This window comes from Oryzifoliimicrobium ureilyticum, assembly GCF_037199735.1.
Taxonomy (GTDB): Bacteria; Pseudomonadota; Alphaproteobacteria; order Rhizobiales; family Rhizobiaceae; genus Rhizobium; species Rhizobium ureilyticus.
Window position 1 is genome coordinate 452569 of the sequence record NZ_JBBBVQ010000001.1, and the last position, 115343, is coordinate 567911.

The 115343-nt window shown below is 55.0% G+C and carries 107 protein-coding genes and 1 tRNA gene (2 of these 108 only partly in view); 38 read left to right on the forward strand and 70 right to left on the reverse strand.

The window, feature by feature from the left end:
* From VQ830_RS02185 to VQ830_RS02200, 4 genes are all read left to right on the forward strand, one after another.
* On the forward strand, positions 1–500 hold the 3' portion of the coding sequence (locus tag VQ830_RS02185) for a Do family serine endopeptidase (RefSeq protein WP_337266409.1). It extends 1069 nt beyond the left edge of the window; the window shows 500 of its 1569 coding nt (coding positions 1070–1569); its start codon lies beyond the left edge, outside the window; its stop codon occupies positions 498–500.
* A gap of 140 nt (positions 501–640) precedes the next feature.
* Positions 641–1318, forward strand: a complete 678-nt coding sequence (locus VQ830_RS02190; RefSeq protein ID WP_438617150.1) for a response regulator transcription factor — start codon at positions 641–643, stop codon at positions 1316–1318.
* Positions 1315–2718, forward strand: coding sequence for a sensor histidine kinase (locus VQ830_RS02195; RefSeq protein ID WP_337266411.1), 1404 nt, complete (start codon positions 1315–1317; stop codon positions 2716–2718). The genes VQ830_RS02190 and VQ830_RS02195 overlap by 4 nt, the downstream gene beginning before the upstream one ends.
* Positions 2719–2864: 146 nt before the next feature.
* Positions 2865–5813 carry a bifunctional [glutamine synthetase] adenylyltransferase/[glutamine synthetase]-adenylyl-L-tyrosine phosphorylase gene (locus VQ830_RS02200; protein ID WP_337266412.1) on the forward strand — a complete coding sequence of 983 codons (2949 nt, stop codon included), beginning with the start codon at positions 2865–2867 and terminating at the stop codon, positions 5811–5813.
* Between the two features lie 29 nt (positions 5814–5842).
* Here VQ830_RS02200 and VQ830_RS02205 read toward each other — a convergent pair whose 3' ends face one another.
* Together VQ830_RS02205 and pepN are read right to left on the reverse strand one after the other, a co-directional pair.
* Positions 5843–8137 carry a PAS domain-containing sensor histidine kinase gene (locus VQ830_RS02205; protein ID WP_337266413.1) on the reverse strand — a complete coding sequence of 765 codons (2295 nt, stop codon included), beginning with the start codon at positions 8135–8137 and terminating at the stop codon, positions 5843–5845.
* A gap of 434 nt (positions 8138–8571) precedes the next feature.
* A complete protein-coding gene (gene pepN, locus VQ830_RS02210) occupies positions 8572–11220 on the reverse strand; it encodes an aminopeptidase N (protein ID WP_337266414.1) in 2649 nt (882 codons plus the stop codon).
* A gap of 282 nt (positions 11221–11502) precedes the next feature.
* Here pepN and VQ830_RS02215 point away from each other — a divergent pair, with 282 nt between their 5' ends.
* Positions 11503–12429, forward strand: a complete 927-nt coding sequence (locus VQ830_RS02215; RefSeq protein WP_337266415.1) for a DMT family transporter — start codon at positions 11503–11505, stop codon at positions 12427–12429.
* Between the two features lie 49 nt (positions 12430–12478).
* Here the strand turns inward: VQ830_RS02215 and VQ830_RS02220 are convergent, their stop codons facing one another.
* From VQ830_RS02220 to VQ830_RS02250, 7 genes are all read right to left on the reverse strand, one after another.
* Complete coding sequence (locus tag VQ830_RS02220; RefSeq protein WP_337266416.1) at positions 12479–12613, reverse strand: hypothetical protein; 135 nt, start codon at positions 12611–12613, stop codon at positions 12479–12481.
* Positions 12614–12629: 16 nt separating this feature from the next.
* Positions 12630–12980, reverse strand: a complete 351-nt coding sequence (locus tag VQ830_RS28775) for a hypothetical protein (protein ID WP_438617140.1) — start codon at positions 12978–12980, stop codon at positions 12630–12632.
* On the reverse strand, positions 12955–13839 hold the full coding sequence (locus VQ830_RS02230) for a uracil-DNA glycosylase (protein WP_337266417.1): 885 nt from the start codon (positions 13837–13839) through the stop codon (positions 12955–12957). Before VQ830_RS02230 ends, VQ830_RS28775 begins: the two co-directional genes overlap by 26 nt.
* Before the next feature lie 114 nt (positions 13840–13953).
* A complete protein-coding gene (locus tag VQ830_RS02235; protein ID WP_337266418.1) occupies positions 13954–15255 on the reverse strand; it encodes an Hsp70 family protein in 1302 nt (433 codons plus the stop codon).
* Between the two features lie 372 nt (positions 15256–15627).
* Positions 15628–18744 carry an efflux RND transporter permease subunit gene (locus VQ830_RS02240; RefSeq protein WP_337266419.1) on the reverse strand — a complete coding sequence of 1039 codons (3117 nt, stop codon included), beginning with the start codon at positions 18742–18744 and terminating at the stop codon, positions 15628–15630.
* On the reverse strand, positions 18741–19997 hold the full coding sequence (locus VQ830_RS02245) for an efflux RND transporter periplasmic adaptor subunit (protein ID WP_337266420.1): 1257 nt from the start codon (positions 19995–19997) through the stop codon (positions 18741–18743). Before VQ830_RS02245 ends, VQ830_RS02240 begins: the two co-directional genes overlap by 4 nt.
* A 255-nt stretch (positions 19998–20252) precedes the next feature.
* The gene (locus tag VQ830_RS02250; RefSeq protein ID WP_337266421.1) at positions 20253–21041 is read right to left on the reverse strand and encodes an SDR family oxidoreductase; all 789 of its coding nucleotides are present in this window, start codon (positions 21039–21041) and stop codon (positions 20253–20255) included.
* A gap of 357 nt (positions 21042–21398) precedes the next feature.
* On the opposite strand from VQ830_RS02250, the gene VQ830_RS02255 reads away from it, so the two are divergent.
* The 3 genes from VQ830_RS02255 to VQ830_RS02265 all read left to right on the forward strand — a co-directional run bounded on the left by VQ830_RS02255 (position 21399) and on the right by VQ830_RS02265 (position 23654).
* Positions 21399–23063 (forward strand): electron transfer flavoprotein-ubiquinone oxidoreductase, encoded by a 1665-nt coding sequence (locus VQ830_RS02255; protein WP_337266422.1) that lies wholly within the window; start codon positions 21399–21401, stop codon positions 23061–23063.
* Between the two features lie 76 nt (positions 23064–23139).
* Positions 23140–23427: a GNAT family N-acetyltransferase gene (locus VQ830_RS02260; RefSeq protein ID WP_337266423.1), complete on the forward strand. Its 288-nt coding sequence runs from the start codon at positions 23140–23142 to the stop codon at positions 23425–23427.
* The gene (locus VQ830_RS02265) at positions 23427–23654 is read left to right on the forward strand and encodes a GNAT family N-acetyltransferase (protein ID WP_337266424.1); all 228 of its coding nucleotides are present in this window, start codon (positions 23427–23429) and stop codon (positions 23652–23654) included. The genes VQ830_RS02260 and VQ830_RS02265 overlap by 1 nt, the downstream gene beginning before the upstream one ends.
* Positions 23655–23693: 39 nt before the next feature.
* Here the strand turns inward: VQ830_RS02265 and mgtE are convergent, their stop codons facing one another.
* A complete protein-coding gene (mgtE, locus tag VQ830_RS02270; RefSeq protein ID WP_337266425.1) occupies positions 23694–25067 on the reverse strand; it encodes a magnesium transporter in 1374 nt (457 codons plus the stop codon).
* 503 nt (positions 25068–25570) lie between these two features.
* Here mgtE and VQ830_RS02275 point away from each other — a divergent pair.
* Entirely contained in the window at positions 25571–26515 is a 945-nt protein-coding gene (locus VQ830_RS02275) for a diacylglycerol/lipid kinase family protein (protein ID WP_337266426.1), read from the forward strand.
* A 12-nt stretch (positions 26516–26527) separates the two neighbouring features.
* Here the strand turns inward: VQ830_RS02275 and VQ830_RS02280 are convergent, their stop codons facing one another.
* The 3 genes from VQ830_RS02280 to VQ830_RS02290 are packed head-to-tail and all read right to left on the reverse strand — an operon-like array spanning position 26528 to position 30538.
* Positions 26528–28042, reverse strand: a complete 1515-nt coding sequence (locus tag VQ830_RS02280; RefSeq protein WP_337266427.1) for a glycosyltransferase family 39 protein — start codon at positions 28040–28042, stop codon at positions 26528–26530.
* Positions 28039–29529 (reverse strand): glycosyltransferase family 39 protein, encoded by a 1491-nt coding sequence (locus tag VQ830_RS02285; protein WP_337266428.1) that lies wholly within the window; start codon positions 29527–29529, stop codon positions 28039–28041. Before VQ830_RS02285 ends, VQ830_RS02280 begins: the two co-directional genes overlap by 4 nt.
* Positions 29522–30538, reverse strand: coding sequence for a glycosyltransferase family 2 protein (locus VQ830_RS02290; RefSeq protein WP_337266429.1), 1017 nt, complete (start codon positions 30536–30538; stop codon positions 29522–29524). Before VQ830_RS02290 ends, VQ830_RS02285 begins: the two co-directional genes overlap by 8 nt.
* Before the next feature lie 65 nt (positions 30539–30603).
* On the opposite strand from VQ830_RS02290, the gene VQ830_RS02295 reads away from it, so the two are divergent.
* Complete coding sequence (locus VQ830_RS02295; RefSeq protein ID WP_337266430.1) at positions 30604–31569, forward strand: lysylphosphatidylglycerol synthase domain-containing protein; 966 nt, start codon at positions 30604–30606, stop codon at positions 31567–31569.
* Between the two features lie 49 nt (positions 31570–31618).
* Here the strand turns inward: VQ830_RS02295 and VQ830_RS02300 are convergent, their stop codons facing one another.
* The 3 genes from VQ830_RS02300 to VQ830_RS02310 all read right to left on the reverse strand — a co-directional run bounded on the left by VQ830_RS02300 (position 31619) and on the right by VQ830_RS02310 (position 34110).
* On the reverse strand, positions 31619–33121 hold the full coding sequence (locus VQ830_RS02300; RefSeq protein WP_337266431.1) for an AMP nucleosidase: 1503 nt from the start codon (positions 33119–33121) through the stop codon (positions 31619–31621).
* Between the two features lie 74 nt (positions 33122–33195).
* Positions 33196–33450, reverse strand: a complete 255-nt coding sequence (locus VQ830_RS02305) for a hypothetical protein (protein ID WP_337266638.1) — start codon at positions 33448–33450, stop codon at positions 33196–33198.
* 324 nt (positions 33451–33774) lie between these two features.
* Complete coding sequence (locus tag VQ830_RS02310) at positions 33775–34110, reverse strand: DUF2147 domain-containing protein (protein ID WP_337266432.1); 336 nt, start codon at positions 34108–34110, stop codon at positions 33775–33777.
* A 418-nt stretch (positions 34111–34528) separates the two neighbouring features.
* Between VQ830_RS02310 and VQ830_RS02315 the strand changes: the two genes are divergently transcribed.
* Positions 34529–34795 carry an SEL1-like repeat protein gene (locus tag VQ830_RS02315; protein WP_337266433.1) on the forward strand — a complete coding sequence of 89 codons (267 nt, stop codon included), beginning with the start codon at positions 34529–34531 and terminating at the stop codon, positions 34793–34795.
* Positions 34796–34861: 66 nt separating this feature from the next.
* Here VQ830_RS02315 and VQ830_RS02320 read toward each other — a convergent pair whose 3' ends face one another.
* The 8 genes from VQ830_RS02320 to VQ830_RS02355 all read right to left on the reverse strand — a co-directional run bounded on the left by VQ830_RS02320 (position 34862) and on the right by VQ830_RS02355 (position 43976).
* Positions 34862–35974, reverse strand: coding sequence for a pyridoxal phosphate-dependent aminotransferase (locus VQ830_RS02320; RefSeq protein ID WP_337266434.1), 1113 nt, complete (start codon positions 35972–35974; stop codon positions 34862–34864).
* A 148-nt stretch (positions 35975–36122) separates the two neighbouring features.
* Positions 36123–36527: a DUF2177 family protein gene (locus tag VQ830_RS02325; RefSeq protein WP_337266435.1), complete on the reverse strand. Its 405-nt coding sequence runs from the start codon at positions 36525–36527 to the stop codon at positions 36123–36125.
* 104 nt (positions 36528–36631) lie between these two features.
* The gene (locus tag VQ830_RS02330) at positions 36632–36970 is read right to left on the reverse strand and encodes a hypothetical protein (RefSeq protein ID WP_438617141.1); all 339 of its coding nucleotides are present in this window, start codon (positions 36968–36970) and stop codon (positions 36632–36634) included.
* A 229-nt stretch (positions 36971–37199) separates the two neighbouring features.
* The gene (gene iolB, locus VQ830_RS02335) at positions 37200–37997 is read right to left on the reverse strand and encodes a 5-deoxy-glucuronate isomerase (protein WP_337266436.1); all 798 of its coding nucleotides are present in this window, start codon (positions 37995–37997) and stop codon (positions 37200–37202) included.
* A gap of 137 nt (positions 37998–38134) precedes the next feature.
* A complete protein-coding gene (gene iolE / locus VQ830_RS02340; RefSeq protein WP_337266437.1) occupies positions 38135–39034 on the reverse strand; it encodes a myo-inosose-2 dehydratase in 900 nt (299 codons plus the stop codon).
* Between the two features lie 17 nt (positions 39035–39051).
* A complete protein-coding gene (iolD, locus tag VQ830_RS02345) occupies positions 39052–40911 on the reverse strand; it encodes a 3D-(3,5/4)-trihydroxycyclohexane-1,2-dione acylhydrolase (decyclizing) (RefSeq protein ID WP_337266438.1) in 1860 nt (619 codons plus the stop codon).
* Between the two features lie 170 nt (positions 40912–41081).
* Positions 41082–43016: a bifunctional 5-dehydro-2-deoxygluconokinase/5-dehydro-2-deoxyphosphogluconate aldolase gene (locus tag VQ830_RS02350; protein ID WP_337266439.1), complete on the reverse strand. Its 1935-nt coding sequence runs from the start codon at positions 43014–43016 to the stop codon at positions 41082–41084.
* Positions 43017–43100: 84 nt separating this feature from the next.
* On the reverse strand, positions 43101–43976 hold the full coding sequence (locus VQ830_RS02355; protein WP_337266440.1) for a MurR/RpiR family transcriptional regulator: 876 nt from the start codon (positions 43974–43976) through the stop codon (positions 43101–43103).
* Positions 43977–44374: 398 nt separating this feature from the next.
* On the opposite strand from VQ830_RS02355, the gene VQ830_RS02360 reads away from it, so the two are divergent.
* Entirely contained in the window at positions 44375–45592 is a 1218-nt protein-coding gene (locus tag VQ830_RS02360) for an NAD(P)/FAD-dependent oxidoreductase (RefSeq protein ID WP_337266441.1), read from the forward strand.
* Positions 45593–45679: 87 nt separating this feature from the next.
* Positions 45680–45769, forward strand: a tRNA-Ser gene (locus VQ830_RS02365).
* 751 nt (positions 45770–46520) lie between these two features.
* On the opposite strand, the gene VQ830_RS02370 is transcribed toward VQ830_RS02365, so the two are convergent.
* Positions 46521–46814, reverse strand: a complete 294-nt coding sequence (locus VQ830_RS02370; RefSeq protein WP_337266442.1) for a hypothetical protein — start codon at positions 46812–46814, stop codon at positions 46521–46523.
* Between the two features lie 148 nt (positions 46815–46962).
* Between VQ830_RS02370 and VQ830_RS02375 the strand changes: the two genes are divergently transcribed.
* The gene (locus tag VQ830_RS02375) at positions 46963–48033 is read left to right on the forward strand and encodes a porin (protein WP_337266443.1); all 1071 of its coding nucleotides are present in this window, start codon (positions 46963–46965) and stop codon (positions 48031–48033) included.
* A gap of 647 nt (positions 48034–48680) precedes the next feature.
* On the opposite strand, the gene VQ830_RS02380 is transcribed toward VQ830_RS02375, so the two are convergent.
* Positions 48681–50747 (reverse strand): lytic transglycosylase domain-containing protein, encoded by a 2067-nt coding sequence (locus VQ830_RS02380; protein ID WP_337266444.1) that lies wholly within the window; start codon positions 50745–50747, stop codon positions 48681–48683.
* 212 nt (positions 50748–50959) lie between these two features.
* Between VQ830_RS02380 and dapA the strand changes: the two genes are divergently transcribed.
* Positions 50960–51844 carry a 4-hydroxy-tetrahydrodipicolinate synthase gene (gene dapA / locus VQ830_RS02385; protein WP_337266445.1) on the forward strand — a complete coding sequence of 295 codons (885 nt, stop codon included), beginning with the start codon at positions 50960–50962 and terminating at the stop codon, positions 51842–51844.
* Between the two features lie 209 nt (positions 51845–52053).
* On the forward strand, positions 52054–52533 hold the full coding sequence (smpB, locus tag VQ830_RS02390; protein WP_337266446.1) for an SsrA-binding protein SmpB: 480 nt from the start codon (positions 52054–52056) through the stop codon (positions 52531–52533).
* Between the two features lie 153 nt (positions 52534–52686).
* Here smpB and VQ830_RS02395 read toward each other — a convergent pair whose 3' ends face one another.
* Positions 52687–53268 carry a LabA-like NYN domain-containing protein gene (locus VQ830_RS02395; RefSeq protein ID WP_337266622.1) on the reverse strand — a complete coding sequence of 194 codons (582 nt, stop codon included), beginning with the start codon at positions 53266–53268 and terminating at the stop codon, positions 52687–52689.
* A 282-nt stretch (positions 53269–53550) separates the two neighbouring features.
* Between VQ830_RS02395 and rpoZ the strand changes: the two genes are divergently transcribed.
* The 11 genes from rpoZ (at position 53551) to recO (ending at position 62893) form a co-directional block, all read left to right on the forward strand.
* On the forward strand, positions 53551–53955 hold the full coding sequence (gene rpoZ / locus VQ830_RS02400) for a DNA-directed RNA polymerase subunit omega (protein WP_337266447.1): 405 nt from the start codon (positions 53551–53553) through the stop codon (positions 53953–53955).
* Between the two features lie 121 nt (positions 53956–54076).
* Positions 54077–56296 carry a RelA/SpoT family protein gene (locus VQ830_RS02405; RefSeq protein ID WP_337266448.1) on the forward strand — a complete coding sequence of 740 codons (2220 nt, stop codon included), beginning with the start codon at positions 54077–54079 and terminating at the stop codon, positions 56294–56296.
* A 159-nt stretch (positions 56297–56455) separates the two neighbouring features.
* Entirely contained in the window at positions 56456–56605 is a 150-nt protein-coding gene (locus tag VQ830_RS02410; protein ID WP_337266449.1) for a DUF3563 domain-containing protein, read from the forward strand.
* A 122-nt stretch (positions 56606–56727) separates the two neighbouring features.
* Entirely contained in the window at positions 56728–57312 is a 585-nt protein-coding gene (locus tag VQ830_RS02415; protein ID WP_337266450.1) for a DUF2062 domain-containing protein, read from the forward strand.
* Positions 57309–57713, forward strand: coding sequence for a holo-ACP synthase (gene acpS, locus VQ830_RS02420; protein WP_337266451.1), 405 nt, complete (start codon positions 57309–57311; stop codon positions 57711–57713). The genes VQ830_RS02415 and acpS overlap by 4 nt, the downstream gene beginning before the upstream one ends.
* Positions 57714–57811: 98 nt before the next feature.
* Entirely contained in the window at positions 57812–58555 is a 744-nt protein-coding gene (lepB, locus tag VQ830_RS02425) for a signal peptidase I (protein ID WP_337266452.1), read from the forward strand.
* On the forward strand, positions 58552–59268 hold the full coding sequence (gene rnc / locus VQ830_RS02430) for a ribonuclease III (RefSeq protein ID WP_337266453.1): 717 nt from the start codon (positions 58552–58554) through the stop codon (positions 59266–59268). The genes lepB and rnc overlap by 4 nt, the downstream gene beginning before the upstream one ends.
* 1 nt (position 59269) lies before the next feature.
* Positions 59270–60208, forward strand: a complete 939-nt coding sequence (era, locus tag VQ830_RS02435; RefSeq protein ID WP_337266454.1) for a GTPase Era — start codon at positions 59270–59272, stop codon at positions 60206–60208.
* 296 nt (positions 60209–60504) lie between these two features.
* Positions 60505–61257, forward strand: coding sequence for a Crp/Fnr family transcriptional regulator (locus VQ830_RS02440; protein WP_337266455.1), 753 nt, complete (start codon positions 60505–60507; stop codon positions 61255–61257).
* A 327-nt stretch (positions 61258–61584) separates the two neighbouring features.
* On the forward strand, positions 61585–61947 hold the full coding sequence (locus VQ830_RS02445) for a response regulator (RefSeq protein WP_337266456.1): 363 nt from the start codon (positions 61585–61587) through the stop codon (positions 61945–61947).
* Between the two features lie 196 nt (positions 61948–62143).
* Positions 62144–62893: a DNA repair protein RecO gene (gene recO, locus VQ830_RS02450; protein ID WP_337266457.1), complete on the forward strand. Its 750-nt coding sequence runs from the start codon at positions 62144–62146 to the stop codon at positions 62891–62893.
* A 117-nt stretch (positions 62894–63010) separates the two neighbouring features.
* Here recO and VQ830_RS02455 read toward each other — a convergent pair whose 3' ends face one another.
* Entirely contained in the window at positions 63011–63862 is an 852-nt protein-coding gene (locus VQ830_RS02455; protein WP_337266458.1) for an MOSC domain-containing protein, read from the reverse strand.
* A gap of 10 nt (positions 63863–63872) precedes the next feature.
* Positions 63873–64559: an HD domain-containing protein gene (locus VQ830_RS02460; RefSeq protein ID WP_438617142.1), complete on the reverse strand. Its 687-nt coding sequence runs from the start codon at positions 64557–64559 to the stop codon at positions 63873–63875.
* A gap of 195 nt (positions 64560–64754) precedes the next feature.
* Between VQ830_RS02460 and VQ830_RS02465 the strand changes: the two genes are divergently transcribed.
* Positions 64755–65054, forward strand: coding sequence for a hypothetical protein (locus VQ830_RS02465; protein WP_337266459.1), 300 nt, complete (start codon positions 64755–64757; stop codon positions 65052–65054).
* Positions 65055–65180: 126 nt separating this feature from the next.
* On the opposite strand, the gene VQ830_RS02470 is transcribed toward VQ830_RS02465, so the two are convergent.
* The 9 genes from VQ830_RS02470 to VQ830_RS02510 all read right to left on the reverse strand — a co-directional run bounded on the left by VQ830_RS02470 (position 65181) and on the right by VQ830_RS02510 (position 70777).
* A complete protein-coding gene (locus VQ830_RS02470) occupies positions 65181–65756 on the reverse strand; it encodes a hypothetical protein (RefSeq protein ID WP_337266460.1) in 576 nt (191 codons plus the stop codon).
* A gap of 120 nt (positions 65757–65876) precedes the next feature.
* Positions 65877–66683, reverse strand: coding sequence for a mechanosensitive ion channel family protein (locus tag VQ830_RS02475; protein ID WP_337266461.1), 807 nt, complete (start codon positions 66681–66683; stop codon positions 65877–65879).
* A gap of 28 nt (positions 66684–66711) precedes the next feature.
* Positions 66712–67281 carry a tyrosine phosphatase family protein gene (locus VQ830_RS02480; RefSeq protein WP_337266462.1) on the reverse strand — a complete coding sequence of 190 codons (570 nt, stop codon included), beginning with the start codon at positions 67279–67281 and terminating at the stop codon, positions 66712–66714.
* A complete protein-coding gene (locus tag VQ830_RS02485; RefSeq protein ID WP_337266624.1) occupies positions 67278–67853 on the reverse strand; it encodes an HD domain-containing protein in 576 nt (191 codons plus the stop codon). Before VQ830_RS02485 ends, VQ830_RS02480 begins: the two co-directional genes overlap by 4 nt.
* Positions 67854–67882: 29 nt before the next feature.
* The gene (ygfZ, locus tag VQ830_RS02490) at positions 67883–68725 is read right to left on the reverse strand and encodes a CAF17-like 4Fe-4S cluster assembly/insertion protein YgfZ (protein WP_337266463.1); all 843 of its coding nucleotides are present in this window, start codon (positions 68723–68725) and stop codon (positions 67883–67885) included.
* 64 nt (positions 68726–68789) lie between these two features.
* Complete coding sequence (locus VQ830_RS02495) at positions 68790–69491, reverse strand: hypothetical protein (protein WP_337266464.1); 702 nt, start codon at positions 69489–69491, stop codon at positions 68790–68792.
* Positions 69492–69502: 11 nt separating this feature from the next.
* Complete coding sequence (locus VQ830_RS02500; RefSeq protein WP_337266465.1) at positions 69503–69760, reverse strand: hypothetical protein; 258 nt, start codon at positions 69758–69760, stop codon at positions 69503–69505.
* A 99-nt stretch (positions 69761–69859) separates the two neighbouring features.
* Positions 69860–70282 (reverse strand): TIGR02301 family protein, encoded by a 423-nt coding sequence (locus VQ830_RS02505; RefSeq protein ID WP_337266466.1) that lies wholly within the window; start codon positions 70280–70282, stop codon positions 69860–69862.
* Between the two features lie 78 nt (positions 70283–70360).
* Positions 70361–70777, reverse strand: a complete 417-nt coding sequence (locus VQ830_RS02510; protein ID WP_337266467.1) for an NUDIX hydrolase — start codon at positions 70775–70777, stop codon at positions 70361–70363.
* Between the two features lie 214 nt (positions 70778–70991).
* On the opposite strand from VQ830_RS02510, the gene VQ830_RS02515 reads away from it, so the two are divergent.
* A complete protein-coding gene (locus VQ830_RS02515) occupies positions 70992–71756 on the forward strand; it encodes an SOS response-associated peptidase (protein WP_337266468.1) in 765 nt (254 codons plus the stop codon).
* A 112-nt stretch (positions 71757–71868) separates the two neighbouring features.
* Here VQ830_RS02515 and VQ830_RS02520 read toward each other — a convergent pair whose 3' ends face one another.
* From VQ830_RS02520 to VQ830_RS02540, 5 genes are all read right to left on the reverse strand, one after another.
* Complete coding sequence (locus VQ830_RS02520; protein WP_337266469.1) at positions 71869–72003, reverse strand: hypothetical protein; 135 nt, start codon at positions 72001–72003, stop codon at positions 71869–71871.
* A gap of 191 nt (positions 72004–72194) precedes the next feature.
* On the reverse strand, positions 72195–73040 hold the full coding sequence (pssA, locus tag VQ830_RS02525; RefSeq protein ID WP_337266470.1) for a CDP-diacylglycerol--serine O-phosphatidyltransferase: 846 nt from the start codon (positions 73038–73040) through the stop codon (positions 72195–72197).
* A gap of 3 nt (positions 73041–73043) precedes the next feature.
* Positions 73044–73742 (reverse strand): phosphatidylserine decarboxylase, encoded by a 699-nt coding sequence (locus tag VQ830_RS02530; protein WP_337266471.1) that lies wholly within the window; start codon positions 73740–73742, stop codon positions 73044–73046.
* A gap of 164 nt (positions 73743–73906) precedes the next feature.
* Entirely contained in the window at positions 73907–75784 is a 1878-nt protein-coding gene (locus VQ830_RS02535) for an ABCB family ABC transporter ATP-binding protein/permease (protein WP_337266472.1), read from the reverse strand.
* Between the two features lie 212 nt (positions 75785–75996).
* Positions 75997–78057 (reverse strand): LysM peptidoglycan-binding domain-containing protein, encoded by a 2061-nt coding sequence (locus tag VQ830_RS02540; RefSeq protein ID WP_337266625.1) that lies wholly within the window; start codon positions 78055–78057, stop codon positions 75997–75999.
* A 155-nt stretch (positions 78058–78212) separates the two neighbouring features.
* Between VQ830_RS02540 and VQ830_RS02545 the strand changes: the two genes are divergently transcribed.
* Positions 78213–78836 carry an LOG family protein gene (locus VQ830_RS02545; protein ID WP_337266473.1) on the forward strand — a complete coding sequence of 208 codons (624 nt, stop codon included), beginning with the start codon at positions 78213–78215 and terminating at the stop codon, positions 78834–78836.
* A gap of 99 nt (positions 78837–78935) precedes the next feature.
* On the opposite strand, the gene rarD is transcribed toward VQ830_RS02545, so the two are convergent.
* From rarD to VQ830_RS02620, 15 genes are all read right to left on the reverse strand, one after another.
* A complete protein-coding gene (gene rarD, locus VQ830_RS02550) occupies positions 78936–79886 on the reverse strand; it encodes an EamA family transporter RarD (protein ID WP_337266474.1) in 951 nt (316 codons plus the stop codon).
* A 206-nt stretch (positions 79887–80092) separates the two neighbouring features.
* Positions 80093–81709 (reverse strand): citramalate synthase, encoded by a 1617-nt coding sequence (gene cimA / locus VQ830_RS02555; protein WP_337266475.1) that lies wholly within the window; start codon positions 81707–81709, stop codon positions 80093–80095.
* Between the two features lie 32 nt (positions 81710–81741).
* Positions 81742–82713 (reverse strand): prolyl aminopeptidase, encoded by a 972-nt coding sequence (pip, locus tag VQ830_RS02560; RefSeq protein WP_337266476.1) that lies wholly within the window; start codon positions 82711–82713, stop codon positions 81742–81744.
* Positions 82710–83186, reverse strand: a complete 477-nt coding sequence (locus VQ830_RS02565; RefSeq protein WP_337266477.1) for a GFA family protein — start codon at positions 83184–83186, stop codon at positions 82710–82712. Before VQ830_RS02565 ends, pip begins: the two co-directional genes overlap by 4 nt.
* Complete coding sequence (locus VQ830_RS02570; protein WP_337266478.1) at positions 83183–83662, reverse strand: GFA family protein; 480 nt, start codon at positions 83660–83662, stop codon at positions 83183–83185. The genes VQ830_RS02565 and VQ830_RS02570 overlap by 4 nt, the downstream gene beginning before the upstream one ends.
* Positions 83659–84135, reverse strand: coding sequence for a GFA family protein (locus VQ830_RS02575; protein ID WP_337266479.1), 477 nt, complete (start codon positions 84133–84135; stop codon positions 83659–83661). The genes VQ830_RS02570 and VQ830_RS02575 overlap by 4 nt, the downstream gene beginning before the upstream one ends.
* A gap of 2 nt (positions 84136–84137) precedes the next feature.
* On the reverse strand, positions 84138–84533 hold the full coding sequence (locus VQ830_RS02580; protein WP_337266480.1) for a VOC family protein: 396 nt from the start codon (positions 84531–84533) through the stop codon (positions 84138–84140).
* A gap of 91 nt (positions 84534–84624) precedes the next feature.
* Positions 84625–85995, reverse strand: a complete 1371-nt coding sequence (cysS, locus tag VQ830_RS02585) for a cysteine--tRNA ligase (RefSeq protein ID WP_337266481.1) — start codon at positions 85993–85995, stop codon at positions 84625–84627.
* 203 nt (positions 85996–86198) lie between these two features.
* Complete coding sequence (locus VQ830_RS02590; RefSeq protein ID WP_337266482.1) at positions 86199–86939, reverse strand: SDR family NAD(P)-dependent oxidoreductase; 741 nt, start codon at positions 86937–86939, stop codon at positions 86199–86201.
* A gap of 38 nt (positions 86940–86977) precedes the next feature.
* On the reverse strand, positions 86978–88468 hold the full coding sequence (gene purF / locus VQ830_RS02595) for an amidophosphoribosyltransferase (protein ID WP_337266483.1): 1491 nt from the start codon (positions 88466–88468) through the stop codon (positions 86978–86980).
* Positions 88469–88691: 223 nt separating this feature from the next.
* Positions 88692–89312 carry a CvpA family protein gene (locus tag VQ830_RS02600; protein WP_337266484.1) on the reverse strand — a complete coding sequence of 207 codons (621 nt, stop codon included), beginning with the start codon at positions 89310–89312 and terminating at the stop codon, positions 88692–88694.
* 204 nt (positions 89313–89516) lie between these two features.
* Complete coding sequence (gene radA, locus VQ830_RS02605) at positions 89517–90920, reverse strand: DNA repair protein RadA (protein ID WP_337266485.1); 1404 nt, start codon at positions 90918–90920, stop codon at positions 89517–89519.
* A 155-nt stretch (positions 90921–91075) separates the two neighbouring features.
* Complete coding sequence (alr, locus tag VQ830_RS02610; protein WP_337266486.1) at positions 91076–92245, reverse strand: alanine racemase; 1170 nt, start codon at positions 92243–92245, stop codon at positions 91076–91078.
* A gap of 192 nt (positions 92246–92437) precedes the next feature.
* Complete coding sequence (locus VQ830_RS02615; protein WP_337266487.1) at positions 92438–94351, reverse strand: HAMP domain-containing methyl-accepting chemotaxis protein; 1914 nt, start codon at positions 94349–94351, stop codon at positions 92438–92440.
* 322 nt (positions 94352–94673) lie between these two features.
* On the reverse strand, positions 94674–96170 hold the full coding sequence (locus VQ830_RS02620; protein ID WP_337266626.1) for a replicative DNA helicase: 1497 nt from the start codon (positions 96168–96170) through the stop codon (positions 94674–94676).
* A 310-nt stretch (positions 96171–96480) separates the two neighbouring features.
* Between VQ830_RS02620 and VQ830_RS02625 the strand changes: the two genes are divergently transcribed.
* The gene (locus VQ830_RS02625) at positions 96481–96954 is read left to right on the forward strand and encodes a MarR family winged helix-turn-helix transcriptional regulator (RefSeq protein ID WP_337266488.1); all 474 of its coding nucleotides are present in this window, start codon (positions 96481–96483) and stop codon (positions 96952–96954) included.
* 244 nt (positions 96955–97198) lie between these two features.
* Here the strand turns inward: VQ830_RS02625 and rplI are convergent, their stop codons facing one another.
* The 5 genes from rplI to VQ830_RS02650 form a co-directional block, all read right to left on the reverse strand.
* Entirely contained in the window at positions 97199–97777 is a 579-nt protein-coding gene (gene rplI, locus VQ830_RS02630) for a 50S ribosomal protein L9 (protein WP_337266489.1), read from the reverse strand.
* A 22-nt stretch (positions 97778–97799) separates the two neighbouring features.
* A complete protein-coding gene (locus VQ830_RS02635) occupies positions 97800–98786 on the reverse strand; it encodes a DUF2232 domain-containing protein (RefSeq protein WP_337266490.1) in 987 nt (328 codons plus the stop codon).
* 150 nt (positions 98787–98936) lie between these two features.
* A complete protein-coding gene (gene rpsR / locus VQ830_RS02640; RefSeq protein WP_337266491.1) occupies positions 98937–99182 on the reverse strand; it encodes a 30S ribosomal protein S18 in 246 nt (81 codons plus the stop codon).
* A 12-nt stretch (positions 99183–99194) separates the two neighbouring features.
* Entirely contained in the window at positions 99195–99623 is a 429-nt protein-coding gene (gene rpsF / locus VQ830_RS02645; RefSeq protein WP_337266627.1) for a 30S ribosomal protein S6, read from the reverse strand.
* Between the two features lie 300 nt (positions 99624–99923).
* Positions 99924–100967: an aldo/keto reductase gene (locus VQ830_RS02650; RefSeq protein ID WP_337266492.1), complete on the reverse strand. Its 1044-nt coding sequence runs from the start codon at positions 100965–100967 to the stop codon at positions 99924–99926.
* A gap of 214 nt (positions 100968–101181) precedes the next feature.
* Here VQ830_RS02650 and fabD point away from each other — a divergent pair, with 214 nt between their 5' ends.
* From fabD to gmk, 7 genes are all read left to right on the forward strand, one after another.
* Positions 101182–102126: an ACP S-malonyltransferase gene (gene fabD / locus VQ830_RS02655; protein ID WP_337266493.1), complete on the forward strand. Its 945-nt coding sequence runs from the start codon at positions 101182–101184 to the stop codon at positions 102124–102126.
* 103 nt (positions 102127–102229) lie between these two features.
* Positions 102230–102967, forward strand: coding sequence for a 3-oxoacyl-[acyl-carrier-protein] reductase (gene fabG / locus VQ830_RS02660; RefSeq protein ID WP_337266494.1), 738 nt, complete (start codon positions 102230–102232; stop codon positions 102965–102967).
* 279 nt (positions 102968–103246) lie between these two features.
* Complete coding sequence (locus VQ830_RS02665; protein ID WP_004122114.1) at positions 103247–103483, forward strand: acyl carrier protein; 237 nt, start codon at positions 103247–103249, stop codon at positions 103481–103483.
* Between the two features lie 73 nt (positions 103484–103556).
* Positions 103557–104819: a beta-ketoacyl-ACP synthase II gene (gene fabF / locus VQ830_RS02670; RefSeq protein ID WP_337266495.1), complete on the forward strand. Its 1263-nt coding sequence runs from the start codon at positions 103557–103559 to the stop codon at positions 104817–104819.
* A 298-nt stretch (positions 104820–105117) separates the two neighbouring features.
* Positions 105118–106341 carry an endolytic transglycosylase MltG gene (mltG, locus tag VQ830_RS02675; protein ID WP_337266496.1) on the forward strand — a complete coding sequence of 408 codons (1224 nt, stop codon included), beginning with the start codon at positions 105118–105120 and terminating at the stop codon, positions 106339–106341.
* 12 nt (positions 106342–106353) lie between these two features.
* Positions 106354–107241: a YicC/YloC family endoribonuclease gene (locus tag VQ830_RS02680; RefSeq protein WP_337266497.1), complete on the forward strand. Its 888-nt coding sequence runs from the start codon at positions 106354–106356 to the stop codon at positions 107239–107241.
* Positions 107242–107248: 7 nt separating this feature from the next.
* The gene (gene gmk, locus VQ830_RS02685) at positions 107249–107920 is read left to right on the forward strand and encodes a guanylate kinase (RefSeq protein WP_337266498.1); all 672 of its coding nucleotides are present in this window, start codon (positions 107249–107251) and stop codon (positions 107918–107920) included.
* An 86-nt stretch (positions 107921–108006) separates the two neighbouring features.
* Here the strand turns inward: gmk and VQ830_RS02690 are convergent, their stop codons facing one another.
* The 7 genes from VQ830_RS02690 to VQ830_RS02720 form a co-directional block, all read right to left on the reverse strand.
* Positions 108007–108624 carry a methyltransferase family protein gene (locus VQ830_RS02690; protein ID WP_337266499.1) on the reverse strand — a complete coding sequence of 206 codons (618 nt, stop codon included), beginning with the start codon at positions 108622–108624 and terminating at the stop codon, positions 108007–108009.
* Positions 108621–109532, reverse strand: a complete 912-nt coding sequence (gene rsmA / locus VQ830_RS02695) for a 16S rRNA (adenine(1518)-N(6)/adenine(1519)-N(6))-dimethyltransferase RsmA (RefSeq protein ID WP_337266500.1) — start codon at positions 109530–109532, stop codon at positions 108621–108623. Before rsmA ends, VQ830_RS02690 begins: the two co-directional genes overlap by 4 nt.
* Complete coding sequence (gene pdxA / locus VQ830_RS02700; protein ID WP_337266501.1) at positions 109532–110563, reverse strand: 4-hydroxythreonine-4-phosphate dehydrogenase PdxA; 1032 nt, start codon at positions 110561–110563, stop codon at positions 109532–109534. The genes rsmA and pdxA overlap by 1 nt, the downstream gene beginning before the upstream one ends.
* The gene (locus VQ830_RS02705) at positions 110563–111456 is read right to left on the reverse strand and encodes a SurA N-terminal domain-containing protein (RefSeq protein WP_438617151.1); all 894 of its coding nucleotides are present in this window, start codon (positions 111454–111456) and stop codon (positions 110563–110565) included. The genes pdxA and VQ830_RS02705 overlap by 1 nt, the downstream gene beginning before the upstream one ends.
* A 259-nt stretch (positions 111457–111715) precedes the next feature.
* Positions 111716–114058, reverse strand: coding sequence for an LPS-assembly protein LptD (locus tag VQ830_RS02710; RefSeq protein WP_337266503.1), 2343 nt, complete (start codon positions 114056–114058; stop codon positions 111716–111718).
* Positions 114059–115144, reverse strand: a complete 1086-nt coding sequence (gene lptG, locus VQ830_RS02715; protein ID WP_337266504.1) for an LPS export ABC transporter permease LptG — start codon at positions 115142–115144, stop codon at positions 114059–114061.
* Positions 115141–115343, reverse strand: partial view of an LptF/LptG family permease gene (locus tag VQ830_RS02720; protein ID WP_337266505.1) — the end only. It continues 976 nt past the right edge of the window; 203 of the gene's 1179 nt are visible here — the last part of the coding sequence; the start codon falls outside the window, past its right edge; its stop codon occupies positions 115141–115143. Before VQ830_RS02720 ends, lptG begins: the two co-directional genes overlap by 4 nt.

Here is a 115343-nt window from a genome sequence, read left to right on the forward strand (position 1 = left end):
AGGCGGGCGATGTCGTCACGGCCTTGAACGGCGAGCCTGTCAAGGATGCACGCGAGCTCAGCCGTCGTATCGGCTCGATGCAGCCAGGCAGCAAGGTCGATCTTTCGGTCTGGCGTTCCGGCAAGGCCCAGTCGATTAGCGTTGAACTTGGAACACTTCCGGCAGAGCAGCAGAGCGCAAGCAATGATCAGGGTGATTCCGATCAAGGCCAAGCTCCGGCAACAGACAAGGCTTTGGCTGCCCTTGGCCTTAGTGTAGCGCCGGCTGACGATGGGAAGGGCCTGCAGATCACCGATATCGACCCTAACTCGGATGCCGCTGACAAAGGCATCAAGGCGGGCGAGACGATTACCTCGGTCAACAACCAGGAAGTCAAAAAGCCCGAAGATATCGTGCGACTTGTCAATCAGGCCAAGAAGGACGGTCGAACAAGGGCTCTCTTCCAGATCCAATCGAAGGAAGGCAGCCGTTTTGTAGCGCTTCCTATCGATCAGGGTTGATCGATACACATGAACCGGACCGCGCGGATCGCGCGGTCCATTGATCTTCTGGTTTGATAGAGGGTGTCGCCATGACGTCCGTGCAGCAAGATTTTGGATCGAGCCTTGCCGAAACTCATGTGGTAGGTAATGTCGCTCGCATGAAGATTCTCATTATAGAAGACGATCTCGAGGCTGCGGCTTATCTTTCCAAAGCTTTTCGGGAAGCGGGAATAGTGGCTGATCATGCCGGCGACGGGGAAAGCGGTCTCTTCATGGGCACCGAAAATTCTTACGACGTCATGGTCATTGACCGTATGCTGCCGCGGCGAGACGGCATCTCTGTCATCAGCGAGCTTCGTCGTAAAGGCGTTCATACGCCCGTCCTTATTCTCTCCGCACTTGGCCAGGTCGATGATCGTGTTGCTGGTCTGCGCGCTGGCGGGGACGACTATCTGCCGAAGCCCTACGCTTTCAGTGAGCTTCTTGCCCGTGTAGAAGTGCTGGGTCGACGCAAAGGCACGCCGGATCAGGATGTTGTTTATCGGGTGGGCGATCTCGAGCTTGATCGGCTCTCCCATGAGGTACGGCGCGGCGGAAAGGAAATTCCGCTTCAGCCGCGTGAGTTCCGGCTCTTGGAATATCTCATGAAAAATGCCGGTCAGGTTGTCACGCGGACTATGCTGCTTGAAAACGTCTGGGATTATCACTTCGATCCTCAGACAAACGTCATCGACGTGCATGTTTCGCGCCTTCGCTCCAAGATTGAGAAAGACTTCAATCAGCCTCTTCTGAAGACAATCCGCGGCGCCGGATACATGATCAAGGACGATGGATGAGTCGCTTCTGGCTTCTCTTTAAGTCCACGGCTGTCAGGCTTTCTGCTCTTTACATCATTCTCTTCGCCCTGTGCGCCGCCACGCTTGTGTTCTACGTGACGGCGATGTCGGAAAACCTGCTGACCAGCCAGATTAGAACGGCGGTCCGGCAAGAGGTTGAGCAAGTCCAGCGTGCTTACGATGCCGGCGGCATGAACCTTTTGCTGCGCGTAATGGAGCGGCGAGCGCGCCAGCCGGGCGCCAATCTTTACATCATCGCCGGTCCTTCCGGTGATATTTTGGCCGGCAACGTCGCATCGGTCGAACCCGGCGTTTTCCTGCAGTCGGGCTGGACGGAAACACCGTTCCGCTATCAGCGCTATGCCGAAAATGCCGTTAGCAGAAACCATATGGCGCTGGCAGAGATCTTCATTCTCGATAACGGCATGCGCGTGCTGATTGGCCGCGACCTCGGCGAGCCGGAGGCATTCCGTGTCCTCGTACGGCAGGCTTTGATGATCGCGCTTGCGATCATGGGTCTTGGAGCCATCATTATTTGGTTTGGGATTGGCCGCAATGCTCTGAAGCGCATCGATCGCGTCTCGGCTGCCAGCAAGAAGATCATGGCGGGCGACCTTTCGCAGCGCTTGCCCGTTAGCGGCTCCGGCGACGAATTCGACCGCCTTTCTGTTTCTTTGAATGCGATGCTGGAGCGGATCGAAAAATTGAACGAGGGACTGCGCCAGGTCTCGGATAATATCGCGCATGACCTCAAAACGCCGCTCACGCGTCTTCGGAACAAAGCGGTGGACGCTCTCGATCGCCAGGACGAAGACCTGCGTCATAGCGCACTCGAAGGGATCATTGCCGAGTCCGATCAACTGATCAGAACGTTCAACGCTTTGCTGATGATTTCGCGCGTCGAGGCAGGATCGGTTGCTGCGGAAATGTCGAGCGTGGAGTTATCGTCGATCGTGACCGACAGCGCCGAGCTTTACGAGCCTGTCGCGGAAGAGGCTGGCCTCAGCCTATCGGCGGAAATCGAGCCTGAGATCACAATCGAAGGCAATCGCGAATTGATCGGGCAGGCCATCTTCAATTTAATCGACAACGCGATCAAATACTCCGCCGATCAAGGCGGGGCCATCATTCTTAAGTTGCATCGACGTGACAAACACATTTGTCTTTCTGTCGCTGACCATGGTCCTGGCATTCCGGAAGACAGACGTGCGGATGTGGTAAAGCGGTTCGTTCGTCTAGACGAAAGTCGTTCAAAGCCCGGTACGGGTCTCGGCCTTTCGTTGGTTGAGGCGGTGATGGAACTTCATCATGGAAGTCTGGAGCTATCGGATACAAAACCGGATGCGCAAGATGCGCGCGGCCTGACTGTCACTCTTCTGTTCAACGCTTCCGAGGCTTAAGCGAGCTAGGCTGAACCCTTGAATGTATGCTTCAGAGCAGCCCGAAATCGATTCCGATCGCTGGGCTGATGCTGTACGTTTGCTCCGAGCGCCTTGATGGCCGCGCGAAAACTTCTACAATCGGGCACGATGGGTAGGAAAGTCGGATGCAGGACAAAGCAATATCAAGCCTTAAGGATGTTGATGGACGTGTCCTGAAGCCACTCAATCAAAGCGAGCTGAAGAGCGCGCAAAACGAGTTGCGTGAGCTTTGCGCGGTGCATCCAAACCTGAAAAACGTTCTGGTGGAAGGCGGGCATCTCTGGAATTTCCTGATAGCCGTCTTCAGCCTTTCGCCCTATCTGCGCGATTGCGCCCGCCTTGATCCTGAGGCTTTGGCGGAGATCGTGAACCAACCTGTCAAAGTGGCGGTTAAGGCGCTGATTGATGATGCAAGGGATGCATGGCTTCCTAGAGAGAACGGCGCGGTCACCGAAACGGAGCTGATGGCTAGGCTCCGCGTTTTGAAGCGGCGCGCCGCACTTTTCATCGCTCTGGGCGATCTTTCGAAAATTTTCGACGCCAGATCGACCACAGAACTATTGAGTGAGCTTGCAGAAGCCTGCGTAAGTGCAGCGATCGATCATCTGCTGCTATCAGCCAATGAAACCGGAAAACTAAAACTGCCCGATCCCGGAAATCCTTCGTACGGGTCCGGTCTCATCGTTCTCGGGATGGGAAAGCTCGGCGCTGGCGAGTTGAACTATTCGTCCGACATCGATCTTGTCGTTTTCTTCAATCCGGATGCCGGGATTGTCGCGGCGGGCGAGGAGCCCATCGAAGTCTTTCCGCGGCTCGTGCGCCGTTTGGTGCGTATCCTGCAGGAGCGCACGGGGGATGGCTATGTTTTTCGTTCCGACCTTCGTTTGCGGCCCGACCCTGGCTCAACGCCGTTAGCGCTTTCGGTCGATGCCGCCATGATCTATTACGAGGGTCGGGGACAAAATTGGGAGCGAGCCGCTTTCATCAAGGCAAAGCCGGTGGCCGGAGATCTGATTGCAGGTCAGGAGTTTTTGCGAGGCCTCTTGCCTTTCGTCTTTCGCAAATACCTTGATTATGCGGCCATTGCCGATATCCACTCGATCAAGCGCCAGATTCACGCCCATAAAGGGCACGGTAACATCGCGGTCAAAGGCCACAACGTCAAACTTGGACGCGGCGGTATTCGTGAGATCGAATTCTTCGTCCAGACCCAGCAGCTCATCGCGGGGGGCCGAATGGCGAATTTGCGTGATCGCAGAACGGAAGCCACGCTGGCAACATTGGCGCAATCCGGCTGGATCGATGAGGAAACGCGCCAGGAACTGAAGAATGCTTACTGGTTTCTCAGGGATGTAGAGCATCGTATTCAGATGGTCCATGACGAACAGACGCATCTTCTCCCACAGACGGATGCTGAGTTACGGCGGATCGCCTATCTCATGGGTTTCGAAGACATTGCCTCATTTTCCGCTCGGCTTGTTGATGTCCTGAAGACGGTCGAGCGGCGTTATGCCCGTTTGTTTGAACAGGAGAATCACCTCTCGGGTGCAAGTGGCAACCTCGTCTTTACTGGCCAGAACGATGATCCCGATACGCTTCTTACGCTGCAAAAGTTAGGCTTTGAAAGACCTGCAGATATATCGCGTGTGATCCGGATTTGGCACTATGGCCGCTATCGTGCGACGCAGTCCGTTGAAGCTCGAGAACGATTGACCGAGCTAACACCGGAGCTCTTGCGTGTGTTCGGCGAAAGCCGGAGAGCCGATGAAGCGCTCTTGCGCTTCGACGGCTTTATCTCAGGTTTGCCGGCTGGAATCCAGCTGTTCTCTCTTATGGGCAGCAATCCGCCGCTTCTCTCACTGATCGTGACCATCATGTCGGCAGCGCCGAAACTTGCCGAGGTGATAGCAGCACGTCCCCATGTCTTTGATGGCATGTTGGACCCCGGTCTGATCTCCGAGCTTCCGACGCGGGTCTATCTCGCATCGCGGCTTGAGACATCGCTGTCCCAGTCCCGGCATTACGAGGAGACGCTGGATCGACTGAGAATATTCGCCGCCGAACAGCGCTTTCTTATCGGCATTCGCCTTTTGACAGGGGCCATTGGAGGGGTCGCGGCGGGGAAAGCTTTTACCCACCTTGCCGACCTCGTCATCGAAGCAGCCTTCGTTGCGGTCGCGAATGAAATGCAAGAGACGCATGGCGTCTTGCCGGGTATGCGACTTGCGGTGCTGGGCATGGGCAAGCTGGGCAGCTTCGAGCTGACGGCAGGCTCCGACGTCGATCTGATTCTCCTCTACGACTTCCATGATGCCGCCGAAGAGTCCAATGGTGTCAAACCTCTCGATCCCACGCGTTACTTCACCCGATTGACGCAGCGTCTTATCGCGGCGCTGTCTGCTCCAACGGCTGAGGGTGTCGTCTACGAGGTGGATATGCGCCTTCGCCCCTCCGGCAACAAAGGCCCCGTCGCAACGAGGATGAGGTCTTTCGCCAACTATCAACGCCGGGAAGCCTGGACCTGGGAGCACATGGCGCTGACACGGGCGCGGCTTATCTGCGGCGATCAAAGCTTGATCGATGAAGCTTCGGTCGTCATTGCAGATGTTATCGGTCAGTCGAGGGACCGAACGAAGATTGTCCGTGACGTGCTTGAGATGCGGGAAATGATCGACAAGGAAAAGCCCCCTAAAAGTCTCTGGGACCTGAAACTGATTCCAGGTGGAGTCGTCGATATCGAATTTATTTGCCAGTTCCTATCGCTCATGGCTCCAGCAGCGCGTTGTGAAGATGTGAGCAGCACCAACACTCGTGAAAGGCTGGAAGCACTCGGCCCGCATTTTCTATCCAGCGAGGACCTGGAGCTATGCCTTTCCGCAGACAAACTCTACACTGAACTTTCGCAACTTGTCCGACTTTGCATCGACGGCGTATTCGATCCACGGGAGGCTCCGGCCGGTCTCATCGACTTTGTTTGCCGTGCTGGCGAAACGCCTGACATCAAAAGCTTGGAGGGCGAAATTAAGCATCTCTCTCGGGAGGTCCGTCGTGTTTTCCATACAGTTGTGAGCTGAGCGAGAACTTCGCCACGTCCGTGTCGTCTTCAGTTTGGAACATGAATTGCGATAACGGTTCCATGGTTTTCGCGAGATCGAATTTTCATGCGACCCCCATGCAGCATCGTGAGTGAGCGTGAGATGGCAAGGCCAAGGCCAGAACCGCCTTTGCTTTTCGCATATTGGCTCTGCACTTGCTCAAAGGGTTGGCCGATCTTGCTCAACGCGCTTTTCGGAATTCCAATGCCGGTATCGGCGATCGTGATGGAAATGCCGTTCGTCACGCAATGCGCCCTGACGGCAATCTTGCCGCCGTCATTGGTGAACTTCACAGCGTTCGAAAGCAAGTTAAGGAAAATCTGCTTCATCGCACGGCGATCGGCATTTAAAACGATGTCGCCTTGGAGACGCTGTTCAATAACGATATTCTTTTCGCTTGCAGGAATAGAGGTAAAGCGAAGGCTCTCTTCGATCAGTGGAGCGAGATCAATCTTCTCGCATTGCAGTTTCATATGGCCTGCTTCGATCTTCGACATGTCGAGAATGTCATTGATGACATTCAACAGATGCTTGCCGCTGTGATGAATATCGCGGGCATACTCATCGTATTTTGCAGATCCCAATGGACCAAACATGCCATTTTGCAGGATCTCGGAAAAGCCGAGGATGGCGTTGAGCGGCGTTCGCAGTTCATGCGACATGTTGGCGAGGAACTCAGACTTCGCGCGGTTCGCCGCCTCTGCGCGTTCTTTTTCCGCAAGATAGTTTGTGTTGGCAATGGATAGAGCTGCCTTCTGGCTTTCCAACGTTTTACGCGAAGCCTTCAAGTCGCCGATGGTGGCCATCAGCCGGCGCTCAGATTCGCGAAGGCGCTCCTGATGTCTCTTCAGCAAAGTAATGTCAGTGCCAACCGAGACAAGGCCACCATCGCGTGTCCGGCGCTCGTTGATCTGCAGCCATCGTTCGTCAGCAAGCTGGACTTCGCTGGTGCGCGAATATCCGGACCCGTCGGCGCTTGCGATGCGTCGTTCAATGATTGGGCGCGCAGCAGCCGCGCTGACAAGGGATCGCTCGGTGCCAGGCACGAGGACATTGTCAGGCAGTCCATAGGCTTCCTGGAAGTGCGCATTGCACATTACCAGGCGATCGTTCTTATCCCATAGCACGAAGGCTTCCGAAGTGGATTCGATGGCGTCGGCAAGCCGCTGATCTGCCTCAGCATAGCGCTGCGCCAAGCGATGCTGCTCGGTGACGTCCATGGCGATTCCGATCATGTGCGGACGCCCGGAATTCCCGTGAATGAGTTGGGCGCGAGCCCGCATCCAGACATAATGCCCGGCGGCATGCCGCATGCGAAAGATCTGGTCGATATGCGTTGATCCGCCATTTGCCACTGCCCGGGCGATCTTGTAGATCCCATCGTCCTCAGGATGCATCAGACGTGCCGCATCGCCAAAGCACATGGCCTTTTTGCCTGGTTTCAGGCCGAGCATCTCATACATCGAGCGCGACCAGAAAAATTCCCGGTTCTCGAAATCGAAGTCCCAAAGGCCGCATCGGCCGCGGGACAAGGCCGTCTCGACGCGCAAATTCGATTCAACGAAGATGTCGTCAGCCTCACGCGCCCGTTTTACCTGCATGTAATAGGCGTATAAAATAACCAGCAGGATTGAGGAGATGCCGGCAAAAAGCGTGACATTGAGCGTCAACTCTTCACGCCAGAGGCTGTCGACCATCCTCAGCGGTGTGGCTGCGACAATAAGAGCGCCTTTATCGCCGATCGCTCTGACAGCAAGGTAATGACTGTTGTCACCGATCGCCAACTCACTGATGTCGTTCCTGTCCGCGGACGCTACATCCGGGATAAACTGCGCGAGGTTGGATCCGACATAGGAAAATCCGTTTCCAGAGGCGGCAAACACACGCCCTGTCTGTTGGACCAGCAAGATAAAAGTACCGTCTGCGGAAATACTCTTCGGAAAGAACTTCGCAAGCTGGGTCTCGGCTTCAGCAGCATTTCCCTCATCGAAGATGTCTGGCATTTGGCTGAACAGAGCCACCGCCGTGGCGGCCGATAACATCGTAGAGTGGCGAGCCGCGGTATCGGCGCGTTGATACTCTGCCATCATTCCAAAGAAATGCGATGCCGCAACGACCCCAAGGAAAGCAATGATAAGAATTGGGATAGCACGCTTAAGGACGGCTTCAGCCTGAGGCAGTCTGCGCGCCACGGCTTCGCCGTCCAATCGACGACGGATCTTGCCGCCAAATCGTTCCGCCAACCTTGCCAAATCGAGACGCAAGCGCCCGCTGGCCACGGTTGCCCGTCGCGCGTTCATCATATCCTTAACAATCCCTCGTGTGATCCGCCAAGCCGCCGGGCGAATCTGGCTTAATGAATCATTCGGGATTCAGCTTGTCCAGAGGAAAAGGTAACTAAGGATTAACCAATTCTGAGGGTTGATTTTTAAGAGTTGCCGAAACTGCGGTCGTGACGCCTCGACCATTCATGCCCGGATCATGAAATTTCACATTCAAATTGAAAGATTTAGGCTACGTCTTGCGCTATCCGAATATTAAGCGTGCATCCCTCGAACGCCGCAATGCGATCGCTAAGAAACAGCGCTTTTCTGTTTCCCCGCAACGTCTGCGAACAGCAGGACCGCCATGAGCCCATTGACCATGGCGGCCTTCGTCAAGAAAAACCGCCGAAGTATGAACCTCTGGCGGGCAATCTGCGGACGCGGCGGTGCTGACCGGCGTACCGTGAAAGGCTTCAGGCTTTTAGTGTTCTTTCAACGATGTCTCGAACGTCCGTTGAAAGGGAAGGGGCGGCCTCGACCGTTCGCAAAGCTGCCTCTGCATGTTTGGCTCTGCCGGGTTCAAGCTTTCGCCAAGAACGCATGGACGTCAAAAGTCGCGCTGCGAGTTGCGGGTTGCGTTGATCGATCTCAAGGATCTGCTTTGCAATAAAGCGATATCCTTCGCCGTCCGCCCGGCCAAAGCCCGTAGGATTGGAAAATGCGAAGGCGCCGACCAAAGCCCGAACACGATTTGGATTGCCCGCATTGAAAAGTGGGTTTGCCATCAAGGTCTGGATGCGTTCCAGCGTTCCGGCGCCTGGGATTGTGGCTTGTGCGGAGAACCACTTGTCAATGACGAGCGCATTATCGGCAAACCGGCTTCTGAAATCTTCAAGCGCCTTGTTGGTTTCATCACTCATTGGGAAGCGATGCGCAAGCAAGGTCAAGGCGTGCAGCATCTCGGTCATGTTGTCGGCCTGCCCAAACGCAGCCAAGGCACGATGCGGCGTGGGCTCGGCATAGGAAAGATATGTCAAAGCCGCATTGCGAAGTGCTCGACGTCCGGCACTTTCCGCGGTGGGAGTAAAGGTGCCGTTCGATTTCATCGTATCGTACAGCTGCACGAAGATCGTCGAGCCCGCTTCAGCAATCGCGGTCAGGACCGCCTGGCGACCCAGATGAATGGCTTCAGGATCGTTGTTGCCACCAAATTCGCGGGCAATATCGGACTCGCTGGGTAACGCCAGTGCCTGTGCCCGGAAAGCTGGCTCCAAGCTTTCGTCCTGTGCTGCAGCCAATAGGGCTTCAACGAAAGCTTTGTCGGCTTTCGCAGATTTTCCATCCTTCTGATCGCGTGCAGCCTGGAGCAGGTTCGGCATGGCAAGGTCCATCAGGGCCTGCCAGCGCGAGAAGTGATCAGTTTCGTGTCGCGCGATCAATGCGAGGTCGGACGGGGTTTGATCGAACTGGAGATTAATGGGTGCAGAAAAGCCGCGATTGAGAGATACGACCGGCCGTTCCGCAATGCCGTTGAACAGTATGGTCTGTTGACGCTCTGTGAGATGAAGAACACTACGCTCATACTCCCCGCCTTCGACGGAAGAGGGCGATAAGATCGCGCCGCTCTGCCCAAGAAGGACGAGCCCGAGCGGTATATGCATCGGCGCTTTCTCGGTCTGCCCAGGCGTAGCCGGTACCATCTGCAGCAAGGACAGGGTGAAGGTTTTAGCCACTGGGTCATAGCTGCCGGATGCCGTAACCAGCGGTGTGCCTGCTTGGTGATACCAAAGGGCGAATTGCGAGAAGTCGCGCCCGCTGACATCGGAAAAGCATTGAACGAAATCTTCGATCGTCACCGCTTGACCGTCATGGCGCTCGAAATAGAGATCCATCCCTTTTCGGAAAAGATCGTCACCCAGCAGCGTCGCGATCATCCGCGTCACTTCGCTACCTTTTTCATAGACGGTGGTGGTGTAGAAGTTGTTGATTTCGCGATAGGCGGTGGGCCTTACAGGATGCGCAAGCGGACCGCCATCTTCAGGAAATTGTTCGGATTTTAGGTGCCGGACTTCGGCAATGCGCTTAACAGGCCGAGAGCGTTGATCTGCCGAGAATTCATGATCACGATAAACCGTCAGACCTTCCTTAAGGCAAAGCTGGAACCAGTCGCGGCAAGTGATTCTATTTCCGGTCCAATTGTGAAAATACTCGTGGGCGATGATGGCTTCGATATTGGCGTAGTCGTGGTCGGTTGCCGTCTGCGGGTCTGCCAGCACATACTTGTCGTTGAAGACATTCAAGCCCTTGTTTTCCATCGCGCCCATATTGAAGTCGGATACTGCGACGATCATGAAGATGTCGAGATCGTACTCGCGGCCAAACCTCTCTTCGTCCCATTTCATCGAACGCTTCAGGGCATCCATCGCATAGGAAGCACGCGCTTCCTTGCCGTGCTCGACATAGATCTTGAGCGCAACCTCACGGCCGGACATTGTGGTAAAGCTATCTTCAACGACGCCGAGATCACCGGCGACAAGAGCAAAAAGATAGCTGGGCTTCGGGTGGGGATCGAACCAAGCGGCAAAGTGTCGGCCTTCGTCATAGTTGCCGCCACCGAGGAAGTTTCCGTTCGACAAGAGAAGAGGGGTCGAGGCCTTGTCGGCAATGATCGTGATCGTGTAGGGAGCCAGCACATCCGGACGATCCGGGAAATAGGTGATCCGACGAAAGCCTTCCGCCTCGCATTGCGTGCAGTAAACCCCGTTCGTGCGGTAGAGCCCCATCAACTGGCTATTGGTTTGCGGGTTGATGATTGTCGTGACGGTGATCTCGAAAGGTGCTTCTGCCGGTAGCTCGCGTATCGTCAGTTTATCCGGCGTTACATCGTATCGGGCAGCGTCGAGCTCCTCCTGGTCGAAAAGAAGTGACGTTAACGACAGCTCGTCGCCGTCGAGGATTAGTGGAGCAGTGACATCAACGCCTTCGCGACGATGAAAAATGAGCCGTGATTCGACCTTCGTGGCGGTCGGGTCGAGCTCGAACGTGAGATCGACGCGCTCAAGCACAAAATCGGTGGGGCGGTAATCCGCCAGATGGATAACCTGGCCTATATCGGTGCGCATCACGGTCTCTGAAAGCCTTCCAGGATTGAGCCGACCTGTGCGCAGGCCGACGGAGATAGAACTGGGCCGCATCATTGCAAACAAATCTGAACTAAAGTTAAAGCAAATACTGTCAGAGCGAAACAATATTTCGATCCAACATCTCCATCGTTGGCTATGTCTGTCATCAACCATACGGTGGAACGGATTGGATATTAAGACCGTGCTAACTGTTTGAATTTACTCATCGGGTGGACCCGAAATTCTGGCGGATTTCCGGCCGACGCCGCAGGGGGATGAAGTATGCCGCTTTCTTTGGATGGGCCGATACGCGGCATTCTCCTGAAGATCGGTTCGGTTCTGCTATTTTTGGGAATGCAAACCTTCATAAAGTTGGCGGGCGACGAAATACCAGCGGGACAGGTTACTTTCTTTCGCTCAGCCTTCGCGTTCGTTCCGATCATGCTCTACCTTGCTTTGCGCAGTCAGTTGGTCGAAGCCTGGAAGACTCGTAATCCCTTAGGCCACCTGAAGCGCGGCACGCTCGGATTGATTGCCATGGCGCTCGGCTTTTTTGGGTTGATGATGCTCCCGCTTCCCGAAGCAATCTCTCTTGGCTATGCGACGCCACTGGTCGCGGTCGCCTTTGCAGCCATTTTTCTGAAGGAGACCGTCAGGATCTATCGCTGGTCTGCAGTCGTTGTCGGAATCATCGGCGTGATGATCGTATCATGGCCGCAGCTGACCTTGTTTCGAACGGGAGGGATGCAGTCAGAACAGGCGATCGGAGCCTTGAGCATGCTCATGGCCTCGGTCATTGCCGGCATGGCAATGATTCAGGTTCGCCGTCTTGTCGAGGAAGAAAAGACGACAACGATCGTCCTTTATTTTTCTGTGACGGCATCGATCTTATCGCTTCTGACCCTTCCTTTTGGCTGGATGACACTGGATTGGCAGCAGAAGTTATTGCTTGTGGCGGCGGGTTTCCTCGGTGGAATTGCTCAAATTTTTCTCACTGAGTGTTATCGTCATGCCGACGTTTCGACCGTCGCACCGTTTGAGTATACCTCCATCCTATTCGGGGGAATTGTCGGCTACAGTCTGTTTGGGGAAGTCCCGAGCCTCAACACACTCATCGGTACCGTGATCGTTGCCGGATCCGGGCTCTTCATCATTTATCGAGAGCGCCAACTAGGGCTGGAGCGGGCAAGAGTAAGGCAGGCAGCCTGAGGCTGGAAGAGCTGCCTGCGGTCTTGGAAAGCACTGGGCGTCGATTGGTTTAGAGGGCAACCGTAACGGCGCGTCCGTCCTTGTCAGCCTGCCGGCACTTGAACTCTTTTGCGGCACCCACGGCGGAACGAATGTCTTCGAAGACACGAAGCGAACGAATGATCGGATTGACGGAGATCGACATAAACGGCTCCTTTCACTCAGTAGCGCTGAAATTCTGCAAAAAGATCCAACGGCCGGGAAATTCGGCTGCTTGCGCCCGTGCCGCGAGCAATGATCTGCTCGTTGGTCACAAAATCCGCACGGCGGAAGCTATGTCCGCTGCGCGCCGGTTGGGCGGCCAGCCTAAGGGTTTCAAACCCGCTATGTATAAAACGATGTTCTGCGCTCATGGCCTTGGTTCCTGACAGTTCCTCCCAAGACACCACCATATATTGCGCTGCAGTACTGATTTCACAAGGCGCACGAGCGACTGAACAGGTATGCATCAAAAGCATAGCGCGTTCATAAAATTTCAATAATTGGCTATTTTTGAAGCAAGGCCAGGTCATCAAGACGCAGCTTGAAGTGCTGGAGATCACGCCATACGAGCCGTTTATTCAGCGGCGCAGTGATCAAGTCCTGGGGGTGCATGGTGGCCATGGCGGGAACAGCTTTGTGGTCGGCTGCAATCTCATGCCAGCGACCGCGAAGCCCATGTATAGAATCGCCCTCTCCGAAAAAGAACCGGGCTGCGAAGTTGCCGAGCAGCAGGATCGCTTGCGGCTTTGCCAATGCGATTTGTCTTTCGATAAACGGCTTGCAGATATCGGCCTCTGCCGGCGATGGTGTACGGTTTCCGGGAGGCCGCCATGCAATCGCCTGCGTCAGCAAAATGCTGTCTCGCTGCAGGCCCATCGCTGCCAGCATCTTATCGAGCAGATCACCGCATCGCCCGGCGAAAGGAATACCGTCGCGATCATCATCGGCTGTGGGTGCCGACCCTATCACCATAATACCGCTTTCTGCAGAGCCCGTTGCGAAAACGGTGCTGCGTGCACTTCGCTTCAGGTTGCAGCCTTCGAAATTCTCCAGCGCTGTCCTCAACTCTTCCAGCGTCGTCGCGCTCTCGGCGGCAAATCTGGCCTGTTGTATGGCCTCACCATCAGGGATGACTGTCTCGCGACGCGATGGCGCACGGGCCGCTGGAGATGGAGCAGCATGATTTTGCGCAGCGGCGGCCTTCCCATTTGAAGGCGCGGCGACCTGGGCTGCAGGGGAGGGAGCCGCCTGTCTGGCTTCCCTTGCAGCTTGAAACTCGGCAAAGCGATCGATAGCCTCCTCTTCAACAAGCCATTCCACACCCGCTTCAGCATGAAACGCAAGCAGGGCGGCCAGTTGGGCAGGTGAAAGGTCTTCAGCAGAGATCATGGGCCGATTGTAGTGTCATTCGTGCCAAAGGGGGAAATGCTTTTGACATATCCCCCGTATTCTCTTCGCGTTGAGCCACAAGACGAGGACGTACGTTCAAACCATAGATTTGATTCACATCTGCGCCTTGACGGTCCACTCTTCAATATCGTCTCGTTCTCCAATCATAGCCAAGCCATGTGCAATCGACAGAAGCTCGCCGCCTGTCTCGATACGCTTGTGGCCGAACCTGTCCTCGAATAGCCGCCGCACGGCTGGAACGAATGAGGTCCCACCGGTCAAGAAGACTTTGTCGATTTGCGATGTCGGCGTGTTGGTCGTCACAAGGACGTCGTCCAGCGCAGCTTCGATCCGCGTAAGATCCTCGGCAATCCAGCTTTCAAATTCGGATCGGCGGACGACCCGACGCGCGCCAGCACCCAGCGGTGCAAATTCGAAGAGGGCTTCTTCTGCCGACGATAAGGCCATCTTCGTTCGCGACACGGACTGGTAAAGGGGATAGCCTTCATCATGGTCGACGAGATCGATGAATGTCTCCAGCTTTTCTGGCTCCAAAGCGGTTCTGACGAGCTTCTTCAGATCTTCAAATTCGCGAGACGTCTTGAAGATCGACAAAAGATTCCAGCGACCAAAACTCGAATAGTAGTTGGAGGGAACTTCAAGAACCTTGTCGAAACTCTTGAAATGACTCCCCTTGCCGATGACCGGTGCGACGATATTGTCGATCATGCGGTAATCGAAGTGATCGCCGGCAACGCCGACGCCGGAATATCCGATAGGTGTTGCCTGAAGACGCCCGCCTTTGGTCTCGAAACGGATCAAGGAATAGTCCGTTGTACCACCGCCAAAGTCGGCAACGAGAACCGTCGCGTCTTTCTTCAGGTTCTGTGCAAAGTAGAAAGCGGCGGCAACCGGTTCATAGACGTAGTGGATCTCTGGAAAACCAAAACGGCTCAGGGCTTCGTTGTATCTGCGCATGGCAAGACCGGCATCGGGATTGGCACCGGCAAAGTGGACCGGACGCCCGGCAACGATACGCTTGACGCCCGCATCCCATTCTTCGCCAGCATAATGCTTCAAGCGCGTGAGAAACACTTCCATCAAATCTTCGAATTCGTATCGGCGGGCGAAGACGATGGTCCCCTGGAAGAGGGCACTGGCAGCAAATGTCTTGATCGATTGCAGAAAGCGACAATCTCCGGGATTGTCAATGAACTGTTGGATGGCAGCTTGGCCTGCCTCGACCTTCAAGGCAGCTGCGCCAAGTTGGCGGTCCTTCATGAAGGACAAGGCCGTACGCATGCTATCGCTGGTACCGGTACTGCTGGAAAAATGCATGGATTGCGTGGCATTGCCTGATACTGTCGCCAGAACAGTATTGGTGGTGCCGAAGTCCAAACCCAGGGCCTGCGCCATCGTTCATCTCCTTGTATCTCATGATCCCGCGCGACAGCCGATCGCCCTTGCAGCGCCAACGCGGAGGCTATCGGCACAAGGGCCGCTATGGCTTTTCGGTGATTGACGTCGGGTGAAACTTGGCCAGCCTTAAATACTGACGCCGGCCAAATGCCATGAGCGTGCAGCCGAAGCAAGCGTGTAGAGAAAAAAGCTGATAGAGAAATCGCCCGGCTTTGATGGCTCGGGCGAAAAAGTACTGAAAGCACCGGTTTAAAAATCCCGACGGTTCTATGGGGAGCTTAACAGCGCAACCTAAGGCGCTAGCGCGACGTTTGTGCCACTGTTGAAAGGCGCGGCGCGCTGAGCAATTTTCTTGTTGGCAGTGTATCCTTATTCGGCCGCCATAACCTGTCTCGGTTCTTCCTGCTCTTCGGCATTCTTGCCTTTGCGCAGTCGGTTCAGCCAATTGCCGAAGCGGTCCATTTCCACGAAAATAACCGGCGTGATGAACAGGGTCAAAACCTGTGACACGACGAGACCGCCCACCACCGCAACACCAAGCGGCTGGCGAAGCTCCGAGCTTGCACCGCCGCCGATGGCGATCGGCAGAGCGCCCAAGAGCGCGCAGAAGGTCGTCATCATGATCGGCCGGAACCGGCGAACGCAAGCTTCATGAATTGCTGCACCCGCTTTTTCGCCCGTCGTGCGCATCGTATCGACCGCCACGTCGATCATCATGATCGCGTTCTTTTTGACGATACCGATGAGCATCAAAAGACCGATCAAGGCGATGATCGACAGGTCGAAGCCGAGAACCTCAAGCGCGATCAACGCACCGAATGCTGCTGCCGGCAGACCTGAGAGGATCGTCAGTGGATGGATGTAGCTTTCATAAAGCACGCCGAGGACGACGTAGATCGTCAGAACGGCTGCTAGGATCAGCATGGGCGTGTTGCCCTGCGACTGCTGGAAGATCTGTGCCGTGCCGCCGTAGGACGTAAAGACGTCGGTTGGCATCTGGATATCTGCCTTGATCGCATTGATTGCTTCTGTCGCAGTTCCCAACGCAACGCCTTCCGGCAGATTGAACGAGATGGTCGTGGATACCAGCTGGCCCGTCTGGTTGACGGTCACTGGCGCCACCGTCCGTTCGACATGCGCGAAGCTCGACAACGGCACCATAGCTCCGCTCGCCGATTCGACATCGACATTGTTCAGCATCTGGTCGTTCCAGGGCTGATCCTGGTCGAACTCCATGATGACGTCATAGCTGTTGCCAGTCGACTGGATCTGCGCCGCCGTATAGCCGCCGAATGCCATTTCCAACGTTTGGCGCATCCGGGCTTCTGTGATGCCATAGGCTGCCGCTTTTTGAGCATCGAACACAACATTGGCCTCAATAGCCGAATTCTGTGCATCCGTCGTCACGTCGGTGAAGTGGTCTCTGTCGCCGCGCATGGCGGTCAACAGTTTGCCCGACCAAAGATCGGTTTGCTTCGGATCGATCGCCTGGACAACAAGCTGATACTGGCTGGCGGAACTCCGTCCACCAAAGCGAAGGCTTTGCTGCGGCGTGATATAACTGCGGATGCCAGCGACTTTACCCAAAGAGCGACGAAGCTCACTCAGGGTCGTTTCGAGCGGTTCGCGTGCCTTTTTATCCTTCAGTTCCACGAAGATCGTGCCGTTGTTCAGCGGGTTACGCGTGTTGCCTCCGACGATGGAGGTGACATGCGCGACCGCCGGATTGGCGCGAATGAGAGTGACAACCTGCGCTTGAAGGTCGCGCATTGCGGGGTAGGAGATGTCTTCGCGGGCTTGAGTAGAAACCGTCAAACGTCCGGTGTCTTCCTGAGGGAAGAAGCTCGGGGGGAGCGTCTTGAACAGAATGACGGAGCCTACGACCGAACCGAGGAAGCACAGCAAAACGATACCTCGGTTTCGCAAGCACCATCCAACGCTGCAATCGTAACCACGCAGGGTCCAGTCAAAGCCCTTATCGAACATGCGAACCAGAAAACCTGGCTTATGCTCCTTGTCAGATAGACGCGATGCCAGCATAGGCGTCACGGTCAGAGAAACCGCCGCAGAGGCTATGATCGAGATGGCCACGACCATCCCGAACTCGTTGAAGACACGACCGACGACCCCGCCCATCAACAGAATAGGGATGAACACGGCGATTAGCGAGATCGACATGGATACGATGGTATAGCTTACCTCGGATGCTCCTTTGAGCGCCGCCTGAAGCGGGTGCATTCCCTCTTCAATGTGCCGCATGATATTTTCCAACATCACGATAGCATCATCGACCACGAGACCGACCGAGAGAGTGAGCGCCAGAAGTGAGATGTTGTCGACGCTGTAGCCGAGAAGATACATCACCCCAAAGGTTGTGATCAGCGACAAGGGAACGGCAAGTCCCGGAATGATCGTGGCTGCAAGCCGCCCAGTGAAGAAGTAGATGACCAGGATAACCAATCCAATGGTCAGTGCCAGGGTGAACTGGACGTCATGGATGGCTTCGCGGATCGCTACGGATGAATCGTTCATCACATTGATGCTGACCGAAGGTGGCAATTCGGCCTTCATACCCGGCAGCTTTGCCAGGACGCGGTCGACGACTTCAACGGTGTTCGCATCGGGCTGGCGCTGCACAGCAAGGATGATCGCCTGCTTACCATCGTACCAACTGCCCGAGGTCGTGCTTTCCACGCTGTCCTGAACGTCGGCAATGTCGGAAAGGTGGATTGGTGCTCCATTTGGAGACGACACGACCAGCGAGCGGAATTGTTCGGCGTTGGTACGCTGCGTGTCAGCATTGATCGTCAGCTGCTGCTGGTGGTTCTGCAGCGTTCCGACTGGTGTTTGGTCGTTTGCCGCAGCGATTGCGTTGGAGACGGTCCCAACACTAAGGCTTCGGGCTTTCAATTTTGCGGGGTCCACCTCAACGCGTACAGCATAGGTCTGGGCGCCGTAAACATTCACTTCAGCGACGCCCGACAGTGTCGAGAGCGTTGGAGAAATGATATTTTCAGCAATATCGTCCACCTTGCTGCGCGGCATGGTATCGCTGGCGACCGCCAAAAGAAGAACCGGCGCATCGGCCGGGTTGGTCTTGCGATAGCTTGGCGGCGTGGTCAGATTGTCTGGAAGCTTTCGAGTGGCAGTCGAAATCGCAGCCTGTACGTCTGCCGCGGCCGCATCGATATTCCGGTTCAGATCGAACTGCAGAACGATATTGGTATTGCCGAGCGAGTTACTGGCGCTGATTTCGCTGATCCCGGGGATCGTTTGGAATTGTTTGATGAGCGGCGTGGCAACCGATGTTGCCATGGTCTGCGGCGATGCGCCCGTCAGACTGGCGGACACGTTGATGGTCGGAAAATCGACCTGAGGAAGCGCTGCCACGGGCAGTTGTTTATAGCCGGCAAGGCCTGCCAGGACTGCGCCGATGGCAAGCAGGGTGGTCGCGACCGGACGGCGAATGCAAAATTCTGGGATCATTCGGCGACGGCTCCCGTGGTCATTGACTGATTGTCTGCAACTGGCGTCTGTTTGTTATCGCTGTCGCCTTGATCGGCAACTGTCTGACCGTCAACCAACTGGCTGCGTCCTTCCACGACGACGCGAGCGCCTTCGGACAAGCCTTTGGCAATCGCCGTCATGTCTCCATTCGTGCGAGCAACCGTCACCGGCGTAAGGTGAACCTTCCCATCTTGCACGACATAAACGATAGACCCATTGGCGCCTGGTGTCACGGCCACGGTCGGAACGACGATGTTTTTATCATCCGGGGTGAAGCGAACAATGACATTCACCGATTGCCCCGGCCAGAGTTTGGCGTCGGCGTTATCAAATTCCGCCTTCACCAGAATGGTGCCAGATGCCGTATCGACGGCGTTGTCATAAAAAGTCACCTTGCCGGAGTCTGCGACGCCGCCGGTCGATTCCTTGGCAGCATCAACGACTAAGCCCCCTTGCGAGGCAACTTGCTTCTTCAATTGTTGAAGGTAAGCCTCCGGCAGGCGGAAGCGGACATAAATCGGATCGTATTTCACAAGTGTTGTGAGCGCTGTTCCTGCGCTGACGACATCGCCGACGCTGACGGAGATCGCGCTAAGCCGGCCATCGTAAGGGGCCCGTATTTCCGTGTTTCCAAGCAGAACCATGTCGGCTGAAAGCGCGGCCTTGTCGGCGTCCACGGTTGCGGCAGCCGTATCGCGAGCGGCCTTTGCCTGGTCGAATGACTGCTGGGTGCCTGCCTGGCTGGACAAGAGGTCACCTGCGCGTTTCAATGCTGTCTCGGCTTGGTCGAGCGTCGCCTGGTCGCGGACGATGGCTGCTTTGTCTTTCTCGACAGCAGCCTTGGCGGTGCGATCGTCAAGCTTGATGATAAGATCACCCGCCTTCACGTTCACTCCGTCTTTCACTGCGATCTCGTTGACAATTCCCTGTTGCTGTGCAGCAAGCGTGGTCGTGTCTTCAGCCTCGGCCCAGCCGGTAGCCGGAACGTCCATCGGCAATGTGGCGGTTTTCGCCGCTACCGTCTTTACCGCTGCCGGACCGCCGCCACGCTTCTTGCCGCCCTTTTGCGACCCGTTCTGTTCGCTGCCGGCGTCTGCCTTTACTGTTTCTCCCTTCGTGTCTCCAGCTGCCTTCGGCAGCCAGGCGGACACATAAGGTATGTCTGCTCGATAATACCAAACGCCCGCCGCCGCGGCTGCTATTACGATGAGTAAGACAGGGAGTTTCTTCATGAGTGATCCGAAAAGTCAGCTGGTGAACGGGTAGGCCCAAGTTCTTCAAACCACAGGCATTATCCTCAGCTTCCACGCGAAAAGCTGTGGCGCAACTTAAATTTCGGTAACAAAGCCCAGATGACTGTCTCGTTTCGCGAAAAGTCTCAACTTTACTACCAAGCTTAAGCTTTTATGCCTTGTTCCAAAGGATATAGCGCTAAACGCTAATATTGGATCACACCAGGTGAATATTTCGTGACACCTCGGTCTTTCTTAGACTGATTGGTTTGCGCCACCGTCGCAGCGGATCATCGAACCGGTGATGTAGCTGGCATGCGCGCTGCAGAGGAAAGCGGCTGTAGCCGCAAACTCTGCAACCGTTCCGTAGCGTCCAACGGGAATGCGGCTTTCCTTGTCGCGCCGGATGTCTTCCAGACTTTTACCTGTTCGCTCCGCGGCAGCGCCATCGAGGTCATCAAGGCGCGAGGTCAAAATGCTGCCCGGCAGAAGTAGGTTCGACGTAATGCCGTGAGTACCAACTTCATTGGCCAAGGACTTGCTCCATCCTGCCAGGGCAGGTCGCAGCGTGTTGGAAAGCGCAAGACCGGAAATAGGTTCGATCACGCCCGATGAGGCGACCGTCACTATCCGTCCCCATTTTTGCTGCTTCATCCCGGGCAGAAAATGATTGGTCAGAGTGATCAGTCTCGATACCATGGAAAGGAAATAGGTCTGCAGCTTTTCTGGTGTCATATCTTCCGTGGAGCCGGGAACAGGCCCGCCGCTGTTGTTCACCAGAATATCGAGGCCGCCAAATCGGCTTTCTACCGCCGAGCTCACCGTGGAGACAAACTCTTCATCCGTCAGATCCGCTTCGAGCCAATCGGCCTGCCCGTGGCCGCGTGCGTTGATACCAGCGCAGTTGGTTTTCAAGACGTCGCTGCTGCGGCCACACAAAAGGACATTTGCTCCTTCCGCCGCGAGAGCCTCTGCAATGCCAAGGCCAAGCCCTCGTGAGGAGGCAAGGACCAGCGCCCGCTTTCCTTTAATTCCAAGATCCATGGTCTACTCTCATTTCCCCGATGATCTAACGAGTGTCTGTCGCTTTGCCACTACTACGAAAGATCTATCTTGATCCAATATTTAGTGTGTCACGAAAACCGAGATTGAATGCACCTGTCTTCAGCCTCACTTAATTACAGAGCGGGCTTTGCGGCAGATGTAGCGGCAGAAGGAGAGTTTTGTACCGCTGCAATCACTCATAAAAATTGACGTGAACGTAAAGGTTAGATAATTTTGTCGGTGGTGGCTTGAAGATGGGAAAGCCTGTGTCGCTTCCCGGCTCGACAAAGCTCTGTGCTTTTGAGAAGAAGGCAATGATAAGAGATCGGTGCAGCAAGGCGCTGCGTGGAGAGATGCATGACTGATGCAATGGAACTGCCTGAACGCGAGGCTATGGAATTCGACGTGGTCATCGTCGGGGCAGGTCCCGCCGGATTGGCGGCGGCTATTCGTCTCAAGCAGATCAATCCAGAACTTGCCGTCGTCGTGCTGGAAAAAGGCTCGGAAGTTGGGGCTCACATCTTGTCAGGTGCGGTGGTAGACCCAATTGGCGTTGATCGCCTGCTTCCCGGCTGGCGCGAGGAGGCCGATCATCCTTTCAAGACGAAAGTCACGGACGATCATTTCCTTTTTCTCGGCCCTGCGGGATCGCTGCGCCTTCCCAACATTCTGATGCCGAAGCTGATGAACAATCACGGCAACTACATCGTCTCGCTTGGCAACGTCTGTCGCTGGCTTGCAACGAAGGCTGAAGAACTCGGCGTTGAGATCTATCCGGGTTTTGCTGCGACCGAGGTCCTTTATAATGACGAAGGTGCCGTCATCGGGGTCGCGACTGGCGACATGGGCATTGAGAAGAATGGAGAACCAGGACCCGCTTACACGCGCGGCATGGCCTTGCTCGGAAAATATGTGCTGATCGGGGAGGGGGTTCGGGGTTCGCTCGCCAAGCAACTGATGGCAAAATTCAATCTTTCCGAAGGCCGTGAGCCGCAGAAGTTCGGCATCGGGATGAAGGAACTATGGCAGGTCAAGCCGGAGAAGCATAAGCAAGGCCTCGTACAGCATTCGTTCGGTTGGCCGCTGAACATGTCCACCGGCGGCGGTTCTTTCCTCTATCATTTGGAAGACAACACGGTCGCGGTCGGGTTCGTCGTGCATCTGAACTACAAGAATCCGTATCTTTATCCCTTCGAGGAATTCCAGCGGTTCAAGACTCATCCTGCCATTCGCGATGTCTTTGAGGGTGGAAAGCGCATCTCTTACGGTGCGCGCGCCATTACTGAAGGCGGCTATCAGTCTGTGCCGAAACTCACCTTTCCAGGCGGCGCTCTGATCGGCTGTTCCGCCGGTTTTGTAAACGTGCCACGCATCAAGGGCAGCCACAATGCCGTCCTGTCAGGAATGCTGGCCGCCGAAAAACTCGCAAACGCCATTGCTGCTGGCCGTGCCAATGATGAAGTCGTCGAAATTGAAAACGAGTGGCGATCTGGCGATATCGGCAAAGATTTGAGGCGCGTGCGCAACGTCAAGCCGCTATGGTCCAAGTTTGGAACAGCCGTAGGGGTTGCCTTGGGAGGTCTCGACATGTGGACCAACCAGTTGTTCGGCTTTTCTTTCTTCGGAACGATGAAGCATGGAAAGCCTGATTATGCCTGTCTCGAGCCGGCAGCCAACCACAAGAAGATCGACTATCCGAAGCCCGACGGCGTCTTGACCTTCGACCGGCTTTCTTCCGTTTTCCTCTCCAACACCAATCACGAGGAAGACCAGCCGGTCCATCTTCAGGTCAAGGACATGGAGCTGCAAAAGCGCTCGGAACACGCCATCTTTGCGGGACCGTCGACGCGTTACTGTCCTGCCGGCGTTTACGAGTGGGTCGAAAAAGACGGCCGGGAAACCTATGTGATCAACGGTCAGAATTGCGTGCATTGCAAGACCTGCGACATCAAGGATCCGAACCAGAATATCAACTGGGTTCCTCCGCAGGGTGGGGAAGGGCCCGTCTACCCGAACATGTGATGAGGACAGTAGAACATCTTACGGATGAAGCTGGGCGTGAAAGCTAATGTCCTAACACGACGTGCAAGGAGGTTCAATGAACCTCAACATTCGCCATGCCGAGCGCTCCGATAAAGCTGTGATAGCGGAAATAGAGCTTGAGGCTTTCCCGATCTGGGCTGAGGCTTGCGATTACAAGAGTGCAGGTGTGGCGACTGCTGCCTATCTCGTTGACGCGGCCATCACTGATCGCCTGACCTGGACGGCGGAAGCGGATCGCGTGGTGGTTGGCTTTCTTGCGGCTCGCGAGCAGGACGGCTTTCTTCACGTCAGGGAGATCGATGTCCGTCCTGCAGGCAAAAGAGGGGTGTCGGCCGGCGTTTGATGTCCGTCGCAATCAAAGAGGCGGCGAAGCGCTCGCTTCATGGCATCACCCTGACAACGGATCGTTCTATCCCGTTCAATGCGCCATTTTATTGTAAGCTCGGGTTTCAGGAGATTGCCGAGAGCGATCTCTCACCTTTTCTAGCCTCGATCCTCCAGGCGGATGTTGCTAACGGGCTTTCAGCGGAGCGACGTGTGGCGATGAGATTGCTTCTGTCGCATCAGTGACGATGTGGGACGTGATCGCTGACACGCCCCACATGGCGCCTACAACAAGGTGCCGCTGAGGATCAGCAATGCCACCGAGAAATAGATCACAAGTCCGGTCACATCCACCAAGGTTGCCACAAAAGGCGCAGACGCGCTGGCTGGATCAAGCCCCAACTTTTGGAGCCCGAAAGGCAGCATTGAGCCGGCAAGAGAGCCAAAGGTGACAATCCCCACGAGCGCTGAGAAAACCGTTGCACCAATAAGAACCCAATGCTGGCCATAGTCGTAAAGGCCGATGCTTTGCCAGAGAACGACACGGGCCAAACCGACGGCGCCGAGAATTGCACCGAGCGCAATGCCTGTGGGTAGTTCGCGGATAGCGACGCGCCACCAGTCCGAAAGTTTAAGTTCGCCGATAGCCAAGGCGCGTATGATGAGCGATGTGGCCTGTGACCCCGAATTGCCGCCTGAGCTCATGATCAAAGGAATGAAGAGCGTCAGGACGACGGCCTTTTCGAGTTCACCTTCAAAATGCTGCATAGCACTAGCCGTCAGCATTTCACCGAGGAAGAGAGCGGCGAGCCAACCGGCACGCTTGCGGATCATTCCGGCAAAACCAATCTTCATATAGGGCTTGCCGAGTGCTTCCATCCCGCCGAACTTTTGCGCATCCTCCGTCGTGTCGGCAATCATCGTATCGATGACGTCATCGACAGTGACGATCCCCAGCATATGGCGGCGTTCGTCGATCACGGGCAGAGCAAGGAGGTCGTGGCGACGGATCAGCCGAGCGACATCTTCCTGCTTCATCAACGGGGTTGCCGTCACAGGCTCGCCAACTTGTGCAACGGACAGAATCTCCGCGTCCGGCTGCCCCGTGATCAGACGACGAAGCGTCACGACGCGCAGGAGTTCTTGGGTCTCAGCATCGAGAACGTAAATCGCATAAACAGTCTCGCGGGTCCGTTCGACCTGGCGGATATGTTCGAGGGTTCGCGCGATGGTCCAGGTGTGCGGTACGCTCACGAATTCAGTCGTCATAATGGAGCCCGCAGTGCGCGGCGGATAGCCCATTAGTCCTTTGATTGCGACACGCACATTTTCGTCAAGACGCGCAAACAAGAGTTCCCGCTCATCGGGCTCCATCTCAAGGAAGACGTCGGCAACACGGTCGTTTGCCATCCCGTGGATGAGCCGGGTTGCGTGGCCGATCTCTATGAGTGGAATGATTTGTGCGGCGTGGCGCAATTCTGGTCGATCAAGAATTTTGATCGCCTTTTCAAAAGGCATACGCGAAAGCGTTTCCGCTGCCTTTTCAGCGGGCAGCGCATTGAGAGCTTCTACCCGCTCGGCAATTGTTCCGCCGCGGCTTGGGGTAAGAAGAGCGCGGGCGGCATGGCCTGCCCGAAGAGGTAAGCTGTTCATATTCACGTGCTCGCCTTTCTGTCGATCCGCCGTCGCAGCGGATCGTGGCGAGCCGACAGGAGTCGGTTAGTGCACGAAAGCTGCTGACGGCAAAGGCAATCGACTACTACTGTCGCTAGGCATCGAAAGATGGCTCCGGTTAATCGGTATGAAGACGACAGGCGCCGACTTCACGAGCGATAGGTCGCTCCGAAAAATTCAAAAGTCAAGTCCTATTCCGGGGGTCTATCAACTTTTCCGTCAGCGCCGTACGAACTCGCAAACCATTGTTACAGAAAAGCTTTTCGTAATTGCGAATATCGGCCTCACATTTTTAGGGAATAGCGTTTCAGCGCGTTCATCCCAAGGGCCTGTTTACGGGCCATCGAAAGCTCTGACACGCTTGCAGGATCTCAAAAATGCCATGAGCGAAGCCCGATTCCCGGTCCAGCTTCGCTTGAAATCACGGTTTTTTGAACCATGTGTCTGCTGCGGGCGGGTGTTGGATCTGCCGGGAGGTGTGGCGGTTCATGAAGCTTATTGGATTTTTCAACCAGGATGGCGGAACGTTCAAAACGACCGACATGGCCGCTTATGAAAAGCGTGCCGAGAGCGTTTTCCGAGCTGCCGGCCACGATTTCGAAGCGATTGTTTTTGCCGGAAATGAAATCATTCCCGCCATGGAACGCGCCGCCAAGCACACTGATATCGATGGCATTGTTGCCGGTGGCGGCGATGGGACGATTTCAGCCGCGGCCTCTATTGCCTGGAAAAACGGTCTTGTCCTGGGTGTTGTGCCTGCAGGAACCATGAACCTCTTCGCCCGGTCGTTGAAACTGCCACTCAATATCTGGGATGTGCTCGAGGTATTGGCTTCCGGAGAGGTCGACCATGTCGACATCGCCAGTGCAAACGGCAGGCCGTTCATCCATCAGTTCTCTGCTGGACTTCACGCCCGTATGGTCCGCTACCGCAATTCCTTTACTTATCGCTCGCGCCTGGGAAAAATGCGCGCCAATGTCCGCGCTGCTCTCGGGGTTGTGTTTGATCCGCCCCAGTTCGATGTGGAATTTGAGGCGGCGGGATTGCGTGAAACGCGGCGGGTCTCAGCGATATCCGTCTCAAACAATCCGTTCGGCGAGAATGCTCTGCTTTATGCCGATAATCTGACGAGTGGCGAGCTCGGCTTTTATACGGCGCGACCGCTTAGACCCACAGGTGTGGCGAAGCTCGCCTTTGACCTATTGCGGGGCAAAATCAGAGAAAATGCGGACGTCATGATCCTGCATCCTTCGCAGGTGCGTCTGCATTTTCCGAAGCTTGGTCACAAGGCAAATTGCGTGATGGATGGGGAACTCTTGCCGCTTGAGCGAGACATCGTCCTCAAGCTTCATCCCGGCGAACTGAAGGTTCTCGTGCGCCAAGGCACCGCTGCGGCCGAACACGAGACGGAACGGCGCGAACCAAGCCGTTAGACCAATGACGGATTACTGGTTAGTTACGGCTTCCAGCCAGATATAATGAAAAACATAGGTGTCGTCTGGCCTGCCGTAATTATAGGGCAGCGAGACGTCTTGCGGCGCGTCTGGTCTGTACTGGTCGCGATGCGCATCAAGCCATTCCCGCAAGTTTTCAGGCATCAGCGGAACGCCTTTCCTGCTGTCGTGCCAGACGATTAATGCCGGCGTCGGCAAGGAGGGTGCGGATGGCTTGAGGTCGGGGTAAACATCGGGGGTCATCACTGGCACCTGAGGCAATTGCAGGCGCATATTGCCTGCCAAGGACATATCGCTGACAAGCACGAAGGAAGGCTGCTTTTCTGCTAAAGCGTGACGCGCGAAGGCCTGATAGGGAATGTTGAGCTTCTGATAGCTTCCCGTCCATGGCGCAGCAAAAACTCGGCCACCCAGAATGGTGGGAATGATGACCATCACTGCGATGCAAATTGGCAGGAACCGACGAAACGTGAGGTGATCTGCGGCATTGCTTGCCTTCATTTTGAGGCAAAGATAAGCGGGCAGCACGAGCATGACAGGCGTCAGCCAGCGATCCTTGATGTTAGAGGCCCCGCCAAACACGACGATCATGACGATGAAGAAAGCGAAGAGCAAAAGAAGCCGTTCAATGAAGGCAGTCCAACGATCTTCAGCAGTCAAGGAGTGCAGCAGCCTCTTCCGGAAGGCCGCTAGATAAAGGATGAAGGTAAGTGCGCCGAACCCGCCGATCGCGGCAGTGAATGAGAAGAGGCCCTTTGCGATCTGATAGAGCCGCACGCTAGAATCTCCCGTCGACATTTTATCGACCGTTTCAGCAGTGGCTTGCGCAATGTTTCCCTTAAGCCAGATGAGATGCGGAAAGGCGATGACAACGGCAAATCCCAGCGTGAGCAAAATACGCCAATCCAAGATGCGTTTTCGCATCTGCCCATCAAAGGCGAGCGCGAATAATGCCGCGATCGGCAACATCACGAAGTTATACTTCGATATGAAGCCGATGCCGATGGCTACCCCAGTCAGACTGTAGCCGGCGATACTCGGCTTTTCGATCGTTCGGCACAGAAAAAACAGGAAAAGGCATGCCGAGAAGATCACTGCGACCGTGTGGCTTAGATCGCGCTGCGCTTCAAAGGAAATCTGAGGAATGGTCAAAAGGCCAAGTGTGGCGACGGCGGCAAGATCGGCACGACGCAGCATTGTCTTTGCGGCGCCAAAATAAAGGAGGTACGCCGATAAAAGCAGCGTGTTTTTGAGCAGCGCCAGTGAGAAGACCGAGGAACCGAGGACCTCGATGACGAAATACTGCAGCCAGTTGTAAAAGGGCGGCTGGCTACCATAGCCGAGCGCAATCCACTGGGAAAAGAAGATTTGCTGGCCTTCATCCAGTTCCAGCGTATTCGGCAATAACAAGCGCACGATGAAATTGGCGCAAAAATAGATCACCAAAAGACACAGCAAAATGCGTGAGTAAGGAGTTTTCTCCGGTTCATCGACCATTCGGCTCATCGAGCCGAACCTAAATGCGCATAGGCAAACGAATTGAAATTAGACCTTGTACCTCGGCCTGTCGGGACATCGAATTGCGTCACTTCGGTTAAATTGTCACTGCCCGTAAGTTGTTTCGCAAAATCTTTTACCTCCGATGGAGGCTCTGGAGGTGCGGGGTTATTCCAGAGAAGAAGAACACGCGCCTTCTGTTCGCCGCTGAGTTCAGGAGTTGGAACCGGCATGCCGGGGTACAGAAAAAGCGCCGAAGGCAGCTGCAACTTCATGTTCCCCGCGAGTGTCATCTCGGAAGCAACAAAAAGCGTTGGCAATGGCCCTTCCTGTTTCAGTTTGGTGGCAAGCTTGTCGTAGGGCACCGTATGTCTTGAATCGCGGCCCATAAGGTGTCTTGCGATGACGCCGCCGTGAACGGCGATCAAGGCGCCTATGCAAAGCACTGCCGCCAACGCCGTCATCTCCGCCAGCCTGGATTTCACGTCGATGCCCGCTGCCTGGACCTTCAGCGCAAAATAGATTGGCAGAAGTGCCGTGAAAAAGATCAGCCATTTCTCACGCATATGCGTTGCGCCGGTGCCGATCATGATGACGAGGACAAAAAGAATGCAGATGACAAACATGCGTCCGACCACGGCGGTCCATCGATCTCCGGCCTTGGCAATCGCCATGACATCTTTCCGAAAGATAAGTGCGAAGGCAGCGGCTGGCGGTGCGGAGGCAAAGAGAGTGGCTTGGGCAAGCGACAGCACGCCAAGAATGAACAGCGGCATATGCGCCTTCTCTGCACCTTCTTTCATCTCCGCAAGCGTGCTGCCTGTTACCTGATCATGGTGGGCCAAAAGCCAGTAGCAATGGGGGGCAAGGATGATTGCCGCGACGAGAAATGCGACGAGGACCCGGATATCGAAGAGCCGTCTGCGAAAGGCGGGATCGGGAAGCATCGCAATGAGAGCTGCTGCAGGCACGATCACAAAGTTGTATTTGGAGAGAATGCCCAAACCGATGGCGAGGCCTGCAAGCATATAGCCCGTCAGATCAGGTTCCTTCAGGATCCTGAAGAAAGCAAAAAGCAGCAACGCAACAGCAACCAAGGCCACGACGGTGTGCGAAAGATCGCGCTGCGACAGCAGGAAGACGGCAGGCAATGCCAAGACGCCTACCATCGCGATGTAGGCGAGGTTTTCGTTTCTGATCACGACGCGCGCCGCTATGCCGTACAGGAAACAAAAGGCGCATAGCAGGGCATTTTTGAGGAATGTAATGCTAAACACCGAAAGGCCGATGATCTCGGCGAGACCGTACTGGAGCCAGTTATACAAAGGCGGCTGCTTGCCATATCCCAAAAGCAGGAACTGCGACAGGAAGGCCTGCTCTTCGTCGTCCGCGCTCAGCGCACCAGGCCGTGCAACGCGGATGATGATTGCCAGAATAAAATAGGCCAAGAGAAGCGCGAAGATCGTGTTCGGTCGTCGCGCGAGGAGGTTACGCATCCGTCTCAGCCTCTGAGATCTTGCGTACGATGTAGTTCGGCGAAGCGTCGTCACGGTAATAGAGCCGCGCGATCATTTCCGCCAGAATGCCTGTTGTGATCAGCTGTACCGAGGACAGGAGAAACACGATCCCGACCATCAGCAAAGGGCGGGTTCCGATATCGTTGCCAAGAATGAACTTGTCAAAGAACAGGTAGATAAGCACGAGAACGGAAATAGCACCGAGGCCAAGGCCGAGCGATCCGAAAAAGTGCCCGGGCCGTGCCTTGTAGCGCATGAAAAACATGACAGACAGGAGATCGAGGATCACCCGGAATGTTCGCGAGATGCCGTATTTCGATACGCCATGCTGGCGCGCATGGTGCGTTACGACCATTTCGCCGATCCGCGAGCTCGGGACCACGCCTGCAACCCAGGCAGGAATAAAACGGTGCATCTCGCCCATCAGTTTGACCTGCTTGATGATCGAGGACTGATAGATCTTCAAGCTGCATCCGTAATCGTGCAGTTTCACGCCGGTGATCCGCCCGATGAGGTAGTTGGCGCACCAGGATGGGATTTTGCGCAACAACAGACCGTCCTGGCGGTTCCGCCGCCACCCAACCAGAAGATCGAGCTCCCGGCGTTCAAGTTCCGCAACCATGCCAGGAATGTCTTTCGGATCGTTCTGAAGGTCGCCATCCATCGTCGCGATCAATCGACCGCGAGCCGTATCGATGCCGGCCTGCATTGCCGCCGTCTGGCCGAAATTGCGCTGTAGCTCGACAATGCGAAGCCGAAGCCCTTGATCGGAAATCTTGCTGCGGGCATTGGCAAGCGTGGCGTCGGTGCTGCCGTCGTCAACGAGAATAAGCTCCCAGGATGCGGCGTAGCCGGACATGGCCGCGGCAATTCTATCGATAAGGGGAGTGACGCTTTCTTCTTCGTTAAAGACCGGAACTACGATGGAAAGGTCGATTGGCTGCACGTTCGAAAGGGCTGCTTCGGGTGACTCTTGCGTTGTATGCAATTCGTATTTCTCCTAAAAGCCGCATGTCGGTGTGCCGACGGCCGTCAAGTCAGAAAGCCTACTACATGAAGTCTTACGCTCTTGCCAGCGGACAATCCTGGTTTATGCGCAATCGCATGACGCTGCTGACGGTGGTGATGGTGGCGGGCTATGCCGCCTTTATCGAGTGGCTTTGGGGATGGTCCTCGATCCTCTCTTCATGGAGCGAGATTGGCGTTTTAAGGGTGTTTTTTGCGTTGGCGCTCCTGACGAGCACCTATGTCCTGCGTACCTGGCGCATCCACGACTATTTTCCTGCAGAAACGTCAGGCCGCTTCAGCACGCTGTTTCGTGTGACGCAGATCCATAACCTGCTTAACATCATGCTGCCGTTTCGAAGCGGTGAAACAAGCTTTCCGCTCTTGATGCGAACTGAGTTCGCCATCCCGCTTGCGCGCGGGGCATCTGCGCTGCTTGTGATGCGGCTGCTTGATCTCCATGCCCTGCTGGCTGCGGCGGGTTTAGGTCTTGCACTCTCGGCTGCCGAGCGCGGCGTTGCATTCGTTATCTGGGGCTTTTTCTTGCTCCTCCCGGCCGTTGCGTTTGCTCTACGTTGCCCATTGATGAAGACCTTGCATCGTGTCGCGCCTGCAAAGGCAGAACGTCTTTTGACAGAAATCGAAGAAGGGTTGCCGGCGACCCCCATGAAATTCCTGCGAGCCTGGCTCGTGACCATCGTAAACTGGCTCGTTAAGGTGCTGGTGCTTGCCTGGGCGCTTCGTCTCATGGGCCTTAGTTTATCAGCCGGTTTTGGCGGTGCGCTCGGCGGAGAGCTTTCCTCCGTACTGCCTTTGCACGCGCCGGGTGGCGTCGGAACTTATCCGGCAGGTATCGCTGCCGGCGCAACGGCTTTCGGCACGACAACAGACGCTGAAACTCTTGCAAAAGCCAGCGTCAACGCACACCTTCTGATCATCGTTTCAGCGCTGACCGGCACTGCTATCTCTCTACCGTTCGGACGCAAGCGGCATCCGAAAGAATCGCCGGTATGAGATTGCGGTCGAACGCAGGCTCGAAACGCTCGACCGAACAGCTTGCACTTTATTGAAAGGCTGTTTCAAAGAAGCTGCGCAGCTTACGTGAATGCAGCGTCTCGGGCGGCATTGCTGCCAATTTTTGTACCGCGCGGATACCAATCTGCAGATGCTGGCTGACCTGCGTGCGGTAGAAGGCGGTGGCCATTCCAGGCAACTTCAGTTCGCCATGCAGCGGCTTGTCGGAGACGCAGAGCAAAGTGCCGTAAGGAACGCGGAAACGAAAGCCGTTGGCAGCAATGGTCGCCGATTCCATATCGAGGGCGATGGCGCGTGCCTGTGACAGGCGCTTGACGGGACCTCGTTGGTCGCGCAGCTCCCAATTTCGATTATCAATCGTTGCAACGGTGCCGGTGCGCATGATGCGCTTGAGCTCAAAGCCCTCATAGCCGGTGATCTCTTCGACAGCCTCTTCCAAAGCGACCTGAACTTCAGCAAGCGCGGGGATCGGTACCCACAGCGGCAGATCGTCGTCTAGAACGTGATCCTCGCGCATGTAAGCATGCGCCAAAACGTAGTCACCGAGCCTTTGACTGTTGCGAAGACCGGCGCAGTGCCCAAGCATCAGCCAGGCATGCGGCCTCAGAACGGCGATATGGTCGGTAATCGTCTTGGCGTTGGACGGACCTACGCCAATATTGACCATCGTAATGCCCGCATGCCCCTTCTTCTTGAGGTGATAGGCGGGCATTTGCGGCATCCTGACGGATCCGCCGTTCTGGTCGGGGCTTGAAGACCCGGCTTTGGTTATGATGTTGCCTGGCTCGACAAAGGACGTATAGCCATCGCCGCCATCCGCCATGAGCTTGCGCGCCCAAGCACAGAATTCGTCCATGTAGAATTGATAGTTGGTGAACAGGACGAAGTTCTGGAAGTGTTCGGCGCCGGTCGCCGTGTAATGCGATAGGCGTGCCAGCGAATAGTCGATGCGCTGTGCCGTGAAAGGAGCGAGCGGTGACGGTTCTCCAGGGGGCGGAAGATATTCGCCATTGGCAATTTCGTCATCGGTCGTATTGAGATCAGGCGTGTCGAAAATATCGCGCATCGGAATATCGAAGAACGCCGAGCCCGATGCTTCTACATGAGCGCCTTCGCCGAATGCGAAATGAAGGGGGATGGGCGTGGTCGACTCCGACACCGTTACCGGTACACGGTGGTTGCGCATCAACAGGTCTAGTTGATTCTTCAAGTAATGGCGAAACAGAGTTGGCCGCGTCACCGTGGTGGTGTAGAGGCCTGGCGCAGTGACATGTCCGTAAGAAAGCCTGGAATCTGCCTGGCCATAGCTGCGCGTTTCGATGGAAACCTGCGGATAGAAAGCCCGGTATCGGGCTGTCACAGGTGCACCTTGTGCTAGCTGAGCAAAATGATCGATGAGGAAAGCGGTGTTGCGCTCGTAAAGAGCGGTCAGCGCGTCGACAGCTTGCGAAGCATCATCGAAAGACCGAGGCTCATAGGGCGCTGGCGAAATCGTATCAGTTGTTAAATAAGAAGAGATTCTATTGTTCATGAGGCATTATAATGCGCCTCTTTTTACAAGCAAACGACATCGCAGCTGCGGATCGCTAATTTTCTGACCTGACCTCAAGGGGTCTCGGATTTGCAGTATGAAGAGACATTCACCGCGCAACCGTAGTTAGCGCCAAAGTGCGATTGCGAGCCGCTCGCGCTGTTATGCGAGACAGCAACGGAAAAACCCACAGCAAAGAGCGCCATCGAGATGGTAATGATGGTGAAGCGCCTAGCGAGCGTCAGCATATCGAATTCCTGCTTGACTACCTTAATTCTGGCTCCCTTTTGCCATGTTGCATCTGAATAAGCGCTGAGATGCCGGTTCATGTTACGTTCATATGACGCCTTCGGCTTAGTAGGTCCGGTAAGTCGGCTGCCTCGGCCCCAGACAAAGTCCGCCACCTTCGCAAGCACGCTTCTCAAAAATAGAGTAGGGGATCGATCGCTAAAACAATGGGGTTGATCGCCTCGCGAATAAGGTCTGCATCAACTGCGCATCCCGATGAAAACCAGCGCCGGAATCTCGATGACTTTCCGGATCTGAGGCGCCGGTTTCAAACCGTCATGGCAAGATCCTGTTTGGACATTCCGCTCACTGGTCGGCAAAGGCAGCTTCTCTAGATGGGGCAAAGGCCAGCTTCAAAGCTGGCCCTAAAGGCGCGTCCAGGTCTGCGTTTTGCAGAAGACCTTCAAAACGCAACCCTGCAACTTTAATGAGGCGCCTGAAATCTTTGCCGATCCCTCATATGTCTTGTCGTTTTCAGGATCGGTCACTTGGCCCGTATAGGCATTGCCGGCCCCTGCCAACTTGCCGATCGTCTTTCCGACATACTTGCCGCTTTTCAAAGTGATGCAAAACGATTTGCCGCAGTCGGCGATTGATGCAGTTTCGCCGGACTCAGTTTTCCAATTGCCTTCAATTGGCTCAGCTGCCTGTGTCAGCCCGGCCGATGCAAGCAATATTCCTGCCATGATGAGTGTACGCATTGTCGCTTCCTCCCTGATACCGATCGGGAAAATAACTTACGCTGACGTAAAGGTAAATAGGGCCGCGCTTCATTGAAATCCGGCCCTTGTGGAGATTTGAAAGACAAGAATGTCTTGGAGCTATGGTCAACAAACCGTTGATTTCGAAAGATGAAACTTGAGTTAAAAATTAAAAGAAATCCCTGCAACACAGGCCTGTCGATGTTTAATGAAAAGCCAATTTTACCAAGCGTTTAAATTTTGTTTGTCTCAAATTAATCATGCATTTTAGACGTTTTTTGAAGCGTCTAGCGCATCATGATCCTCATCAAACGAGCGGTAAAAACCGCCAAAAGAGCAAGATGTCGCCAGCAAGACGGCCAGCTCTCAGTGGTAAAACAGGGTCTATAACAAGCAAGACGGAACAGGGATAAAAGTCATGGCACGTTATGAAATGAGCGCATTGGACATTGCTCCATCTGGTGGTGAGAACAGTGCTGAATTGTTCTGCGAGATGGGGCTTATGTATGCAACCGGCCGCGGTTGCCCGGTCGATTTGGTTTCGGCACATAAGTGGCTGAACATTGCGGCAATCAAGGGCTGCGATCGGGCCGCCGAACTGCGGGCAGACGTTGCTGCAACCATGAACAAGATGGAACTCGTGGCTGCACTAAGGGCTGCACGCGAATGGATGACGATCCACTAAGATCGTTATCTGAGGCAGAAGAAATCAGCGTTCACACTGAGGTAGCATGCCATCTGCGTTGAGCTGTCAGGCGAGCGACTTCAGAACTTGGGGAAGGGTTTCTTCTAGAAGTGCCATGTCGCGTTCCGGCCCTGTGCTGATGCGGATGCACCTATTTAGTGGTGCAACGCCAGGCATGCGGATGAAAACCCCGTGCTGCATTAGTCCGTCGACGATCGCGCGCGCATGGATCCCGTCTCGGCCCGCATCGACAGCAACGAAATTGGTCGCCGAGGGCAATGGTTGCAAACCGTTGGCGCGAGCAATCCCGGCAATGCGCTCTCTGGACGCTGCGATATTTGCCACGGCCTCATAGAGATAGGCTTGATCCTTGAGCGCTGCGAGAGCAGCCGCTGTCGCCAGCCTGTTCATGCCAAAATGGTTACGGATCTTATCGAAAGCCTCTGCCGTCCCAGGGGTCGTTATGGCATATCCGACGCGTGCTCCGGCCAAACCATAGGCCTTCGAAAACGTACGTGTTCTTATGATGTTTGGGAGTGAAATGAGCGCGTCAATTGGCGGCAATGCTTCCCGTGGACCTGTCTCGCTATAGGCCTCATCAAGGATAAGAAGCGTCGTTTCGGGCAGGGACTTAGCAAAGTCCACAACTGTCCCGGCGTCCCACCAACTAGCCATTGGATTGTCCGGGTTGGCGAAGTAGACGAGAGGCGCATTTTCCCGGCGAACGGCATCGAGGAGACCCTCGACATTCTCCCTATCGCCGAGGTAGGGGACGGTAACGAACCTGCCGCCAAATCCGCTCACATGAAAGTTAAACGTCGGATATCCGCCGAGCGAAGTCACCACAGGGTTGCCGGGCTCCACAACCATTCGCACAATCTGTCCGAGCAGCTCATCGATACCGCCGCCGATGGCGATATTGCTTGCGCTCACTCCGAGATGACCGGCGATCGCTTGCCGCAGGTCGTGATTTTCCGGGTCGTTGTATTTCCATATATCCGCTGCCGCTTCCTGCATGGCAAGCATCACAGAAGGCGCAGGGCCAAAGCCGCTTTCGTTTGCGCCGATGCGCGCTTTGACGCTCACGCGTTTTTGCCGTTCGATCGCTTCAGGGCCAACAAAGGGCACCGTCGACGGCAGGGAAGCGATAAGCGGCGTGAACCGTGAAAAAGCAGTCATGAAAGAACCCGATCTAGTCTTGCTGCTGCGACAATAGGCTGAGCGTTAACGATGGCAAGGACATAAGCTGCCAAAACCGTCCACCATGCGCCATGCGGTGGAGCCGAGGCACCATCTATGAAAGGAGAGATCGGTCAATAGCCCGTGATCATCCAGCCGCAGCAAGGCTTGCAGCGAAATAGCCGGCATAGCTGGACGCGGCTGTGACGAAGGTACCCCACGCGAGATCGACAATGCTCATCTTTAAAGGCCAGTCCTTTAAAGTGGACAGATTCGTCATGTCGTAGGTCCCGAAAGCCGCAAGACCTAAAACAGCACCGTATGTTAGGGCAATGGCCGGTGAATGGGCTGTCACCGCCGGCATGACGGCAAGGATAACGACGGCAGCAGTGAAAAGCAGATAAAACAAGGCCGCTATGGGAATGCGAGGGGAGGGTAGCATTTTGTCGCCAAGCTGATTCTTGTAGAACTTGCGGGCGACCAAGCCGAGCCAAATGCCGTCAAGCATGAGGAAGCAAAGGAGCGAACCTCCGTAAGCGATCAAAACTGTCATCTACTCCAGCCCGCATTTGCCTTTTGCTACAGTCTACGAACACGACGACGTGCTGGATCTCAATCTTCTCTATGAAGGATCGCTAAGCCTGACAGCAATGCAATTTATTCCATGCTCTCGAAGCTTAGGCGCAGCACGTGATGGAGGAAGTCAGAATTGAGCAGCATGTTGAAGCTGATAACGGTGAACCCGCCTTCACGCTTGACCACCGTCGCCCCGATCTCGTCTCTGATGCCGAAGATCTCCAGAAAGAAATTGTCGGGCAGCTTTACCTCGGGATCAATCTCGAGTGTCGCGCCAGCCAGACTGATGGCGCGTATGATGCAGGTGATTTGTTTGCCGGTGCTCAAGTGATGGCCGACAAAAATTACCTTTCCGGGGCAGCCGAGAGAATGCTCTGGATAAACTGTGTCCGTCTCGATGCGATGTGAAACCATCGTCATGTCAACCTCCTTCGTTAACCGGCTTTCATTTTACGACATAACCGTTTCCGAAGACTGAAGCTGCTCGATAAAATTGCACCGGTGCGACAAGCGGTGTGCCTCTGTTCCCTTGGACGGAAAGTCTGCTTGCACCTTTTTGGCGCGCCACCTCAGACGGCGCACCACCGATTTACTCAAAGTACGAGTGGCCGGATATCGAGTAGGTTTTCGAGTATTGTTGGTAAGGGCCTTAGGCCTTCACCAGCCATTCATGCTCTTTCGCGTTGTGAAATTTCCATACTCGCTGCGGGCCTGCCATGACATTGAGGTAATAGAGATCGTAACCGTGACACGCAGCGCAGGGGTGATAGCCCTTTGGCACCAGAGTGACATCGCCGTCTTCAACCGCCATCGCCTCATCGAGCGATCGATCATCGGTATAAACACGTTGAAACGCAAAGCCCTGTGGCGGGTTCAACCTATGATAATAGGTTTCCTCAAGCATGCTTTCGGCCGGTAGATCGTCCTGATCGTGCTTGTGAGGCGGGTAGGATGAGGTATGGCCACCCGGCGTGATCACCTCAACAACGAGCAGCGAATGTGCAGAGCTATCGTCCTCGGGCATGATGTTGGTGACGTATCGGGTATTCGTGCCCTGGCCACGGGTGATTTGGGGATGAGTGCCGGCTGCGATGACTTTCGCTTCATAGGTGCCACCGCCGGGAGCCGAGCAAACGGCCAGCTCAAGATCCGTCTCCGCAGTGATTGACCATGCCGACTCCATAGGAATGTAAACTGCGTCAGGGGCGCCCTCAAAAGGGCTCATGCGCTTGCCGAGGATACCAAAGTCGCGCCTTCCTGCCATGGCCCTACCTTTGCCGGTGACGAAGACCAGGCAAACTTCGCGTTCGCCGGTTTCGCCCGACACAGTTTCACCCGGCTTCAACCGATGAAGATCAAATCCAACATAGGTCCATCCGGCATTCTCCGGCGTAACATTGATAACCTGACCTTGGGTAGCGCTTGGTTTGATCTTGAGATTGGGCATGACGTCCTCCGCGTTGATGCCCGGATCCTAGTTGGATCCAAGCCTTGTCGAACCAAAGCATGAAATGACTGCAATACGCTTTGATTGGAAATGTAGAGCGCGGCCGGCTGTTTGGCGAACCGCACCATACAGGTCGTTCAGCCTTGGTCGAGACCGGCTTCTTTGGCAAAACCTTTGAGCGCCTTCAGCCCCATCGACTGATATTCGAAGGGATTACGCTTGACGGGATCCTGCTCCGCTTCGATGACCAACCAACCGCTATATCGGTGATCTGCAGCAACCTTCAGCACGGGCAGAAAATCCACGCCGCCTTCCGGATCTCCCGGAACCGTGAAGACACCGCGCCGAACCCCTTCGAGGAAGGAAAGCTTCTCACTCTCCACCTCTTTTCGGATCGCTGGCCGAACATTCTTTGCATGGATATGCCGTACACGATCCATATAGCGGTTGGCGAGGACAACGGGGTCGCTGCCGCCGAACCAGGCATGCCCGGTATCGAGGAGAAGCTTGGTTGCTGGGCCGGTATTCTTCATCAAGAGGTCAATCTCTTCCTCCGTTTGAACAACCGTTCCCATATGGTAATGGTAGACAAGATCGATGCCCTGGTTTGCGCAATATTGAGCAATCGCTTCGACATCGGCGCCGAACTTTGCCCAACGGCCAGCCTCAAGAACTGGCTTGTCAGCCAGAGCTTTTCCGTCGTCGCCATGGATTGCGTTGGACGTTTCGCACACAATACAGACTTTGCAGTCGTTATACTTCAGAAGATCGAGATGCGGCTGGATCGCCTTCTTCTCATCCTCGACGCTATGAGCTAGCAAGTTAAGCGAGTGCCATCCAGAGACGAACACAAGTTTATGGGCGGCCAGAACCTTTTTCAGTTCAGCCGGATCGCTTGGCATCTTGTGACCTTTTTCGATGCCGTCGAAACCGATCTTCTCGCAGTCAGCAAGGCAATCTTCCAGGCTAAGATGTGCGCCGATTGAGCGGTCGTCGTCGTTGCTCCAGGCAATGGGGTTTGTCCCGTAACGGATCATGCTATTCTCCGGATCAATTAATTGTAGCGTTGCAGGCGACGTGCTTCTTCATACTGTGCTCTCGCCTTGCCAACCTCTGCGCGCGGCGAAACTTCGGGCACAGCGACATCCCACCAATGGCCGCCGGCCTCTGTGGTTGCCAAGGGGTCAGTGTCGATGACGATAACCGTTGAGCGATCATTGCCTTCAGCAGCTCTAACCGCAGCTTCAAGCTCACCCAAAGATGAGACCTTGACCGCGATCGCGCCCATGGCTTCGGCATGCTGACGGAAGTCGATTTCGGGCGTAACGATCTGATAGGAGTCCTTCAGTAGATTGTTGAAGTTCGCTCCGCCGGTCGCCATCTGCAGCCGATTGATGCAGCCGTAGCCGCGATTGTCCAAAAGAACGACCGTGATCTTCTTGCCTATCATCACAGAGGTAGCAAGTTCGGAATTCATCATCATGTACGACCCATCGCCAACCATGACGACGACGTTCTTTTCAGGGCTGGCCATCTTGACGCCAATTGCGCCGGCAATCTCATAGCCCATGCATGAAAAGCCATATTCAAGATGGTAGCTGCCCGGAACCGTCGCAGGCCACAGTTTGTGCAACTCGCCTGGAAGACCACCGGCCGCACAGACCACGACAGATTTTTCGAGGTCGATAGAGCGCGTCACGGCACCAATCACCTGAGCATCCGATGGAAGACCGCTTTCGGTGCGATTTTCAGTCGTGAAGGCAGCCCGGACTGCTTCGTTCCAGCAAGCTTTCTCTGAATCAACTGTCTCTTTGATACCCGACGTTTTGAACGCCCCGAGTTTGCCGGACAGTTCTAGGAGACCCTCACGTGCATCACAAACCAAGGCAATCGCATCATGCTTGCCCGCGTCGAAGGGCACAACATTGATCGACAAAAGCTTCGTCTGTTTGTTGCGGAAAAGTGCCCAGGAGCCGGTCGTGAAGTCCTGGAAGCGGGTCCCAATTCCAATGATGAGGTCGGCTTCCACTGCAAGCGCGTTGGCCGCCGATGTCCCTGTGACGCCGATAGAGCCGAGAGCCAGCGGATGACGCTCGTCGATCGCCGACTTCCCAGCTTGGGTCACCGCCACCGGGATATTGTGTTGCTCGGCAAATTTGGCGAGTTCGTCGGTCGCAAGTGAATAGAGGACCCCGCCACCTGCAATGATAAGAGGCTTCTTCGCTTTCTGGATTGCGGCGAGAGCGTGCGCAAGTTCGTTTGTGTCGGGGCGGGCGCGGCGGTTCGTGGTCCAGATCTTCTCTTCGAAAAAGCTTTCTGGATAGTCGAAGGCCTCGGCCTGCACGTCCTGGCAAAGCGATAAGGTTACAGGGCCACAATCCGTTGGATCGGTCAAAACCTGCATGGCGCGCCGCAAAGCGGGCATAATCTGCTCAGGTCGGGTAATGCGGTCAAAATATCGAGAGACCGCTCGGAAGGCATCATTGACCGAGACCGTACCATCGGCAAAATTCTCGATCTGCTGCAGAACGGGGTCCGGCGCGCGATTGGCGAAGACATCACCTGGCAGAAAAAGCACTGGCAAGCGGTTGACGTGAGCAACCCCCGCCGCGGTCACCATATTCAGAGCGCCGGGTCCAATTGAGGTCGTGCACGCCATGAAACGACGGCGAAAACTTGCTTTCGCAAAGGCGACGGCAGCATGCGCCATTCCCTGTTCGTTATGGGCGCGGTACGTGGGCAACTCTTGTCGCACCTGATAGAGCGCTTCGCCCAAGGCTGCGACGTTCCCATGACCAAAGATGCCCCAGACGCCCGCAAAAATTGGCATCTTCTGGCCATCGAGCATCGTCATCTGCGACTTCAAAAAATGAGTGACGGCCTGAGCCATCGTTAAACGGATCGTCTTCTCCACCGGGTCCTCCCGAAAACCACATTCATTTTATTGGCGTTCGCCGTATCTGGCGCTTCGCCTTTCCAGCATGCCGTAAAGAACATACATGCATGTAGAGGATGTTCCTCCGGAAACTTTGCCAATCTCATCTGTCGTCATAGTCAGGTCGATCGGCAATAAGTCGCTTTTGTTTAAAGCAAACCGCGCGTTTTCAACCAGGCTTCAGTCAGATAACGGAAACGGCCAGCCATGTCGGTAATTGCTCCCTCATCATCGATCTGGCCGGAAAGCCAAGCACGCGCAGGTTCTGCGAAAATAGTTCTCCCGACCGCAAAACCTTTGACTGATTTTGCCGCCAACGTCGCTTCAAAGCCACGGATCAATTCCTCCGCCGGAGCTTCCAGACCGAGCAAAACGACGCCGCGGCAGAGCGGATCATTTTTCGCGATCACGGCATCGATGCGCTCCCAGGCGCCTGTCGACGCCTGCGGCTCGAGCTTCCACCAGTCCGGCTTGATACCGAGCCCGTAAAGTTCTTCCATTGCGCGCGAGATGGTATCTTCCTTAAGCTCGCCATTCTTTCCAGCAATGATTTCGACCAGGAGTTCCCGCCCGACCTTGCGCGCTGCCTCAAAAAGGCTTCGCAACTTTTCCTGCTGTTCGAGTTTCAACTCAGCCGGATCGTCTGGATGGTAGAAGCAAAGACATTTTATGCAGTGGGAAAGGGGCCATTCCACGAGCTGCGAGCCGATATCCTGTCCGAATTCGAAACGCAGAGGCCTTGAACCTGGAAGCTCCACGGGTCGCCCGATCCAGCTGAAATTCTTTTGGGCCGCATCGAAGAGAGCATCGCGACCAAATCGCTCATCGATCAGCATCCCATAGCCGCTACGTCCATCAGCGACACGATCCGCTGCGGCAACAGCAAGCCGCTTGAAGGCGCCGATCCTTCGGTGATCAACACCAAGTTCGTCGGCAACGGAAACGAGTTGCGAACGATGATCGATCGCAAGCGCCATCAAAAGAGGGATTTCCGAGTTGCGCGTGGAGGCCCAATGAATGTGGTTGATCGCCTCGTCCTTGCGTAAGGCGCGCTCGTGGCTTCCGTTCTTGAGGAAGAAATCAAGCTCCGCCCAGGTAGGATATTCTGGTGAGCACAGCAGACGCGAAACGGCGAAAGCGCCGCAGGCATTTGCCCAGGTTGCGCATGTTTCAAGCGGCTCGTCGCGTAGCCATCCGCGCAAAAAGCCGGACATGAACGCGTCTCCAGCCCCCAGCACGTTGAACACCTCAATCGGGAAGCCGCGTCCGACAATTCCGGCCTCCAGATCGTCTGCAATAGGTCCATCATAGACAATGCAGCCCTTTGCCCCGCGCTTGAGAACGATGGTCGCCGGCGAAAGCCGTCTGATTTCCTTTAGCGCTGAGAGAACGTCGTCAGCTCCTGAGGCAATCAGGATCTCTTCTTCCGTTCCAATGATCAAGTCGCAATCCGCAAGCGTCTGCTTCATCTTTGTGCTGACGTGATCGGACTTGACGTAGCGTTCGAACCCCTCAGCATGACCGGCGAGGCCCCAGAGGTTCGGACGATAATCGATGTCGAAGATCACTTTGCGTCCATTTGCTTTCGCAAGCTGAATCGCTTTGCGCTGAGCCGCCTCCGTGTTTGGTCGAGAAAAATGTGTTCCTGAGACCAGCACGGCGCGTGAGGAGGCTATAAAGCCCTCATCGATATCTCTTTCATCGAGCGCCATATCGGCGCAGTCGGTTCTGTAGAAGATCATCGGCGAAACGCCTTCGGCTTCGACAGCCAGCAAGACAAGCGCGGTTAATCTCTGCGGATCAGTCACAATCCCGCGGGTCTCGACGCCTTCGCGGGCTGCTTGCTCTCGGATGAAACGACCCATCTGCTCATCGCCGACCCGGGTCACCAACGCGGATTTCAGCCCGAGCCGGGCCGTGCCGATTGCGATATTGGCAGGGCAGCCGCCGACTGATTTTGCAAATGAAGCAATATCTTCGAGGCGCGATCCAATCTGCTGGCCGTAAAGGTCGACGGAAGAACGTCCGATTGTGATAACATCAAGACTGGCTTCTTTTTCCAGGCCGTTATTGCCCATCGCCATGTTTCCTCCCGCTTATATAGATCGGCATGTTGAACCGTTAGAAAGATGAAACATAAGTTCCAGCTTTTTGTCAATTCGGAATATTTATTCCATTTTGCCTTTCTTGGATTTTTGCATCGACCTTTTGCGCCTGCGTTCTGCGATGGCAACCGGCAGGGCCATCATCAACGCCATGGAGGCGGAAAGCGACCGAAATCCCGCAAAGTCAGCTTCCGCTATTTCGAACCAGCATCGCGCATGCGCCGCAAGTGGTGAGAAAGCAGAATCGGTGATTGCCACCAGTGGCACGCCACGCTCGGCAAGCAGAGCAGCTTGCGAAATGCTTTCTGCGGCATAGGGCGAAAAGCTGACCGCCAGGGCAGCATCCCGAGACCCTGCAAATTGAACTATTTCAGGATCAACGCCATTGGGCGAAGCAACGATCTGATGGCGAATTCCGAGTTTTGAGCAGGCGTAGCTCATATGGGCCGTCAAAGGGTAGGCACGGCGCTTGGCAATTAGGTAGATTGTCTCTGCGGGAGCCAAAATATCAAGCGCCTTGACGAAAAGGGATGGATCGATTGTGGCTGCCAATCGGTTCACCGACTGACTTGCGGCGGAGATAAAGCCGGACAGTATGGTCGTATCCTCATCTATCCCTGTCGCCATCTCTAGCCGGGCCAAACGCTCCTCATAGCTCGGTGCACGATCACGCAGTCGCTCGCGGAAGATGCTCTGCAAATCGGAAAAACCCTCATAGCCGAGATGGTGCGCCAGTCTGACAAGCGTCGATGGCTGAACCTCCGCGGCAGATGCAATGCTGGCTGTTGTTCCAAACGCGACCTCATCGGGATTGGCGAGCGCAAATGCTGCAACCTGGGCGAGGCGTTTGGGCATGATGTTTTTTCGTTCAATGATCGTGCTGCGCAAACTTTCGAAGTCCCGCGGGACCGCCGTCGACTCCGTCGTTTGACTGCTCATCATTTCTCTCCAAAATGAAATGTTTATTCCATATGCCGTGACCATAAGGGAAAATCAGAAAGCCATCTAATTGTTTTTCAGACACCTCATGCGATGGCTGATATCTCCGCAGTTCCGACGTGACGAACCACATAAACGCTCCAATATGGCGCTCGTGCCATTTTCGCCGCATGTGTGCGAGAATGGGATGACTGTAAAGAGGCTTGATCTGCCTCTTGCTGCATTCGTCGCCCTTCACCACGGTCCAAGGCGGTCTTGGGATAGAGGAGCGCACCAATGTCATGGCACAGTTACTGACGAGTGGCGGGCAGTTTGTCCCAGCCAATATAAGGTGTAATTGACGAGAAATAGGGCAGGCACTAACTCTGCCCCAAGCGGAAGTGGCTGGAGTGGAAAAGGTGACGGATAGATTGGTCATTATCGGTGCTGGTCAGGCCGGATTTGCGATGGCTGCCAAGCTGCGTGCGTTGAAAGATAACAGGCCGATCACGATCCTCGGGGCCGAAGATGTTCTGCCTTATCAGCGTCCACCTCTCAGCAAGAAATATTTGCTGGGCGAGATGAGCTTCGATCGACTGCTGTTTCGCCCTGAGAACTGGTACGTCGACAATGATATCGACATTCGTTTGTCGACCTGGGTCGAGCAAATCCGCCGTGATTCCAAGCAGGTGATTCTTCAGGATGGGTCAGCTTTAGAATATTCAACACTTGTTCTAACCACAGGCGCAACACCACGGCAGTTGCCTGCCGCGATTGGAGGAGATCTGGAAGGCGTCTATGTCGCGCGCGACAAGCGCGATGCGGATCGTCTTGCAGAAGAGATGCGTCCCGGACGCAGAGTTTTGATCATTGGTGGCGGTTACATTGGGCTTGAGGCCGCGGCCGTCGCACGTCATCTAGGTCTGGAAGTAACCGTCATCGAGATGGCGGATCGCATTCTTCAACGTGTTGCCGCTAAGGAAACTGCCGACATCATCCGTGTCGTGCACCGCAGCCATGATGTCGTGATCCGCGAAAGTACTGGCTTGAGGCATTTGATTGGGAGAGACGGGCGCGTTGTTGGCGCTGAGCTTTCCGATGGTTCTGTTATCGACATCGATCTTGCGATCGTGGGTATTGGCGTCGTTGCCAACGATAGGCTTGCCAAGGAAGCGGGTCTCGACGTTGGAAATGGCATTCTTGTCGATGAATTCGCACGCACCTCCGACCCATCCATCTTTGCTGCCGGGGACTGCACAATGCTCCCATGGGAGGACCGACGTATTCGCCTTGAATCAGTACAGAATGCTGTGGATCAGGCGGAGGCCGCCGCGGTCGTTATAGCCGGTGGCGAGGCGCCTTATCATCCGAAGCCATGGTTCTGGTCGGATCAGTATGACGTCAAGCTGCAAATTGCAGGCTTTAACCTCGGCTACGACGAAACCATCCTGCGTGCCGGTGCACGCGATGGGGCGCATTCCGTATGGTACTTTCGCAAAGGTCGTTTCGTCGCTGTCGATGCGATCAATGATGCCAAAGCCTATGTGACAGGCAAGAAAATGTTGGAATCCGGAATTTCTCCTGATCGTTCGTTGCTTGCCGATCCGACCACGGACCTAAAGCAGCTTCTGAGCTAGGCTTGCTTTCATTGTCATTTTTCCTGTTTGAAAAATGGGAAAAAGCGCTTGCGTCGCCCTTTGAATGTCTCTATCAGGGCTCCCACCGGAGAGGTGGCCGAGTGGTCGAAGGCGCGCCCCTGCTAAGGGCGTATACGGGAGACCGTATCGAGGGTTCGAATCCCTTCCTCTCCGCCATGTCCAGCCCGGATACATAGGTAACAGTTTGTCCCTAAGGCATTGGTGACAATCTCGTGCCGACCGGATTGTCGATGGTTTGCAGCACTGCCTGTTCCAGGTCGATCTATCCTAGATCATAATGCATTAAGATGACGAGCACCGATGCCGCTATCACGGTCATGTTGGTGTGATCGACTAAGCTCATCAAAGGAGAGATCGACGGAAGCGCACCGCGATCGCGTTGACTTGTCTCGCCAGACTCAACTTGAGGGATGAGGCTTGAAGCCAAAAAATAACAGCCTGTAGCAACGACCGGTGAAGAACCCGCTTGTCCAATCGCGCAAATGATCAGAAGCTCTAAGTCACCTTTCGTTGCATAGATAAAACAAAAAAATGACGGGCGTCGTGAAAAGTCTGGGCGAAGTGAGCGCCGGCATCATCTGTTTGCACAAATACAATTTTCACGCAGCCAATATGAAGGCTTGGAAAGAGAACTGCGACGGAAGGCATTTTCCCTTGGACTAAGAAGTGGCATTGACGGTTGAGAGACCGTCGTCCGCTTTTTCAGATCCCCAGGCGGGGCACGGACCGTCGAAAACCTGCGAACACACCGACGATCTTATCATCGATCGCAGCGACGCTCCTTATAGACCCATGCCCTGAATGGGTAACCTGCGTCGCATTCCTCAATACCTTCAACAGGCGATAGCGAGCTCCCTAAGTATTTTATGAGCACGCCAACAGTTTTTGATGAGAATCATCGTAAGAATCATTGAGTGCGACAGAGCCGATTCTCGCGCCAGGGCATAATGAAGTCTCCGCCAGATGGCGCTGATAACGAAGATGCGGCAACGCCGATTGGAATAAAGTCGCCAGGAATCGTCCCAAAATGGGAATTCTTAAGCGGAAAGACGGTTGCCGGAAGGCCCTCGATCACCCGCAAAAACTTGGTTTCCTTAACAAATTCTAAATGAATGGAGGTTGGGGCAGGTGTTTTGTGACCTTTCAGCAACAGCGCTGAGGGAAGGCTGACGCAAACATCATAAACCTTCAAGTTGATCATTGCGTGCACGGCGCGGTCTTGTATTTTCAACTTCGGAAGCGAGGGCGGTTGATCGTCCGACTTCTTCGAAACACGGGACTGGGGCAGGGAACGCCGCTAAAGTGGCGAAAAATCTTGGTCCTGACTGAAACTTGAATTGGAGGTCACTATGAACATCAAGAGCCTTCTGCTCGGCTCCGCGGCTGCCCTCGCAGTCGTATCCGGCGCTCAGGCTGCCGACGCTATCGTCGCTGCTGAGCCGGAAGCGGTAGAATATGTTCGCGTTTGCGACGCATATGGCACCGGCTACTTCTACATCCCAGGCACGGAAACCTGCCTGAAGATCGACGGCTACATCCGTTTCGAAACCGACTTCGGTCGTGGCATCGGCAACGGTTCTGACTATGACGCCTTCACCCGCGCTCAGCTGCAGTTCACTGCAAAGAGCGACACGGAATACGGCGTTCTGACGGGCCTTATCGCTCTGCGTACGAATGCTGACTCTGCATCGAGCTACACGAATGCTGCTGGTGCTTCCCAGGGCGGCCGTAACACGTTCGTTGACGTTGCTTACCTCGACATCGCTGGCTTCCGCGCTGGTTACTTCTACAGCTGGTGGGACGACGATCTGAGCGGCGAGACGGACATTCTGTCTTCGCACTCCACGAACCACAACTCGATCCGTTATCAGTATGAGTCTGGCGACTTCTACGCTGGCGTTTCGGTTGATGAGCTCGAAGGCACGACCTACACGCTCAACGCTCTTGCTGGTAGCCCGACGTTCGGCCCACGCACCAACAACATCGGTATCGCCGGTGCAGTTGGCGGCAAGGCTGGCGCTTTCTCCTACCAGGTCACTGGCGGCTATGACACGGACACCGAAGAAGGCGCCGTTCGCGGTATCGCTTACTTCGACGTTGGTCCTGGCACGATCGGTGTAGCCGGTGCTTGGGCAAGCGGTGCAAACGCTTACGACGACGTGTCTGAGTGGACTGCAGCTGTTGAATACGCTGTGAAGGTTACCGACAAGTGGAAGATCACGCCTGCTGCCCAGTACTTCTGGAACTACGGCTTGGTTTCCAAGGGTAACTTCTCTAACAACGACGCTTGGACCGCTGGTGTAACGGTTGATTACCAGATCGTAGACAACTTCTACGCTAAGGCAACTGCCAACTACTTCAAGGTTGATGGCGGCGACGATCAGTGGACCGGTTACTTCCGTCTGCAGCGCGCATTCTAATCTGAGTTATCTCAGTGGAGGAAAAGCCCGGCAATGCCGGGCTTTTTCTTTTCTATCGATTTTAATTTTACGATTTTTCAGTATTACCACTTCAATTCAAATCGGCTCGCTTTCAGCGAGTCAGACGACAGTCGCAAGAGGCCCCTGCGATCAATTCCGGACCGCATCGATAGCTCTGTACGACATTCCGATAATGATTGTTTCACCGGTTGTGCCCAGGAGAATTCCCCAAGCTGATTGGTTTGAAGTCTCGCTTGACCTTGCATGAGCTGATAAATTTGTTTGTCGAAGCAAATCCGTGAACGAACATCATGAAAAGCTCGATGCGGACAAATCGGTAACACGAAAACCGATTTTCTGAGGGTGGCGCTATACGATAAATTGTTGAATCATTTGGTCCAGCGAGGAAACCGGATGCCCTCAAAAAGGTTGAGGCGTTTTGCGGAGCGGCGACCTGGGGATTTTGTTTTGAATCGCGACCCGTCTGACAGAAGTCTGAGGGGCTGGGCAAGTTTGCGAGCCAAGCACTACTGATTAAGCGCCTCAGTTCCTTGGTCCTTTCAGCGATAACTCGGCATCTTACACGAAACTCTGAAGCCGATGCTCACTCCTGAGGGATTCGGAGGTCCGCATAAGAAAGCCGCAAGTCAGCTACGACCCTGAATAAGATCCCGCTGCAAGTCCGTAGGTTGGCCGAGCCGCGCTTTATAGACTTCGTAGTTTTCCATAACGCGCTGAACGTAATTGCGTGTCTCAGGGAAGGGGATGCGTTCGATCCAGTCTACGACTTCATCAATGGGCTTGCCGCGTGGATCACCATATCGCGCCAGCCATTCCGGCACACGTCGCGGGCCGGCATTATAAGCAATGAAGGTCAGGATATAAGAGCCGCCAAAGGCGTCGATCTGTTCGCCAAGATAATGTGCGCCGAGCGTCGCATTATATCCTGCATCATCAAGCTTGGTTGGCGAAAACGCGATATTGTGGCGCTTGGCAACAAGCTTGGCTGTTCCAGGAAGCAATTGAAGGAGGCCCCGGGCATTGGCCGAAGAAACGGCGACGGGATTGAAGGCGCTCTCTTGGCGCGCGATCGCATAGGCAAGTGCTTTACCTGATCCGGAAATGTTTGCGCTTGCCGGGATGACACCGACCGGGAAAGCCAACGCGGCCACATCGATGCCTCGGCCATAGGCAATCTTCCCAACCTGAAGTGAGATGTGATGGTTGCCTGCACGCTCGGCCTGAGCTGCAAGCATTGCTAGTTCGCCTGGACTGTTAAGCTGTTCTGCAAGTGCCGTGTAAAGGCTTGCTGCGCGCCAACCATGATCGGCCGCTTCAAGACGCGCGATGGCACGCACCGCTTCGCGGGCTTGAAACCGCTGACGATCCTCGGCCGTCGGGGACGGGTAGGTAACATCAAGTGTCTTGCGTCCGAGCTTTTCGGCCGCAAGTTGCCCGTAAAATGTACTCGGAAAGCCGGCAGCTTTTGCGTAAAGTTCAGTTGCCCGACCAGCGCCTCCCGCTTCCGCGGCGCGGGCTTGCCAATACCAAGAACGAGACACCGAGATCGGACCGCTGACGTAATCTAAAATCTTCTTGAAGTGCTTTTGCGCCGTCACCGGGTCTTTTAGGCCACGTAGCGCATACCATCCGGCATGGAACTCTGCTTCTGCGATATCCGCTGGTGTTGTGGCGACATGATTGGCAACAAGGCGGTAGGCGTCTTTGAAATCACCTTGATCGACCAAACCGCGGCTGACAATCCTTTGCTCGTTCCACCATTCGCCCGCATTGACGAGCTCGCTTTTGTCACGGGGTGCCTTTTGCAGAAGCTTTGCCGCATCGTCGTATCGATCTTGCCGACGAAGATATTCGATTCGCGCAAACAGATAACCGGGATCGCCGGCCCACTGCGAATCGACTGCGGCCAGTTGCTTGCCGGCATCAGCCGCTTTGGCATCGACAGCCGCCCAAGCTTTGTACAGAGATTGCGCCCGTCCCAGATCGCCAAAACGCTTCGCTTGGGCGACACGACCGCGATACATCAGATATTCCATGCGCGCCTTATGATCGGCAGCGGTCAACAGCCCCGAAAATTCGGCGAGGATCCTGTCCTCGGTCACTTTATCAAGCACCTGACCACGCCAGACATCCCGGACATAACGCGTTGCCTCAGATGATTTTCCGGTTGCAACAAGTGCGCGCGACAAGATCAGTGCGCCGAACGGCGTCTCTGGAGCAGTGTTTCCAAATGCGGCAAGAACTGCGGAAGGTGCCGGATTTTCATCGTAAAGCGCGCGTTCCGAATAGTTCCGAAGCTTTGAAAGACCAGGCCAGCCTTGCAGCTCCGTCGCCGCTGATGCAATCTCGAACGATGGGACGCCCTTTTGTCCAGAAGTCGCAATTGCCCATGTCAGAATATGACGATCCAGAGAGGCCGGAGGCATTGCATTCCGAAGCGAGATCGCAAGCAATGGGTTGCCCGCGGACAAAGCGTCCAGCCCCGACTTTAAACTCGTGCTCGTCGGCGACAAAGCCGGACCCTTTGGTATAGCGCCAGTCGTCAGTGGCTCTGCAATCGATGTCTGCGGAACAAACCCGATAGGACGTATGTCTGGGACCGGCACGCCGTCGCCAGGCAGTGGGGACGCTGCCGCGGCAAAGACGTAAACCGTTACGCTCAGAGCGGACAAGGCCAACAAAGTTTTGTTCATCAAGGACATCCGGAGAAAAAACGTCCGACTATTTGCCGACAGCCATATTAACGAAAGCTTACCAAAACAGGTAAAGTCTGGTCACATTGCGCGGGTATTTTATTCCGGCGCGCTTCCACTGCGCTTGTCGCCATCGTCTCACCGTTCTAATGTGTACCACTGATATTCATGGAATGCGGCCGAAGCATGAACGGCCGTGAGGAGCTAAAGGCATGTTCAAGGGATCTATTCCCGCTCTCGTCACCCCTTTCACAGACTCGAACCTCGTTGATGAAGCCTCGTTCGCAGCCCATGTGGATTGGCAAATCAAGGAGGGAAGCAACGGTTTAGTGCCGGTGGGTACGACAGGTGAATCCCCGACATTGTCTCATGCCGAGCATAAAAGAGTGGTCGAACTTTGTATTGAAACCGCGGCGAAGCGGGTACCAGTCATGGCTGGAGCAGGTTCGAACAATACGCGCGAGGCAGTAGACCTTGCAAAACATGCCGAGCAGGCAGGGGCTCACGCCATTCTCGTCGTCACTCCATACTACAACAAACCCACGCAGAAGGGCATCTTTGCTCATTTTTCCGCAATTGCGGAAGCTGTTAAGCTGCCAATCTACATCTACAACATTCCCGGTCGATCCGTCATCGACATGTCTCCGGAAACGATGGGTGCGCTTGCCAAGGCCCATGCCAACATCGTCGGCGTGAAAGACGCGACCGGCAAGATAGAGCGTGTGTCGGAACAGCGACTAGCGTGCGGCCCACAGTTTGTGCAGCTATCTGGAGAAGACGCTACGGCCCTTGGCTTCAATGCCCACGGTGGAACGGGCTGCATTTCAGTGACGGCAAATGTCGCGCCTCGGCTCTGTTCTGAATTTCAGGCCGCAATGAGAGATGGCGATTACCGCAAAGCATTGGACTATCAAGATCGTCTTATGCCACTTCACAAAGCGATCTTCATTGAGCCAGGACTTTGTGGTGCGAAATACGCGCTAAGCAAGTTAAGCCGGATGAGCCGTAAGGTACGTTCACCGCTGCTTGACACATTGGAGCCTGCAACGGAAGCGGCCATCGATGCGGCTCTTCGGCATGCCGGTCTGCTTAGCTAGTCACTTCCACTTCACAAACACCGTATCGTACCTAAATATGCAGCGCTGGTATCGTTTGGCTATTACGTCAATCGCGGTTTGGGAAAGTCTTGTCCTGGCTGAAGAGACGACGGAAACGGCGTTGCAATTGACGGAAGCGCGTTCCTAAATTGGGATGTGAGTGTATAGAACGGTGCGCCTTTGGCGCGTCGTGAATAGGAATGATGAAGATGGCCCCGAAGGGTAGCGAGAAAATCGTCAAGAAGATCGTAGCCGAAAACCGCAAGGCGCGGTTTAACTACGAAATTGTCGATAGCTATGAAGCTGGTCTTGTTTTGAAGGGGACCGAAGTTAAGTCGCTGCGTGAGGGCAAGGCCAATATCGCCGAATCTTATGCATCAGACGAAAACGGTGAGATGTGGTTGATCAATTCGTATCTGCCGGAATATCTCCAAGCAAACCGCTTCAACCATGAGCCTCGTCGGCGGCGCAAGCTGCTCTTTTCAAAGCGCGAAATCAACCGCCTAAGAGTGGCGATCAGTCGTGAGGGTATGACGCTTGTCCCGCTGAAGATTTACTTCAACGACAAAGGCCGCGCAAAATTGGAACTCGCGTTGGCACGCGGTAAAAAACTGCACGATAAAAGAGAGACTGAAAAAGAGAGGGATTGGAACCGCCAACGCAGCCGCCTTCTCAAGGAAAACGGTTGAACCTCATGGCCGGTATGATTTCAATCCTGGTCTAGATGACTTTATACCAGCGACGCTAGCCTAGCGAAGCGATGTAGAGGGTGGGTCTGTCGCACGCCGGGTGACGCCCTGATAACAATGCGGGTGTCACCCAACTTTGCCGGATTTGCGCCCTTACGCTTCAAACTCGTCCGATACGACGGGTTCGACAGGTCTGGCAGGGCGTTCTGATGGTTCGCGTCCGATCTCGCTGCGCAAGGATAAAAGATCAATGAAATGATCTGCCTGCCGGCGAAGGTCATCGGCGATCATCGGCGGTTGTGTTGCCATCGTCGAGATGATCGACACTTTACGGCCCTTGCGCTGAAGCGCTTCCACAAGCGTCGTGAAATCTCCATCTCCCGAAAAGATCACGAGGTGGTCGACGGTCTCAGACTGCTCCATGGCATCGATGGCAAGCTCGATATCCATGTTGCCTTTGATCTTTCTGCGTCCCATCGAGTCGGTGAATTCTTTGGCCGGCTTTGTGATAACCTTGTAGCCGTTGTAGTCCAGCCAATCGATGAGAGGCCGGATTGACGAATACTCCTGGTCCTCGATGAGCGCGGTGTAATAATAGGCCCGAAGCAGATAACCGCGCTTCTGAAACGCCTTCAGCAATTTCCTATAATCAATATCGAAGCCTAGGCTCTTTGAGGCCGCGTAAAGATTGGCGCCATCGATAAATAGCGCAATTTTTTCCCGTGGATCAAACATCATAAAAACGTCCGCAAAACCTGAACTATTTTCCTCGCGAGGCGCGTTTTCAGCGCTGCCAGGAGCCCAGAATAATTCTTAAGTTACGAATTATTCATATACCTATTTCGATTTAGTGTAGAACTGTTGGCATGCCAAGTAAGTTTCTACCAAAATATCGTGAGCGCGAAAAAAATCTTGAACGATCGTCCGGTGACATGAATCACGAAAAACTTGAATTGCTCCGCTTTTAATTGTATCGGCGTGCTTAATCCCGAGATCACGACCCGCAAAGGACAGGCAATGGCCCGTGTCACAGTTGAAGATTGCATTGATAAAGTCGAGAACCGATTTGAACTGGTTCTCCTCGCTAGCCATCGTGCGCGCCTGATTTCTCAGGGCGCTTCGATCACGGTTGACCGCGATAACGATAAGAATCCGGTTGTTGCGCTTCGCGAAATTGCCGACGAGACTTTATCGCCGGACGATTTGAAAGAGGATTTGATCCATTCCCTTCAGAAACATGTCGAAGTTGACGAGCCGGAACCTGATCCTGCAACGCTGCTTGCGACGGGAGCGTCTGCTGCAGCCGAAGGCGAAGAACAGGACGATCTTCCGGAAACAGTATCTTTCGATCAAATGTCGGAAGAAGAGCTTCTTGCTGGTATCGAAGGACTTGTTCCTCCGGAAAAAAGCGACGATTACTAATTCTCTGATTTTTCGCAGTCGCATTTGCGCCTCGATTTTTCGAGCATATAATCGCAATATTATGAGATTGTGCGCCAATCACTGATTGGCGCGCTTTTATTTTGATAGGAGCGGCTTTGGAATGATGCGACAGTACGAGCTCGTGGAGCGGGTACAAAGTTACAAGCCCGATGCCAATGAAGCTCTGCTGAACAAAGCCTATGTCTATGCGATGCAGAAGCATGGACAGCAGAAGCGCGCGAGCGGTGATCCCTACATATCGCATCCGCTTGAGGTCGCTGCCATTCTCACGGATATGCATCTCGATGAGTCAACGATCGCAGTAGCGCTGCTGCATGACACGATCGAGGATACGACGGCCACGAGAGCCGAGATCGACGAGCTTTTCGGTGAGGATATTGGGCGGCTTGTGGAGGGCCTGACGAAGATCAAGAAGCTTGATCTCGTGACGAAAAAGGCCAAGCAGGCTGAAAACCTGCGCAAGCTTTTGCTGGCAATTTCTGATGATGTCAGGGTGTTGCTGGTCAAGCTTGCGGACCGCCTGCACAATATGCGTACGCTAGACCATATGCCGCCGGAAAAACGCGCGCGCATTTCAGAAGAAACGATGGATATTTATGCCCCTCTGGCAGGGCGCATGGGTATGCAAGATATGCGCGAGGAGCTTGAAGAGCTTTCCTTTCGCCATATCAATCCGGAAGCTTACGAGACGGTCACCAAGCGTCTCGATGAATTGTCGACGCGCAATGAAGGTCTTGTCAAAAAGATCGAAAACGAGCTACGCGATCTGCTCGTTGCCAATGGTCTCGCGACCGCCTTTGTTAAAGGAAGGCAGAAAAAACCTTACTCTGTTTTCCGCAAGATGCAGTCAAAGTCGCTGTCCTTCGAGCAACTGTCAGACGTCTATGGTTTCCGCATCATTGTTGAAGACATTCCCTCCTGCTATCGCGCATTGGGTATCGTACATACGCGTTGGCGTGTCGTACCCGGCCGGTTCAAAGATTACATCTCCACGCCGAAGCAGAATGACTACCGTTCCTTGCATACGACCATCGTCGGTCCTTCGAGGCAGCGAATCGAACTGCAGATCCGAACGAACCGCATGCATGAGATTGCGGAATTCGGGATTGCTGCCCATACGCTTTATAAGGATGGTGCGGCAAGCGGCGATGAAACGGGAGCAAGGGAATCCAACGCTTATGCGTGGCTGCGTCATACGATCGAAGCACTTGCCGAGGGAGATAGCCCCGAGGAGTTTCTAGAGCACACGAAGCTGGAACTGTTTCAGGATCAAGTCTTCTGCTTTTCACCCAAAGGCAAGCTGATCGCTCTCCCGCGCGGCGCAACACCCATCGATTTTGCCTATGCCGTTCACACGAATATCGGCGATACATGCGTGGGCGCCAAAATCAATGGACGGATCATGCCTCTCGTCACACGCCTTGCAAATGGTGACGAGGTCGAAATCATTCGCTCGGGCGTTCAGGTGCCACCTGCGGCCTGGGAAGAAATCGTTGTGACCGGGAAGGCACGTTCAGCCATTCGCCGTGCAACGCGACTTGCAATTCGAAAACAATATGCTGGGCTCGGTTATCGAATCCTGGAGCGAACCTTTACGCGTTCCGGCAAGACTTTCTCGCGGGACGGAATGAAGCCAATCTTACACAGGCTCGGCCAGAAGGACGTTGAAGATGCGATCGCGGCCGTCGGGCGAGGTGAATTGTCATCGCTTGATGTCTTGCGAGCCGTCTATCCGGATCACCAAGATGAGCGCGTGAGCGTAAAGCCGCCAAGTGGCGACGACGGCTGGTTCAACGTGCCAAGTGCCTCGGGCATGATCTTCAAGATCCCCGGGGCGGCGAAGACGTCGTTGGATGGGGAGGGGGCTGGTGCGCATCTTCCAATCCGCGGGATATCGGGAAACCTTTCGGTGCATTTTTCGCCTACAGGTGCGGTTCCGGGTGACCGCATTGTAGGGATCGTCGAGGAGGGGTCCGGCATCACGATCTATCCGATCCAGTCGCCGGCTCTTCAGCGTTTTGACGAACAGCCGAACCGGTGGATCGATGTTCGCTGGGATCTGGACGAGGCAAACAAGTCCCGTTTCATGTCTCGTATCATGGTGAATACGTTGAACGAACCTGGTTCATTGGCCAAGCTTGCTCAAACCGTTGCAGGACTCGATGTCAATATCCGCTCGCTAAATACCGTACGCGTCGCTGCTGACTTCACGGAGCTGCAGCTCGATGTGGAAGTCTGGGATCTACGTCAGTTGAATCAGCTTCTCCTGCAGCTTTCCGAAATGGAGAGCGTGGCCACCGTTCGGCGACTCTATGAATAAGAGAACTGCCTAAATCATAATCGTTTCTGCCTCACTCTGAGCATTCATTGCCATTGATATGCATTTTGCGCATGGCTGAGCAGGACGAAGAACGTTGGTAAGTGGTCATCTAACTCGCTATCTTCTGTTCATCGAAGTGAAGCAAACGAGGTAGACGAAATGTTTGGACCTATTAAGAAACTGACCCGTGCACTACGCGCTCCTAGCGTTGAAGATCGTGAAATGGCTTATTTGAACAATTCTTACGATCGTATCGATCTGGAATATCGTCAGCGTCAGGTTGATCGCGGCCTTTTCCGCAACCGTTAATGAAGCGTAAATGAAGAATGCGGTGGGCGCATAGCTGGTGCCCATTGAATGATGCTCTCAGTCGCAGGCGATATCGCCGCGCTCTCTTGTCACGGCGCGCCTGCCTGCTGTAGATAGTCAGCATGTTGTTTCGACGTCGCAAGCCGGCTGGCTTCAAGGAAAAGTTACGGGGTGCCATTTGGCCCCGAAAGGGCCTTTCCCGCCCAGTCCGCTACATATTTCTCCGTCTCGCGCGCCTGACCGCGTCCCCACATGCAATTGCCATGGGGTTTGCCGCTGGCGCGTTTGTGTCTTGGACGCCTTTCATTGGCGTCCATTTTGTTATGGCTTTTGCCATAGCCTATCTCTGTTCCGGAAATATGGTCTCGGCCGCTCTTGGATGCGCCACATTCGGCAACCCGTTCACCTACCCTTTCATTTGGGGCGTTACATGGGAAGTCGGCCATCTCATGATGAGTCGAGAGGACAAAATGGCCGGCCAGACGATTGATCTTGCTGCCATGTTTCACCAGATGCATTTCACTGAGCTTTGGCGTCCTGTCATTGAACCTATGTTGATCGGTTCCATCCCGCCTGGACTTGTTACGGCCGTCCTTTTTTACATTATCACATTCTACGCCGTGCGCGGCTTTCAGTCGCGGCGCAAGGCGCGGCTCATGCGGCGTGCCCGTCTGCAGGTCCAACATGCAGGGCCGGAAACCGTATGATCATCGGGATAGGCAGCGATCTCATCGACATCAGAAGAGTTGAAAAATCACTGGATCGTTTTGGCGAACGATTTACGCATCGCTGCTTTACGGATGTAGAGCGCCAGAAATCCGATCGCCGTGCCAATAGAGCGGCTTCTTATGCGAAAAGATTTGCCGCGAAAGAGGCCTGTTCTAAAGCGCTTGGAACGGGAATAGCGCAGGGCGTCTTCTGGAAAGACATGGGTGTCGTCAATCTTCCTTCAGGCAAGCCGACGATGCAGCTAACAGGCGGCGCTGCCGTCATCCTAACTGCTATGGTGCCTGCAGGATTTGAAGCATTCATACATTTGACAATTACCGATGATTATCCGTTGGCTCAGGCCTTTGTTATCATAGAGGCGCTGCCAAAATCTGCATGACGGCGTTTTAATGTAGTCGCCATTGCCCCCGGCAAGCTGAACCGTTAATAGAGAGCCAACGAAAGATTGCGCGTTAGCGCATTGAAGGAACAGACTGCGTGTCCGAGAAAGTCCAGGCAAAGCCAAACGCCCTTTGGGAAAATGTTAAAGTCATCGTTCAGGCGTTGATCCTTGCAATGGTTATCAGAACGGTGCTGTTCCAGCCCTTCACGATTCCATCAGGATCAATGATGCCGACTTTGCTGGTCGGCGACTATATATTCGTGAACAAATTTGCCTACGGTTTTTCAAAGTACTCTTTACCGTTCTCGCCCGATCTCTTCCATGGCCGCATTTTTGCGGGTGCGCCGCAGCGCGGGGATGTCGTCGTATTCAGGTTCCCGCCTAATCCAAGCATCGATTACATCAAGCGCGTAGTCGGTCTGCCCGGCGACCACATTCAGGTCACGGATGGCGTCTTGTATATCAATGGTAAGCCGGTTCCCAAAGTTCCGGACGGCTCATTCACGTCGGATTATGCTCAAGATCCAGGACAGGACGTACCGGTTTTCCGCGAAACGCTCGATGATGGGAAAACCTACGACACGCTCGATCAGTCTCCGAATTCACGCGGCGATAACACTCGGGAGTTCATCGTTCCTGAAGGCCATTATTTCATGATGGGCGATAACAGGGACAATTCTCTGGACAGCCGATTTGACGTTGGCATGGTTCCCGCGGAAAATCTGGTCGGTCGCGCCAGCATTATCTTTTTCTCGCTCGGTAATGACACGTCGTTCAAGGAAATCTGGAAATGGCCCGCGAATATGCGTTGGGACCGTCTTTTCAAGGTTGTTGAATGACGAAACCTCAGACGCTTTCTGCTGAGGAACGTGCAGCGATCGAAGGTCTTATCGACCACCATTTCGAGGATAAGGGACGACTTGATCGTGCCTTGACTCATGCAAGCGCTCGCGCACAAAAAGGCGGCAATTACGAGCGTTTGGAATTCCTTGGTGATCGCGTCCTCGGTCTTTGCATTGCCGAGTTGTTGTTCCGCACGTTCGGCAGTGCCGCGGAGGGCGAACTTTCCGTTCGCTTGAATCAGTTGGTGAGTGCTGAAACTTGTGCTGCAGTGGCTGACGAAATCGGCCTTCATAAGTTCATTCGCACCGGATCCGACGTCAAGAAATTGACCGGAAAGCGGATGATGAACGTTCGCGCCGATGTCGTGGAAAGCCTTATTGCTGCAATCTATCTCGATGGCGGGCTTGAAGTCGCACGGCGCTTTATCCTCAAATACTGGCAGAGCCGCGCGGCGAAAGCGGACGGTGCACGCCGAGACGCGAAAACCGAGCTGCAGGAATGGGCGCATGCCAAGTTCGGCCTGACGCCGACATATCGCGTCGAAGATAGAAGTGGGCCGGATCACGAGCCGCGCTTCACCGTTGTTGTGGAAGTCGATGGCGTTGCGCCTGAAACGGGGGTAGAACGGTCGAAAAGGGCTGCAGAGCAGGTTGCCGCTACCCGAATGCTGGAACGCGAAGGCGTCTGGCCGAAAACCGGAAACGAGTAGAATGAGCGAAGATAACCGCAATCAAGATGCAGTTTCATCCGATGCTGCAGGTACCCGCTCGGGTTTTGTGGCATTGATAGGTCCAACCAATGCCGGCAAATCGACGCTCGTTAACCGGTTTGTAGGCGCCAAGGTCTCCATTGTCAGCCACAAGGTCCAGACAACCCGGGCCGTGATGCGCGGCATTGCGATGCATCAACGCACGCAAATCGTATTCATGGATACGCCCGGCATTTTCAAACCGCGTCGTCGTCTCGACCGCGCAATGGTCACCTCCGCCTGGGGCGGTGCCAAGGACGCGGACCTGATCATGCTGCTCATTGACAGCGAACGCGGTCTAAAAGGTGATGCAGAGGCCATTATCGAAGGATTGAAAGAAGTTCGTCAGCCGAAAATCCTGGTTCTCAACAAGATCGATCGCGTTCGACGCGACGACCTCCTGGCGTTGGCTGCCGCGGCTAATGAGAAAATCATGTTCGAGCGGACGTTCATGATATCGGCCGAGAACGGTTCTGGCTGCGAAGACGTCATGGATTATCTGTCGGAAACCCTTCCGGAAGGTCCCTGGTATTACCCAGAGGATCAGATTTCCGATCTGCCGCTCCGTCAGCTTGCGGCAGAGATTACGCGCGAGAAACTGTTCCTACGTCTCCATCAGGAGCTTCCTTACTCTTCTCACGTGGAAACTGAGAAATGGGAGGAGCGCAAAGACGGTTCGGTACGAATCGAACAGGTCATCTACGTCGAGCGGGACAGCCAAAAGAAGATCGCACTCGGCAAAGGCGGCGAAACGATCAAGGCAATTTCATCTGCCGCGCGTCGTGAAATGTCTGAAATCCTTGAGCAACCTGTGCATCTCTTTCTATTCGTGAAGGTCAGGGAGAATTGGGGAGACGATCCGGAACGCTTCCGCGAGATGGGACTGGATTTTCCGCATTAGAGTTTGACGCGGATTGCGACCGAAAAAAGTGATTTGAGCGATTCGATCTGGCGCTTGATGACGAAAGACTACTAACTTCGGGAAGACCGCATCGAATTCTTCGGAATGCCATTGACGGACGCGTGGTCTGGCGTTCATCTTAAAGATGATTTTGGGCTGTCGGGGGAGTAGCCTAAGTGATCGTTAGGCTCTAACGATATCGTGAATGTTCAACGGCCTAGGCCGGGGCAAATAAGGGCAAGCAGGAATTGGCGCGTCTCCGGACGGCGCCTTTTTCTATATAGGGCAAATGGGGCATGGCACTATCCAGGCAGAATCAATCCTTCCGTATTCCTTGCCAACAATGTCCTCTGAGAGAAATCACTCATCTCCGGGATTTTACCGCAGACGAACTGGAGTTCGTATCGCGTTTCAAGAAGGGCGAACTCGTTGTAGAAGCGGGGTCAACTATTCTTGTCGAGGGTGCGCACAGCGCGCATCTTTTTACGATGCTGTCGGGCTGGGCCTTCCGTTACAAGACGCTTGAAGACGGGCGTCGACAAATCCTCAACTACCTCATGCCTGGTGATCTCGTCGGGCTGCAAGGCTCAATAATGGGCGAGATGCAGCACTCGGTCGAAGCTCTGTCGCCCGTCATATTATGCGTTTTTGAACGCGAGCGTTTGCTGACACTCTATAATCTGCATCCGTCTCTTGCCTTTGACATCACCTGGATTGCTGCCCAGGAAGAGCGGATACTGGACGAGCATCTTTTGAGTATCGGTCGTCGTAACGCACTGGAGCGGGCAGCCTATTTGATCGCATTCATCTTTGAGCGGGGCCGGCGGCTTGAGCTTTTTGATGAGAGGCGATTTATCCCACTGACACAGCAACATATTGCCGACACCCTCGGCTTATCGATCGTGCACACCAATAAGACATTGAAAAAGCTTTCTTCGAAGGGCCTGCTGAGATGGCAGGAGCGTGGATGTGAAATTCTTGACCCTGAGGGCTTGCTCGAGGTCGCGGGGTGGACAGGACTTGGTGAGGGCAAGCGCCCATTCGTTTAGCGCACGAGATCCGCATGGCGCACGAGATGATGCGCTTAATACTCACGGAAGCGCGTTTGACCCTCGAAAAAGAGATTTCCCATCGTTCGGGCGATACGGCTGGTTAATTACCATGTCTTTTTTAAATGCAATCACATCTAAATCCCACTAAGGTCAATTTAATGCCGAAGCGGTGCCCGGGCACAATACGCAGTTGATACTTACGAGGTTTTGACGCGCCAGTGGCCAGATTTCGCCACTTGGCCGTTTTTGGTTTGAAGCAGAGAAGAATATGAACACGACGTGCTATAGTTCCAGGTGGGCCGACGGGCGCAAGGGCGGCGTTTAATGGCTGCAAGTGTTCTTGTTCTAGAAGACAGCCTGATCATTGCTCTAGAGACCGAGGATATTTTGCGGGCGAACGGCGTCGGTTCTATCGACATCGTGAACACGCATGACCAGGCCATGGATGCCATCCGTCAGAAAAAATATGATTTTGCTCTGTTGGACGTCAATCTTGGCGAAGCGATGAGCTTTGATTTCGCACGCCACCTTGCCGAACAGCAGGTACCTTTCGGCTTTGTCAGCGGTTACTCCGATACGCAGGATTTCCCGGAAGATCTTCAAAATGTGCCGCTTCTGGTGAAGCCGTTCGATGAGGATACGATGCAGAGCTTCCTTGCGAAACTCTCGGTAAATCGCGACCTGTGAGGCCTGTCTGCTCATTTTTCGACTTTTTCGACATCTCGCTTTTCGCGCTACGCATCGAAGTATGCGAAGCGCCTGAGGTAGATCTTTGACACTGCGGTAAGCTGGCCCAAAGTTGATTTCGGATGAAGAGCCGATGCTGTATGAAGACGCAAGAAACGCGTAACAGCGTCGCTGCTCTCTTCGTTGGGATTTTTAGATGGAGTGGAAGGACCGAGCCATCATCCTCGGCATACGTCGGCATGGCGAAACAAGTGTCATTGCCGAAGTAATGACGCCCGTACGCGGTCGCCATCTCGGGCTCGTGCGGGGTGGTAGATCGCGGTCGTTGCAGCCTGTTCTACAGCCAGGCAATGTTGTTGAGGCAACCTGGCGTGCCCGCCTCGACGAGCATCTTGGAGAGTTCAAAGTCGAGCCCATTGAATTGCGCGCGGCGGGACTGATGGAAACGCCGACTGCTGTCTATGGCATCCAGGCAATGGCCGCGCTCTTGCGGCTCCTACCTGAGCGGGATCCGCATCCGCATCTTTTCCAAGCGCTGGCAATCATTCTCGACCATCTACACAATCCTTCCGAGGCAGGAGAACTCTTTATCCGCTTCGAACTTGCGGTTCTCAATGATCTCGGTTTTGGTTTGGATCTTACTGAATGCGCAGCGACTGGCCTTAGAACCGACCTTGCCTATGTTTCACCGAAGTCAGGCAGGGCAGTTAACCGTGAAGCTGCCGCGCCCTGGAAGAATCGCATGCTTGTCCTGCCGTCCTTCCTCGGAGAGGGGGCCGCAAGTGCAGCTGATCAAGAGAGCCTGGAAGCGGGTTTCCAACTCACCAGTTTCTTCCTCAATCGCCACGTTTACGAGCCGCGTGGGCTTGCCCCTCCGGCGGAGCGCGAAGGCTTCATACGTTCTGCCTTGAAAGCTTTGAGGGCAGGACCGCAAAGCGCTTTATAGGCGCGCATTCCGCGTCGTCATCAAAAGGAGCGTTTCGGCGGGTTCAGTACCAGGCGTCGCCCAATGCCGCCATGACGAAGGATCATGGTGCGCGATGGACGGGAAATGCGTTGAGGTTCAACGTCGCGCTTTCAAGGGCCAACCGTCTGGCCGCTGTTCTAAAACCTTTACTTCGTCATCGACCCGAAGCGTTCCGACGCCCCGCGGCACAGCGTTCCAACCGAAAAGAGGGCCTGGCACGCGGCGGTCTGCGGACATACGAATTCGCCCCATGGCAGCCATAGGGTCGGGGACGTCGCGTGAGCCGGTCAACTGGTCCTGCGTCGTGATGATGCAGCGTGCACATGGTTTAACGAAGTCAAAACGAATACCGCCCATTTCAACGGCCGCCCAGCGATCTTCCGCCCACGGCGTGTCGCTATCGATCACGATGTTGGGACGAAACCGCGCCATCGGGACTGAGCCAATGCCGAGCTCGGCCAACTCGCGGTTCAACGCATTGAGCGAAGCGGTCGTGGTAACGAGGATCTGGTAGCCGTCAGCGAAAGAAACCGGGGTGCCGTCGCCAGCCCATTCTTGGCTCGCAATCCGTTCGGATCGTTCGTCGAAGACAACGAGCTTAACCGGACGTCCAAGCCAGGACGACAATGCGTCGCAGCTATGGTCATCGCAGAGCGCTGCGTTGACAACCGATCGCCAGATCGCAACATCCATGCGCTGATCATCCGCGCGAGAAGCTGCGCGGACGGAAAAGCCATCTTCGGCCGACAGGTTCAAAACTGCGCCTTCAATATGAACAGCCAATTGGGCAAGTTTCGGTTCTTCGCGCTGCGTGATGAAGTGGCCGCTTTCATCGACCAGCATTGCTCGCCGGTCGCCAGTGAGCCCAAAGACGTCAATGTCTGAATTTCGAAGACCAATCCCTCTCGCGCTTTTGAGAGGATAAATGAAAAGACTGTCGATACGCATGAAGGCGTCCTTATATTTCATCGAGAAACGCGCTAAGGAAATCACGCAGCCGTTTATCGCGTTCTTTTGCCATTCGGCCCCCCGTTTCTGTTTGAAAGCCTTGCGATAGCTTCAGCAGCTTTGTCTCAAAGTGGTCCAGACAATAGCGCTTATCGTCCAGGTCTCTCGCTTTTGCCAATGGATCGAACGGGTCATAGAGCGCTGAATTCATTCTTCCGCCGGTGTAGAAGCAGCGGCTTGCTCCAACGATGCCGATTGAATCCAGCCGATCTGCATCCTGAAGAATTTTTGCCTCGATGGTTTCAGGAGGAATGTTCGCCGAGAAACTGTGCGTGAGGATAGCATGAGCAACGGCCTTGATATCCGGCTCGGTCCAGCCTAGCGAGGCGAGGATAACGGTGGCCTGCTCTGCCGCAAGTGCGGATGCCTTTTCACGCAGAGGCGAGTTCTTTTCCACTGCGACGCAATCATGTAAAAACGTTGCTGCAGACAGGATGCGCCCATCGCCGCCCTCGATGGCATGGATGCGCATGGCATTCCTGAAGACCCTGATGATATGCGACAGATCATGGGCACCGTCGCCGCCGACCTGATTCCCGGGAAGAAGCTGAACGGCCAACTCGCTATAAGGTGAGAAAAAGTCCGGTTTCAATATATCAACTCCCCTCTTTGTCTCTGAAGACCTAATGAAGGGCATGGAGAGTCGCAATTGGAAAAGGCGTTTTTTGCGAAAGGCTCCGTGTGATGACTTTAGCACATTGTCAAGCTTCCTTAACCGACAGTTAACAGCTTATTGACGTATGCGGCAAATCAGTTTACCGACAGATTCGTTGATCTTCCCACGATTCGTATTGCGTACAACCATCACTAATAGCAGTGAACGGAGGTTTGTATGGCACGCGCAGAGCTGGTGTCCAAAACGTCATATGCCTATCTGGGTACGCTTGCGCGCCTGGACCGGAATAGTGATGGCGTGCTCAGCCGGAGCGAACGTGCTGCAGACGAAAAGCCAGGCCTTCTTAAGCAAATTAACGAAGATAATGGGCGTGACTCGTCTCGCGGCACCAAAGTCTCAGACGGCGTACTCGCTTATATGCTGGAAAGCGGAGCGTCTGAGGAAGGTGGTATGGTAGAAAATTCCGATCTTTACGCTTCCACCTATGGGCAGTATGATACAGACTATCTTGCCTGAACTATATCTATTGCGTGTTTTCCATCACCCCATACATCCAACCCGATGTGTGGGTGATATCATTTTCAGGAACGGTGTACGCCTGAGAGGTTGACACATTTTCAACAAGGTTAAGCGTTTTCTCGATCATTCGTAATAATAGCGTTCGGCATACCAATCTGCCGAAGCAATAGGTTTACGGTTAGACATCCAAGACGCAAGACGAGTGTTTTCAAGCTGGCCGGCTGCATTTCCATCCTCAAAACCAACGAAGATCAGGTTCGTGTTTTTATGAAGTCGAGGATCTGCAACGAAACCGGGGCGCCAATCGTCAGAGATATAGCTTAGATCCGTCTTCACATAGAAAAATTCCGGCTCAAACCTATGCTCGTCGTTCTCGCTAAAGGCATGCGCGACTTCAATAACAGACTTCAGGCGTCCGTCGTACACCGTGACCGCTTCATTGAGGGCGAAGGTTGCGCCATATAAGGGAGCCGATGTCCAGGGTATATTGGTCACGACCCCAGTGTGCAGATCCATCTGCTGAGCTTCGGCACTGACGTCGATGCCATTGAACCTCCCGCGGAAGAAATAACAGAAACGACTGCGCGTCATATAGATCGCACGCCATCTGAAGCGCGAGAACTCCTGTGGCCGCGTGTTGAAAGCATTGAGAGTCGATAAGCATTGCAACAATGTGTCGCGATAGTCCTGCAGCGGCATTTGATCACCTCCTAGAGGACATAAACCGCCGGAGTTCGGAAACGTTCCGGTTCTCGAGAACACCCTTGAAGATCAATGTGTCCGCGACAAACTCGTCATCCGAGGAAGGTATTATTGCGACTATAAAATAGTGAGACCCTTTTCCGCCATCGCAGCCTCGGCCTTTCCGACCAGATCGTTTCGAACATTCTCCCACTCTCCGCTACGGACCCAGTAGCGAAGCGTCATACTGACTTTATCGCCTCCTGCGTTGTTGACGAAGACTTTTGGCGGCGGCTTCTTGCTGATGCGATCATCGTCTCGGAGAAGTCCTTCTAAAACAGACTTGGCCAGACGCGCGTCTTCGCTTTTCGAGAGCGTGACCTGAAAATCTTCTCTGCGCGTGGAGTGCCGACTGTAATTGGTGATCGGCGTGTTCCAGAGAGTCGAGTTCGGCGCAAGGATATAGACACCGTCCTGCGTTCGCAGTTCCGTTGCAAAAAGTCCCACATCTTGCACCGTGCCGGTTACTTGGCTCGTGCTGATATATTCGCCCACTCTGAGCGGCCTCAGGACGAGAAGCATGATGCCCGCTGCGATATTCTGCAGCGTTCCCTGCAAAGCAAGTCCAATGGCCAGGCCTGCGGCGCCGAGGGCTGTGACGATCGATGCCGTTTGGACGCCAAATTGGCCAAGTACCGTCACAAAAACCAGGATGAGAATGGCGTATCGAAGCACTGTTGCCGCAAAACGAGCCAGCGTCTCATCGATCCCCCGTATTTTGCGCAAACCTTCATGCGCCCAACGGGAAACAATTCTTGCCAATGCCCATCCGATGATGAGCAATACGATCGCACCAACCACAGAGAAGGAGTATTGAACCGCCAGAGCACTCGCTTGGCTCAGCGCTGTGCGCGTAGCCACAATTACGTTTTCTGCTTGTTCCATGCCTTAGATTCTATTGGGAGTTTCAGACTTAGTCCAAGGTGGGGCGATCAAGCATCCCGTCAACCTCTCGAAGGCGATTCTTGCTGGTAAGGTCAAAAACAAACGGCGCATTGCCATCGGCTTCTTTGCCGCGGCCGATCCCTTGCACGGCGCGAACCAGCCTTCCTTGCCGACCGAGAAGCGAATCCGCAATTTCGATAATGCGGCTGTTGGGCGTTGCAAAAGGTGAGGCAGCTCTCAACCGAACGGCGATCTCCTCTTCAGCGAGGTCGGGAAACAGGAATGCAGCCAATGCGATCGCAGCCGCTGGCGACCGCGACACGCCCATCCAGCAGTGGATCAGCAAAGGACAGGAGCGATCCCACTCCTTGCCGAAGTCAAAGATCCGTTGAACGTGCAGTTCGTCCGGCGCAATGAGGTTTCCCGTGCCCTTGAAACTAATGTCATTCATGGCCAGCAGCAGATGGCGCTGCGGGTTGATAACGGCAGGCCGATGAAAACTCTGTTCCTTTGCCATCAGGCTGATCATTTCGCGTGCCTTATGACGAACCGCCATTTCGGCAATTCGCGCCAAGGGCGATATAATCAGCCTCGTCATGGCGTAGTTGCTCGCTTTTGCTCTATTTCAGCGTGACGGGCGCAGAATGCTGCTTGTGCCTGAGGTGCCGGCATAGGAGCGAGGTGCAGCAAGTCCCGACTTATGAGTCGAGGCCTGCCGAAGAATTTTTCGGCTTCCATCGTCGAAAATCCAGCAAGCTCCGTTGCTTCGAAATAGGCGGCGATAAAGTCCGCCTTCTTGATCTGTTTCTTCAATTCCAGCGGCGGATGGGCGGGCAGCCCGAAGCGAAGATGAATGGCAGCTTCCAGCCGATGCTCTACGGCTTTATAGCCGCCGCCAACGACGGCCTTAAACGGAGATATCATATCGCCAATCACATATTCCGGCCCGTCATGCAGAAGGGCCATCATGCACTCGTCAGGCTTTGCATCAGGATGCAAGCGACGAAAGATTTCTTCGACCACGAGGCTGTGCTGTGCCACGGAAAAAGCGTGATCGCCAGTCGTTTGGCCGTTCCAGCGAGCAACGCGCGCCAAGCCGTGAGCGATGTCGGCAAGTTCAATATCGAGCGGAGATGGGTCGAGGAGATCAAGCCTTCGACCGGAAAGCATCCGCTGCCAGGCGCGCGACGTCTTGCCGATCAAGCACTTGCCTCGTCTACGGATGTCGGGAACGACAACCCAGACCAGGCAGGCAGCTCCAACCTGACCTCGAGGTCTCCTGCCATGAGGGGGATGCCTGCCGCCATGGCTTCGCCAGCGCGATCAATCCTTGCAACCGACAGACCTTCAGTATCGACGACAGAGCCTATGACCCCGATTGGTTTGGCATTGGCCGTAATTGGCGTTCCCGCAACAGGAAGCGTAGAGAGGGCGGAGACGATGACGACACGTCGGCGCGCCGTGCTCCGATGTTTCATCCGCGAAACGACTTCCTGACCGACATAACAACCTTTAGAGAAAGACACACCGCCATTCAGATCCATCATGACGTCGTGTGGAAAGGCATCTTGAAGGGCATAATCGGCACCGGACCGAACAATTCCCGCAGATATGCGAAGCGCATCATAGGCCGAGACGTCGTCACCTTCCATGTGATCAAAGCAAAGATTGCGCGTCAGCTCCACACCGGCTTTCGCAAACCGCAGGTCCTTCGTGCCATCGAGCGCCTGGTTCCACGACACCATGACGCCTTCCGCTGCACCAGGCCTAAGATCGACGGCGGCGCGCAGACAATACATCGTCAGACGCTTGAGGAGAGCATCTCGTTGTGATCTGTCGGTTTCCAGGATAAAGATGTTCTGGTCTTTCCAGATGAGAAAGTCGAACAGGATCTTGCCCTGCGGCGTGAGCAGCGCACCTGGAAGGGCCTCACCAGCCGCCAACCCACTTACATCTGTCGTAATAATGCTGTTTAAGAAATCGGAAGCATCCTTGCCTCCGACCTCAATCGTGACGCGATCTTTTAGAAATACCGATGTCATCAAAGACAACCTGACTTTTATGTTCTGTCAAAGAGGTAAGTCTTTAAGAGCGTCAGAACAAGAATTAATCACCTGCCGTCAGGAACTTCCATTTTCCATCGGGCGTAATCCCGATACGGTAGAAGTTATAGCCCCCAAATTCCTGCATGTCGGCGAGATCGCCCGCGGTGACGATCCGCAAAAGCTCGACTCGTTCTGGAGGCGACAGTTGCTTCAGATCCTTCTCCGCGAAATAGGGCCAGACATACATTTCCTCGCTGGTCCCTTTGCCGACATGGACAAAGCCGGTTGAGATGATGTCGAGAATGATTGCGAGGATTTCGTCACCGTCAGGATCGCCCGAGACGTCTTTCAAAGTGGCGATTGGGTCGTTGCTGGGTTCGCCGACGGTGACCTGCGTGCGGTCGGCGCCGGTACCAAACAAGGGACGCAAACGCTCGAGATCGCCTGATGCAGCCGCCTCGACGATTTGCTCGCGCATGCGTCTTACCGGTTCCGGCGCTTTCGAAATATCGTAGATGACCTCAACCGGCTTAGCCGCATCGCTCGCCCCAGGCGTACGTTCTGCTGAAGGGGCTGCCGGCTTCTGCTCTCCTGCCGCAGGCGCTGCATTGTCCGCTGGCTTTGCCGGTTCGCTCTGACCTGGCACCTTCTGCAGTTCGGACAAGGCATAAGCGCCTTGTGCCGGTAAGAAGCCCGAGAACGTTATGGCAAGGCTGGCCGATAGAATGACGGAATGTCGAAATTTATGCGAGAACGCGGGCATGAGCCACCGGTCTATTGAAGGGTACGATTCGGCGAGAATTCACCCGCTAGCATCCGCTCGCGTAGAGAATCAAGCAAGGCTTCGGCGTTCTTTTCACCGTGCAAACGAATTGTTTCTCGCAAGGCGTGAATAATCGCCGTATCGGCGATAATTTCCGGCTCGATGCCGTCAGCCATTCCGTCGGCCCACGCTTCGTTGTGGTACTCCAGAGCCGCTTGCATCTTTTCATGGACGATCATGTCGTCGATGTCGTTGAGGCTGCGCTCCATGTTTTTTTCCTCGAACTGCATCATTACTACCAGGTTAACAACCTTATCAGGCTTTTCCCAAAACGACACGGCCGCATGCGAAAAGAGGTTAATTAGAGGTTAATTTCCAAAGCGCGATGTAATTTCGCCGGCGAGTGTTGCGCCTTCGTTACGGTAGCGCTCTTCTGCCATGACCGCGGCTGGGGTGCAATCAGTATAAACCGACGCAAATGCTCGGTAGCCGCGATTAAAAGCCGCGGTCAGGCGCTGCTTCCTTAATTCCTCGCCTTTTGTTTCATTCTCCAAGATCTGCTGAACAATATTGCGCCAATCCTGCTTGTCATTCGCTTTGCACAAGGTGCGCAAATAATGGACCGAACCCATAACCTCGGAAAGACGCAGTAGTTTTTCGTCGTAGGGTGCAGCCTGCGGCTGCTGTGGGAGCTGAGGCTCCACTTGGTTCTTCTTATCTTCAGCCTGCGCCACGCTGGAAAGCACGGCTGCTATGCAAAAGATCAGAAAAAGGCGGTGATTTGGAATCATATTGAAGCATAGTTCATATGGTTGTGATGGCTTCAACAAGGCGAAAATCGCATTTCTAAAATTTTATTCTTGTTAAGGTTAGCGGTGAGCCAGCAATTCCGCACATTCCAGCACGCTTTGTGGTGTTGGCAGCCGCCTTATGTCCTCGAGCGAATACCAGCCGAGGGCCGCGGCATCATCGGCAGCTCGTGCAACAGCATCCAGTGGCGCCTCGACCTCGAACACGGAAAGAAAGAAATGACTTGTTACAGCGCCGTCAGCTGAATGAGTTTTAAGGTCATAGGTCTTGAAGAGGCGAGGGGAATGAGCCTTGATGCCTGTCTCTTCGTAAAATTCCCGTAGAGCGGTCTCCGCAGGTATCTCTCCAGGCTCAGCGCGTCCGCCAGGAAAGGCGTACATATGTTGGGAAGGAGGATTTTGCCTGAGAACGAGAAGAAATTGTCCATCTCGACGCAAAATCGCCGATGAGGCAGCCTGAGGTCCGAGGATTTTCATAGGGGTCTTTCTCTTGGATGATTGCAACGGCTATTGAGAAGACGGCCGAGGCGCTTGTTTATCGTCAGAGTTTGACTCGGTGCATCCAGATAATCCTATACTTTTGATCGCGTTGCGATCTCCGGAAGTCAGCTAAAGCGAGTTTTTCTTCCTTTGGCTTATCTCATAATGATCTGGGCTTGACGCTCCCAAAGGGCAATGCAAAGACAGTGGCATGTGTGGACGCTATGCGCTAACTGCCCAACGTCGTGAGGTCGAGGAGTTCTTTTCGGGCATCAACCTGGATGAATTCCCGGCGCGCTATAACATCGCACCGACACAGCCTATCCTCGTCGTACTAGCCAGCGAAGTTCTTGAGAAAGGCCGTAATGTCTCGCAACGTCAGGCGATCCTTGCGCGATGGGGCTTTCTACCCGGCTGGGTGAAAGAGCCAAAGGAGTTTCCCTTGCTGATCAACGCGCGCGCGGAAACAGCCATTGGCAAGGCATCCTTTCGCGCTGCGATGCGCCACCGGCGTGTACTGATCCCGGCATCAGGCTTTTATGAATGGCATAGGCCCGCAAAAGAGACCAAAGCCAAAGGGCAGGCCTACTGGTTAAGGCCGCGTCGCGGTGGCATTGTTGCATTTGCCGGTCTGCTGGAAACGTGGTCATCCGCCGATGGGTCGGAAGTTGATACGGCGGCCATTTTGACCACAAAGGCAAACCAATCGATATCTGCAATTCACGAACGTATGCCTGTGGTTATCAAACAAGAAGATTTTGATCGCTGGTTGGATTGTAAAACCCAGGAGCCCCGTTATATCGCGGATCTCATGGAGCCCGTCGAGGAAGACTTCTTTGAGGCGATCCCTGTTTCCGACAAAGTGAACAAGGTCGCCAATATGGGGCCTGATCTCCAAGAGCCGGAGACAGTAGAGCAGGCTGCGTCCACCGCATCGCGTTTGACAGGTGACAAGCGCCAGCTCAGTCTTTTCTGAGACCTGCTCAAGTTCCTTAAACCCGCCGAGATGCGGGTCTGTCGGTAGGACGCACTTCATCTTCGATAGTGTCGGCAGGGTCGCAAATCTGGTCCAGGAGATGCGATATTGCCTATGCGGTCTTCAGTGAAGGCTTGCGCTTGACCATCATCGATGCTGCCAACACTGCCTTCAGGCCGAGCGGACGATAATGCGTGCTCAGGTCGGGCTTGGCTGCTTGCAAGGTGCTCGTGCTCTTCGTTGTCATTCGTTTTCCTCCTCTTGGCGAAATAGCAATTATTTCTGATTCGAGAAGGATTTCGCGAAAAATCGCGACAAATTGGTGGCAGTTTCAATCAGGAATTATGGGGAAACGAAACAAACCGCGATTGAATCGCCTGTTATGGTGAACGAAGACTTAAAAACAACACACTGAACACGCTGACAAATCGCAGGCGGTCAGATGTGTCTTCCCATGTCGTCGTCTCCTACTCCGGGTTCCTCGATGGTCAAGGTTCCGTATTTGCGACGCCACTTATGCGCGCCGAAGGGAAGGGAGGCCAGGTAAATTGCAACGGTCACTACCATCATTTCCCAGGTATAGCTGGACAGGAGTGCGGCGTAAAAGACGACACCGAGCATCAAGGGAAGGACAAGATCGCGGCGCAGCCGTGTACCTTCAGACTTTCCGGACCAGACGGGCAGGCGGCTGATCAGAAGGAAGGCAATAAGCACGGTATAAACCGCCGCAATATATCCGAAGGTAGCGTTTCTCTCGACACCGAGAAATCCGAGATAGACCGGTAGCAATACGAGCATGGCGCCTGCCGGTGCAGGCACGCCGACGAAATATTCGGATTGCCAGCTGGCCTTGTTCTCACGCTCCGCCATAACATTGAAACGCGCGAGCCTCAGGCCGGCCGCAATGGTAAACAGCAGCGCGGCGATCCAACCGAATGCGCGGGCTTGGTCGAGCACGAAAACATAAAGAACAAGAGCCGGTGCCACGCCGAAATTCACGATATCGGCAAGCGAATCCATTTGCGCGCCGAACTTTGAGGTGGCTTTCATCAGTCGCGCGACGCGCCCATCAATCCCGTCGAGAAAAGCCGCCAAGAGCACCATGAAAACCGCCAGCTCGTAGCGTTCCTCAAAAGCAAGCCTGACGCCCGTTAATCCCGCGCAGATCGCCAGGATCGTGATCAGATTGGGAACGATCAGCCTGAACGGTATTTCGCGAAGGCGCGGTCCCCGCGCTGACTCGTTCGGTCCATTTGGCTCATAGGGCGGAAAGGGATTTACCATGGATCAACCACGCCGACTAATGACAGGACCCTTGTCTGATCCAAACTCGGCGATAACGGTTTCGCCAGCCGTTGCGGTTTGACCGACCGCAACCCGCGCCACCGCTCCAGCTGGAAGAAAAACGTCCAGCCTCGAACCAAATCGGATCAGGCCGAAACGCTCACCTGCATCGAGTGGTTCGTTAACATGTGAGAAGCAGAGGATTCGTCGCGCAACCAGACCTGCGATCTGAACCACACCGATCCGTCCATGGACGGTGTCGATGACCAGTCCATTGCGCTCGTTGTCTTCACTGGCCTTGTCGAGTTCCGCATTGACGAATTGGCCGGGCCGGTAATGGATGCCGGTGATCCGACCACGGACCGGCGAGCGATTGACGTGGCAATTGAAGACGTTCATGAAAACGGAAATGCGCAGCATCGGTTCGCCGCCAAGCCCAAGCTCGGCGGGAGGCGTGACCATTTGTATGGCCGAAACCTTTCCGTCCGCGGGGGAAATGACCAGATCGTCGTCTTGAGGGGTCACGCGCTCCGGATCCCGGAAGAAGTAAGCGCACCACAACGTCAAGATCAGGCCGATCCAAAACAGCGGCTTGAAGATCCAGCCGAGGATCAGCGACGCGACGAAAAATCCAGCAACAAAAGGATAACCTTCCTTGTGGACAGGTACGATCGTGTTGCGGATCGTGTCGAACAGGCTCATGAACTGTCTTCTCCCTGATATTCTTATTCGTGCTGGTTACAGCCAAACAGTTTTATGAGCAATGGCGAGGCACATCTTTAGACCATACGGCAACAGACCTTCAATTGTAAGCCGATCTATAGCGGCAATGGCGCGCCCTTGCCGATAACACGGAACTACAAGATTCAATTTGCAGGTGGACGGCGGATGACGATTCCCATGTCATCGCTTTCGCGAACCTGCTTGAGATGCTCTTCGGCTTCGATCGCTTCGCGCTGGCGATCCCACATCGAAGCATAAAGCCCGCCTTGCGCAAGAAGTTCGCCATGCGTGCCGCGCTCGATAATTTCTCCGCTTTTCAGAACAATGATTTCATCCGCCCCGATGACCGTTGAGAGCCTGTGGGCGATAACGAGCGTTGTTCTGTTCTTGGAGACAATATCAAGTGCCGTCTGGATATCGCGCTCTGTCGTCGTATCGAGCGCCGAGGTTGCCTCATCCAGGATAAGAATGGGCGGTGCTTTCAGGACCGTGCGAGCGATCGCGACACGTTGCTTTTCCCCGCCGGAAAGCTTGAGGCCTCGTTCTCCGACCTTGGTATCAAAACCGTCGGGCAATTGCTGAATGAAACTGGAAATCTGCGCGATCTCCGCTGCGGCCTGCATTTCCGTTTCATTGGCTGAAGGTCTGCCATAGCGAATATTGTAGGCAATGGTGTCGTTAAATAAAACGGTGTCCTGCGGAACGATGCCAATCGCTTTTCGAAGACTTTGCTGGGTAACGTTGCGAATGTCTTGCCCGTCAACGGTAATCGTGCCGCTCTGAACCTCGTAAAACCGGTAAAGCAGCCGCGAAATGGTCGATTTGCCGGCGCCGGATGGGCCGACCACGGCCACCGTCTTGCCGGCCGGCACCTCGAAAGAGACGCCTTTCAGAATAGGACGCTCTGGGTCATAGGCGAATTGGACGTCTTTGAAGGAAATGGCGCCGCGATCGATCTTCAGCTCTACAGCGTCGGGAGCATCGACCACCTCGGCTTTAACCTCCAATAGATCGAACATCTGCTCGATATCCGTGAGGCCCTGGCGGATTTCTCGATAGACGAACCCGATGAAGTTCAAAGGCACGGAAAGCTGCAGCAGCATTGCGTTTACGAAGACAAAGTCGCCGACGGTCTGCTCGCCGCGTTGCACGGCATAGGCGGACATGACGAGCATGACCGTTGTACCGAGCCCGAAAATGACGCCCTGACCAAAGTTTAGCCAGCCAAGAGATGTCCAAACTTCCGTTGCAGCCTTTTCATATCGTGCCATCGATACGTCGAAGCGCTTGGCTTCCATGTCTTCGTTGCCAAAATATTTGACCGTTTCAAAGTTCAGGAGGGAATCGATCGCCTTTGTGTTTGCATCCGTATCATTGTCGTTCATCGAGCGACGGATCGCGATGCGCCAGTCCGAAGCGCGGATCGTAAACCAGATATAGGCCCAGACGGTGAACGCCGTCACCGCAAGGTAGGAAAATCCGTATCCCCACCAGAAGATTGCCGCCGTCAGCAGGAACTCGATAAAGGTCGGCACCGAATTCAAGATCGTAAACCGAACGATGGTTTCGATGCCCTTCGTCCCGCGTTCGATGATGCGCGAAAGGCCGCCGGTCTTGCGCTCGAGATGAAAGCGCAATGACAACTGATGCATATGCACGAAGGTTTTGAATGCCAGCTGGCGCACGGCGTGCTGCCCAACGCTGGCGAAAAGAGAATCCCTTAATTGGTTCAAGCCAAGCTGTAGCAGGCGCGTGAGATTATATGCGATGACCAATGCGACTGCGCCGACGAGGAGGGGTGGCAGACCGCTCGGGAGATCGAGCTTTCCGTTCAGCGCATCTGTCGACCACTTGAAGAAGTAAGGGACCAGCAGCAGCACGAATTTGGACACCAGAAGATAGACGCAGGCCCACACGACCCGCATCTTCAAGTCACGACGCCCTGTTGGCCACATATAGGGCCAGAGATTGAAGAGAGTTCGCAGCAGATTCGACTCTGATACGGTCTTTTTCTCTGCCATGTCGGTCTCCGGCCGGATGCAGGGATCCGGACAGATCGTCCGGAACGCGTTTGCCTGATGGAATGGGATGCCGGCGACGTGCCGGAAGAACACACGGCGCTGATAAAGCGCCGTGAGAATGAATGCAATCTAATATACTGATGTGGAGTTATGCGTCGTCAGCAGAGGCGTCCAGACATAAACATCTTCGGCTCTGAAAGCAGGCAACGGCCTTACATATGTCCGCCGTTCAGCCGCTTGCGATGCAGTTCTTCCGAATTGGGAAGGGCATCCTTGGGAAGACCGAAAATCTGGCCAGGCAGGATGCGGTCAGGGTTTCTGATCTTATCTTCATTGGCGATATAGATCGTGGTGTAGCGCACGCCAGCACCATAAACGCGCCGTGAGATTTGCCACAAAGTATCGCCACGACGAATGATGACCGTGCCATTGCTCTCTGTGAGAGGGGCTTGCTCGATGGTTCTCGGTCCGTCCGCGATGGAGGGTGATGTATTGTCGGCGCTATCGGCCTGAGGCTTGGGCGCAAGCTGATCGATAAGGGCGGCAAGCTTTGGAAGCGCTTCTTTCACGGCTGAAGGATCGTCTGGCAGGTTGCGCAATTGACCAAGCGCGTCGGTCGCAAGCTTCCTGCTTTGGTTGACTGCTTGCCTGAAAGCTTCCGTCGCCTCAGCCGATGCCCGGAAATCGACAATCGAACGTAAGGCTATTTCCGTCGCAGACCGAGCGGCGGCCAGCTGCTCTGATGTTGGGACCTGATTGTTGGCAAACAGGGCACTCAACAAGCCATAGGCTTTTGCAGCATCACTTTTCAACTTTTCGAAGGTGCCTTCTTCAAGAGAGGCTGCCTGCTGTTCTCCGCCAGAATTCGATTGGGCGGCGACGGTGACCTGGTCGCGATCTGGGCGATTGAAGTTCACGGACGTACGAACGGCGACCTTTCCATCTGGCCCCAACAGATCAACCCGGATCTTGTGGTCCCCAACGGCGAGATCCATAGTGCCGTCGATCACGAAATTTCCATCCGCACCTGTCGTACTGTTTCCGATCAGCTTATCGTCGGCATAGGCCTGAAGCTTGGACCCTGGCTTGGCGCGACCTGCCACGAAGATACGGCTGCCTTCAATCTCAACTGCCGTTACCGTAACGTCAGCCTGGGCATCGCTCATGCCGGATTTGGAAGCCATTGTGCCTGCCGCTGCCTGCTGGTTGGCGGCCGGAGCGGTGCTGTTTTGATTGGCTTCTGTCTTGCCAGCTGACGCGGCACCGCTGGCAGCCTGTTCGTTCTGTTCTGGCGCTGTGATGATCCGGCTTGCTTGACCTGGCTTCGATACCATGGCGAGCAGCTCTGCTTGTTTCTTGTCACGTGGCACAGAGACCGTTGCGACTTCCTCTGACGTCGATGTCTTGCCGTCAGCAGTCGTCGCACGCAGAACCAGCTGATGATCGCCCGGTGGCAGAGGTTGGTCCAGAACGGCGGCGAAATCCCCGCTTGGTCCGGTCTTGGTGGTGGCCACAACCTGATTGCCGTTCATGACGTCGAGTTTGCTATTCGGTGCTGCGGAGCCGGCGACGACGGCAGATCCATCAGGCTCAACGCGCAGAACATCGAAACTTGGGACGCCCTGCTCAGTTTTAGCGGTCTTTGCCGCTTCGCTGGTCGAAGGGGCTGAGGGCGCAGCGTCAGAGCCCGTTGGCGAGGGGGATGCAGATGCCTTATCGGCCGAAGGGGGAGCTGCACCGCGCAGGGCGGCGATGGCAGAAGCAATCGCTGCGCGTGCGTCAGTGATGTTTTCCGGCAGCGACTTGATGATCGCCAGCGCCTTGTTCGCACCATCTTTGGCCTTGGTTACAGCATCGGTGCTTGCGGTGTCGGCATTGGCGGGAGGCGTATATCCTGCAAGCGCGTCAAGCGCGCCGATGGCATTGCTCTTTGCCGTTTGAAAGGCGTCTTCCGGCGGTCCCTTGCCATCGATGAACAATTTGTTCAACTCGTCCAAAGACCCGCTTGCATTGCGCATCAGATTACCGAGCGCTTGCCCAACGTCCTCGGCCTTTGTGGTTGTCCCAGGAGGTTCCGTGCTTTGCGGCCTGGAGGTCTTTGCCGCTTCCCCGGATGCGCTGGATGAAGCGGCGGTATCGGATTGAGCCGGCGTCTTGGCAACATCGTTACCGGTTTTTTGACCTTGCATTTGCGGCATAACGACGAAAACCATCAGCAAGATGGCAATTGCCAGGACTACGAGAGCCAGCAAGCCGGCGCGGTTTTTCATCAGGCGTCTCCCCAGGCGCGTATCGAACGCAAAAACTCTGGAATTGCTAGCGATTTCCGCAGCTTTTCACAAGCATTGAAAGCAACAAGGCAGAAGACTGAAACTCTTTTTCAGTCATTTTTCTTGACTGGCTGTAACGTCCTTGATTGTTTGGGCTCATGAACACTGAGATTCCCGACTTTCAATCCGTTTGCGTTTACTGCGGCTCGCGCCCAGGAAGCGATCCTACCTACATGACCGCCGGACGCGCTTTCGGTCGGCAAATAGCCGATCATGGACTCCGCCTGGTCTATGGTGGAGGAACAAAGGGAATTATGGGCGCAGTTGCCGCCGGAGCTTTGGCCCAGGGCGGTGCAGTGACAGGCATTATTCCAGAGTTTCTGATCGACATGGAGGCCACAAGGCATTCGCTTGGCCAACTCAGCGAGCTCGTCGTGACGAAGGATATGCACGCTCGCAAACATAAAATGTTTGAGCGATCAAACGCTTTCGTGGCATTTCCTGGAGGGATCGGTACCCTGGAAGAGATCGTTGAGGTGATGACCTGGGGTCAGCTCGGTCAGCATGAAAAACCGATGGTCTTTGCCAATATCAACGGTTTTTGGGATCCAATGATGGAGTTGCTGCGGCATATGACGGAGCAAGGCTTCGTTCATACTGCCCATCGCGTTCAGCCTTTGGTCATCGACAAGGTCGAGAACATCATCCCAGCTATCAGGGAGCGAGTCGCTGAGCTTGCCGGTAGCCGTGAAGGAGATAGCGAAATTCTTTCCAAAATGTGAGGGCGGCAGCCAGTCGTTCGAGACATCGGCGCATCCCTTCTAGGTGCCGGCATGGCCTGCTGGTGATGCTTAAAGAGATCCGTTTGCACAAGCCATGATTTAAGCCTCGGATTCGACCCGTCTCTTATCGAACTCGCGTGCCTGGCGATTGGCGCGCATCATCGACCAGGTGTAAAGAACAAGGCCGGCCCAAATCATCGGAAATGCGATCATTCGTGCAAACCCTAGAGGCTCTTGAAAAATGAAGATCGCGATGAGGAAGATCATGCTGGGCGCGATGTACTGCATGATGCCGATCGTCGACAATTTTAAGAGCTTTGCACCATTGGCATAAATGATGAGCGGCACTGCCGTCACGATGCCGCTACCGGCAAGCAACAGCGTGTCGAGCGTGTTTGTCTGCATAAAGTGCGCTGTCTGTGCGAAGAATTCGAGATAGACGATGTAAAGCAGCGCGGGGATGCTAAGGATCATCACCTCCAGCAGGAACCCCTGATTGGGGCCGAGCGGCAAAGTTTTGCGAAAAAACGCATAGAAGCCCCAGCTGATGGCTAAGGTGAGAGAGACCCAGGGAAGACTGCCGTTCTCAATGGTCAGGATAATGACCGCAGTTGCGGCAAGTCCAATGGCGAGCTTTTGCGCGAGCTGCAAGCGCTCCCTCAACAGCGTGGCGCCCAAGAAGATGCTGAAAAGCGGGTTGATGAAATATCCGAGCGCAGCGTCAAGCGAGTGTCCCGCCCCAATTGCCCAGACGTAGGTCCCCCAGTTCACCGTCACCAGTGCGGCGGTGAGAGATGCCATGGCCAGCATGCGAGGCGAGCGCAGGGCAACCTTCAACTCATGCGTACGCTTTAGAACAATTAGAACGAGGCCGGCAATTGGCACCGACCAGACAATGCGATGTGCAATGACTTCCGCAGGCGAGATATGAGCCACTGCCTTCATATAAAAAGGCAGAACACCCCACATGAGATACGCGGCCAGCGCGAAGGCAAAACCACGAGGTGTGTCTTCGTTCTTGACGGGAGATTGTACACTGTCGGCGCTCATCGGCCCGGATCTTTCAATAAAAATCGAATGCTCGGGTCGGTTGTCTTCTGACCCTCCCATCATCCGCATAACTTAACGCGCGTGAATAGACCAATTCATTTGCGTGAAACGATCAGCTTCCACCCGCAAACCGGGTCTTTACAAACTGAGGTACGAGTGACCCTCGCAAGTGCCCGTGGGTCCCAACGACGGGCAACGAAGAGCATTCACTCTGCGGCAATCCTGCCGGCCAAGGCGCGATTTTTCATTAGCTTATAGATGATCGAATCCATCAGGGCCGCAAACGAGGCGTCGATAATGTTTTCCGACACGCCAACGGTCCACCAGCGCACGCTGTCGCTATCGGAGGATTCGATCAGCACTCGAGTGATGGCTTCCGTACCGCCATTGAGGATACGCACCTTGAAGTCGGTAAGAACGAGATCGTCTATTTCATGCTGGTATTTGCCAAAGTCCTTGCGTAGCGCCAAGTCGAGAGCGTTGACCGGTCCATCGCCTTCCGCCACCGACATGATGGTTTGGCCATCGATGACCAGTCTGACGACGGCTTCCGACACGACCTTCACGCGGCCCAGGCTGTCGAATCGTCGTTCCACCATGACGCGAAAGCCATCGACATCGAAGAAATTTGGGATGGTGCCGAGCGTGCGACGGGCCAGGAGCTCAAAACTCGCATCGGCGCCTTCATAAGCATAGCCTTGCGCCTCACGCTCCTTTACGAGCGAAATCAGGTGATCGAGCCGAGGATCGTCCTTGGACACATCGATGCCGCGCCGCTTCAGCGCGTTGATGAAATTGGACTTGCCGCCTTGATCGGACACCATGACCTTTCGAAAGTTCCCCACGCTTTCCGGCGGGACATGCTCGTAAGTCTTGGGATCCTTCAATAGCGCAGATGCGTGAATGCCGGCTTTTGTCGCGAAAGCAGACGCACCGACATACGGCATCTGATGATCGGGCGAGCGGTTCAGGAGTTCATCGAAAAAATGCGACAGTCGCGTCAGATTGGCGAGCTGTTCCGGACCGATTGGCGTTTCGAAACGCTCCGCGTACACCGGCTTGAGGGAAAGCGTCGCAATTAAGGTGATAAGATTGGCATTGCCGCATCGCTCTCCGATGCCGTTCAGCGTGCCTTGAATATGGCGAACGCCGGCCTCTACCGCTGCTAGCGAATTGGCGACTGCCTGTCCTGTATCATTATGAGCATGGATCCCAAGACAGTCGCCAGGAACGCCGGCGGCCAGAACCGCGGCAATGATCTTGCTGACTTCGGGAGGCTGCGTACCGCCATTCGTATCGCAAAGCACGATCCAGCGTGCCCCGGCCTCATAGGCTGTTTTCGCGCAGGAGATCGCATAATCGGCATTGGCTTTGTATCCGTCAAAGAAATGCTCGCAGTCCACCAAGGCCTCGCGCCCTGCCGCTACGGCTGCTTTCACGCTTTCTTGGATGCAGGCCAGATTTTCATCGAGGCTACACCCCAGAGCGACCTCAACATGATAATCCCAGCTCTTCGCAACAAAGCAGATGGAATCCGCTTTTGCCTGGAGCAAAGTGGCGAGGCCCGGATCATTGGAAGCCGAGACACCGGGACGTTTGGTCATTCCGAAAGCGACAAATTTCGCTTTGCGGGTCCGCTTCTCACTGAAGAAAGCGGTATCTGTCGGATTGGCGCCGGGATAACCGCCTTCAACATAATCGAGGCCGAATTCATCCAGCATATCGGCGATCGCGATCTTGTCTTCGACGGAAAAGTCGATGCCAGGTGTCTGCTGCCCGTCTCGAAGCGTAGTGTCGAAGAGATACAATCTTTCACGCGTCACTGGTTCAATCCTTTTGTCGCTCGACGTGCGTTTCAAAGCGCGTCGTCATGCTTTCCTGCAAATTGATCGGTTGCGCGGACAAGTCTGTCGAGAATGCCTGGCTCGGAATAGGCATGTCCGGCACCCTCAATGAGATGAAATTCCGCCTTGGGCCAAGCCTTGTGCAAAAGCCATGCATATTTTGCCGGGCACGGCATATCGTATCGCCCATGAACGATGACGCCCGGAATGTTGCCTAGCTTGTGGGCGTCCCGCAGCAGCTGACCTTCTTCGAGCCATCCAGCATTGACGAAAAAGTGGTTCTCGATTCTCGCAAATGCTATAGCGAAATTGTCTTCGGCAAATCCCGTCGTTAATGCCGCGTCGGGCAAAAGCGTGATGGTTGAGCCTTCCCAGGTACTCCACGCCTTTGCGCTGGCCAGTTGGACCGCTGTGTCGCTTCCGGTCAGGCGTCGATTATAGGCGAGCATCATCTCATGACGCTCCTCTACCGGGATCGGGGCGATGAACGCCTCCCACTTGTCCGGAAACATTTCGCTAACGCCGAACTGATAATACCAGTCCAGCTCAGCCTTGGTTAACGTATAAATGCCGCGCACGATGAGTTCTGACACATGCCCTGGATGGGCCTCGGCATAAGCGAGCGCCAGGGTGGAACCCCAGGACCCACCAAAAACCAGCCATTTTTCGACACCCATCATCACCCGCAGCCGCTCGATATCAGCCACCAGATGCCAGGTCGTGTTGTTCTCCAGACTGGCATGTGGCGTTGAACGACCGCAGCCGCGCTGGTCGAATAAGATCACATCGTAAAGCTCGGGATGGAATAGCTGGCGGTGGGTGTCGTAGAAGCCGCCGCCCGGGCCGCCGTGCAAAAATACTGCAGGTTTTGCGCCAGGGGTTCCACTGCGCTCCCAGTAGATCTGATGGCCATCTCCCACATCAAGCATGCCTGACGCGTAAGGAGCAATTTCGGGATAGAGCCCGCGTAAAACCTCAGTCATAGGTGCAATCCGTGTTTTGGCCAGGCTTCCGTATCGTGATCGGGATGCTGAAACGAAATGACGCCTTCCTGCTTGGCGTAATCTTCAGCCTCATCCCGCTTCGGCTGATTGAAGATTTCCTTAACCCAAGGAATGCGCGATGCGTAATTCACCTGGATCTTAGGCATGAGGTCATCTCGCTTGTCGAAAGCGCCAATGGAGAGTTCAATGCCTGAAGGGTGCCGATAGGTTAACGGCGTCCCGCAATCCCTGCAGAACCCCCGATCGATATTTACCGAAGACTGAAAGTAGGAAGGTTGTCCACGCGTCCATTCCAGGGCATCCGATGGCACCGAAACCAACGGACCAAAAAAGCCGCCGAAGGCCTTTTGACACATGCGGCAATGGCAAATGGATGCGCGGCCAAGCGCGCCTTTGATACGAAACCGCACGGCGCCGCATTGGCATCCGCCGGAATGAATTGTCTCAGTCACGGTGTCTTCTCCATTGGCCAGGGTTTGGTATCGTGATCCGGATGTTGCCGATTGCTTGCCGCAATCTTTGTCTCGCGTTCGTTTGTGGCGTCGTCCGGCTCGATCGGCAAGCCGTCAACTTCTTCAAACCAGCACATTTTCGTCTTGAGGTTTGACTGAGCGACCGGTCTTACACTTTCCGGTTCATCAAGTGAGCCAAGCGTCACATTGATAGATCCAGATCGCGGCACGTCATAGAAAAGCGGTGTTCCGCAGGTGGCGCAAAAGCCTCGTCGCACCATTTCCGAAGAGAAGAACCATTGCGGTTCGCCCCTCGTCATTTCGAATGAAGAGATATCAACACTTCCGAGCGGAAGGAAATAATTGCCACTCGCTTTCTGGCACATACGACAATGGCAGATGTGCGGGTAGCCTATTGTGCCTGTTGCCCGGTAGCGTACCGCACCGCACTGGCATCCGCCGGAATAGCCGCTCATGGCTTCACCTCGGGTGGCCAAATGCCCGTGTCATGGTCCGGATGTTGATAGGAAACGAGATCGGCCAGATATGGCGCATCCGTCAGATCCTCAGAGGTTTCGTGACCAGGAAGTTGGTGAAGGTGATCCACAAACGGTATCTTCGCTTCGGTGCCGTATTGAAGGACTGGCGGCAGGCGGTGCGGCTCGTCAAAGGCACCGGCAGCGATCGCCATGCCATCCGGCGCCTCATAGGTCAAAGGTGTGCCGCAAGCCTCGCAGAAGCCGCGCTGCACCAGATTAGACGATTGAAAACGTTTTGGTGTGCCCCGTGTCCATTGGAACGATTTCCCTCGTACCGAGACGAGCGGCGCATAATAGCCACCAAAGGCCTTTTGACACATCCGGCAATGGCAGATTGAACTCCTGGTCAGTTCCCCATCGACGTGAAAACGAATTGCGCCGCACTGACATCCGCCGCTGTATCCGCTCATCGTTATTGCTCCCGCTCTGGCATATGGCAGACCGCCTCGATGTTGTTTCCATCGGGGTCGAAGACAAAAGCGCCGTAATAATCAGCATGGTATTGGGGCCGCAGGCCCGGTTTACCGTTGTCCTTGCCGCCGGCAGTAAGCGCAGCTTGGTAAAAGGCATCCACCGCAGCCCGATTGTGCGCAGCGAAAGCAATATGTTGTGCACTGTTCGCGGCCGTTTCGCCTTCCGTTACCCAAAAAACGGGACGATCTCGGCCGTAGCCGCCGACTTTTGCTCCATTCGTATACTCGGGCGGCACGACGTATAGAAGCGATGCGCCGAGTGGCGCAAATGCTGCGTCATAGAACGCTTTCGCTTTCTCGAAATCCGAAACCTTGATGCCCATATGATCGATCATCCCGTTCCTCCTCATCAAGGGACAATAGCTGCTATGCTCTGCTGCGCTCCAAAGAACAACGACGACGCCTACTTTTCGCCTGAGATCGGGTTCACCGCTTCAGATCCCACGTTGTAATCCGTTCGCCAGTATCTTTGTCTTTGCCATCCTTCAATTGGACGCCCATTTCGGCAAGATCGTCACGAATTCTATCCGCCTCCTGGAACTTCTTGTCCTTCAGAAACGAGAGCCGTTCAGACACACGACGATCGATCTCAGCGGCCATGGCCTCGTCAATTTCCACCGCTTCAGGACGCAATCCCAGAAGTTCAGCGCTTGCGGCAAAGACAGCGGGATCGCCCGACTGTGCAAGTGCATGGAGCGCCTGCACCGCCGCCACCGTGTTCAAGTCGTCGAGCAACGGTGCTAGTACCGTGTCGTGGGGGGAGGCGTTGCCCGGCTCGGCGCTTGGCCATTTGGACAGAAGGCGCTCGGCTTCTTCAAGTCTCTTCACCGAAAAATCGATAGGCTCGCGATAGTGCGTCATCAGCATCGCAAGACGCAGGACAGCGCCAGGCCATTGCCGTCCGCCGAAAACTTCGGTCGCCAGCAGTTCATTGATGGTAATGAAGTTGCCTTCGGACTTTGACATCTTACGGCCTTCGACCTGGACGAAGCCGTTGTGCATCCAGACATTCGCCATGGCATGCGTCCCATAGGCGCACCGCGATTGGGCGATCTCATTTTCATGATGGGGGAAAATCAGATCGAGGCCACCGCCATGGATATCGAAGGTTTCGCCTAGGTAACGTGCGCTCATTGCAGAGCATTCAATGTGCCAGCCGGGTCTGCCTCGGCCCCAAGGGCTTTCCCAGCCGGGCTCGTTCTCATCTGAACCCTTCCACAAGACGAAATCACCCGGGTTTTTCTTGTGGGCGTCCACCGCAACGCGCGCACCGGCCTGCTGTTCATCCAAGTTGCGCTTCGACAACTGCCCGTAGTCAGGCATCGACCTCGTATCGAACAAGACTTCGCCCGATGCCTGATAGGCGTGACCACCGGAAACAAGCTTTTCGATGATCTCGATCATCTGGGTGATATTGTCGGTTGCGCGCGGCTGGGCGTTCGGCTCGAGCGTCCCAAGGGCCGCCACATCCGTCAGGAATTGATTTTCAGTCTTTTCCGTGACAGCGCGGATGGCTTCGTTCAATGATAAGCCCGGGAAATCGCGCAGGGCCCGCGCGTTGATCTTGTCGTCAACATCCGTGATGTTGCGCACATAGGTTACGTGCTCGCTGCCATAAACGTGGCGAAGCAAGCGAAATAAAACGTCGAAGACGATGACCGGTCGCGCATTGCCGATATGGGCAAAATCGTAAACCGTGGGTCCGCAAACATAAAGGCGCACGTTGGAGGGATCGATCGGCGTGAAGACAGCCTTCTCGCGCGTCAGTGTATTATACAGCTTGAGCTGCATGCTCATCGATTTCTCCATAGAAACGCGCCGGCGAGACCGGTTCCGTGTCTTTCAGAGATTTCGAGAGACGAGAACGGTCAAGCCAGCAAATGCTAGCGAATAATAATACCGCAAATGATGCAGAGGTTCGTTCTCATACGGCAGTTATGGCTCACCGTCTTTCCGAGGTCAAGCCAGACTGATACGAGTATGGAACGGCAGAGTGTGAATTAGATCGGAGCTTGAAACTCAGCGAAACGTCGTTCGCGTGCGATGAATAGCTTTCCCGTTTCCTGACATTCAGAGGTCAGCAGCGGCAAAAAAGCCGCCGCAATCTCCGCGGGATGAGGCAGGGTCTGAGGATCTTCTCCGGGCACCGCCTGAGCACGCATGGCCGTTCTTGTCGCGCCTGGATTGACGCCGTTCACCTTAAGGCCGGTATGTCCCGTTTCCATCGCCCAGATACGCGCCAGCACATCGACGGCAGCTTTCGAGGCTGCATAAGGTCCCCAGAATGCGCGCGGATTATGGGCGACGCCGGAGGACAAGACGACCGCACGGGCGGCGTCGGACTGTAGAAGCAGCGGCTCGACAGAGCGGATCAAGCGCCACGTCGCGGTGACATTGATGGTCATGACTTTTTCGAAGATCTTCGCTTCGACATGCGCGACGGGTGAGATCACGCCAAGAATGCCAGCATTCGCGACCAAGATATCGAGCTTGCGCCAGCGCTCGAAGATGGACGCGCCGAGCCGGTCGATCGCTTCCATGTCCGCAAGATCGAAAGGAGCAAGCGTTGCAGAGCCGCCTGCAGCCTTGATGGCGTCGTCAAGTTCTTCCAGGCCGCCGACAGTCCGCGCGCAGGCAACCACATGTGCACCCGCCTTGGCCAGTTCGAGCGCCGTGAAATATCCGATGCCGCGTGATGCGCCGGTGACAAGCGCCACCCGGCCGTTGAGGTCGATACCCATAATGCCTCCCTGCAATATCAGCTGATCTATGGACGAGATCAGCCGTTGCTGGCAAGCATCGAGATCTTGCTGCCCACTGCTTCTCCATTCTTGTCTAGAAGAGACGTGGGATAGTCACCTGTAAAGTAATGGTCGGTAAACTGCGGACGGGCAGAGTTTCGATCCTCTCCGCCTACAGCACGATAAAGCCCGTTGATCGAGAGAAAAGCCAATGAGTCGGCGCCGATGAATTTCGACATGGCATCGACATCGGCATATTGATTGGCAAGGAGCTTGTCGGCCTCAGGCGTGTCGATTCCGTAGAAATCCGGAAAGAAAATCATTGGGCTCGCAACACGAACATGCACTTCGCTTGCGCCCGCTTCTCGGATCATCTGAACGATCTTGACGGAAGTAGTGCCGCGGACGATGGAGTCATCAACGAGGATGACCCGTTTGCCTTCGATCATGGCCCTATTGGCCGAATGCTTGAGCTTTACGCCAAAAGCACGGATTTGCTGTGTTGGCTCAATGAATGTGCGTCCGACATAGTGATTACGGATAATGCCAAGCTCGAAGGGAATACCGCTCGCCTGCGCATAGCCGATTGCGGCTGGTGTCCCGCCATCTGGAACGGGAACGACAACATCGGCTTCAACCGGCGCTTCTTTAGCGAGGTTGATACCCATATTCTTGCGCGTTGTGTAGACGTTGCGGCCGCCAACCACGGAATCGGGCCGGGCGAAATAGACATATTCGAACAGACACAGGCGCTCTGGCTGGGCCTTTTTCGGCTTCCGCGCGTCGATAGAGATCGAGCCATCCGGCTGGATCTCACAGATAATAACCTCTCCATTCTCCACATCGCGAATGAACTTCGCGCCAATGATGTCGAGAGCGCAGGTTTCTGAACAGAAGATTGGTTTACCGTCCAGTTCCCCCATCACGAGGGGGCGGATGCCGGTCGGATCGCGCGCTGCAATAAGCTTGGTGCGCGTCATGGCGAGCATGGAATAGCCGCCTTCCATCTGCCGGATCGCGTCGATGAAGCGGTCGGTCGTGGATGTATGGCGTGAGCGCGCGATGAGGTGAAGCACCACTTCCGTGTCGGACGTCGACTGACAAATAGCGCCGGTTGCGATGATCTGGCGGCGAAGGGTCAGGCCGTTCGTGAAATTGCCGTTATGCGCGATGGCAATGCCGCCTTCCTCCAGTTCGGCGAAAAGCGGCTGTACGTTGCGCATCGCGACTTCGCCCGTCGTCGAATAACGGGTGTGGCCGATGGACATACTCCCGGGCAGGCGGGCAATCGTCGCCGGATTGGTATAGTGGTCGCCGACAAGTCCCATATGCCGCTCTTGGTGAAAGCGACGTCCATCGAACGAAACGATCCCCGCAGCTTCCTGCCCGCGATGCTGTAGCGCATGCAAACCGAGTGCCGTCAGTGTTGCGGCATCGGTGTGCCCAAGAATGCCGAACACACCGCATTCCTCATGCAATGTATCGCCGTCAAGACTGTCATCGGTCGAAAATGAAGGGGACTGGTTCATCAAAGCGGGGCCTCTGCTCAGACTGATGGATCGGCAATTTTGCACAAGACGCCGGTATCAGCGGAATAGTCCGGCTTTCGGCGCTCTTCGTATGTCTTCCCGCACCGGCGTCCGGAGCAGGAACGCGTAAATCCGGCGAGGCGCTAACCAGGCCGGATTTTCATAATTTTGTCACTGCTCAAATGGCAGCTGCCGGGCGGCGGGTCAAGACGCCGCTCAAGCTTTAATTGGCGGGCTGTTGTGCGCCGCCTGCAGGGTTAGCATCGTCTGCTGGCGCCTGTTCGGTGCCCTGCGAATTTTCATTCGCACCGTTGGTGTTCTGAGGGCGCAGCTTTTCAATCATACTGGCGCGCACCACCTGTGCAAGTTCAGGCGGGAGAACCGATTGAAGCTTGACCACCATTGAGTCCAGAAAAGGCTTGGACTTCGCATTGTTCACCCAGGCTGGGCGATGTTCGGCATCAACAAGCCAGTTCCAGAAGGCCACGGCGACAACAAGAAGAAGGATGCCGCGGGCAGCGCCAAACAGGAAACCCAAGGTGCGGTCAAGGGCACCGATGCGGCTGTCGATGATGAAGTCGGCAATCTTCATCGTAATGAATGATATGACGATCAAGGCCACAAAGAAAAGCGCTGCGGCAGAACCTGCCTTTGCGACAGTTTGGCTGTCGGTATATTTCTGAGCGTAGGGAAGGACATAGGGGTAAAAATAATAGGCGATGACGGCAGCGCCGCCCCAGCTCGCAATCGACAGGACCTCGCGAGAGAATCCGCGCACCATGGCGAGCACGGCGGAAAACAGCACGACGCCGATAACAATACCGTCAAAGATCGTAATTGGCATGTAACCCAAACTCCAAGACCGACGCCCGAAGGGCTGCCCGGCCGCGCCTCGAAACCGGATCGCGGTGGCCTTCGCGGCCACTGCTTTTCCAGCGGATATAAACTGATTTGAAATACGGCATTGCCTGGAAGCCGACGCCCCCAACTCTATGCCCCATTCCGATGCGAGCTTCCTATATCATCAACTATTGTGGCGATGAAAGGATCAAACCTCGTCTTCCACCACCCGCAATGCAGCTTTTGAGCCTGCGATACGGGCAACAAGATCCGGCAAGCTGTCAATTTCGCCCCAGCGTGCATTCGGGATCTTTGGCAGGTCGGCGGAAGAGGACGGTAGCAGCGCCTGTGAAAAACCGAGTTTTTCGGCCTCCTTCAGCCTTTGAGCCGTATGCGCGACTGGCCGGACTGCGCCGGATAGCGAAACTTCGCCGAAATAGACGCAGCTTGCGGGCAGGGCGACCCCGGCGAGCGACGAGACGAGGGCGGACGCGACAGCAAGATCAGCTGCCGGTTCGGATACACGATAGCCGCCGGCGATATTAAGATAGACGTCATGTTGACCCAGGCGGACGCCGCAATGTGCCTCGAGCACGGCGAGAATCATCGAAAGACGAGCAGAATCCCACCCGACGACTGCGCGACGAGGTGTGCCAAGTGATGTCGGCGCAACGAGCGCCTGAACCTCGACAAGCACTGGGCGCGTACCCTCCATACCCGCAAACACGGCAGCGCCAGGTGTTTTCTCGTTGCGCTCTCCGAGGAAGAGTTCAGAAGGATTGGCAACTTCTCGCAGGCCGCGATCGGACATCTCGAACACACCGATTTCGTCAGTCGGGCCGAAGCGGTTTTTCACGGTGCGCAGGATGCGGTAATGATGGCCGCGATCACCTTCAAAGTACAACACGGCATCCACCATGTGTTCAACGACGCGTGGCCCGGCGAGTTGACCATCCTTGGTCACATGGCCGACAAGAACCATGGCGGCGCCCGTCTGCTTGGCGAAACGGATCATCGCCTGGACGCCTGTACGAACCTGGGTCACCGTGCCGGGCGCCGAATCCGCAAGTTCTGACCAAAGAGTCTGAATCGAGTCGATGATAACAAGGTCGGGTCGTTTACCCTCCGACAACGTTGCAAGGATGTCTTCGACGTTCGTTTCGGCCGCCAGCAGCACGTCGGTATCGGCTGCTCCAAGCCTTTGCGCACGAAGCCGAACCTGCGCGACCGCTTCTTCACCGGACACATAGATGATGCGGTGCCCACGTCGCGAAAGTGCCGCTGCACCCTGCATCAACAGGGTGGACTTGCCGATACCCGGATCGCCGCCGACCAGCACCGCCGAACCGCGGACAAAGCCGCCCCCGGTCACGCGATCCAGCTCAGATATGCCGGTTTCGATCCTGGGAGCTTGTTCGATTTCTCCAGATAATGCAGTCAGCGCAACGGGTCGGCCCTTACGTGGCGTCTTCGTCGGTCCGCTGCCGATGCCGCCGGTCGGATCTTCTTCGACGATCGTGTTCCATTCGCCGCAGCCATCACACTTTCCGGACCAGCGGTTATGGACGGTACCGCAATTCTGGCAGATGAACTGCGTTCTGGCCTTTGCCATGCGACGGATCTTCCTCTTTTCGATGAAAGCGCTGGTGAGTGTCACGCGGCGACATCATCTGATTTGATCTTGTTTTGTTCTCGTATAGGGCAAGAACAGTTCAAAAGCCAGTCCGCTTTTCCCGCGCGGCTTTAAGTCGTCAAACGCGATTTCTATCACTCCTCGATATAGGCTCGTGCGTATCGCAGTCCGAGATGCGTCAGCATTTCATAGCCGATCGTACCAGCCGCTTCTGCTGCTTCATCAACGGGGATGTTGTGGCCGAAAAGCTCGACGTAATCTCCGGCCTTGACATCGTGCTCAGGCACGTCGGTGATGTCGAAGATGGTTAAATCCATGGTGATGCGCCCGGCGACCGGAACACGATGACCTGCTACGAAACCCTGTCCCGGCTTGGGAACGACCTGCCGAAGCGGGACCCCTCCGTTGGATTGGCTGCGCATATAGCCGTCGGCATAACCTGCTGCGACGACGGCAAGTCGACTGTCTCGCTCGAGGCGCAACGCACGCCCGTAACTGACTGATTGACCGGCTTTGACATGGCGTATCTGGACAATGCGGGCTTGAGCGCTGGCGACGGGCCGCATCGGGTTGGCCATGCCGTTGACGGCCTGCCCGCCATAAAGCGTGATCCCTGGCCGTGTGACATCGAAATGGTAGTCTTCGCCAAGAAAGATACCTGCAGAGGCAGAAAGGCTCGCATCAATTCCTTCATAAGCGGCAGCGACTTGCCTGAAGAGATTCAGTTGTTCCTTGTTCATCGGCGATTGCGGATCATCCGCGCAGGCCAGATGGCTCATAACGAGCACCGGCGCGAAGCTGGCCGGACGCGACACATCGTCGACCAAAGCGAGCGCCTCCTCCATGCCGAGGCCAAGCCGGTTGAAGCCGGTATCGACGTGGAGCACGCAGGGATAGTCGCCATAATCCGCAAGCACGGCCATCCAGAACGCAAGTTGCTCTTCCGAGGAGACGACCGGGACAAGATCGTTTTGGAAAAAACGTCGCTCGGTGCCCGGCCATATACCCGCCAAGACGAAGATTCTCGCATCTGGAGCGTAATGGCGAAGCGTCACGCCTTCATCGACAGATGCCACAAAGAAATCGCGGGCCCCGGCGCGGTAAAGTGCTTCGCCGGCATCTTCAATCCCCATGCCATAGGCGTCTGCCTTCACAACAGCCGCCGCCCGTGCCTTGCCGGAGCGACGATCCATATCGCGCCAGTTTTCGGCGAGTGCGCCAAGATCGACCGTCAGTCTGAGGGGTGCGCTGGTGAAGATGTCCTCTTCTTCGAGAGGGCCATCCGGCTCGGGGATAATATCCATGTCGTTACTTTCACATCAGGCAGATCAGCCAATCCTATCATGTTTGGCTAAGACCAAAACAGATCTTCTTGGTCAAGCAGCACTGCGCAAGCCGCATGTAAAAAGGCGCCCCGAAGAGCGCCCTATCGATCGTCAACTGCTTTTTGCGAAACCGCCTTCTGAGACAAGCACCACGGGCCGAGCCTCTGGCGCTCAAAACTCCTGCCAGTTGCTCCCGCCGCCTACGGCCTTCTGGACCCTTGGCGCTGGCGCTCTGCTTTGGACCGATGGTGTGGACTTCATGGCTGTCGCAGTCTGCCGAAGGGCTGCGCTATGGATGGAGGGATCGGCGGGCAATACAAAAGCACCAATCAGCTCACGCAGGCGATCCGCCTCTTGCGCCAGCGTATTTGCCGCAGCGTTCGACTGCTCGACCATTGCTGCATTCTGCTGTGTAGACTGGTCCATCTCATTGACGGCTTGATTGATTTCTTTTAGTCCAGAGGACTGCTCTTGCGCAGAGGCGGCGATCGCTTGTGTGTGCGCGTTGATCTCGCCGATGAAACCGACGATCATATTGAGCGCAGACCCTGCATTGCGCACAAGATTGACGCCATTTTCCACCTGCGCGGTCGAATTGGCAATCAACTGGCGAATTTCCCGCGCTGCATTGGATGATCTCTGAGCAAGCTCGCGAACCTCCTGAGCAACGACTGCAAACCCTTTTCCGGCTTCGCCAGCACGAGCCGCTTCGACGCCGGCATTCAGCGCGAGGAGATTCGTTTGGAATGCGATTTCGTCGATGGCGCTGATAATGCCGGTAATCTGATGAGAGCTGGTCTCGATGCCATGCATCGCATTTTCGGCATCTGCCACCACCAAAGAGGAATCCGCTGCAGCCTTGTTGGCGTTCGCCGCAGTTTGAAGAGCGAGTTCTGTGCGCTTTGCGGAATTTGCAATTTGCGAGGTTATCTGAGTAACGGCTGCGGCTGTTTCCTCGAGAGAGGCAGCCTGACGTTCCGTCCGACGCGACAAGTCGTCAGCTCCAACGGCAATTTCCTTTGTGCCCGTTTCAATCGTCAAAGCTGTTCTGGTCACAGCCGATAGAGCATCGGAAAGCTGAGAAACAGACTGGTTGAAGTCGTGGCGCAGGGCTTCAAAGTCGGGCGCAAACGCCTCTTCCAAGCGGAAAGAAAGGTCTCCTGAGGCCAACCGTTGAAGCCCCTTCGCCAATCCGGAAGTGGCCGCCTGCAAACGCTCTGCAGCTTCCGCTTCAATCCGTTGTTGAGTTGCGATTCGTTCTGCCTCGGCTTTTTCGCGATTCTCGAGCGCTTCGGCTTCCAGGCGCCTATTGGCGGTTGCGGCCTCGCGGAACACTTCCATAGATTTGGCCATATCGCCTATCTCGTTGCGGCGAGAGCCATAAGGTATATCGACGGAAAGATCGCCCTCGGCGAGCTTCTTCATCGTGCCCGAAAGCAGGGTCAGCGGTAGCGCGAGTAGTCTGTTGCTCAGCAAGAGCGAAACAAGACCGATGATCAGTGCCGTTGCCAATGAAACATAGGCGATTGTGGATGTCCGATCTGCATAGTCTTTTGCAGATGCGCTTTCGTTTGAAGTATCCATGGCAATGTCGTCGACGGCGCCTTGCAGCGCATCGCCTGCTTCATTGTAATCTTTCAAGGCTGGGCCAAAGAACAAGGCCTTGCTGGCCTCCGTTTTTCCTTCGACCTGAAGCTTCTCTATTTCCTTCCACCGCGTAACGACATCCGTCCATTGCTTCTTGAAGTTTGAGAGCGCTTGACGATCAGCTTCATCGACCAGCAAACTCTCATATTTTTTCATCCTGTCTTCGACGGAAGCGAGTGCCTGCGCGAGTTCCGCTTTGAAGCGGTCAAGCTTGTCAGCAGGCGCATCCAACACGGCACCTTGGGCAACGCGAACATCCCCGAGATCAGCATTCAGTTGCCCGATCAATATGAATGCCGGCACACGGTTGTCGGCAATAACATGGATCTGCTCCTTGACGGACCAAAGAGACCGGATCGTCAACATACCCTGAATAGCTGTAACGCTAATAAGTACAACGAACATTGATGCTAGCAAAATTCGAATCGACAAACGCATTAAAGCTCTCCTAAGGACGTAATTAGGAGTTAAAATACGTGATTTTATATAAACAAATCCTCAAGAAGCGTTTTATCAAGGAATAACGCGTACAAACTCACTGTAGCGCGCAAGTCGAGCAGCCTTCGAAGCGCGACCAAGGATAAAGCTTGCCCGACAAGTATGGCTCGCGCAGGCATAAAATCTTGATCATATCGAGAGATGTCCGCTTTCAGTCGCATCTTATGAAGCGCCGAAATTGGCAAGCAGGATCGACCGTAGCGTTTGAACGAAGACCAGGAACGAAAGACCGCTCCGATATGCGGAGCGGCCTATCATTGTATCAGTGTTCTTCATATTGAATGAAGGATGGGTCCGCCAAATCCGCAAAGCGTGTGAACTCCGACTGGAAGGCAAGCTTTACGGTGCCTGTTGGTCCGTGACGCTGCTTGGCGATGATTACATCAGCGGTACCTTTGACCTTGTCGAACAGGGCTTCCCATTCCGCATATTTGGGATCGTTTGGATCACGCGGCTCCTGATTCTTGACGTAATACTCTTCGCGGAACACGAACAACACGACGTCGGCGTCCTGCTCAATAGATCCCGATTCACGTAGGTCCGAGAGTTGCGGTCGCTTGTCGTCGCGGCTTTCCACCTGACGAGACAGCTGCGACAGCGCGACGATCGGAACATTGAGCTCCTTGGCCAGCGACTTCAGTCCCGTGGTGATTTCCGTGATTTCCTGAACGCGGTTTTCACCGGCCTTTTTAGAGCCGGTCATAAGCTGGACGTAGTCGACCACAAGCACGTCAAGGCCACGCTGACGCTTAAGCCGGCGCGCACGGGCGGCAAGCTGTGCGATCGACAGGCCACCGGTCTGGTCGATGTAAAGCGGTACTTTTTGCATCATCATCGAGCAGGCGACGAGTTTTTCGAAGTCAGCGTCGTTGATGTCGCCACGTCGGATTTTCGACGAAGACACTTCCGTCTGCTCAGAGATGATACGGGTTGCCAGCTGTTCCGAAGACATTTCGAGCGAGTAAAAACCGACAACGCCGCCATTCTTGGCTTTCATGCTGCCGTCCGATTGGACCTCGCCTTCGTAAGCTGCGGCGATATTGTAGGCGATATTGGTGGCCAGAGACGTTTTACCCATACCCGGACGCCCGGCGAGAATGATAAGGTCCGAGCGCTGCAATCCGCCCATTTTGCCATCTAAGGAATGGATGCCCGTGGAAATGCCTGATAGGCCGCCGTCACGCTCCTTCGCTGCTGCGGCCATATCGATGGCGAGCGCAACCGCATCATTGAAAGCCTGAAAGCCACCATCGTAACGACCGGTTTCAGCCAGTTCGAAAAGCCTGCGTTCGGTATCTTCTATCTGCGCTTGAGGTGGCATATCGAGCGGTGCATCATATGCGATGTTGACCATGTCCTCGCCGATGGTGATCAAGGCGCGCCGGATAGCGAGATCATAGATCGCCCGGCCGTAATCTTCGGCGTTGATGATCGTCACGGCATCGCGCACCAGGCGCGCTAGATATTCCGATACGGTGATATCACCGACTTTTTCATCCGCCTTCAGAAAGGTTTTGACCGTAACTGGATTGGCGATCTTGCCCATCCTGATGATATCGCCGGCGACCTCAAAAATTCTTCGGTGCAGCGGCTCATACAAGTGGATGGGCTTAAGGAAGTCAGAGACGCGATAATATGCGTCGTTGTTCATCAAGATAGCGCCGAGCAGAGCCTGCTCAGCTTCGATATTGTTAGGTGCTTCCCGATAGGACTGGTCGGCTGCGGTCACGGCGGAAAGCTTCCGTGCGAGGTCATTCATGGTCATTCCGTTCTGGTTCGGGTGATGAGAGCCTAGGCCAGAGGCCGTGTCTCCAACCTTTAATTCAAACTCCGGCCAATGTCTTCCTTACAGACATCATTGGACAAGTTGTCCGAGTTCTCCACAGCCCAGGCTCCGTCATCAGCATGACATTGCTTTTCGAGCAAAAAGCGCTCTCTGATTCGTTCTGGCTCAGCAGATTCGATGCTATCAAATTCTTGTGTTCGAATAAGATAAAAGCTTTTGCGTAATTGCGGCCAGACGGTATGCCTGCAGACAGGGCCTCGGGGATGGCCTGCAAACTGAGAAAATGGGGGAAACATTGGGGTTGCATCGGGAACTGTTCGAGGATCTTGCCTCGTTTAATCGCAAGTTGAGGTCTCTCTTCGACTCTTTGGTACGCGAAAGAAACATGACGTTGCCGAGAGCACGGGTATGTTTCATGCTCAATAAGAAGGAAGGTATCAATCAGAGAGACCTTGCGGAAAAGCTCGAGCTTGAAACCCCAACGCTGGTGCGAATTCTCGATGCGATGGAAAAGCAAGGCCTTCTTCAGAGACGCGTGGCAGGATCGGATCGTCGCGCAAAGGAGATTTTCCTAACCGAATCAGGGCGCGACCTCGGTCGTGAGGTCGACGATTTGGCGCGGCAGGTCAGAGCGCAGATCTGTTCCGGCATTTGTGACGAAGATCTCCTGACGACGTTGAGGGTCGTTCGAACCATGCAAGCCAACATGCAGAGTTTTCGTGAGCAACACGACACTCAGGTCGTCGAAGACAGTTGATCGTTACGCGGCTCGCGGGACCGATTTGAGGATCGACGCCTCCAGACGCGTGGCACAACCTCGTTGATTCAAAGAAAAAGGCTCCGGCGCGAAAACCGAAGCCTTTTAAGCTTTAGGCGCGTTCCTCGGAACCACCCATGAGGCTGCTATTCATCATATGGGATCCATTGCGCTCGCCAAAAGAGATAACGAGCGCGATGGGTCAAACAGCCTTCAGCCGAGCCAAAAACGGCTGAGAAAAAAGTTAAGCGTCGTCTTCTTCAGCGTTGTCAGCATCCGGATCGAAGAAGTCTTCAGGACGCAGTGCATCTTCGTCAACGCCATAAATTGCTTCTGCAGAGGTGAGGGTCTCACCCTTCGCCTGACGCTCGGCTTCGTCAGCCGTACGAGCAACGTTCAGCTGGATGTTGATTTCGACTTCAGCGTGAAGCTGAAGCTCAACGGTATGAAGACCGATGGTCTTGATCGGCGTGTTCAGGTGAACCTGGTTACGGCCGATATTGAAGCCTTCAGCGGCAAGAACGTCGATAACGTCACGGGCGGCAACGGAGCCATACAGCTGACCGGTTTCGCCAGCCGAACGAACGACGATGAACGACTTGCCTTCCAGCTGATCAGCAACCTTCTGAGCTTCAGACTTACGCTCGAGGTTACGGGCTTCCAGCGTTGCGCGTTCAGCTTCGAAACGGGTCTTGTTGGCAGCGTTTGCGCGCAGTGCCTTGCCTTCCGGCAGGAGGTAGTTACGAGCGAAACCATCGCGAACCTTTACGGTCTCGCCCATCTGGCCGAGCTTTGCGATTCTTTCGAGAAGAATGACTTCCATTGTTGATGTCCTTTCTAGGGTCTTAGGATGTCGAATCTGAAGATTTGGATTTATCGGATGCAACTGGCGTCAGAGCGATTGCTTTGCGCGTGTCGAGCAGGCCAATAACGAGAACGACCAGCAGCGGTAATCCCACAACGATCGAAGTCAGGTATAAAAGGATGAGGACCGGCAGGCGCCAATCCTTGCCCCTCGTGCGGAAATGAAGCGCTGCAAAGCCTGATAGCAGGAAGCCTGCGCCGAAGGTCCCGACGACAATGAGACCGATCAAGCCCAAGCTGCCGCCAAAAAACGACAAGGCAAGGCCGGTCAAAAAGATGAAGATCGAATTGCGGTTCATTCGCAGCGAGGAAGGTACATCCTCCCGTGGGCGAAGACCGCGGCTCGATGCATTGACGATGCGGTTGGCAATGTAATAAGCCGCGAAGAGCATGAAAACCCACATGCCGCCCATGAAGATCGGCAGCATAATGGGCAGGATGACCTTCCACTGAGCGATGATTTCCGGATCCATTTTAACGGATGGCTCTTGTGCCGCCAACGTCTGGGCGAGCACGTCGACAACCTGCCGCACGATTTCAGGATCGTAGCCGCTCACGAAACCAACGACAATTAAAGCGACCGCCTGCAGCCCACAAAGATGCAGCAGGATGTCCGACAGCGGATACCATGCGAGGAGATGATCAGGTCCACCCAGTTCGCTTGCAGGCCGCGCCAGGTTGGCAAGGTGGCTGAGCCAGGCGGCTGGGCAAAGAGCAGCCAGCGTCACAGCGAGCGCATAAAGCGGGGAAACAAGCACGGAGCTGAGAGCAGCTCCAGCCGCAACGGCCGCAATCGCTGCCGAGTTGCCCCAACCGAGCCCGGCAATCAAGATCGGCAAAGCTGAAGCGGTATAGATGATCAGCACGGAAATCACAGACATCTGCTTGCCCGCACCCAACAAAAGAAGGGCGGCAGTCAATCCGGCGAGAACGCCGATCGATATCTTTTTGGCAGAGACTGTGTTCACGAGATCGCTGTCCTGCTTGCTTAAGCAGTTAGAGGATTTTCGAATAGGCTCGAAAAGGCCTCAACATGGGGTTTAAGGTTCCGATCCGCGCCCATCGCGGAAGGGAGAGCGGAGAAGCACAGCCTCTCCGCTCAATCTCATCACTCTCGATTAGGAGAGAACGTAAGGCAGCAGACCGAGGAAACGAGCGCGCTTGATCGCTTGAGCGAGTTCGCGCTGCTTCTTCTGGGATACGGCCGTGATACGCGAAGGAACGATCTTGCCGCGCTCGGAAATGTAGCGCTGCAGAAGGCGAACGTCCTTGTAGTCAATCCGCGGTGCATTCGCGCCCGAGAAAGGGCACGTCTTGCGACGGCGATGGAACGGACGGCGTACGGGAGAGGAAACGTCAGACATTATCTATTCTCCTTATACACGATCTTCGCGCGGACGGCGTGGGCGATCTTCGCGAGGGCCGCGATCGCCACCGTCGCGAGGGCCACGGGCGCCGTCGCGGGGGCCACGATCATCACGATCGCGCTTTTGCATCATGGCAGACGGGCCGTCTTCATGCTTCTCAACAGCGATCGTCATGTAACGAAGAACGTCTTCGCTGATGCGCATCTGGCGTTCCATTTCCTGCACGGCGGCAGGCGGAGCGTCGATGTCCATCAAAGCGTAGTGTGCCTTGCGGTTCTTCTTGATACGGTAGGTAAGGGACTTGAGGCCCCAGTTTTCGATACGCCCGACTTTTCCGCCGTTAGCTTCGATCACACCCTTGTACTGTTCAACGAGGGCGTCGACCTGCTGCGAGGAAATATCCTGTCGGGCAAGGAATACATGTTCATAAAGAGCCATGACAGCTTTGCCTTTCTTGCGTTGTTTCATCCGGCCTCGAGCGGCTAAGCCTCAACGACTGCTCCTACAGGGTCAAAACCCGAGCAAGAAAAGCGTTTCCGAGACGGTCGAGAGCGGAGACACGGGAGGCTGGAACGCTTCCGTTCCGAACGACAATCTGTTTTGATTGCCGGCCCTCCGTTCAGCCACCAGCCAGAAGACCGGACTTGCGAGCAGCGCGCTTATACGGGTTTTTCGACCTTTGACAAGGACAAATGCCTCTTTGCAGGCCTTTTTATCCGCGAAAGCGCACCGCAAGCTTCAGATCGGCGCGGGATATTGCCGATGCACCGCCTCGATTTCCTTCAGAATTTCGGGCGAAAGCGTTATGTCGCAACCACTGATATCGGTATCGAGCTGCGTGATCGACGTGGCTCCGATGATGACCGATGCCATGAAGCGCCGCGACAGGCAGAATGCAATTGCCATTGCTGCTGGATCGAGCCCATATTTTCTCGCGATCTCGATGTAGGCTCGCGTCGGCTCATCCTGCATTGGATGAAGTCGGCCGCCAAGGTCGGCATTGATCGATCCTCTGCTGCCTAAGGGCTTCTCGCCGCCTTGGTATTTGCCTGTCAGCAAACCGGCAGCAAGTGGGGAGTAGGCGAGCAGACCGACATCCTCGTGGTGTGAAAGCTCTGCCAAATCGAGATCGAAATGCCGGTAGAGCAGATTATACTCGTTTTGAATGCTGGCAACTCGCGGCAAGCCATGCATCTCTGCAAGCGTCAGATATTTCTGCGTACCCCAGGTGGACTCGTTTGAAAGTCCGATCGCTCTAATCTTGCCTTCTTTGACGAGATCGCCGCAGGTTCGCAAAATCGCCAGGATGTCGTCCTGGACGATGCTTCGATCTTGTTTGAACGGATCGTATCCCCAGGCCTGCCGAAAGTGGAAATGGCCTCGGTTAGGCCAGTGTATCTGGTAAAGATCGATGTAGTCGGTGCGAAGGCGTTTCAGGCTGGCTTCGACTGCAATCTTGATGTTCTTGGCATTGGCGCCTTCGCCCCCGCGAATATAGGAGCGGCCAGGACCAGCAACCTTCGTGGCAAGGATAATGTCGCTGCGCTTGCCGGTCCTTGTAAACCAGGAGCCGATGTATTCTTCCGTCCGGCCTTGCGTATCGGCTGACAAAGGCGTCGTCGGATAAAGCTCTGCCGTATCAAAAAAATTGACGCCTTTCTCAACGGCACGATCCATCTGCGCATGCGCATCTTCTTCGCTATTCTGGCTGCCCCAAGTCATGGTGCCGAGGCAAATCTCCGAGACAGACATCTGCGTGCGGCCAAGTCGCTTATATTTCATATTTGCACCCTGAAATAATCACACCCTTACAAATGAAAGAGCTGGAAGTTTGAAGCGCGGCGAATTTAAGCCTAATTTGCTGCAGCGCAACTAGCTATTCCGGCCTTTTGCGCACTTGACACAGAGGGCGGCGTCTCGCGCCGACCCTTGACTCGGGTTGAAAGAACGCCGATTGAGGCGAAAACTGCCAAAAATAAACGCAAGGGACGAAAACATGACAGTGGCTTTTACGTTTCCAGGACAGGGAAGTCAGGCCGTCGGCATGGGAAAAGAACTTTTCGCAAGCTTTGCGGAAGCCCGAGAAGTTTTCGCAGAAGTGGACGACGCGCTTGGTGAGAAACTTTCCTCCGTCATGTTCGACGGTCCAGAAGAGACCCTGACCCTGACGGCCAATGCTCAGCCCGCATTGATGGCTGTTTCGATGGCCATCGTCCGAGTGCTTGAGGCGCGTGGGCTCGATCTTAAGAGTAAGGTCGCTTATGTCGCTGGACATTCGCTTGGCGAATATTCTGCCCTTTGCTGCGCCGGGACCTTCACGCTTGCCGATACCGCGCGTCTTCTCCGTATTCGCGGCAATGCCATGCAGGCTGCCGTTCCTGTTGGAAAAGGGGCCATGGCAGCGATCATCGGACTTGATGATGCTGGCGTTGCGGCTATCTGCAGCGAGGCTTCATCCGAAGGTGCCTGCCAGATTGCCAATGATAATGGCGGCGGCCAGATCGTCGTGTCCGGCGAAAAGGCTGCGGTTGAAAAGGCTGCTGCGCTGGCTTCCGAACGCGGTGCTAAGCGAGCCATCCTTCTCCCGGTTTCGGCCCCCTTTCATTCGTCCTTGATGGCGCCAGCCGCCGATGCGATGAAGGAGGCCCTTGCGAAAGTCAGCAAGTCCGATCCAAGTGTGTCGCTGATCGCCAACGTCCTTGCTGCGCCTGTCAGTGACGCAGACCGCATCAGCGAGCTTTTGGTCGAGCAGGTCACGGGGCAGGTACGCTGGCGCGAAACCGTTGAATGGTTCGGCGCCAATGGCGTCATCACGCTTTATGAAATCGGCTCGGGTAAAGTGCTTACGGGGTTGGCGCGTCGGATCGATAAGTCCGTGAACGGGATCGCTGTCAACGGCGCCGCTGATATCGATACGGTTTTGGCGTCTCTTCTCGGGTGAGTTTAAGCGCTCAAGCAGGCTCGCTTGATAGATGCAACAATGACTTAGCGCGCTGGTTTGAATCAGTTTGTCAGGCGCTTGGAAGCTGTAGAAAGGAATTCATATGTTCGATCTTTCCGGCCGTAAGGCTCTCGTGACGGGCGCCTCTGGCGGTATAGGCGAAGAAATTGCCCGGCTTCTTCATCGTCAGGGCGCGCTCGTCGGCTTGCATGGCACGCGTGTCGAGAAGCTCGAGGCGCTTGCGAACGAGCTCGGTGAGCGCGTTCATGTTTTTCCCGCTAATCTTTCTGATCGAGATGAAGTCAAGGCCCTCGGCCAGAAGGCTGAAGCTGATCTTGGCGGTGTGGATATTCTTGTCAACAATGCGGGCATTACCAAAGACGGCCTATTCGTCAGGATGAGCGATGAGGACTGGGACAATGTCATTGAAGTCAACCTGACGGCGATGTTCCGCCTGACGCGGGAGTTGACCCATCCAATGATGCGCCGCCGCTATGGCCGTATCATCAACATCACATCCGTTGTCGGCGTTACCGGTAATCCCGGCCAAGCAAACTACTGCGCATCCAAGGCCGGTATGATCGGCTTTACGAAATCGTTGGCGCAGGAAATTGCCACGCGCAACGTGACCGTGAATTGCGTTGCTCCCGGCTTTATCGAAAGCGCGATGACGGACAAGCTCAACGAGAAGCAGAAAGAAGCGATCATGGGCGCGATTCCGATGCGCCGCATGGGCTCGGGCGCCGAAGTCGCATCGGCGGTCGTCTATCTTGCCTCGTCAGAGGCCGCGTACATGACGGGCCAGACTTTGCACGTCAATGGCGGCATGGCTATGATCTGACAGAAGAAACGCGCGACGACGATAAATCCGAGCATAACTTCGCTGCGGGTCGTGCCGGTTGATTTTCTGGCTTTGCGGCAGCGAGAAAGCATGTTAAGCGGGCCAATGACTGTGAGCAGTCTCCCGTGAACTTGAGGGAATCGGAGGTCATTTTTATGTCGCCGGGTCCCGGGAACCGGACTTACGAGTTTGCCGAGGATGCCAAAGATGCATCGCAGGCGTAGAACAGGGTGAATGCCGACAGGCATTCCGATCAGACACAGGGTCGAGGAAACCGACATGAGCGATATCGCAGAACGCGTAAAGAAAATTGTTGTTGATCATCTTGGCGTCGATGCCGATAAAGTCGTCGAAAGCGCCAGCTTCATCGATGATCTTGGCGCCGACTCGCTCGACACGGTCGAACTGGTAATGGCTTTCGAAGAAGAATTCGGCGTCGAAATTCCTGACGACGCTGCCGATTCGATCCTGACAGTTGGCGACGCCGTAAAGTTCATCGAGAAGGCACAGGCCTAAATCTCTGCTTTTTATAAAGGGCGGGCCGTGAGTCCGCCCTTTTTATTTCTGCGTAATGGAATAGCGGGGGTCCATGAGACGGGTCGTGATCACAGGTACCGGTATGGTATCTCCCTTGGGCTGTGGCACGGAAGTGACATGGTCGCGGCTCCTTGCGAGCGCGAGCGGCGCTCGGCTTGTTACGGAGTTTGAAGTCGAAGATCTTCCCGCGAAAATTGCTTGTCGCATCCCGGTCGGGGACGGCAGCAATGGCACATTCAATGTCGACGATTGGATGGAGCCGAAAGAGCAGCGCAAGGTTGATCCTTTTATCATCTACGGTATGGCAGCAGCCGATATGGCTCTTACCGATGCCAACTGGCACCCGCAGTCCGATGAAGATCAGATCGCGACGGGCGTTTTGATCGGATCGGGAATCGGCGGCATCGAAGGCATCGTGGAGGCGGGCTATACGCTTCGCGACAAGGGTCCGCGTCGCATTTCGCCGTTCTTTATTCCGGGCCGCCTTATCAATCTTGTGTCCGGCCAGGTGTCCATTCGGCATAAACTTCGTGGCCCAAATCATTCGGTCGTGACGGCTTGTTCGACAGGAGCTCACGCCATCGGCGACGCTGCTCGCCTCATTGCTCTCGGCGATGCCGATGTGATGGTAGCGGGCGGTGCAGAATCCCCGATCAGCAGAATTTCCTTGGCTGGTTTCGCAGCCTGCAAGGCACTTTCAACCCAGTATAATGACGATCCTCAGCGGGCATCGCGTCCATACGACCGTGATCGCGACGGCTTCGTGATGGGCGAAGGCGCTGGCATTGTCGTTCTGGAAGAGCTGGAGCATGCGAAAGCCCGTGGCGCGAAGATCTACGCTGAAGTGATCGGCTATGGTCTTTCTGGCGACGCCTATCACATAACCGCCCCTTCCGAGAATGGAGAAGGCGCAGAGCGCTGCATGACCATGGCGCTGAAGCGCGCAGGACTGACGCCGGCAGATGTCGATTACATCAACGCGCATGGCACCTCGACCATGGCAGATACGATTGAATTAGGTGCCGTTGAGCGGTTGGTCGGAGATGCGGCTTCGAAGATATCGATGTCATCGACAAAGTCCGCGACAGGTCACTTGCTTGGAGCGGCGGGCGCTATCGAAGCAATTTTTGCAACACTCGCCATCCGCGATAACATTGCGCCACCCACGATCAATCTCGACAATCCAGAGCGCGAAACGGCCATTGACCTCGTTCCTCACAAAGCCCGTGAGCGCGAGATCAACGTCGCCTTGTCAAATTCCTTTGGCTTTGGCGGCACCAATGCATCGGTCGTGCTTCGTCGCTACGTCGCGTAGCAAATCGCGGGGCCAAGCCATGTGAAGTCGGTGATGTCGCCGGCTTCCATACCCGCCTTTTTGCCGCAATGTTCGGCAAGAAGCGAACTGGGATAGGATATGGTGGCGAAGGCGTTTGTCGCGCCTTGTCGGTGCGGCTGAGTGATCGGGATGGCTTACCCACATTCGATCCGCCTGCAAAAGGTATCTCCTGGGCATTTTGAGAAAATCAACGATGATTTTCCGGGGATGTCATGCAGAGAATCAACGGTAGGGGCGTTGTACGCGAATTTCGCGCCGGTGCCCTAAAGGAGTTCCGGTGAGCGAAATTAACGAGATCAATGCTGAACAACAACAGGCTGGGCAAAGGGGACCAATCATTCCCAAATCGCCCACGGAAGCATTGCGTCCCGAACGTGTTCCAGACCCACCGAAACGGTCTAAGACGGCCCGCGGACAGGTCGTTCTCTTTCTGAACTTCCTGATGACGCTTGCTGTACTCGGCGCTGCGGCCGCCGTGCTGGTCATCTACTACGTCAATTCCTCCTATCAGGCTCCCGGCCCCCTGGAGACCAACACCAATTTCATCGTTCGTCCCGGCGCGGGCGTGAGTGAGGTTGCGACGACGCTTGAGCGCAACAACATCATATCGGACGCGCGCATCTTTCGCTTCATGACGGCTGCACAGTTGAAAAAAGGCGAGACGCTCAAAACCGGCGAGTATGAAATCAAAGCCCATGCCTCCATGAACGATATCATGGAGTTGCTGAAGTCCGGCAAATCGATCCTCTACTCAGTATCGTTCCCTGAAGGCCTCACCGTGCGTCAGATGTTCAATCGCATGATGGAGGATCAGGTATTGGAAGGGGATGTGCCCGCCGCCTTGCCACCAGAGGGAAATTTACGGCCCGACACCTACAAATTTTCACGCGGAACCAAGCGTGCAGAGATCATCGAACAGATGAAGGCTGCGCAGGAAAAGCTTGTTGACCAGATCTGGGACAAGCGCGATCCAAATCTACCTCTTAAGGATAAGCAGGAATTCGTAACGCTTGCTTCCATTGTCGAAAAGGAAACCGGTGTTCCGGACGAGCGGGCACACGTTGCGTCAGTCTTTTTGAACCGGTTGCAAAAGGGAATGCGATTGCAGTCCGACCCCACCGTCATATACGGGCTTTTCGGCGGCGACGGTAAACCGGCCGACCGCCCAATCTATCAATCGGATCTGCGCAAGGAAACACCCTATAATACCTATATGATCAAAGGTCTTCCGCCTGCTCCTATTGCCAATCCGGGGCGAGATGCACTTGAAGCGGTGGCAAACCCTTGGAAGACGAATGACCTCTATTTCGTGGCCGATGGGTCTGGAGGCCATGTCTTCGCGGCGACTCTTGAAGAGCATAACGCCAATGTGAAACGCTGGCGTAAGCTTGAAGCTGACAAGGGTGTTGACCCCAATGTGGCGGTTGACGGTCAGCCTGATGGCCAAGCGGCCGAAGCGCAAGATGCCCCTGTCGCCCCGAAGAAAAGACGGACAAATTAATTGAAAAAAATCATGGCTCTACAATCCATGACGGGCTTTGCCCGCTCTGAAGGAACAAGCGGCCGTTGGCGTTGGGCCTGGGAGTTGAGATCGGTCAACGGCAAGGGTCTCGATGTCCGGCTGCGGCTGCCTCAGGGTTTCGAGAAATTCGAAAACGACGTCCGGCGTCTGTTTTCCGAGCGCTTCAGTCGCGGCAATATCCAAGCTGGCCTCTCATTAACCTCATCGGAAAATCGCGTTCAAACCGTCGTCAATGAGGAGGCGCTTGCCGCGATACTCGATCTTCGGGAAAAACTGAGCGGTGTCATCGATGCCTCGCCGATTAAGCTCGACACGCTGCTAGCCATAAGGGGCGTTGTGGAATTTCGCGAGATGCAGGATCAAGAGGATGAAATCGCCGCACGCGATCAAGATATCCTCTCCGGCCTTTCCCAAGCTATCGATGACCTGGGCAGCATGCGCGCGCGCGAGGGTGAGGTCCTGTCGACTGTTCTTCTCGAGCACGTTGCAACTATAGAAAGACTCACCGCAATTATCGAGTCGGACAAATCAAGGCAGCCTGCCGAAATCGCGGAACGTTTGCGTGTGCAACTGGACGCGTTGATGGAAACGGGCTCAAGCCTCGATCGGGAGCGGCTTTACGCGGAAGCTGCGCTTCTAGCCACGAAGGCGGATCTGCGTGAAGAAATCGATCGGCTAAAGGCCCATGTCAAAGCGGCCCGTGATTTGCTGGCGGCAGGTGGCGCCACTGGACGGAAGCTCGATTTTCTTGCACAGGAATTTAACCGGGAAGCGAATACCATATGCTCCAAATCGAATGCTTCGGTGGTCACAGCCGCTGGCATCGAGCTGAAAGTGGTCATCGACCAGTTTCGCGAACAGGTTCAGAATTTGGAGTAAGACGAAGATGAAACCGACCCCTGTCTCGCCCATTCAAATCGCCCGTCGTGGTTTGATGCTGGTCATTTCTTCGCCCTCGGGAGCGGGAAAATCCACGATTGCCCGCAATCTTTTGGACCAGGATAAGCAAATAAGCCTTTCCGTGAGCGTAACGACAAGGCCGCGCCGTCAGAGCGAGATCGAAGGGGTACACTATCACTTCATTTCGCAGCGCGAATTCGAGCGGCGGCGCGACAGCGATTCCCTTCTCGAGTGGGCGCAGGTTCACGGTAATTTCTACGGGACGCCGAGGGAGCCCGTGGAGGAAGCCATGGGCGAGGGCAGGGATATGCTGTTCGACATCGACTGGCAGGGCGCGCAGCAGCTACAGGAAAAGATGAAGGCCGACGTCGTCTCTATTTTTATTCTGCCTCCTAGCATGACGGAACTGCAGTCGCGTTTACACCGGCGTGCGGAAGATACCGAAGAGGTTATTCGCACGCGTCTTGCCAATTCACGCGCCGAGATCGAGCACTGGCGAGAATATGATTACGTGATCGTCAACGACGATCTGCAGGCTGCTTTCGATTCCATTCAGTCCATCGTCAAAGCAGAGCGCCTGCGCCGAGACCGTCGCCACGGAATGTTCGATTTCGTGACAAAATTGGTCGAGGAAGAACCTGATTTACAGAGCCTTTAGCACGCCGTTACCGGAACCGCTCCCACAGGATTTGGAGCCAGTTCTATTTCGCATTTGGCTTTCCAGCCAGAGCCGTCCGCCTGAGTTTATGGAAGATGGAAGAGCGGCTTGAGCACGCCAGCTGCTCTTGCAAGCTCAGTGAGCTCAATCATTGGATAAAGTGCGAGAAAAGGCAGGCAGTCGCGGAAGGTTCGTCCAAGGGCCTTTGCAGAGAAGGTGATTTCACTACCGCTTTTGTAAAGGCTCGGCTTGGGCAGTACGAGTGGTGTCTCGGCCGCATAGGCCTCATAAGCCGCCCCAAACTTAGCGCGAAGAAACTTTGCCTCTGCCAGCGCCGTCTGTCGGAATATCATCCAGGCAACGAGCAAGAGAACGATCGTCAGAACGGCGGAGCCGAAAATAAGCCCAGTTCCGACCAATCCGCATATCGAGAACAGATAAAGGGGATTTCTGCTGATGGAGTAGGGGCCGATCGTGACAAGCTCCGCATTCTTCTTCGAGCCGATATAAAGAATACTCCAGAGCCGACCCATGACAGCCGTAAAGACTAGCGCAGCGCCTAAAGCCTCGATGAATTCATGAGACAGCGTGGATTCCGGCAGAACCGGTGCGCCGAGTACGATGACGGCACCTGTCGCGATACATAAAACCCACAGAAGAAAGATACGATTTTTTTGATTGTGGGGGCGAGGCGCTTCGCTCATGAATGATCGAGGTCCTTTGCTATGTCGGATTCGAAGGTTGTCGCAGATGGCGATGTTATGCTGTTCGTTCTCCCGCCATCGGCAAGATGATCGGCGATCGTAACGAACTCGTCGATACTGAGCGTTTCCGCGCGACGTTGCGGATCGATGCCAGCGCGCGCCAAGAGGGCTTCGCCGCCAATCGATTTCAAGCTTTGACGCAGCATTTTGCGCCTCTGACCAAAGGCAGCCTGCGTCACGGTTTCAAGCTTGCTGACGTCGCATTCCTGAGGATGTGCGCGCGGCGTCATGTGAACGACCGTGGACGTGACTTTAGGAGGCGGTGTGAATGCTTGTGGCGGAACATCAAAGGCCATATGCGCTTCCGTGCGCCAGCCACAGATGACACCAAGCCTGCCGTAGTGGTTGTCGTCTGCCCGAGCGACGATCCTCTGCCCGACCTCTTTCTGGAACATCAAGGTCATTGATTGCCAAAATGGCGGCCATGCGGAAGGCAGCAGCCAGTTCAACAGCAATTGTGTCCCGACATTATAGGGAAGATTTGCAATGATGCGGATCGGCGGCTCTGCAGCAAGCGCAGCAAAGTTGATTTTTAGCGCATCGCCCTCGATGACGCTTAACCGGCCGGGGTAGTGATCGCTGATCTCTTGAAGGGCAGGAAGACAGCGCGGATCGCGCTCGATCGCCACAACCTTCTTTGCCCCGAGCGCCAAGATGGCGCGGGTAAGGCCACCTGGTCCAGGACCAACTTCGAAAACTGTCACACCATCCAAGGGACCAGCGGTGCGCGCAATCTTCTGCGTCAGATTGAGATCGAGAAGAAAGTTCTGACCTAATGCCTTGCGGGCATCCAGGCCATGACGATTGATGACATCCCGCAGGGGAGGCAAGCCGTCGAGTGCTGCCATTAGCCATTCCCCGCGGCGCCGCGGCCGAGCTTGAAAGCAAGCTTTAAAGCGGCGACGAAGCTTGTGTCTTTTGCAACGCCCTTTCCGGCAATTCCAAATGCTGTACCATGGTCGGGCGATGTGCGAATGAAGGGAAGGCCGAGAGTCACATTCACAGCATCGTCAAAGCCAAGCGTCTTTGCCGGGATAAGCGCTTGATCGTGATACATGCAGATCGCTACGTCGTAATGCTGGCGTGCGGCTTCATGAAACATCGTATCGGCCGGCAATGGCCCTCTGGCGTCGATTCCCTCCGACCGGAGAGCCTCAATTGCCAATTGGACGATATCGACGTCCTCGGTTCCCATTGCGCCGTTCTCGCCGGCATGTGGATTTAACCCTGCAACGGCAAGACGCGGCCGTTCGATGCCGAACTTGGTTTTCAGGTCGGCATTTGCAATCCGGCATGTTTCGATAATCAGGCCGACCGAAAGATTCTGAGCAACGCTTTTCAGCGGAATATGAATGGTTACCGGAATGGCATTCAGTTTCGGTCCCGACAGCATCATAACCGGGCGAACCACTTTGCCCGTCGCCTTTTGCGCAAGGTCAGCCAGAAATTCCGTGTGACCTGGAAACGGAAAGCCCGCCTCATAAAGAACGGATTTCGCAATCGGGTTCGTCACGACCCCGAGAGTAACACCCGTCATCGTCAGATGAACAGCGGTCTCGATTGCTTTGATCGTCGCCTGAGCGGTTGCCGGATGCGGTTCGCCCGGTGCGACCGGTATACCGGTGTCGATGGCAACGACGGGCAGCGCATTGGCGAAATGCTCATTTGCCTCTTGAGGCTCGACCCTCGCAATTGGAATATTGAGACCGAGCAGACGCGCCCTCACTTCAAGAACGCTAGGATCGCCAACCACAAGAAAGGATGGCAATCCGAGTTCGTGTCGGCGAAGCCATGCCGTTAGGGCAATGTCCGGTCCGATGCCCGCAGGATCACCTTGGCTAACGGCCAGCGGGCGAGAAATCGCATTGATTTCTGCCATTATTGATAAATGATCTGCGCTTTCTTCCGCAGCTCATCCAGATATTTCTTGGAATTCTCGTTTTCGGGAGGTGCCGATTTGTCAGCCTTTGCCTTGTTCAAATCTTCCTCACGGAACGCCATCGCCGCGGCCTGGTCGTCGTTCACCTGACGTTGGCTGCAGATTGCGAGATATTCAACGCCCTTATCAGTGACGCGCGTTGTCGTCGTGCTGCCCTTTGCCTGCTCGACCAGCGGACGCCAATCTTCCGGTATCTCAGGTGCGAGCATGCGGCCAAGATCCCGCACGGAAACATCGCGCATCGTTGCTGCAAAGGTTTTCGCCTGATCGCACCCTGGATATTTTCCGCGAGATGCTTCAGCTTCGCTTTTGCGCTTGGCCGTCAAAGCATTCTTCTTTGCCGGTGGAATGACGAAAATGATCTGCTGCAGAATATATTCCGTCACGACCGGCTTCTGCTTGTTTTCCATCATGCGCGCGACAAGATCGGCATTCGACATTTTGCCGGCTGCGCCATAACGGGCATTGACAAGCCGCGGCCAGCTCATCTGCACGGCAATGAAGCCTTTGAAATGATCTGCGCCTACACCGGCGCGATCAAGGATCTGGGACATCTGCTGTGGTGTCAGCTTGTTACCTGTCGCAAAGCGAGCAAAAGCAGCGTCGACGTCTTCCTTGGACACCGACATCTTGACCCGGGCAATTTCCTGACGCTTCAATGTTTCGTCAACGAGCTGCTCTTCAGCGGTCTTCATGTCTGGCTTTTGATGCTGGAGCCGCAGGAACGCCATGCGCTTGGCGATATCGCCGCTGGTGATGGCAGTACCGTTTACAACGACTTTAACCTCACTGACCGCGGCTAAAGCGGTACTGCCGATGGCCTGCACGCTCATAAGCGTTGCCGCTATAACCACAGCCAAGGTTCTTTTCGCCCCAAGCATCCAAAGCTCCTTCCCGCTAGGAACCGCCGCTCTACGACAGAGCGGGTATGAATTCGCCACTGCCGAACGCCGGCGTAATTTCGCCCGACAAGCCTTTGCCGCCCCAAATTTCGTCGGCCCAGCTATGCCCCACATATTGATCTGCGGCAACCTCCTGAAACAGGCGTAAGGCGAAAGAAAGGCTTACGCTTTTCTTTCGCCTGCTAAACTATCAATTATTGTAGATATTCTTCTGGCCGTCGTCGGAATAGCCGACCCTGACATCGCCCAAAGTCCGGAAGGTCAGCTTTGCGCCAACACTCCAGTTACTTGCCGCCTGATTGCTTTCATCACGACGATCGACATACGCGATCGTGAAGATGGTGCACTCATCTTCATATGAGATCCCCAACGACTTCTTGCTGATAACGTCGTTGTTCAGATCCCAGGCAATCCCGCCAAAAATCGACCAGTAGTCCTTGAACTTCACCGTGCCCTTGGCCTGAAGCTCGTCGCCACTTTCGTTGTAGCCATAGGCAGGCTGCGGAGCGAGATGCGTGTAGAGCAACTGGCTCTGGAAATAATCCGTTTCGAAGCCCGCCGTCAGGTCGCTGCGGTTGAGCGAGAAATCTTTGTGATCGAGCCGGTAGGAGGCGGCAAACGAAAACCCGTTTGGCGTTTCGATACCAGCCATCCCGACGTAATCGGACACATCTGACTCAAGACCCGATACACCGCTTGGACCAGCCAAATCAGCGGCCGCAAACGGATTCTGTCCGGCTATGCGGTACGATTGGCCAAACAGACCATGCAGCTTGTAGCCATTATCGAAGGTGCCGGTGTATTGAATACCGACATTGGCGCGCGTGCCGCCTTCGATACGGTCGTATCCGGAGAACTTATCGCGCTCGAACAGGTTCGTCGCGTCGAAAACGAAACTCTGTGCGTCTTCGTTGGGCAACCGACCCGACAATGTCTCGTTCGGCCTCACATAAATCTGGGCAATAGGCTCGAACAGATGAGTGCTGTTGTCAGTCGTCGCGAGGATCGGATACCGTGCTTCTAGACCAGCGGTTACCATGCCGCGTGTGGCAAAGTCATCATTGTCCAGATTGCCGGTATAACCAACCGGAGTGTCCATGTTCACAGACAGTGCATCGCCGCGTGCCGCTAAGAGAGGCGTCAGCAGGACGCCTGCAGGCGTAATAAAGGTCCGCTTCCATTCAACTTCGGTTGAAAGTCGCGCATAATCACCTTCAAGTCCCGGATAGCGGGCGACACCGAACGTATCGTCTTGCTGACGCCGGGACAGGTTGGTGAAATTGACATCGGCAGAAAGCTCGCCGCCATAGACCGGTTGTGGCGCGACATAATGATAGTCGAGGACCGGATAGACGATCGCCTGCTGCTTTTCCAGCGAACTGGACGGATCTGAGTCCTGAATGTCGAAGTAGAACGCCCGAAGATCGAAGTAATTCCTGTCACCAAGGCCAGTCAGGTATGTCTGGTTGATGTGAACACGATCACTCAGTTCCTCGAGATTATAGGTTCTAGAGAAGTTGTTATCCGACTGAGCCATGACGTCCCAGCCGAACGTCCAGCGCGGATTGATCTTGAAGTCCCCCTTCGAGGACACCATTCCACGAAAATCTTCGCGCGCGTCACTGGTGCCAGCCACAAAATCTTGAGGGTTAGCCTGGTCGATACCGGCCATTCGCAGTATGTGGGTACCGTTTTCGAACCTTTGTCTGAACTCGCCTTGCAGCAAGAAGCCTTGGTTCGTGTAGCCGGTGCCCGTTACTGTCGCATCCATGCTAGGCGAAATGACATAGTAATACGGGATCGATGCACCGAAGCCGAGGCGCTGCGACGTGCTGAAGCTCGGAAACAGAAAGCCCGACTTGCGCTTGACCGTGTTATCGGGAACTTCGATCCAAGGAATATAGGCGATCGGCTGTCCCAAAAGCTCGAAGCGAGCCTTCTCCAGTCGAATTGTATGCGTTTCGCCATTTTCAACAACGCGTTCGGCCTTGACCTGCCAGAACGGCGCGCGCTGCGGATTCTCCGAGCAGGGAAGGCACGCTGTGTAGACGCCCTTGTTCAGGATCATCTGGGTGCTGTTAACGCGTTCGCCGCTTTCCGCGACGATACGGGTATTGTCAGTGGTTTCAATTCGAAGCGAATTGACGAAACCGTTGGCAAAATCGTTCGTGATGTCGAGCTTGTCCGCATAGATGCGGTTGCCGTCAGGCGCAATAAGCTCGATGTTTCCATAGGCCATCATACGCTGCGTCTGTTGATTATACTCAACCCGCTGCGCGACCATATGATAGCCGCCGTAATTGATTTGAACGCCACCAACGGCAGATACCGTTTGGTTATCTTTGTTGTAAACGAGTTCGTTTGCAGCGAGTTGCATGCGCGAATCGTCACTGACTCTCGGCTGCAGTTTCGCAGGCACAGGAACTTGCTGTGCGCTCGCGTAAGTTGTGCTTCCGGCATAGCCAAGCAGAGCCGTACCCGCTAACAGGGCAACGGACAATTTACCAATAATAACGCGGTTGCCTGCCGCCACTTAGCCGTCCTCCTGATGAAGCAAGATGGTGGCGCCCAATGCCAAAGCGACGATCACGGGAATCCATGTCGCAACAAATGGTGGAACGACCCCACTGCTCCCAAATGCCTTCACAAGCACAGTGACCACATAAAGCACGAAGCCTGAAACTATGCCACCCAGAATCACGGAGCGAGACTGGTTGAACCGGCTAAATTTCAGAGTCACTGTTGCAGCTATGAGTGTCATGGCGATCAAGAGCAGAGGTTGCGAGAGCAGGAAGTTGAACTGCGTCTCCAATGCCTTGGTCGGCACGCCAAAAGATTTCGCGACTGCGATGCGGTGCGAAAGTTCAAAAAAAGCAATGGTTTCCGGGTTAGTCAGCCGTTGCTTTAGGAAATCTTGTTTCAAATCGGTGCTGACCCGCACTTCCGGCGCGCGATGCGCAACTTCACCGGGGCGGCGCTCGATTACATCTTTAAGAAGCCAGTAACCATCTTCCAATTTTGCCGTGGATGCATCCTGTCTCAAAATGATGCGCCCGTCCGAATCAAAATGAATGAAGACTGCCTTCACGAATAAGGTGCCGTTATCGACGATTTTGTCGGCACCAATGATGATGTCGTTTCCATCGCTGATCTGGCGTATCCATGGCAACTGCGGTGTACCGCGTGACGATGAACCGCCCCGCCAGTCCGCCTCGAAAAACTCGGCCTTCTTTTGTCCCCACGCGGCGAGCGGATTGAGGACCGCCATTACACCAATGCCGAGAAAAAACGCGCCGGCGATGAAGGGTGAGATGAATTGCCATACGGAAATGCCGGCGGCTCGAGTAACAACGAGCTCGTATCGCCGGTTGAGGCCTATCAGGACGGTCATTCCGACGAAAAGTGCAATGAAGGGAACTGTCTGCTGAAGGATGAGGGGCAGGCGAACAGCAGTCAACAAAAGCGCGCCCGGAATCGTATAGCCGGGCAGGCCCGACATGCGCGCTGCCGTTTCGCTGAAGTCGACGAGATAGACGATGCCGATCACGCCCAGGAAGAACCAACCCGTCGTAATCAAATACCGTTTGAAGAAGTAACGTCCGAGCGTGCCGAAGATCATACGCTGCCTCCACTTTGGCCGTTAGCGCCGCGATTAAAGCGCCGCTGCAGCCCTCGCCAAAACGTAGCAATCTTGTCGCTCGCCTTGTCGGTAAAGGACAGCCGTGTATGCAAGTTCATGAAGGTCAGTGAAATCGCCGATGCCGCAATAGGGATAGCGTAGAGGATACCGATAAAGGCCGGTTTGCCGTCGATCTGGT

Bases quoted from the DNA above. Each gene is read 5' to 3' on its own strand.
- VQ830_RS02615 (WP_337266487.1), bottom strand. From the start codon at position 94,351: ATGCGTTTGTCGATTCGAATTTTGCTAGCATCAATGTTCGTTGTACTT.
- VQ830_RS02680 (WP_337266497.1), top strand. From the start codon at position 106,354: ATGGCTCTACAATCCATGACGGGCTTTGCCCGCTCTGAAGGAACAAGC.
- VQ830_RS02285 (WP_337266428.1), bottom strand. From the start codon at position 29,529: ATGCGTAACCTCCTCGCGCGACGACCGAACACGATCTTCGCGCTTCTC.
- VQ830_RS02470 (WP_337266460.1), bottom strand. From the start codon at position 65,756: ATGCCGCTGCAGGACTATCGCGACACATTGTTGCAATGCTTATCGACT.
- rarD (WP_337266474.1), bottom strand. From the start codon at position 79,886: ATGAGCGCCGACAGTGTACAATCTCCCGTCAAGAACGAAGACACACCT.
- VQ830_RS02315 (WP_337266433.1), top strand. From the start codon at position 34,529: ATGGCACGTTATGAAATGAGCGCATTGGACATTGCTCCATCTGGTGGT.
- VQ830_RS02325 (WP_337266435.1), bottom strand. From the start codon at position 36,527: ATGACAGTTTTGATCGCTTACGGAGGTTCGCTCCTTTGCTTCCTCATG.
- dapA (WP_337266445.1), top strand. From the start codon at position 50,960: ATGTTCAAGGGATCTATTCCCGCTCTCGTCACCCCTTTCACAGACTCG.
- recO (WP_337266457.1), top strand. From the start codon at position 62,144: ATGGAGTGGAAGGACCGAGCCATCATCCTCGGCATACGTCGGCATGGC.
- VQ830_RS02575 (WP_337266479.1), bottom strand. From the start codon at position 84,135: ATGAGCGGATACAGCGGCGGATGTCAGTGCGGCGCAATTCGTTTTCAC.
- rsmA (WP_337266500.1), bottom strand. From the start codon at position 109,532: ATGGCAGCACTCGACGGCTTGCCTCCCCTGCGGGATGTCATCAATCGT.
- VQ830_RS02445 (WP_337266456.1), top strand. From the start codon at position 61,585: ATGGCTGCAAGTGTTCTTGTTCTAGAAGACAGCCTGATCATTGCTCTA.
- lptG (WP_337266504.1), bottom strand. From the start codon at position 115,144: ATGATCTTCGGCACGCTCGGACGTTACTTCTTCAAACGGTATTTGATT.
- rpsR (WP_337266491.1), bottom strand. From the start codon at position 99,182: ATGTCTGACGTTTCCTCTCCCGTACGCCGTCCGTTCCATCGCCGTCGC.
- VQ830_RS02625 (WP_337266488.1), top strand. From the start codon at position 96,481: ATGGGGGAAACATTGGGGTTGCATCGGGAACTGTTCGAGGATCTTGCC.
- pssA (WP_337266470.1), bottom strand. From the start codon at position 73,040: ATGGTAAATCCCTTTCCGCCCTATGAGCCAAATGGACCGAACGAGTCA.
- VQ830_RS02455 (WP_337266458.1), bottom strand. From the start codon at position 63,862: ATGCGTATCGACAGTCTTTTCATTTATCCTCTCAAAAGCGCGAGAGGG.
- VQ830_RS02260 (WP_337266423.1), top strand. From the start codon at position 23,140: ATGAACCTCAACATTCGCCATGCCGAGCGCTCCGATAAAGCTGTGATA.
- VQ830_RS02475 (WP_337266461.1), bottom strand. From the start codon at position 66,683: ATGGAACAAGCAGAAAACGTAATTGTGGCTACGCGCACAGCGCTGAGC.
- VQ830_RS02480 (WP_337266462.1), bottom strand. From the start codon at position 67,281: ATGACGAGGCTGATTATATCGCCCTTGGCGCGAATTGCCGAAATGGCG.
- ygfZ (WP_337266463.1), bottom strand. From the start codon at position 68,725: ATGACATCGGTATTTCTAAAAGATCGCGTCACGATTGAGGTCGGAGGC.
- era (WP_337266454.1), top strand. From the start codon at position 59,270: ATGAGCGAAGATAACCGCAATCAAGATGCAGTTTCATCCGATGCTGCA.
- VQ830_RS02190 (WP_438617150.1), top strand. From the start codon at position 641: ATGAAGATTCTCATTATAGAAGACGATCTCGAGGCTGCGGCTTATCTT.
- smpB (WP_337266446.1), top strand. From the start codon at position 52,054: ATGGCCCCGAAGGGTAGCGAGAAAATCGTCAAGAAGATCGTAGCCGAA.
- VQ830_RS02370 (WP_337266442.1), bottom strand. From the start codon at position 46,814: ATGATCAACTTGAAGGTTTATGATGTTTGCGTCAGCCTTCCCTCAGCG.
- VQ830_RS02410 (WP_337266449.1), top strand. From the start codon at position 56,456: ATGTTTGGACCTATTAAGAAACTGACCCGTGCACTACGCGCTCCTAGC.
- VQ830_RS02690 (WP_337266499.1), bottom strand. From the start codon at position 108,624: ATGAGCGAAGCGCCTCGCCCCCACAATCAAAAAAATCGTATCTTTCTT.
- VQ830_RS02590 (WP_337266482.1), bottom strand. From the start codon at position 86,939: ATGGGTATCGACCTCAACGGCCGGGTGGCGCTTGTCACCGGCGCATCA.
- VQ830_RS02415 (WP_337266450.1), top strand. From the start codon at position 56,728: ATGTTGTTTCGACGTCGCAAGCCGGCTGGCTTCAAGGAAAAGTTACGG.
- VQ830_RS02355 (WP_337266440.1), bottom strand. From the start codon at position 43,976: ATGAGCAGTCAAACGACGGAGTCGACGGCGGTCCCGCGGGACTTCGAA.
- VQ830_RS02240 (WP_337266419.1), bottom strand. From the start codon at position 18,744: ATGATCCCAGAATTTTGCATTCGCCGTCCGGTCGCGACCACCCTGCTT.
- VQ830_RS02215 (WP_337266415.1), top strand. From the start codon at position 11,503: ATGCCGCTTTCTTTGGATGGGCCGATACGCGGCATTCTCCTGAAGATC.
- VQ830_RS02220 (WP_337266416.1), bottom strand. From the start codon at position 12,613: ATGTCGATCTCCGTCAATCCGATCATTCGTTCGCTTCGTGTCTTCGAA.
- VQ830_RS02520 (WP_337266469.1), bottom strand. From the start codon at position 72,003: ATGACAACGAAGAGCACGAGCACCTTGCAAGCAGCCAAGCCCGACCTG.
- VQ830_RS02505 (WP_337266466.1), bottom strand. From the start codon at position 70,282: ATGATTCCAAATCACCGCCTTTTTCTGATCTTTTGCATAGCAGCCGTG.
- cysS (WP_337266481.1), bottom strand. From the start codon at position 85,995: ATGAGCATGCAGCTCAAGCTGTATAATACACTGACGCGCGAGAAGGCT.
- VQ830_RS02200 (WP_337266412.1), top strand. From the start codon at position 2,865: ATGCAGGACAAAGCAATATCAAGCCTTAAGGATGTTGATGGACGTGTC.
- rpsF (WP_337266627.1), bottom strand. From the start codon at position 99,623: ATGGCTCTTTATGAACATGTATTCCTTGCCCGACAGGATATTTCCTCG.
- VQ830_RS02305 (WP_337266638.1), bottom strand. From the start codon at position 33,450: ATGAACCGGCATCTCAGCGCTTATTCAGATGCAACATGGCAAAAGGGA.
- VQ830_RS02665 (WP_004122114.1), top strand. From the start codon at position 103,247: ATGAGCGATATCGCAGAACGCGTAAAGAAAATTGTTGTTGATCATCTT.
- VQ830_RS02405 (WP_337266448.1), top strand. From the start codon at position 54,077: ATGATGCGACAGTACGAGCTCGTGGAGCGGGTACAAAGTTACAAGCCC.
- VQ830_RS02395 (WP_337266622.1), bottom strand. From the start codon at position 53,268: ATGTTTGATCCACGGGAAAAAATTGCGCTATTTATCGATGGCGCCAAT.
- rpoZ (WP_337266447.1), top strand. From the start codon at position 53,551: ATGGCCCGTGTCACAGTTGAAGATTGCATTGATAAAGTCGAGAACCGA.
- VQ830_RS02245 (WP_337266420.1), bottom strand. From the start codon at position 19,997: ATGAAGAAACTCCCTGTCTTACTCATCGTAATAGCAGCCGCGGCGGCG.
- alr (WP_337266486.1), bottom strand. From the start codon at position 92,245: ATGGATATTATCCCCGAGCCGGATGGCCCTCTCGAAGAAGAGGACATC.
- pdxA (WP_337266501.1), bottom strand. From the start codon at position 110,563: ATGGCAGAAATCAATGCGATTTCTCGCCCGCTGGCCGTTAGCCAAGGT.
- VQ830_RS02265 (WP_337266424.1), top strand. From the start codon at position 23,427: ATGTCCGTCGCAATCAAAGAGGCGGCGAAGCGCTCGCTTCATGGCATC.
- VQ830_RS02620 (WP_337266626.1), bottom strand. From the start codon at position 96,170: ATGAATGACCTCGCACGGAAGCTTTCCGCCGTGACCGCAGCCGACCAG.
- VQ830_RS02535 (WP_337266472.1), bottom strand. From the start codon at position 75,784: ATGGCAGAGAAAAAGACCGTATCAGAGTCGAATCTGCTGCGAACTCTC.
- VQ830_RS02230 (WP_337266417.1), bottom strand. From the start codon at position 13,839: ATGATCTCTGCTGAAGACCTTTCACCTGCCCAACTGGCCGCCCTGCTT.
- purF (WP_337266483.1), bottom strand. From the start codon at position 88,468: ATGAACCAGTCCCCTTCATTTTCGACCGATGACAGTCTTGACGGCGAT.
- pepN (WP_337266414.1), bottom strand. From the start codon at position 11,220: ATGCGCACCGATATAGGCCAGGTTATCCATCTGGCGGATTACCGCCCC.
- VQ830_RS02250 (WP_337266421.1), bottom strand. From the start codon at position 21,041: ATGGATCTTGGAATTAAAGGAAAGCGGGCGCTGGTCCTTGCCTCCTCA.
- VQ830_RS02300 (WP_337266431.1), bottom strand. From the start codon at position 33,121: ATGAACAATAGAATCTCTTCTTATTTAACAACTGATACGATTTCGCCA.
- VQ830_RS02255 (WP_337266422.1), top strand. From the start codon at position 21,399: ATGACTGATGCAATGGAACTGCCTGAACGCGAGGCTATGGAATTCGAC.
- fabF (WP_337266495.1), top strand. From the start codon at position 103,557: ATGAGACGGGTCGTGATCACAGGTACCGGTATGGTATCTCCCTTGGGC.
- VQ830_RS02530 (WP_337266471.1), bottom strand. From the start codon at position 73,742: ATGAGCCTGTTCGACACGATCCGCAACACGATCGTACCTGTCCACAAG.
- VQ830_RS02510 (WP_337266467.1), bottom strand. From the start codon at position 70,777: ATGAAAATCCTCGGACCTCAGGCTGCCTCATCGGCGATTTTGCGTCGA.
- VQ830_RS02515 (WP_337266468.1), top strand. From the start codon at position 70,992: ATGTGTGGACGCTATGCGCTAACTGCCCAACGTCGTGAGGTCGAGGAG.
- VQ830_RS02485 (WP_337266624.1), bottom strand. From the start codon at position 67,853: ATGCTTTCCGGTCGAAGGCTTGATCTCCTCGACCCATCTCCGCTCGAT.
- VQ830_RS02275 (WP_337266426.1), top strand. From the start codon at position 25,571: ATGAAGCTTATTGGATTTTTCAACCAGGATGGCGGAACGTTCAAAACG.
- gmk (WP_337266498.1), top strand. From the start codon at position 107,249: ATGAAACCGACCCCTGTCTCGCCCATTCAAATCGCCCGTCGTGGTTTG.
- VQ830_RS02705 (WP_438617151.1), bottom strand. From the start codon at position 111,456: ATGAGCGTGCAGGCCATCGGCAGTACCGCTTTAGCCGCGGTCAGTGAG.
- VQ830_RS02600 (WP_337266484.1), bottom strand. From the start codon at position 89,312: ATGCCAATTACGATCTTTGACGGTATTGTTATCGGCGTCGTGCTGTTT.
- VQ830_RS02195 (WP_337266411.1), top strand. From the start codon at position 1,315: ATGAGTCGCTTCTGGCTTCTCTTTAAGTCCACGGCTGTCAGGCTTTCT.
- VQ830_RS02500 (WP_337266465.1), bottom strand. From the start codon at position 69,760: ATGGAGCGCAGCCTCAACGACATCGACGACATGATCGTCCATGAAAAG.
- fabG (WP_337266494.1), top strand. From the start codon at position 102,230: ATGTTCGATCTTTCCGGCCGTAAGGCTCTCGTGACGGGCGCCTCTGGC.
- VQ830_RS02650 (WP_337266492.1), bottom strand. From the start codon at position 100,967: ATGAAATATAAGCGACTTGGCCGCACGCAGATGTCTGTCTCGGAGATT.
- VQ830_RS02570 (WP_337266478.1), bottom strand. From the start codon at position 83,662: ATGAGCGGCTATTCCGGCGGATGCCAGTGCGGTGCGGTACGCTACCGG.
- VQ830_RS02440 (WP_337266455.1), top strand. From the start codon at position 60,505: ATGGCACTATCCAGGCAGAATCAATCCTTCCGTATTCCTTGCCAACAA.
- VQ830_RS02375 (WP_337266443.1), top strand. From the start codon at position 46,963: ATGAACATCAAGAGCCTTCTGCTCGGCTCCGCGGCTGCCCTCGCAGTC.
- VQ830_RS02545 (WP_337266473.1), top strand. From the start codon at position 78,213: ATGAACACTGAGATTCCCGACTTTCAATCCGTTTGCGTTTACTGCGGC.
- VQ830_RS02205 (WP_337266413.1), bottom strand. From the start codon at position 8,137: ATGATGAACGCGCGACGGGCAACCGTGGCCAGCGGGCGCTTGCGTCTC.
- acpS (WP_337266451.1), top strand. From the start codon at position 57,309: ATGATCATCGGGATAGGCAGCGATCTCATCGACATCAGAAGAGTTGAA.
- pip (WP_337266476.1), bottom strand. From the start codon at position 82,713: ATGACTGAGGTTTTACGCGGGCTCTATCCCGAAATTGCTCCTTACGCG.
- rplI (WP_337266489.1), bottom strand. From the start codon at position 97,777: ATGGAAGTCATTCTTCTCGAAAGAATCGCAAAGCTCGGCCAGATGGGC.
- VQ830_RS02580 (WP_337266480.1), bottom strand. From the start codon at position 84,533: ATGATCGATCATATGGGCATCAAGGTTTCGGATTTCGAGAAAGCGAAA.
- radA (WP_337266485.1), bottom strand. From the start codon at position 90,920: ATGGCAAAGGCCAGAACGCAGTTCATCTGCCAGAATTGCGGTACCGTC.
- VQ830_RS02295 (WP_337266430.1), top strand. From the start codon at position 30,604: ATGAAGTCTTACGCTCTTGCCAGCGGACAATCCTGGTTTATGCGCAAT.
- VQ830_RS02465 (WP_337266459.1), top strand. From the start codon at position 64,755: ATGGCACGCGCAGAGCTGGTGTCCAAAACGTCATATGCCTATCTGGGT.
- VQ830_RS02350 (WP_337266439.1), bottom strand. From the start codon at position 43,016: ATGGCGATGGGCAATAACGGCCTGGAAAAAGAAGCCAGTCTTGATGTT.
- VQ830_RS02235 (WP_337266418.1), bottom strand. From the start codon at position 15,255: ATGGCGCAGGCCCTGGGTTTGGACTTCGGCACCACCAATACTGTTCTG.
- VQ830_RS02380 (WP_337266444.1), bottom strand. From the start codon at position 50,747: ATGAACAAAACTTTGTTGGCCTTGTCCGCTCTGAGCGTAACGGTTTAC.
- VQ830_RS02320 (WP_337266434.1), bottom strand. From the start codon at position 35,974: ATGACTGCTTTTTCACGGTTCACGCCGCTTATCGCTTCCCTGCCGTCG.
- iolB (WP_337266436.1), bottom strand. From the start codon at position 37,997: ATGCCCAATCTCAAGATCAAACCAAGCGCTACCCAAGGTCAGGTTATC.
- VQ830_RS28775 (WP_438617140.1), bottom strand. From the start codon at position 12,980: ATGACCTGGCCTTGCTTCAAAAATAGCCAATTATTGAAATTTTATGAA.
- VQ830_RS02460 (WP_438617142.1), bottom strand. From the start codon at position 64,559: ATGCCCTTCATTAGGTCTTCAGAGACAAAGAGGGGAGTTGATATATTG.
- VQ830_RS02310 (WP_337266432.1), bottom strand. From the start codon at position 34,110: ATGCGTACACTCATCATGGCAGGAATATTGCTTGCATCGGCCGGGCTG.
- VQ830_RS02280 (WP_337266427.1), bottom strand. From the start codon at position 28,042: ATGAGCCGAATGGTCGATGAACCGGAGAAAACTCCTTACTCACGCATT.
- fabD (WP_337266493.1), top strand. From the start codon at position 101,182: ATGACAGTGGCTTTTACGTTTCCAGGACAGGGAAGTCAGGCCGTCGGC.
- iolE (WP_337266437.1), bottom strand. From the start codon at position 39,034: ATGATCCGTTACGGGACAAACCCCATTGCCTGGAGCAACGACGACGAC.
- VQ830_RS02495 (WP_337266464.1), bottom strand. From the start codon at position 69,491: ATGCCCGCGTTCTCGCATAAATTTCGACATTCCGTCATTCTATCGGCC.
- VQ830_RS02330 (WP_438617141.1), bottom strand. From the start codon at position 36,970: ATGACGATGGTTTCACATCGCATCGAGACGGACACAGTTTATCCAGAG.
- rnc (WP_337266453.1), top strand. From the start codon at position 58,552: ATGACGAAACCTCAGACGCTTTCTGCTGAGGAACGTGCAGCGATCGAA.